The sequence below is a fragment of the Sphingosinicella sp. genome (genome assembly GCF_041916975.1).
GTDB lineage: Bacteria > Pseudomonadota > Alphaproteobacteria > Sphingomonadales > Sphingomonadaceae > Sphingosinicella.
In genome coordinates, this window is the sequence record NZ_JAYRYK010000001.1 from 846245 (window position 1) to 961587 (window position 115343).

Sequence of the window (115343 nt, forward strand, 5' to 3'; positions counted from 1 at the left end):
GCCGCGCTGATCCGGGCCGCTTACGAAGGCGTGATCGGGCTGCAGTTCGATATCTATCATGTCGCAATGAACGGGCACGATCCGGCCGAGGCCTACGCCCGCCACCGTGACATTGCCGCGCACGTCCAGTTCTCCGACATTCCGGGGCGGCAGCCGCCGGGCGACGGCACGCTGGATTTCACGAGTGTTTTCGCGGGCATCGAAAGCCACGGCTACGATGGTCTTCTCGGTGCCGAATACATGCCGCGCCAGCCGACACTGGAAACGCTCGGCTGGATGAAGCGGCTTGCCTGACGTGGCTGACATCAACCTCCTGACAGACAAAAACATCCACGGCGCAGTGGTGCGTGTCGAGGATGCCGAGGGCGCACCGCTTCTGGTCGCGGCGGCCGGCGAAGCGCGGCCCGGCATCGCCATGACCGCGGCGCACGGCTTCCACATCGCCAGCGTCACCAAGACGATGACCGCAGCGGTCGTGCTGCAGCTCGCGGAGGAAGGCGCGCTGGGCCCGCGCGGCATCGATGCCGCGTACGGCGACTTCGGCGTGTTCGCGCCGGAGATCATGGCGCGGCTGCACAGAAGCGGCGGCGAGAGCCTCGCGCACCGCATCACGCTGAGGCATCTGCTGACGCACACCAGCGGCCTCCGCGATGCGATGGAGGATGACGCGGCGACGCTCGGCGGGCCAGCGCCGGACTCGCTGATCGGGCGGATACTGGCGCCGGGCGGCGATCGGCGCCGCGCATGGAAGCCGTGGGACCCGGAACGGCCGCTCGACCCCGAGGCGGGGGTGATCAACCTGTTCCTCGCGAACGGCACGGCGGACGCGCCGCTCGCCGCGCCGGGCGAGGGCTTCCACTATTCCGACACCGGCTTCATGCTGCTCGCCCTGCTGATCGAAAAGCTGACCGGATGCACGCTGGGCGATGCCTACCGCGAGCGCCTGTTCGCGCCGCTCGGCCTCGCCGACACGTATCTGGCGTACCGCAACGATCCGCCCGGCCTCGGCCCGCACCGCGAGCCGGAAGCGGAAGTCTGGATGGGGCCGATGCCGGTGCTGGGCAGCGGCGCCAGCCTGTCGTTCGACTGGGGCGGCGGCGGCGTGGTGTCGAGCGCGGCCTCGCTCAACCGCTTCCTGCGCGGGCTGCTCGGCGGCGCGCTGTTCCGGGAGCTCCGAACGCTCGCAGCGATGCTCGACTGGCAAACGCCGCCGGGGCTCGCAGCGCCGCGCACGGGCGTCGGGCTCGGTATCTTTCGGACCGAGGACGCCGGCCTCGAGCTGATCGGGCATTCGGGCGCGAGCGGCGCCAAGATGTTCCATGCGCCCCGACACGGTTTCTTCATCGCCGGCACGATCAACCAGATGGCCGGCCCCGGCACATGGCACTGGCCGATCGCACACCAATTCGCGGCGGCATCTTCAACGGGAGGACAGGCATGACACATGACAGGGCGAATGCGCTCATCACGCATATTCTCGGCGCGATCGAGAGCGGCGATCATGCTGCGATCGAGGCGATGCTGGCCGATCAGGTGGAATTGAACACGCCGCGTTTCCTGAAGCCGATCCGCGACAGGAAGCATGTCACCATCGTGCTGCAGACGATCCCCAAGGTGATCGAGAACTTCCACTATGTCCGCACCTGGCCCGCCGCCGACGAGGCGATCATGGAGTTCAAGGGCAATATCGGCGCGATCGAGGTCCACGGGCTCGACATTTTCCACCTCGATGCCAGCGGCAAGGTCGACGAGTTGACCGTCTTCATCCGTCCCACCAAGGCGCACGCTGCGCTCGGCGAGGCGGAGGACGCGCTGATCCTCTCGCAGCTCGAAAAGGCAAAGGGCGGCGCGGCCTGATGCTGCGCGCCGACGATCCGTATTGCGTGCCCCCGGCAGTAACCGCCGAGGGGCTGCTCGACGTCGGCGACGGCCATCACATCTACTGGACCGACAGCGGTGCCGGCATTCCCATGATCACCTGCCACGGCGGGCCGGGCGGAGCGATGATGGCGGGAGCGGCGCGTTTCACGGACCGGCGCCGCGTGCGCCACATCATGTTCGATCAGCGCGGCTGCGGACGTTCGACGCCGCGCGGCCGGCTGGAGGCGAACAGCCTGCAGCATACAGTCGCCGACATGGAACGGCTGCGGCACCATCTCGGCATCGAACGCTGGATCGTCAGCGGCGGATCGTGGGGCAGCACCGTGGCGCTCGCCTACGCGGAGGCGCATCCCGAACGCTGCCTCGGCCTGTTCCTCGTCAGCCTATGGCTGTGCCGGAAAGCCGATACCGACTGGTGGTTCCACGGCGTACAGGCGCTGTTCCCGGAGCTTTGGGAGAGCTTCGCCGCGATGGTGCCGGAGGCAGAGCGCACCGATCTTCGGGGCGCATACTGCCGCCGGATTCTCGGCGATGATCCCGAAGTCGCGGCGTGCTTCGCGACCAATCTTTTCCTCTATGAAGAAGGCTTCATGCACTTCGATGCGCCGATCGCGCCGCCCGACCCCGTGCGCGGGGCCGACTACGGCCGCATCTTCGCGCACTATGCGGCGCACGACTTCTTCGTCGACGACGACATGCTGCTGCAGAACGCGGACCGCCTTGCCGCGATTCCGGTCTCGATCATCACCGGCCGCTACGATTGCTGCACGCCGCCGTCGAACGCCTGGGCGCTGGCGCAGCGCCTGCCGCACGCCCGGCTGGAGATCGTGCCCGGCGCGGGCCACTATCCCACCGAACCGGCGTTCGGCTATGCCGTGGCTCGCGCCGCGCAGGACTTCGTAGGACACATTGAACGGGAACTCGGCCGATGAGCAAAACGGCGCAGCGCGTTCCCTTCGGCCAGCTCGCAGCCTATGCGGCGCCCGGTTTTTCGCTGGCGCTGCTGATCTCGCCGTTCCCGGCGCTGCTGATGGCATTCTATGCCAAGCACACCGACGCGACGACGGCAGGCATCGCGACGGTGATCCTGTTCGCGCGCATCTTCAACGGCGTCATCGACCCGCCGATCGGCTTCCTCAGCGACAAGACGCACTCGCGCTGGGGACCGCGCAAGCCCTGGCTGGTCGCGGGGGCGCTGTTCTCGCTATTCGCCTTCTGGGTCGCTTACATGCCGCCGGCGAATGCGGGGAACGCCTATTTCGCGCTGGCGATCGTGTCCTTCTACATCGCGCACTCGGTGATCGACACGCCCTACCGCACATGGTCCGGCGAGATCAGCACCGACTATGCTCAGCGGTCCCGGCTCGCCGGTGCGACCACGCTGGCGCTGTTGATCGGCGGCGTCGGTTTTCTCGCCGTACCGGAGATCCTGTCGATGCCCGCCATCGGCATACTCGATTCCGCCGAGCTTGACCGCGACGCGATGGCGATCCTCGGCTGGATCGGGATCGCCATGATGCCGGTCTGTATCGGCATTGCAGTGTTCGCGGTGCCGGTCGGCACGGTCACGCGGGGTGAGGCCTATCATCTTGCGGAAATGCGGACGATCTTCACCCGCAATGGGCCGTTCCGCCGTTTCATCAGCGCCGACTTCATCAGTCAGGTGGGCTGGGCGGCGAGCTACGCGCTGATGGCGATCCTCCTCGACAATTATTTCGGCTTCGGCGACCGCGTCGTAATGTTTCTGCTCGTTGCGACCGCCGCGCAGGTGGCAGCGATCCCCATCTGCACGCGCCTCGCCGCGCGGTTCAGCAAGCACAAGGTCTATGCCTGGTGCCAGATTCTGAATGGCGTGCTGCTACCTGGCTATCTGCTGTTCCCGCCCGGCGGCCAGGCCGATTTCGGACTGATGCTGGCGTACGGCGCCTTCGTCAGCGCACTCGGCACGCCCAACATGATGTTTCCACAGGCACTCACCAGCGATATCGCCGACTATGACACGCTGCGTTCAGGGCAAGCGCGGGCCGGCACCTATTTTTCGATGCGCACGTTCCTCGCGCCCGCGGGCGGCGCCGTGGGAGGCGCGCTCGGTTTCTACACGCTGTCGCTGTTTAGCTATGATCCGGCGAGCAACGCCAACTCGGCACTTGCAACCCACGGCATGCTGGCAGCCGCCATCGGCCTCCCCATGATTGCCTTCGTCGTCTCGGGGCTTCTGATGCTGTCGTACCCGATCACTGCATCTCGCCATGCCTTCATCCGCAAACGCATCGAAGGACGCCGCCGGGAGGATCGAAGCCTCACGGCGTGAAGGCAGCAATGCTCAGTGTGGCCGCGGCGGTACGGTGTGGAACTGCGGCACGTCGTCGGCGATGTCGTAGTAGTCGCCCTTTTCGGCGGTGTGGACGTGCACGGCGAGGCGTGTGTTCGTCGGCGTGTCGAAGGCGCCCATTGCGATTCCAGTCCAGTCACGGCCTATCGGATCCCAGAACAGCGATGACCCGCAGGTTGCGCAGAAGCCGCGACGAACCTTTTCGGAAGACTGGAACCAGCGGACGTTTTCCGCGCCGCTGATCGAGAGTGCGGAGCGGGGCACATCGGTCGACACGAAATAATGGCCCGACTGCTTCCGGCATTGGGTGCAGTGGCAGCCATCCGGCCCGGGCAGGTCGCCCTCCACCCTGAAGCTCACCGCACCGCACAGGCAAGAGCCGGTGTGCATCTTCAAACGCCTCCGGGCTATCGCTGCCGCTGCGCGCGCGGGCGCCAGTTGTGGACATCCTCGCCGATCTCCGCGCGATCTTCGGGACTGAGAAATTTACCGAGCGCCTTGAGCCGCACGCGCCCCGATGCCTCGGCGCTGCGGTCTCCGCCAATCGTCGCGGCCAGTGCCCAGAAATAGGCGCCGCCGGTGTCGCGGCCGACGCCGTGCCCGCGCGCGAAGGCATCCGACAACGCGATCTGCGCGGGACCGTAGCCGCGGCTTGCCGCACGGTGGAACCATCCGGCAGCGACGGCGTGATTTTCCCGAACGCCCCGTCCCTTCGCGTACATGACGCCGAGCATCGTTTCGGCGATCGCGGAGCCATGCTCGGCAAGGCGCTGAAAGCCGCGCCGGGCCGTACGGTAATCACCCGTATGATAGGCCGACATCGCGCCTTCAAGCCGCGCCGCAGCCCAACCACCCGTGCCGGCGAAGGACGGCGCAGCCAGTGCGAGCAGCAGTGCGAGCAGCAGTGCGATTGCAAGCGGTGTCTTCATCTCTTTCGGCGCTGTCGCAAACGGCTAGCCGGAACGCAAGAGGCCGACAGCGGCGTCACGTCCGAACAGGTAGAGAAGAATGCGCGCAGCCTCGCCTCGGGGACCGGAAAGGCCGCCTTCGTGCTCGACGAGGAGGCGCGCGTCGTCGCGCGCGGTCTCGACGAGCGCGGCGACCTGCTCGGGCGTCGCGATGCGGAATTCGGGATCGCCGGACTGGCGGACGCCGAGCAGCTCGCCGCCGCCGCGCAGCTTCAAGTCTTCCTCGGCGATCTCGAAGCCGTCGTTCGAGCGGCGGATAAGCGCGAGGCGACTGCGCGCGGTTTCCGAGATGTTGGGCGCGCGGACGAGCAGGCACACCGAGCGCGCCGCGCCGCGCCCAACGCGGCCGCGAAGCTGGTGAAGCTGGGCGAGGCCGAAGCGCTCGGCCTGCTCGATGACCATCAGGCTCGCTTCGGGCACGTCAACGCCGACCTCGACGACGGTGGTGGCGACGAGAAGCTGGATGCGGCCGGACTGGAAATCCGCCATCACCGCGTCTTTCTCCGGCCCCTTCATGCGGCCGTGGACGAGGCCCACGATGGGTCCGAAGCGTTCCTTCAGCATGGCATAGCGCGCGTCGGCGGCAGCGAGATCGCCCGCGACCTCGCTTTCTTCCACGAGCGGGCAGACCCAGTAGGCACGGCCACCATCGGCAAGCAGGCGGCCGACGCCCTCGACCACCTCTTCGAGCCGATCCTGACTGATGACGCGCGTTTCGACCGGCGTGCGGCCCGGCGGCATCTCGTCGAGCTTCGAGATGTCCATCTCGCCGTACTGCGTGAGCGTGAGCGTGCGCGGGATCGGCGTGGCGGTCATCACCAGCATGTGTGCGGTCTTTTCGGCCTTGTCCGCCAGCATCAGCCGCTGCGCAACGCCGAAGCGGTGCTGCTCGTCGACCACGACGAGGCCGAGATTGCGGTAGTCGACGGCCTCCTGAAAGATCGCGTGGGTGCCGACGAGGATGTGAATGTCCCCCGCCGCGAGGTCGGCAAGGATGGCCTTCCTCTGCGCGCCTTTCTCGCGGCCGGTGAGGATTTCGGCGCGGACGCCGATGCCGTTCAGCAAAGCCGCGATGTTCGCCATGTGCTGGCGCGCGAGGATCTCGGTGGGGGCGAGCATCGCCGCCTGCGCACCCGCCTCTACCGCGCCGAGCATGGCGGCGAGCGCGACCAGCGTCTTGCCCGAACCGACGTCGCCCTGCAGCAGCCGCAGCATCGGCGCGGACTGGGCAAGATCGCCGGTGATCTCGCCGATGGCGCGCTGCTGCGCGCCGGTGGGGCGATAAGGCAACGCACGGAGCATGGCATCGATAAGGCGGCCATCGCCCCGGAGCGGGAGCGCCCCCTTGCGACGCGAGGCCTGCCGCATCAGCAGGAGCGCGAGCTGGTTCGCGAAGAGTTCGTCGTAGGCGAGCCGATCGCGTACCGCGCGATCGTTCGCATGGGCCGCGGCAAGGGCTTCGTGCCAGTGCGGCCAAGCACGCTGGCGGACGAGCGAGGCCCCTGCCCATTCGGGAAGCGCCGGGACACGCTCCAGCGCGTGTTCGACGAGCGTGCGGAGGCGGCGGTTGGTGAGGCCCTCGGTGAGGCCGTAGACGGCTTCGCGCCCGGGGATGTCCCCCGCCTTTTCGGGCACAACCACATGATCGGGGTGGACGATCTGAAGGTTCTGACCGAAGCGATCCAGTCGCCCGCTGACGACGCGGCGCTCGCCGATGGGGAGGAGCTGGCGCGCATAGCCGCCGCGATCGGTGAAGAACACGATGTCGAGCAGGTTGCCATCGCCATCGCGCGCGCGGACGCGCAGCGGCGACTTCGGGCCGCGCGTTTCATGGCCCACGACATCGACGGCGAGCGTGACGACCTTGCCTTCAAGGCCGCCGTGGACGGCATCGACGCGCAGGCGCTCGATCTCGCCCGTCGGCAGATGGAACAGCAGATCGATGACGCGCGCGATTTCCAGCCGCTCCAGCTGGCGCTGCAAGGCCGGGCCTACGCCTTTCAGCGCCGCGATTTCCGCGAACAGGGGGTTGAGGATATCGGGTCGCATGCTATCTCGCTCCGACTGACTAACTCCATGCAGCGGGAGGCGCAAATGCGCTTTCCGCTTATCGGCTATTGGCGAAAGCGCAGATGACCAATCCCCTCGACGCGCGCCGGCGGCGGCTCCACTTCCGCGCCTGGCACCGCGGCACCAAGGAAGCCGACATCATGATCGGCAGCTTCACGGACCGCTATCTTGCGGGCTGGGGCGAAGCCGAAATCGCGTGGATGGAAGCGTTCCTCGAAGAGGACGACGTTGAGATCATGGCGTGGGCCATCGGCACCGAAACGGCACCGGAGCGCTGGCACGGACCACTGCTCGACACGCTGAAACGGCTCGACTTCATGGTGGCGCCGGAGTGAAGAATTACATCGAGGCGATTGCGAAGGCCGATGCGCCGCTGACGCTGGCGAGCGCGCCCGCCGGGTTCCAGCCGTGGCTGCTCGCGGACCTTGCGCGCGCCGCGTTTGCGAAGGGCGCGCGCGCAGTGTTCGTCGCGCCCGACGACCTTGCCGCGCATCAGCTTCTGGATGCCGCGCACTTCTTCGCGCCCGAGGTGGAGACGCTCTACGTCCCAGCGTGGGATTCGCTGCCCTACGACCGTGCCTCACCCTCGCTGCGTGTGGCGGCGGAGCGGGTGGCGGGGCTTGCGGGGCTGCTGCGGCCGGTGACGGCGCCGCAGCTTGTCGCGACCACAGTGAACGCGCTCCTCCAGCGGACGCTCACGCCCGCGCGGCTTGGGAAGCTCTCCGCGCGGATCGCGCCGGGCGAGCGGATCGACCGCGATGCACTGGCCGAGATGCTGGTGGCCAACGGCTACGTGCGGACCGACACGGTGATGGACGCGGGCGAGTTCGCGGTGCGCGGCGGCATCCTCGACCTGTTCCCGGCGGGCGGCGAGCACGCGCTGAGGCTCGACTTCTTCGGCGACGAGATCGAGACGCTGCGGCTGTTCGACCCGGCGAGCCAGATGACGAGCGGCACCAGCGCGGGCTTCGACCTGCTGCCGGTTTCGGAGGCGCTGCTTTCGGCGGACAGCATCCAGCGCTTCCGGCGCGGTTACGTGGACCTCTTCGGTGCGACCGCCACTGGCGATCCGCTGTATCAGGCGGTGAGCGACGGGCGGCGGCTGGCGGGCATGGAGAACTGGCTGCCGCTGTTCGAGGACGGGCTCGGCACCGTGTTCGACTATCTGGGCGCGGACGACATCATCGTGCGCGACGAGGGCACGAGCCTTGCCGCCGAGCAGCGCTTCGCGGCGATCGACGACTATCACGGCAACCGCGTTTCGGCGATGACGCGCGAGCCGGGCAGCTATCGGCCGCTGGCGCCGGGCGCGCTCTATCTGGCGAAGGCGGAGTGGGACGGCACGCAGGCGGCGCGGCGCGTGCATCTCGCAACGCACTTCGCACGGCCCGACGAGGATGCCGTGCTCGACCTCGGCGTGACGGCAGCGCGGGACTTCGCGCCCGAACGCGCGGCGCAGGCGAACATCTACGAGGCCGTCGGCACGCATGTCGCGGCGCTGCACCGGGACGGCAGGCGCGTCGTGCTGGCGAGCTACACTGAAGGTTCGCGCGACCGGCTGCGGACGCTGCTCGCCGACCATGGCTTCGGGCCGCTGCATATCGTGGAGAATTGGCAGGAGGCGCTGGGCGCGGCGAAATCCGGCGGCGCAGCCATGGCCGTGCTGCCGATCGACCACGGCTTTACAACCGCCGATGTCGCGCTCGTTTCCGAGCAGGACATGTTCGGCGACCGGATGGTGCGGCGCGCCAAGCGCGCGCGCAAGTCCGACGCTTTCATGGACCAGCTTTCCATGATGACGCCCGGCGACCTCGTGGTGCACGCCGACCACGGTATCGGGCGCTACGAGGGGCTTGTCACCATCACGGTGGGCCGGAGCCCGCACGACTGCGTGCATCTTTCGTACGCAGGCGGCGATAAGCTCTACGTGCCCGTTGAGAACATGGATGTTCTCTCCCGCTACGGCTCCGATTCCGAAGGCGTCACGCTCGACAAGCTGGGCGGCGCGAGCTGGCAGGCCCGCAAGGCGCGGATGAAGGAGCGGATTCGCGAGATCGCGAACGAGCTTCTGAAAGTCGCGGCAGAGCGCGCGACGCGGCCGGGCAAGGTGTTCGAGGCGGAAGCCGCCACCTTCGGCGCGTTCGTGGACCGCTTCCCCTATGCGGAGACCGACGACCAGCTCCGCGCGGTGGACGATGTGGTCGCCGACCTTGGCGCCGGGAAGCCGATGGACCGGCTGATCGTGGGCGACGTCGGCTTCGGCAAGACCGAAGTTGCGCTGCGCGCCGCGTTCGTGGGGGCGATGGCGGGCGAGCAGGTGGCCGTGATCTGCCCGACGACGCTGCTCGCGCGTCAGCACGCGCAGAATTTCCGCGAACGTTTCGACGGTCTGCCGGTGAAGGTGGGGCATCTTTCGCGGCTGGTTTCGGCAAATGAATCGGCGCAGACGCGCGCAGGGCTGGCAGACGGCAGCGTCGACATCGTTGTCGGCACGCACGCACTTTTATCGAAGAATATCAATTTCAAGCGACTTGGCCTTGTCATCGTGGATGAAGAGCAGCGCTTTGGCGTCATTCACAAGGAACGGCTGAAACAGCTGAAGACCGACGTGCACGTGCTGACGCTGACCGCAACGCCGATCCCGCGCACGCTGCAGATGGCGATGTCGGGGCTGCGCGACATGTCGATCATCGCGACGCCGCCGGTCGACCGGCTCGCCGTGCGCACCTATGTGATGCCGTGGGACGAAGTGGTGGTGCGCGAGGCGCTGCTGCGCGAGCATTATCGCGGCGGGCAGAGCTTCTTCGTGACGCCGCGCATCGCGGATATCCCCGAGATCGAGGAGTTCCTGCGCACCCACGTGCCCGAGGTGAAATACATCGTCGCGCACGGGCAGATGAGTGCCAGCGAGGTTGAGGAGCGCATGTCCGCCTTCTACGACAAGCGCTACGACGTGCTGGTTTCGACGACGATCATCGAATCCGGGCTCGATATCCCGAGCGCCAACACGCTCGTCGTCCACCGCGCCGACATGTTCGGGCTGGCGCAGCTCTACCAAATCCGGGGCCGCGTCGGCCGCTCCAAGACGCGCGCCTATGCGTATCTGACGACGCCCGCGAACCACCTGATCACCGAAACGGCGACGAAGCGGCTGCAGGTGCTTTCAAACCTCGACACGCTCGGCGCGGGCTTCCAGCTCGCCGCGCAGGACCTCGACATTCGCGGCGCAGGCAATTTGCTCGGCGACGAGCAATCGGGACATATCCGCGAGATCGGCTTCGAACTGTATCAGGACATGCTGGAAGAGGCGATGCTGGCGGCGCGCGCCGACGCCGCCGGGCTCGACCGACCACGCGAAGCGTTCAGCCCGCAGATCACGGTGGATGCGCCGATCCTCATCCCGGAAAGCTATGTGGGCGACCTCAACCTCCGCATGGCGCTCTATCGGCGGCTCAATGATATCGACGAGGTGGCAGGCGTGGAGCCGTTCGCCGCCGAGATGATCGACCGCTTCGGCAAGCTTCCAGATGAGGTGAGCAATCTCCTCAAAGTCATTGAAATCAAGCTACACTGTAAGGCCGCCAACATCGAGAAGCTGGAGGCCGGCCCCAAGGGCGCGCTGATCGCCTTCCACGCCGGCAGCTTCCCGAAGCCGGGCAAGCTCATCGAATTCGTGCAGAAGAACGCGCAAGTCGCCCGGCTGCGTCCCGACCACAAGCTTTTCATCGCCCGCGACTGGCCGAACCCGGCAGCACGCTTGCAGGGCGGGCTCAATGTGGCGCGGGCGATGGGCAAGCTCGCAGGATAGGTTTGTTTAAGACCTGGGACGTAACCTCGGGTGCGTGGCCAGTATTCCGCATACACCGCTGAGCAGCCGCGCCTTCTGGTCGGTCACTGCGATCATGTCCACGTGCGTGTTCGGCGCCGTTTTCCTTTGGGATGGCGTCCCACTCGCCGCACCCTCCCCGCGAGACAGCGCCACCTTCGCCTGCGCCGCGCCCTATATCCACGACGGCGACAACATCAATTGCCGGGGAATGCAGCGCGGACGCCTGCATGGCATTGACGCCCCCGAAATGCCGGGCGCCTGTCGGCCGGGCCGCCGCTGCACGCCCGGCGACCCCTATGCGAGCCGCGATCACCTGCGTTCACTCGTCTCGGGAGGAGCCGTACGCTGCGAGAGGCTCGAAACCGACCACTATGGACGCGCCATCCTCCAGTGCTGGTCGGGCAATATCAACCTTTCCTGCGCGCAAGTGAGAGCCGGCCATGCGGTGAAGCGATACGGCTGGCTGCGCTGCGGAGACGCGAGCTAGCGGAACTGCGGACTTGCCGGGCCGCAGAGCCCATGCGATCAGCACCCGCGAAGCCGCAGCCTGAGTGCGGCGTTCCAGAGGGAGAGAGACGGTGTTCAGTCACATCATGCTCGGCGCCGACGATACGGCGGCCGCCAAAAAATTCTATGACGCCACGCTCGGTGCGCTCGGTATTCCGCCAGGCAATACGGATGACAAGGGGCGGCTTTTTTACGTGACGCCGACCGGCATCTTCGCCGTGACGCAGCCGATCAACGGCGAACCTGCGAGCTGCGCCAATGGCAGCACCATCGGCTTTGCCGCGAAAACACCCGCCGAAGCCGATGCCTGGCACGCCGCCGGCGTGGCGAACGGCGGCACGACCTGCGAAGATCCGCCCGGCGTTCGTGAGGGCAGCTTCGGCAAGCTTTACCTTGCCTATCTGCGCGATCCGGCCGGCAACAAGCTCTGCGCCCTCCACCGGATGGGCTGACGACAACGGCGTGCCCATCTTTGTGGGCACGCCCTTTTCTATGCGGCGGCGAGCTCAGCCGCCTGCCTTAGCGCCTCGATCGGCTGCGCGCCGACCACGGCGATCTTGTTTGCAAAAATGTGGGTGGGTACGCCGCTGACACCCATCGAACGCGCTCTATCCGCCTGCGCATTGACAATGTCTCTGTCGGCATCGCCAGCGAGCAGCGCTTCCAGAATGACGCGGTCCATGCCCGCCGCTGCGCCAATATCGGCGAGGACAGCGACATCCCCGATATCGCGACCCTCGCTGAAATAGGCGCGGAACAGACCTTCGGCGACAGCGTCCGCCCGCCCCTGCCCGCCCGCCCAACGCACGAGGCGGTGCGCATCGCGGGTATCCGGCACGCGCTCTACGCGACTGTAGTCGATATCGAGACCGGCACCCTTCGCAGCCGCGGTGACACCCGCTGCCAGCTCGCTCGCGCGCTCATCGCTGCCGAACTTCGTGCGCATGAAATCGGCGCGGGCGACGCCGCCCGCAGGCATATCCGGGTGAAGAAGATAGGGGTGCCAGCGCCGCTCGATGTCGGCCTCGTTCGCAAACGTATCGAGATGGCGCTTGCCGATCCAGCACCACGGGCAGACGAAATCCGAAACGATATCAATGGTGATCGCCATGAAAAGCCTCCCGCGCGGGAGCCGGATCAGGCTGCGACTGCGACCTTCCGCGCCTTGAGCGACGCGACGAGGGCGCGCGCGTCGGCATCGCCATCCCAGCAGGCGAGAGTGTAGCCGATCCTGAGCGCGATGGAAGCACCGCCCGGCAGATCAACCTTCTGGAAGCGCAGGACGTTCGCAAGGCGGCGGACCGCAACGTTCGCGCTCGCATAGCGCGTATCAGGGAACTGCACGAGGATGCGGCTGCCGGAGAGGCGCGTCGCCATGTCCTCGCCGCGGATGCAGCGGCGCACCATGTCTCCGACGCGGCGCATCACGATATCGCCCGCGAGATAGCCGTGCACGGCATTGATCTCGTCAAGGTTCTCGATCGTGAGCCCGGCCACGGCCACGGGAAGCGAAAGTTCAGTGCAGTCCCGCAAGGTCGCCTGCAGATGCGCCATGCCGAAGCCATGACCCGCAAAGCCTGTGAGCCCGTCGCGAATGACCATCTCGACGTGCTGCGCGTAGCGCGCGGCAAGCGCAGCACGCAGCGCTTCGAGCCGCTTGAACGAGGTGAGATGCACGGAGAGCTGCTCGCTCGACAGGCAGGTGGGCGCGACATCGGTCACGCCGGCGTTGAACACCATATCGAGATCGAGCTTCTCGACCTCCGGCGTCGCGAGCAGCACGGGAAGATTGTAAAGCGCGGGCACGCGGCGCATCCGGTCCGCGAACTCGATGGCGCTCTTCGGGTCGACCGCCGAGCAGAGCAGCACGGCATCGAGACCGCCGCGATAGAGGAGCGCGCGCGCCGCCTCGGGATCATCGCAGATCGTCGCCTCGGTGCAGGACCGCACGGCGCGGTTGAACTGTTCGGCGCAGTGCGCGCTCTGATCGAACTGCACGAGCAGAACCGACGCCCGGCGGCTTGCCACAACCGGTTCGGCGGGCGCAAGAAACAGCCCGTCGCCGCTCGTGAAGCCGCGCGCGGTCGCCTGGCGGCGCGCGAGTTCGCGGCGCATCGTGGAGAGGCGCAGGAGTATGGCGACGCGGCTCGCGACCTGCGTGGGGTGCATCGGCCGATGAATGATGTCGTCGAAACCCGCGTGCTGGAGATCGCGGTGAAGCGCGGCGGTGCCGTCTTCGGTGAGCGCGACGAGCATCATGCCTTCGCGCTGCGTCCACCGCTCGGCGCTGCGCGCGAAGGTGGTGACGGCAGCGATGCCGATTTCCGCGCCTGCGAGCACGATGACAAGCTGATAGCGTCCGCTCGACGCAAGCGGGATCGCTTCCATCCAGGAGGCTGCCTGCACCTGGGTGAACTTGTCGGCTGCGATCTTCGCGACGCCCGCTTTTGCGTGCGTTTCATCCTTGCCGACGACGAGTACGCGATTGGCCTGCACGACGCAGCCTGCCCCCTGTTAAAGCGTTAACGTGGAGCTTTCTAAGGGACGGCGGTTAAGGATTGGTCAAGCGGCGCGGGCGCGCTGCCAGTTCTCCACGAACGGCGGGAGATCGCCGAGCGCGAGCGGCGGGCTGCACAGATAGCCCTGATACCAGTTGCAGCCTTCGCGCACGAGCGTTTCGAGCTGGCTTTCGGATTCGACGCCCTCCGCGACCACCACCATGCCGAGCGAACGCGCCATATCGACGACGCCGCGCACGATCACGCGATCGCGCGTCGAGCCCGAGAGATCGGTGACGAGCTTCTTGTCGACCTTGAGAATATCGAGCGGCAGCGACTTCAGATAGGCGAGCGACGAGTAGCCGGTACCGAAATCGTCGATGGCGACGCTGATGCCGCGCTGGCGAAGCTTGGAGAGGATCTCGGAGGCGTGCTCCAGATCCTCCACGAGGCCGCCTTCAGTGACCTCCAGCGTCAGCCGTGAGGGCGGAAAGTGGCTGTCGGCGAGCGATTCTGCAACGATACGCTCGAAATCGGGCGCGCGCATGTCCGCCGCCGTGACGTTGATCGAAAGCCGCAGGTCGCGCAGATGTGCCGGCCACGCTGCCGCCTCGCCGCACGCCTGCCGCATGATCTGCTCGCCGAGGCGGGTGCCGAACTCAGCGCGCTCGGCGATCGCGAACAGCGTTTCGGCGGGGAGCACGCCGTAAAGCGGATGCTCCCAGCGTACCAGCGCCTCGACGCCGACGATGCGGTTGGTGACGATATCGACCTGCGGCTGATAGAGCAGACTGAGGCCGCGCCGCTCCGCCGCCGCGCGCAGGTCCGCTTCAAGGCTGGCGAAGCGGGCCGGGTTGCCGTGCTCGTCGGAGAGGAACACCTGGAAGCTGTTCGGATCAAGCTCCTTCGCGCTCGAAAGCGCGGCGCTCGCGCGCTGGAAGAGTTCGTCCGCAGTCGTCACCTCCTCGTCGCTCGCGGCGATGCCGATGCGGCACGAGAGGTGGATGACGCGCCCGCCGACGATGAACGGCTTCTCAAAGCCCTTGCCGATGCGCTGGCTGAAGAACACCGCCTGATTGAGCGTGATCGGCCCGGCGAAGGCCACCGCGAACTCGGCCCCGCCGAGCCGCGCGGGAAGCTCGCTTTCGGCGGTCTGGTCGTTAAGCAGGCGACGGAGGCGGCGGCCGACGGCCTGCAGCAGCGAATCCGCGACCGCGCGACCATAAGCGGCGTTCACCTGATCGAAGCGGCTGATCGCGAACATCACAACGATGCACGCGGGGTTGTGCCCGGCGCGCGTGTTCAGCTTCTCATCCACCCACGCGCGGGCATGGCGAAGGTTCGCAAGGCCGGTCAGCGTATCGAAATGCGCGGAAAGCCGCCGCTCGATGAGCGTTGAATCAAGATCCTCGACCGTGGCGGTAAGCCCGAGCACGCTTCCCGCAGCATCGCGCGTGGGCCGTATGTGGTGAACATAGGTATGCGGCCGTCCGTCGAGAACGAGGCGGTGTTCCACCTCTCCCGGAACGCCCGCCTGCCAGATACGGCGGACGGCGCGGCGCGCCTGCGCGCGCGCGCGCCGGTCGAGCCGCAGAAAGGCGTCGTCGAGCGAAAGCTGATCGGTGTGCGGCGGATCGCCGATGAGCACGGCAAGCGCCGGGCTGATGCGGACGGAATCGTCGCCCACGCTCCATTCCCAGCGCGCCGTGCCGCCGATCGAGGCCTGCGCGGAGGCCACGGCGGCTTCGGCGCTCGTCTTCTGCATCCGCCGGATCGAACGCTCGACGAAACGCAACGATTGGCCGAGTTCAGAGGCGCCGAACGGGCTGATCAGATAGTGCGTCGCCCCCGCCGTGTAGACATCGCCGAGCGACGCCGCATCGCTGCGCGAGAGGAGCACGAGAAGGCCGCCGCGCCGTTCCTGCACCGCCTGCGAAAGCTGCTCGACCTGCTGGAGGCCCCGCTGCAGCGCGCCGCGCGCATCGACAATGGCGATCAGCGCTTCCGAGGCGGCATAGCGACGGGCGGCATCGTCGGGCCGAAGGCTGACGATAACCGGACGTCCTGTCGCCTCAATGGCATCCTGCGCTTCGCGCCGGTAGCGGAATGAGGCGAGAAAGACGGGCGCGGAGAGCGATGAGCCGTGCATTTCACCTCGTGTGGAGACCGCAGCGCCTGTAACACTATCACGATGCCCTGCAAAGGCCAGCGACGAGAGCGGCCGAAGCGGCCATCATTGACGGCAAAACTTGCCCCCCGCCCCCGCCATGACTAACTCTTGAGGACGATGCAGGACGTAATCGCAAAAACGGCCGGGAAAGGCCCACTGATCGACCCCTTCGGGCGGGCGGTGACGTACCTGCGTGTCTCCGTGACCGATCGCTGTGACTTCCGGTGCACTTACTGCATGGCGGAAACCATGCAGTTCCTGCCGAAATCCGAAGTGCTGAGCCTGGAGGAGATCGAGCGCGTCGCGTCGGCCTTCATCCGGCGCGGCGTACGCAAGGTGCGACTGACAGGTGGCGAACCGCTGGTCCGGCGCGGCATCGTGAGCCTCGTCGACTCGCTCGCACGACACCTCGGGCGCGGCCTCGACGAGCTGACGCTCACCACCAACGGCAACCAGCTTGCAAAGCACGCCGAAGCGCTCGCAGCCGCAGGCGTGCGTCGCGTGAACGTGAGCCTCGACACGCTCGACCCCGACCGCTTCCGGCGCATCACGCGCTGGGGCGAGTTGCCGCGCGTGCTGGACGGCATCGCCGCCGCGAAGGCCGCCGGGCTCGCCATCAAGATCAACACCGTGGCGCTGCGCGGCATCAACGAGGACGAACTCGGCGACATGGCGGCGTGGTGCGGCGGCGAAGGCCACGATCTCACTTTCATTGAAACGATGCCGATGGGCGAGGTCGACGAAGACCGCACCGACCACTACCTGCCGCTTTCCATCGTGCGCGCCGAACTTGCGAAGCGCTTCACGTTCCGGCCGACCGACTATGTGACGGGCGGCCCGGCGCGCTACGTGGAGGTCGCGGAAACCGGCCGCAGGATCGGCTTCATCACGCCCCTCACCCACAATTTCTGCGAAAGCTGCAACCGCGTGCGCCTGACCGCGACGGGGCGGCTCTACATGTGCCTGGGGCAGGAAGACAGCGCCGATCTGCGCGCCGCCGTGCGCCGTTCGCCATCGGACGCCGACCTTGACGCCGCGATCGCCGAGGCGATCACGCGCAAGCCCAAGGGCCACGATTTCGTCATCGGACGCGGCCAGCCCCGTGCGGCCGTTCCCCGCCACATGAGCGTGACCGGCGGATGAACGACAAGCTGCCCGGCAAGGTGGCGCTCGCCGTCTCGCCAACCCCCGCCGCCCGCGAGGCCGCTGCGGATATCCTGCCGCTGCACGACTGGGCGAGCGAAGCCGAGGCGGACATCATCCTCGCGCTCGGCGGCGACGGTTTCATGCTGCAGACGCTGCACGCTGTGCTCCACCGACGGCGGCCCGCAAGCGTCTTCGGCATGAACCGGGGCACCGTCGGCTTCCTGATGAACGAATACAGCCCGGACGGCATCGCCGAGCGCATCGCGAACGCGCGCGCCTTCAAGCTGCACCCGCTGCAGATGGACGCGCGCACGATCGCGGGCGATCGCATTGTCTCCCCCGCGATCAACGAGGTCTCGCTGCTGCGCGAGACGCGGCAGGCCGCCAAGATCGAGATCGCGATCGACGGGCGCGTGCGCATGTCCGAACTCACCTGTGATGGTGTGCTGGTGGCGACGCCGGCGGGCTCCACCGCCTACAATCTCTCGGCGAACGGCCCGATCCTGCCGCTCCAGTCCGACCTGCTCGCGCTGACGCCGATCAGCCCCTTCCGCCCCCGCCGCTGGCGCGGTGCGCTCATTCCCGACACGTCGGTGGTGGAGTTCCGGATGCTGGAGGCCGGCAAGCGCCCGGTGAGCGCGGTCGCGGACCAGGTGGAAGTGCGCGATGTCGACGTGGTGCGCGTGAGCACCGACCGCTCGATCACACTGGAGCTGCTGTTCGACCCCGAATATGCGCTCGACGACCGCATCGCGATGGAGCAGTTCCTGACCTGAACACTCGCCCTCGCCGGAAACGCATTCCGGGGCTTGGCAGCGGAAACCGGCACTGTTATACGCCGCGCCCTGACCATGTTCCCCGGTAGCTCAGCGGTAGAGCATCCGACTGTTAATCGGACGGCCGCCTGTTCGAATCAGGCCCGGGGAGCCATCTTCCTTCAGACTTGGAAAACAGCGACCGCGGCCATGGGCGTGATCACGCCTGCCTGGTCACCAGCTTGCGCAGTTCGGTCTTCAGGATCTTGCCCGCGCCCGACAGCGGCAGCGGGTCTTCGCAGAAGGTGAAGGACCGGGGGCATTTGTAGCCGGCGATGAGTTCCCTCGTGTGGGCGATCAGCGTGTCTGCCGACGCGTCGCCGTCCGGGTGCAATTGGACGAAGGCGTGCACCGCCTCCCCCCAACGCTCGTCGGGCACGCCGATGACCGCACACTGGCGCACCGCCGGGTGCGACATCAGGGCGTTCTCGACCTCAACCGAATAGACGTTCTCGCCGCCGGAAACGACCATGTCCTTCACGCGGTCGACGAGGAACACATAGCCGTTGGCGTCGCGGTAGCCGGCATCGCCTGTCCGCAGCCAGCCGTCGATGATGGTGGTGCGCGTGAGGTCGGGTTGCCGCCAGTATCCCATCATCACCCCCGGGCCGCGTACCGCGATCTCGCCGACCTCTCCATATGACCGATCGCGCATCGTCTCATCGACCACGCGCAGATCGACAGTCGGGATGGGGCGCCCAGCCGAACGCAAATAGCCGCGCAGATGGTCTTCGTGTTCGAGCACGGTGGCCACCGGCGACAGCTCGGTCTGGCCGTACCCCTGAGAGAAACGCGCGTTGGGGAATGTCGCCATAGCCGCGCTCAGCACGGCTTCCGAAATCGGGGATGCGCCGTAGAAGATGCGCCGCAGACAGCTCATGTCCGCCTTGCGATCCTGCAGAGCCTCAACCAGCATCGCGATCATCGTGGGAACCAGCATGACCGCGCTCACCTGTTCGCGGACGATCGTGTCGACAACCTCGGCAGGATCGAAAACAGGCAGCGCGACGTGCGCCGCGCCGATCGTGGTCATGCCGAAGAGGCAGCAGGCATCCGCCATGTGGAACATCGGCGCGACATGCAGGAACACGGTATCGGTCGGATATTGCAGAATCGATTGCTGCGCGAAGAAATTGCTGACCAGATTGGCGTGGCTCAGCATCACGCCTTTCGAACGGCCGGTGGTCCCCCCTGTGTAGAAAATCATCGCAAGATCGTCGCCGCTGCCGCTTTCGTCCGGCATGGGGTCGTACCCCGCGAGCGTATCGAAACACGGCAAGTCAGGCTGCGTACCCTCCATGGCGATCACAGGGCAGGTTTTCGCAAGCTCGGGAGCGAGATGTCCGAAATGCGCATCAATCAGGATCAGCGAGGGCTCGCTGTCGGAGAGGGCGTGCGCGATCTCCGCCCACGCCCAGCGGGTGTTGAGCGGCACTGCGATGCAGCCGGCCCACAGTATGGCATAGTAGGACTCGATATAACGGTCGCTGTTAAGCGCAAGGATCACGATGCGATCGCCGCGGCGCGCACCCAGCCCAAGCAGGCCGGCGGCGAGACGTGCCACCCGGCTTCCGATGTCCCGCCATGTGCTGCGGCGCGCCCCCATAACGGCGGCCACGCGATCACCGAACAGATCGGCGCTGCGACGAAGACCCTGCGTAAGCTGCATATGGCTCATGCCGCGCGGATGCGGTTGCGCAGGATGCCGATCCGCTCCATCTCGAGCTCGACGACGTCGCCATCCTTGAGCATCCGGCCATGTTCCAGCCCGCAGCCGCTGCCGACCGTTCCCGATCCGAACAGTTCGCCGGCATGGATCGTCTGCCCGCGCGCGGCAAAGGCGATCATGTCCTCAAATCGGTGATGCATGGCGGAAGAATTGCCGCGCGACACCTCTTCGCCGTTGATCCGCGCCACCATTTCCAGCGCATAGGGGTCGCCGATCTCGTCCATCGTGACAATGCAGGGGCCAAGCACATTCGATCCGTCGAACTCCTTGCCTTTGCCCGGCCCAAGCTTGCCATCCATCACCCGCATCTGCTCGTCGCGGGCGGACAGGTCGTTGAAGATGGTGAAGCCGAAGACATGATCGAGCGCGCGCTCGCGGGGAATGTCCTTGCCCGGCCGGCCGATCACCGCGGCGAATTCAAGCTCGTAGTCCATGATCGCCGAATAGGCGGGCCATGTGATCTCCGCCTCCGGCCCCGCGATGCAGAGGTGCGAAGCGGTATAGTAGATCGGGCTTTCGTACCAGATGGCCGGAATATCGAAGGCGTTTGAGCTTTCGATCGCGGCGCGCTCGGCCTCGTTCCTCGCCTGGGACAGGCGCAGGGTCCTCGCCATGCGGAAAGCATTCACCAGATGCTCTTCGAAGCCAAGAAAGTCCCGGAACTGGCGCGGGCGCGGCAGCGGCGCGCACAGGGACACCGCATTCGTCGCGACGGTCGGCCCATCGCCGCGATCGATAAGACTGCGCACGGCACCCCAAGCCTCCGGCCCGGCGTCGATCAATGCGAGCATGGATTCGCAGCAGCCCGGCGGCACGGCTCCCGCCGTACGCGCTGCGGCGTTCAGATCCACGATCAGCCGATCACCGTCGACCCAGGCTCCCAAGGCTTCCCGTCCATCACGGACGAATGTCACCAATCGCATAGACCCTCTCCAATTTCGTTAGCCGCCTGCTTTTTGTTGTACGTTTGTCTATATAAATTCAGGATGTGATTGACGAAAGCATCGGCCATCCCCCACTAGGACCGCTCAAGCTGGTAGAAGCCGAGGATGCAGTGGCGAAAAGTTCGAAAGCCTCCACGAACAAAAAACAGAGCGCCCGCGACCGGATCATCACCGCCGCCGAGGAATTGTTCGCGACCAAGGGCCTGCACGGCACTTCGCTGCGCGAGATTGCCCGCACGGCCGCGATCAACGTCAACCTCATCTCTTATTACTTCGCGGAGAAGGAAGATCTCTACGACGCCGTGGTCGATGCGCGGGCGGCGCTGCTCAACGACGCGCGCGCGATCAGCCTCGACGCGCTTGAACATCGCTACTCGCCCGAACCGGTGCCGGTGCCGGAAATCATCCGCTCGCTGATCCACCCCTTCTTCGAGCTGCGCGGAGAGGACCCGGCCGGTTGGGATTATTGGGTCCACCTGCTGGACAGGGAGACGGGCACCGACCTCTTCACCAATGCGATGGCGCGCAACCTGTCGGTGGTGCTGCGCCGCTATCTTTATTGCCTGCATCGTTCGGTTCCCAATGCGGACAGGGTGGACCTGCTGTTCGTTCTGGAGCTGACGACGCGGGCGATGGTGATGGGTTCCGAATGGGACATGCAGGCCATCGTGCCGGACCACGCCACCGAGATGTTCCTCGACGACAAGGCGGTGGAAGAACGCATCGTTCGATCGATGTCGGCTGCGGCGCTGTCGTTCAACAAAAGCACGGCATGAGGCGTGCGCGAGCGGCCGTTTCGGCCAAGGCCCGGACGCACGCCCCTTTTCACCATCAACTGCCGAACTTGTAGCCGATCCGGACACCATAGGTGCGCGGCGGATAGAGCGTGCCGGTGATCGGCAGACCGATCAGCCCCGAATTGACGAGCGCATTGGCGATCACGGTCTTGTCCGTAAGGTTGCGCCCGAACACCGAAATCTCCCAGTTGTCGAGTGTGTAGCTCGCAAACACGTTGAGCAGCGTGTTCGGCTCGCGCGAGACATTCCGTTCCTTGAACGGTGTGAAGTAGACGCGGTCCTGGAACCCCATCTCGCCCCGCAGACGCAAAGAGCCCGCGCCGACATTCGCCGTGTATTGGGCGGCAAGGTTGAGCGCGACCTCCGGCGCCTGGATGATCGGATTGCCATCGAGAACGACCGGCGTGGGATTGAAGGGATCGGCGGGGTTGGCGGACTGGAAATCCTTGTAGCGTCCGTGCAGCCACGTCGGCGTCACTTCCAGTTGCAGGCCCCTCAGCGGCCGCACGATCGCCTGCGCCTCGATGCCATAGATCGTGGAAGCGGCAGCGTTCTCGATGATCACCGTTGTATTGACGACCTTCGATACCTGTAGATTCTTGTAATCATAGTAGAAGGCGTTGGCGTTGAGTTCGACACGGCCGTCGGCGAAGCTGCCGCGGAAGCCCGCATCGTAAGACCACAAGGTTTCCGGCTTGAAACCATCGTTGGCGAGGCCGGTGTTCGGATCGATGATATCGCCCAGGTTATAGCCGCCGCTCTTGAAGCCTTTCGACATGGAGGCGTAGAAAAGCAGATCCTTGCGCGGGCTGAACTCCAGGCCGAACTTGGGCGTGACGGAATTTTCGGACCGGCGCGCATCACGCGTGGCCGCCGGGATCAATTCGGCTCCGGGCACATAGGGTCGGAACAGATCCAGCTGGAACTGATCGGAGATGTCGTGCCGTTCCCAGCTGTAGCGCAGGCCGAGCGTCGCCTTCAGCGTGTCGGTGAGCGCGTAGCTGCCCTGGCCGAAACCCGCGAGCGCTTTGGTCTTGACGTCGCCGTTCACTTCATAGCCCTGCACCATCAGGGCGGGCATTCCGATCGCCATGCGATCGAACGGAATGGCGACATTGCCGCTCAGCGACTCTTCGAAATAGAAGCCGCCGACCAGAAATTCGAACCGGCCGATTTCGCCAGCGAGCTGCAATTCCTGACTGAAATGATCGCCCTTCTCGGCGAAGGTGAAGCGAGAGATCGCCGCGCTCGTCGCATCGAGATCGGTGAGCAGGGAGTATTCGTTGTTGCGATAGCCCGTGATCGACGTGAGCGTAAGGTCGCCGAGACCCACTTCCAGCCGCGCCGACAGACCCCAGAAGGTGCGGTCGTTCTGCGGATCGAAATCGTTGGCGATGTCGCGCGGATCATTCGGCACGACGCCGCCCACCAGCAAGCCCACCGGGCTGATCACCGTGCTGGCACGGCCGAGATAATGGTTGCCGTAGTTGCGATCATCCTCGGTGGAGTAATCGGCGCTCAGGTCCAGCTTCGCCGTTTCGCCCAGCGCGAACGACAGCATACCGCGCACGGCACGCCGCTTCGCATTGTCGATCTCGTTCCCCGTGGTGATGTTGCGACCATAGCCGTCATGATCCTCAGTCGAGAAAGCCACGCGGAAGCCGACGCCGTCCGTGATCGGCCCGCCGATCGCGCCCTCGGTCGTGATGGCGTTGTAATTGCCGTAGCCGAGATTCAGATACCCCTCGAAAGTGTCGGTGGGTCCGCGCGGGATGACGTTGATCGAGCCGCCGGTCGCGTTGCGGCCATAGAGAGTGCCCTGCGGCCCCCGCAGAACCTCGACCCGGTTCACGTCGAAGAATGTGCCGGTGGTCGCGGCCGGACGCGAGAGATAGACACCGTTCAAATGATAAGCGACGCGCCCTTCGCCGCCCGGGTTGATCGTGTCGAAACCGATACCGCGAATGGCGATGCGCGCCTGCCCACCATAGCTGCCGAAGGTGAGGCTCGGCACGGCCATCGCCAGGCTGGCGACATCGGTGATGGCCCGGTCGGAGAGCGAGTCGCCCGAAAGCGCGCTGATCGCCAGCGGCACATCCTGAAGGCTCTCAGAGCGCTTCTGCGCGGTAACGATAATTTCTTCGCCGGCCCAAACGCTCGGCGCCTCGCTTGCCGTCTCGACCTGCGCGAAGGCCGTAGCGCTGAACAATCCTGCCGTGCCCGCGAGCAAGACGCACGTGTAGCGTGAAATCATTTTTCCCTCCCCTGCCGCGCGCCGGGCCGTCCCTGACCGTTTGCGCTGTTTTTTGTTCGTATGTTTTATGAACTCGACGATTGCGTAGTCATCAGGGCCGCCCTCTATTCGGCCGCAACCTGCGCTTCTCCGGCCTCTCCGCCCTCCTGACGGATCAGCTTCGAAAGGATGCGGCGTGCCTGCACTGCCGCGATGTCGGTTTCGAGAATTGCCGGCGACAGATCGAACAGAGGGCGACGGCCCATCATCTCGAAACACTGTGCGATCACCGGCTCGTCCTCCTCGGCGAAAGCCTTCATCGCGATCTCGCCCATGATCCGCGTCTTGTCGCTGTTCTCCAGTTCCCAGTTTCGGGAAATCGCGAAGAAATAATGGCAGCTGTTCGCGGTCTCCGGCACGATCAGATGCGCGCTCGGAATCAGGAGACCGTTTTCAGGCGGCTGTCCCACGGGGGTGATGCCGATATCGAGCAGGAGCGAACTCGCCGGGTCCCACCGCATGGATGCCCGCATGTCCCCGCGCGCTTCCTTATAGAAATGCGCCATGAGTGGCGTCGGCGCGGAATTGTAGAAGGTATAATCGGAATAGACTGTAGAGCCCTCGGTCCGGAAATCGTAGTGCAGCGAGGATCCCAGAGTATCCTCCGGTGATGCGCCGACCGTATCGAGATGCAGATAGGTGCCGTGCGTGAGATCGAGCAGATTGTCGATCACGAGCTGGTAATCCGCGTTGATCTTCAGATAGCCGGTCGTCCCTGCCCAGCCTTCCGCCTCGACGAAATAGAGATCCATGATCGTATCAGGATCAGCCGCGGCGGGCTCTCCCATCCACACCCAGATCGCGCCATGCCGCTCCGCCACTGGATAGGCGCGGATATGGGCGCGGGGCGGAACCGTGCCGCTGCCATGCGGGTTTTTCGTGCAGGTGCCGGTGCGATCGAATTGCAGGCCGTGATAGCCGCATTCGATGACGTCGCCCCGCACGCGCCCGATCGAAAGCGGTGCAAACCGATGCGGACAGCGGCCCTCGAGCGCGGCCACGCTGCCCGCCTCCGTGCGAAACAGCACGATGGGCTCGTCGCAGATGCGGATGCCGATCGGCTTCTCGCCCAGATCGCCGGACCAGCCGGCGCAGTACCATGAGTTCCTCAGGAAGGAGGTCATCAACAAGTCCTTCAGTGCGCGTGGTCGCAGTTCGTGTGCGCGGTAGCGGGTGGCGGCGGCGGAACGCGCGGCTTGCCGAGCCCCTCCGCACGGTAGCGGCGATCGAGCGTGGCCATGCGCCCGAACATCTCCATGACATCGCGCGCGGACGTATCGCCATTGAGCTCGCGATAGATCGTATCCACGGTCACCGCGATCCGCTCGGGGTCCTCAAGCGCGCCGAAGGCGCCGAGGCTGATATCCTGCGCGGCCTCCCAGCTATCCATGCCGGCCGCGTGGCGCCGCTTCGCCTCCGTCTCGACGAAAGCGAGATAGTCGCGATTTGCCTGGACGCCGCGCTTGTCGGTCATCGGCCCATGGCCCGGCACGATCAGATCCACATCCATGGCGAGCATCCGGTCGCAGGCGGCGATCCAGTTGCGCACCGGCCCCGACCAGCTGATCGGCGTACCGTCGATGAACAATATGTCGCCGGTGTAGAGGATCCTGTCCTCCGGCACATGGACGAGCGTGTCGCCGCCGGTATGGGCGGGGCCGACGACGATCAACTCGACCGTCTTGTCGCCCACCTTCAGCGTCCTGGCACCGCCCGCAAAAGTTTCGTCAGGCAGCCGCAGCTTCACGCCGGCAAAGTCGAACGCGCCGAAAATCTCCTCCAGATAAACGCCGAGTGGCCCCATCTGGCTTGTCTGACCCATGAGAGCCGCGAGCATTTCCGGCGGCGCATCTTCCTTCATCTCGTGGTCGGTGGCGGCCGAAGCGATGATCCGCGCCTCCGTCAGCAGGCGGTTGCCGAAGGTGTGGTCTCCATTGGCGTGGGTATTGACCAGTTGGCCGATCTCGCCTGCGCCGAAGCCGGTCGCGTCCTTCATCACGGCAAGCATTTCAGCGGTGAGGCGCTCGTCGAACAGCGTGTCGACCAGCAGTGCCTGATCCCCATCGATGATCAGCCCGGCGTTGTTGTAACCCCAGGTGCCCGATGGCTGCAGGTAGGCGTAATTGCCATTGCCGATCTGCTGCAGGCCTTTTTCGAAGCGCATCCTCTTCTCCTCCCCTGCAGTCGATCCGAGGTGAGTCCCTCCCCGAACGACATCATTTGTGTCGCTGCTGACCGTAGTGCTCGCATAGAAAAAACAGACGATCAAGATATTTTAGACAAACAAACAATTTTTGATGTACAATTGCCTTTCACGACGATGGCGCACGTCATGCCGCCGCCCATGCGCTCCGTCTGAGACGGGCACAGCAGCACTCAGTCGCCGATCATCACGACTCTCTGGTTTCATTGAACGCCTTGACGTCGGCGCGGCCGTTCTCAGCCCCCCGCGTACGGATCGGGACGCGGCGACAGTCCTTGCAACATGAACTCGACGCTCTGCTTCATCAGCGCCAGCAAGGCCGCGGATCGGCCGGATTGTGCGCGGTGCCCGAACCAGCTGAGCGCCCCGGCCAGCGTGAATGCCGCGACCTTCGCGTCGCATGGCGCGATCGACCCATCGGCGATCCCATCCTCGACCAGCCGCCGCAGGCGCCGATCCACCTCCGCTTCGACGGCCCTCACACGGACGAGGCTTTCGGGCGAAAGATCGTGGTCAGCCAGTCGGACCAGACAGATGCCGAAATCGGTAATCACGACATTCGCATAGGCTTCAAGCGCGGCGACCAGCCGTTCACGGCCATTTTGCCGGGATTGCAACCCAGCTTCGCACGCCTCGCTGAACATCCCGTAGCCCACGTTCAGGCACTCGAAGAGGATGTCCTCCTTGCTGCGGAAATAATGATAAACGGTGGGCTTGGTGACGCCGAGACGCTCCGCGATGCCGTCGAGCGAGGTCTTGTGATAGCCGCTCTCCACGAACATGCGCGCAGCGACGCGCAGCACCGCCTCGCGCTTCATGGCCCTCTGGCGTTCTCGCTCTGCACTCGGCTTCCAGGGCGACTGCGCCATCCGATTCTCCTGCCCGGTTGTTTCCGATACCATCATGACGACGAAGCCGCCGCCACTCCAGCCCGGACAGCGCCGTACAGACCGCGGCCGGTACGCCGCCGTCTATAGGCTCCGCGCGATCAGCAGTTTCATGATTTCGCTGGTGCCTCCGTAGATACGCTGCACACGCGCGTCCACGAACATGCGGCCGATCGGATAGTCCGCCATGAAGCCGTTGCCGCCAAAGAGCTGCAGGCAGCGATCGATGACGATGCCCTGCCGCTCGGTGCACCACAGCTTCGCCATCGAAGCCGTTGCCGCGTCGAGCGCGCCTTCCAGATGCAGGCGGATGCAATCGTCCACGAATGCGCGCGCCGCCGCGATTTCGGTGCGGCATTCGGCAAGCGCGAACTGGCTGTTCTGGAAATCGGCAACCGTCTTGCCGAACGCCTTGCGCTGACGCACGTAATCGAGCGTCAGCGCAAGCGCACGTTCCATCGCGGCAACCGCACCGACCGCGATCACCAGCCGCTCCTGCGGCAGCTCGTGCATCAGCATGGCGAAGCCCCGACCTTCGGTTCCGCCGAGAAGATTGTCCGTCGGAACAACGGCACCGTCGTAGAACAGCTCCGACGTGTCGGACATGTGAAGCCCGATCTTGTCGAGCTTGCGCCCCCGCGCGAACCCCGGCGCGTCGGCTTCCACACCGATCAGCGAAAGCCCCTTCGCGCCAGCGCCGGGCTCCGTCGTGCACACCGTCAACACCAGATCGGCAAGCTGGCCGTTGCTGATGAAGGTCTTTTGTCCGTCGATGCGGAACGTGTCCCCGTCCCGCACGGCGCGCGTCGAAATCGCCTGCAGATCGGATCCCGCGCCCGGTTCCGTCATGGCCACCGCGCCGACGATCTCGCCGCGCGCCATCGCCGGCAGCCACCGTGCCTTTTGCGCTTCGCTTCCGAAATCGCGAATGTACGGCGCGACGATGGCATTGTGCAGCGCGACCGAGAAGCCGATGCCGAAGCCTGCGTATTCCAGTTCCTCGACGATCACGCAGTCATGCGCGAAGGTGCCGCCACCGCCGCCATATTCGGTGGGCATCGACACGCAGAGCAGCCCCGCCTCGCCGGCGATGCGCCACGCCTCACGGTCCACGATGCCGCGCGCAAGCCAGGCTTCAAGTTCAGGCGTGAAATGCCGCCGGATCAGCCCGCGCACCGAGGCGCGGAACATCTCCAGTTCCTCGGTGATCCACGGCGCGGGGCGGCGGGCGATGTCCATGCCGTGCCCTAGAGCCGAATGCCGCCGCCGACGGTGACGAGCTCGCCCGAGATGTAATCGGATTCGGGACTGCAGAAGAGATAGACGCCGTTCGCCGCTTCTTCCGGCGTGCCGGCGCGCCCGATGGGAATCATCTGCTTTTCCATCGCGCTCAGAAACGCGGGCTGCACGCCGACGGCAATCTCGCGGCCTTCCACATCGATCGTCGCGCCGCCCGATGTCAGCGGCTGCGTGAGCCGTGTGTTGATAAGCCCGAAGGCGACGCAATTGACGTTGACCTTGTAGCGTCCCCACTCCTTCGCCAGCGTCCGCGTCATGCCGACCAACGCCGCTTTTGCCGACGCGTAGTTCACCTGCCCGGCATTGCCGCCGATGCCCGCGATCGAGGCGATGTTGACAACCTTTCGAAAAACTTCGCGGCCTTCGTCGGCCTCCTTGCGCGACAGGATGCGAATGGGCTCCGCCGCGGCGCGGAGGACGCGGAACGGTGCCTTGACGTGGACATCGTACATCGCGTCGAATTGTTCGTCGGACATCTTGTGGATGACATTGTCCCACGTGTAGCCGGCGTTGTTCACGATGATGTCGAGGCCACCGAAGCCCTCCATCGCAGCGCGTACGAAACGATCCGCAAAACCATCGTCGGTAACGCTGCCGACAACGGCGATGGCGTCACTGCCCACCGCGCGGATCGCCGCCACGGTTTCTTCCGCAGGGTCGGCATCCAGGTCGTTCACAACCACGCGCGCGCCCTCGCCCGCAAGCTTGAGCGCCAATGCGCGCCCGATGCCGCGCCCCGAACCCGAAACCAGCGCGACCTTGCCCTTGAGCTTGCTCATCGATTGTCCCCTTCCACGAGCGCGACCACGGCGTCGCCCGCCAATTTCACTTCGCCTGTCTGATTGCGTGCCGTCAGCGCCAGCGTCGCAACGGGCACGCCGTTCTGCTCGCCGATCGACTGCAATGTCGCCGTGCAAGTGATCGCATCGCCAAGATGGGTGATCGCCTGAAACCGTGTGCTGAAACGCCTGTGCCGTTCCACCGGCGCGACACGGTTCAGCAGATTGCCGAGATACGCCATCACCAGCATTCCATGCGCGAAGACATCAGGAAAACCCGCCCGCTTCGCGAAGTCGATGTCGACATGGATCGGATTGTGATCGCCCGATGCGCCGCAATAGAGCGCCAGCGTGTGCCGCGTGATCGGCGGCATGGTGAGGCTGGCGATCTCGGTTCCCGGCGGCGTGCCGCCGTCCAATGCAACGCGCTCAGCCATTTCGCACCACCAGTGTCGTTGTTGCCGTCAGGGCAAGCGTGCCGTCTGCCTTGCGCGCCTCGCGTTCGATGGTCGCGAAGACGAGCGCGCCGCCCTTCTTTTCGTAGACATCGGCAACGCGCGAGGTGAAGCGGATCGTATCGCCCGCGAAGATCGGCGCCCGGTAATCGAAACGCTGTTCGGCATGGAGCAGCTTGCCGAGATCGATGCCGAGCTGCCCGAGGAAATCGAGCGGCTCGTCGCGGTCCATTTCGAGGCAGAAGCCGAGCGTGGGCGGTGCGGGGATGGCGGGATAGCCCGCCGCGCGCGCCGCCTCGGCATTGGCGAAGGCCGGATCGTCCTGCCCGGTCGCACGCGCGAAGAAGCGAAGCCGCCCCGCCTCGACGACGTGTTCGGAGGGTTTCAGCTCAAGGCCGATATGGCTGCGATCGACCATGTCAGACGCGCTCGTAGAGCGTCACGACGCAGGCGCCGCCGAGCCCGAGATTGTGCTGCAGGCCGATGCGCGCACCATCCACCTGCCGCAATCCCGCCTGCCCGCGAAGCTGGGCGACGATCTCGGCGCATTGGCCGAGGCCCGTTGCGCCGAGCGGGTGCCCCTTGCTGAGCAGACCGCCCGACGGGTTGGTGACGACAGCGCCGCCATAAGTGTTGTCGCCGTCCGTGACGAAGCGCTCCGCTTCACCTTCCCCGCAGAGGCCGAGGCCCTCGTAGGTGATGATCTCGTTGGTGGTGAAGCAGTCGTGGAGTTCCACCAGATCGACATCGGACGGCCCAAGGCCCGCCGCTTCGTAAACGCTCTCGGCAGCCTTGCGCGTCATGTCTGCGCCCACCGCACGGATCAGGCTGTCGCCGTCGAACGTCCTGTTGGTATCGGTGGTCATCGCCTGCGCGCGGATGCGGATTGCCGTGTCGATACCGTGGCGCCGCGCGAAGGCCTCCGAACACAGCACCGCCGCCGCGCCGCCGCACGTCGGCGGGCAGCATTGCAGGCGGGTGACGTTCAGGAAAATGGACGGCGAGGCCATCACGTCCTCGACCGAAATCGGCGTCCGGAAGATCGCCTTGTCGTTGTGCTCGGCGTGGCGGCTCGCCTTCGCGCGCACCGCCGCGAAGGTTTCGGTGCGTGCACCGTAGCGCTCCTGATACTCGTGCCCGGCCCCCCCGAAGAGCCTGAGCGCCATCGGAACCGCCGTCAGGTCGCCGAACTTGCGGTCGGCGATGGCGAGGAAGTCGGCGAGCGGGCTCGGCCGGTCCTTGAACACAGTGTCGAGCGCGCCCGGCGTCATCTGTTCGAAGCCGACCGCGATCACGCACTCCGCCGCGCCGCTCGCGATCGCCTGCCGCGCGAGGTACAGCGCGGTGGAACCGGTCGAGCAATTGTTGTTCACGTTGATGATCGGAATCCCGCTCAGCCCGACGCGGTAGAGCGCCGCCTGCCCCGCGGTCGAATCGCCGTAGACCCAGCCCGCATAGGCCTGCTCGACGAGGCGGTAGTCGATGCCCGCGTCCTCCAGCGCCAAACGTGCCGCAGCGGCCCCCATCTCGTCGTAGCTCGGGCTGGTGCCCGGCTTCACGAACGGCAGCATCCCCACCCCGGCGACTACCACATTCGCGGCCATCTCATTCTCCGTTTTATCTTCTACTAGGTAGTACCCTTATTGGCGAGACAATGGCGAGTCAATCGGCTGGCGTTTTCTTCGGGGCTGATGGATCGAGGGCCTCGTCGCGCTTGTACGGGAACCGCTGCGACGGACATAAAGGCGGGTGCGAGGCGCAACATCGTGGTGCGCCTGCACGATTTCTGTATGACAGCTGCACACCCCTGATAGAAAAATGGCATTCAAGGACCATATGACATCCGCTCCGCAGACATTGCGCCAGGCGACGACACCCGCGCTGGTTCTCGATGAGGCCCGCCTCACCGCCAACATCCGCCGGATGGAAGACCATCTCGCGCCCTTCGACGTTATCTTCCGCCCACATGTCAAAACGGCCAAATCACCGGATGTGCTTCGTGCGGTCTTTGGCGGCACCGGGCCGATCACCGTATCGACGCTCATGGAAGCGCACAGGTTCGCGGAGGCGGGCTTCAGCGACATTCTCTATGCAGTGGGCATCGTTCCATCGAAGCTGGATGCCGTCCGCGCGCTGGCGGATGCGGGCGTCCGTATGCAGATCATCCTCGACGACGCCGAGGTCGCGCGCGCGGTCGCCGATGCGATCGCCGGCCACAGCGGCATCACCGTGCTGATCGAGGTGGACTGCGACGGCCACCGTTCCGGCGTCGCGCCGGAGGCGGATGAACTCCTCGTCATCGGACGGACGCTTGCGGAGGCGGGGCTGCTCGGCGGCGTCCTCACTCACGCGGGCGAAAGCTACAGTTGCGAAGGTGCGGATGCGATTGCCGCCCACGCGGAGATCGAGCGCGCCGGTCTCGTGCACGCGGCGGAGAGGCTGCGGGCGGCGGGGCTTCCCTGCCCCATCGTCAGCATGGGCTCGACACCGACCGCGCTGTTCGTGCGGGCGCTCGACGGGATCACCGAGGTGCGCGCGGGCGTTTACATCTTTCAGGATCTGGTGATGGCGGGGATCGGCGTCTGCCGGCCGGAGGAGATCGCGCTTTCCGTGCTGGCGACGGTAATCGGATATCAGAAGGCACAGGGCCGCCTCGTCATCGATGCAGGCTGGATGGCGATGTCGCGCGATCGCGGCACGGCGGCGCAGCGCGTCGATCAGGGCTACGGGCTCGTCTGCGATGCGGGCGGCACGATCATCGGCGATCTCATCGTTACCGGCGCCAATCAGGAACACGGGCTCGTCGGGCACCGCGACGGCACGCCGCTCGATCTTTCCGCCTATCCGATCGGAACCCGGCTGCGCGTGCTGCCCAATCACGCCTGTGCCACCGCCGCGCAGCATTCCGCCTATCTGCTCACCGACACCGACGGTGCAGTTACGGCGCGCTGGCCGCGCTTCTCGGGCTGGTGATCCCGGCTTGCGCTATCCCGGCAGCCATGTCAGAAAGATAACAATAATGAGATTCAGGCGATTGTCCGAACATCGTCCGTAGGAGAGAGTAGCCATGATTCGATCGGTGCTGCGTGCCGCGCTCGTTCCTGCAGTCGCGTTTTGGGCGACAGCCTCCGCCGCGGAGAGCTTCGTCATTGTCGGCGCGACCGTCATCGACGGCACCGGCGCACCGGCGCGCAAGGCCGACGTGCGGGTCAAGGACGGCCGCATCGCCGCGATCGGCAAGCGCGCGCGCGGCAGGGGCATTCCCGTCGTTGAAGGCAGCGGCTTCGTGCTCGCGCCCGGCTTCATCGACACACACAGCCACCACGACCGCAATCTCGATGCGCACCTCGATGCGCTCGCCCCGGCAGCGCAGGGCATCACGACGATCGTCGTCGGGCAGGATGGTGGCGGCCCTCTGCCCGTCGCGGGCCTGTTCGCGAAGCGCGAAGCGCAGCCCGCAGCCGTGAATGTCGCCACTTACATCGGCCACAACAGCGTCCGCGACGCCGTGATGGGCGCAGACTACAAGCGCGCGGCGACACCCGCCGAGGTCGATCGCATGGTCGCCGTCGTCGAGGACAACATGCGCGCAGGCGCGCTCGGCCTTTCGACCGGGCTCGAATACGATCCGGGCATCTATTCGGACCCGTCCGAGGTGATGGCGCTCGCCCGTGCCACCGCGCGCCACGGCGGACGCTACATCAGCCACATGCGCAGCGAGGACACACGCCTCGACGCCGCGATCGACGAGCTGCTGGAGATCGGCCGCACCGTGCGTCTTCCCGTGCAGATTTCGCACTTCAAGATCGCGATCGTCGACCGCTGGGGAGACACCGCACCCCTCCTTGCAAAGCTCGACGCCGCGCGCCGCGCAGGCATCGACGTGACGGCGGACGTCTACCCCTACACCTACTGGCAATCGAACCTCGAAGTGCTGTTGCCGAAGCGGGATTTCACCGATCTCGCCGCGGCCGAATTCGCGCTCGCGCACATGGCGCGGCCGGAGGATGTGCGTCTCACCCAATATCCCGCGAACCCGGCCTATGTCGGCAAGACCGTCGCCGAGGTTGCCGCGATGCGCAGCGTACCCCCGGCGCGTGCCTATCTCGATCTCATCGTGGAGGCCGAAGCGAAGGGAATGTCCAACGCGATCATGGGCCGTTCGATGGCGGATGACGATGTCGCCGCACTCATCGCCTGGCCGCACAGTAACATCTGCTCGGACGGCGGCATCGAGGACGCACACCCGCGCGGCGCAGGCGCCTTTCCGCGCGTGCTCGCATGGATGGTGCGCGACACCGGCCGGCTGAAGCTCGAAGAGGCGATTTACAAGATGAGCGGACTTGCCGCCGATCACATGGGTATCGGGGATCGCGGCCGCATCGCCGTTGGACAGGCTGCCGATCTCGTGCTGTTCGATCCCGCGACCGTCGCCGATCGCGCAACTGTCGAGAACCCCACCGCCCTCCCCGTCGGAATCCGCACCGTGTGGGTGAACGGCGTCGCCGTCGTCGAGACCGGCAAGCCGACCGGCGCCCTGCCCGGCCAGATCATCCGCCGGGCCAACTGAACCTCAAACCGGAAACCGAAACCCATGCAGCCACCGTTTTTGCTTTTTCTGGGGACGGCTCCCGATATCGGCTGGGCCAAGACCGCCTCAGGCCTTGCCGAATGGCGCGCGGGGGACTGCGCGGGCCAGTATCGCATGGAAGGCTGCCCGGTCGATCTCGGCCTGCCAGACATGAATTTCGCCGAAGCCGCCGCAAAGGGCGTGCGCACGCTGGTGATCGGCATCGCCAACGACGGCGGCTACATTGCGCCCGAATGGGTGCCGCACATCACGGCAGCGCTCGCGGCGGGGCTCGATGTCGCGGCCGGGCTGCATCAGCGCCTCGCCGATCACCCGGAAATATCCAAAGCCGCGCAGGCACACGAGCGGACGCTGCACGATCTCCGCCGTCCGCAGCAGTCGTTCAAGACCGGCACGGGCAAGAAGCGCACCGGCCGCCGCCTGCTGATGGTCGGCACGGACTGCGCAGTGGGCAAGAAATACACTGCGCTCGCCATCGATCGCGAGCTTCAGCGGCGCGGCGTGCCCTCTACCTTCTGCCCCACCGGGCAGACCGGCATCATGATCACCGGGCGCGGCATCGCGATCGACTCTGTCGTCGCCGATTTCATCTCGGGCGCCGCCGAATGGCTCTCCCCCAATGCAGCGCCGGACCACTGGCACGTGATCGAGGGACAGGGCGCGCTCCTGCACCCGGCCTATGCGGGCGTCACGCTCGGCCTCGTCCACGGCAGCCAGCCCGACGCGCTCGTCATCTGCCACGAGGCGGGGCGCCGGGAAATCCAGGGCTATGAGGGCGCCTACCCTTGCCCCTCCCTCACCGATGCACTCGCCGTGCATGTCGCCGCCGCGAAGCTCACCAACCCGAATGCACGCGGCATCGGCATCAGCCTCAACACCTCGCTGCTCAGCGAAGACGCGGCACGCGCCGCGATCCGGGATGCCGAAGCGGAACTCGGCCTCCCCGCCTGCGATCCGCTACGGTTCGGACCCGCGCCCATCGTCGATCACCTGCTGGACGTGTTCGCGTAAAATTGTAGCCCGCGAAATCCTTGCGTCGGCGCTCCCCCCTTTCCCTCGCTCTGCCCATCAATGTGATGACAACTTTGTCGCGAATGTTATTCTGAAAACATTCGCGACAAAGTGTGCAGAGCGAGAATGAAATGAGCGACCTGTTCACGCGGCTCGAGGCCGAAAATGCGAGTTACACGGCTGCGGAGCGCCAGATCGCCCTGTTCCTGCTCAACAATCGCGAGATGATCCCGTTTGAAACGGCGGCATCGATCGCGCAGCGGCTCGATGTCAGCGCGGTAACAGTTGGCCGGTTCTGCCGAATGCTTGGCTTCAAGCATTTCCGGGAACTGAAAGAGCACCTGCGCATGTCCGCGCACTTGCCGTGGCTCGCCGGGCAGGCCTTCCAGGATTTCCTGTCCGACTTCACCGACAGCGACAAGCGCCGCCGCACGCTGGAACGCGAGATCGAGCTGCTCGTCGCCGTATACGAGCGCAGCCAGCACAAGGTGTGGTCAGATACAGTGGCACTGATCGCGCGCAGCAGGCGAGTGCAGATCGTCGGCTTCCAGACCGAGCGGGGCATCGCGGCGATGCTTGCGCACAATCTCCAGTACGTGCGCCCCGGCGTGGAACTGATCGATAGCGCCTCCGGGCATTTCGCCGATGTGCTCCTCGAAGATCCAAGCGATCGTTGCCTCGTCATCATCGATGTCCGCCGCTATTCCAGCACGTCACGACATCTCGCTGAGCGCGCGGTGGACGTAGGCATTCCGCTCGTCATCATCACGGATACGCTTTGCGACTGGGCGCCGCGCCTTACCGCAAACGTACTGGCGGCAGACAGCGACGGCGCGCTGTTCTGGCAAAGCGCGGTGCCGATGACGGGCCTCGTCAACCTGCTCGTCAACGACATCGTCGGCCACGGCGGCGGCCGCGATGTCGAGGAGCGGCTGGAGCGGATCAGCGCGCTCTACGAAGATTTCGTGGGCTTCGTACGGCCGACGCGCGCGCGCGGAAGCGATGCATGACGCGCACCCGCGACGCCGTCGCGGGGCTTTCCGGCCGGTGGCATTGAATGCTATCTCCGGGGCATGATTTCATTCTTCGATGAGCGCCAGCTCCGCCACGCGCCACTTCGCGAACTGCACAACGGCGCATGGACGCCCTATGCCGAATGCGCTGATCGCGCGCGCAATATCCGGGATGCGATCGGTACACCGGCACCCGCGCGAGATTTCGGCATGGCGCCGATCGAGGCGGTTCACGACGCGGACTATCTCGCCTTCCTGAAGGGCGCGCACGCGGCATGGCGTGCCGCTTTGCGCGAAGATGATGCGATCGCCTACACGTGGCCCGTTGTCCGTCGCCGCAAGCTGTCCCTCGAACGCATCGATGCGCGGCTCGGCCAATATAGTTTCGATGCCTCGACACCGATCGCGGAGGGTACGTGGGACGGCGCCTACTGGTCGGCGCAGACCGCGCTCACGGCGCTCGATGCCGTGCTCGCGGGCGCACGCACGGCCTTCGCGCTTTGCCGTCCGCCGGGACACCACGCCGGTGCCGATTATCTCGGCGGCTATTGCTATCTGAACAACGCCGCGATCGCCGCGCAGCACGCACACGCCGCGGGCGCTGGGCCGGTCGCCATCCTCGACGTGGACTATCATCACGGCAACGGCACGCAGGACATTTTCGAAGCGCGCGGCGACATCTTCTTCGCCTCGATCCACGCGGATCCGGTGACCGACTATCCGTTCTACTGGGGCCATGCCGACGAAACCGGCAGCGGCGATGGCGCAGGCACGACGCTCAACATCCCGATGCCGCGCGGCACGCGGATCGACGCCTATCTCGCTGCACTCGATACGGCCTTGGCGCGTATCAATGACTGGGGTGCCAGACTGCTTGTGCTTTCTTTCGGCGCGGACACGTTTTCCGGCGACCCGATCTCGCACTTCGCAATTGAAACCGAGGATTTCGCTACGATCGGCGCACGCATTGCGGCCTTGGGTCTGCCGACCGCAATCATCATGGAAGGCGGCTATGCCGTCGGCGATCTCGGCGGCAATGTCGCGCGTTTCCTCTCCGGTTTCCCAGACTAGGCGATCTTGCGGGCGCGGCCAAAACGCAATACTATGAGCCTGATTATCGGAAACAGGCCAATGAAGCGGAGCACGGATTATCCCCTCGAACTCAGGCCCGTGATGGGCTTCGAGGATGATTACCCGGCGGGTTTCGTCGATCCCTTCCATTCGCACGATCGTGCCCAGCTCTCTTATGCCAACTCCGGCGTCATGCTGTTCATCACGGATCATTCGAGCTTCGTTCTGCCGCCCCAGCGTGCGATCTGGCTTCCTGCCGGCGTACGGCACAAGGCGATCTGCCGCGGCCCCGTGAACATCCACACCGTCTTCATCGATCCGGACATCGAATACCTGCCGCACGCCTGCCGCGTCTTCGAAGTCTCGCCGCTGGTGCGTGCGCTCATTCAGGAGGTTTTCGGCTTCCAGCCCGCCTATGACGAGGAAGGCCGCGAGGGGCGGATCGTGCGGCTGCTGCTCGAAGAAATCCAGCACATGCCGAACATCCCGGTGATGGCGCGTATGCCGGCGGACAGCCGCCTGCTCAGGGTATGTCAGGCCATACTCGACGATCCCGCGGACCCGCGCGATATCGATGACTGGGCAAGCCTTGCGAGCATGGGCCGCCGTACCTTCACGCGCCTGTTCAAGCAGCAGACGGGCATGGGCCTCGCCACGTGGCGGCAGCAGGTGCGGCTGATGGAGGCGCTGTCGCTCCTCGCATCCGGCGTCTCCGTCACCAACGTCGCCTACGATGTGGGCTACGAAAGCCCGAGCGCGTTCACCGCGATGTTCCACCGCTCGTTCGGCGTGCCGCCGAGTCAGTACGTCGGCGGCTGAACGCTCTTACCTTTCGGCAAACCACGGCGCCTCGTGCGCCCGCGTGCGCGGCCAAACCTCATCCAGCGTGGCACCGTCGTAAAGGCGGCCGTTCTTCATCACCTGTGCAATCCGTCGCGTGTTCCGGATATCCGTGCGCGGATCGGCATCGAGGATGACGAGATCGGCATATTTGCCCGCTTCGAGACTGCCAAATTCGGCGCCGCGCCCGATCGTTCGCGCACCGCCGATCGTGGCCGCACGCAGCACCTCGGTGGGTGTCATGCCGCCCATCGTGTGCGCTTCCATCTCCCAGTGGTAACCGATGCCGGGAATCTCGCCGTGCGCCCCCATGCCGACCGTGCCGCCCGCACGCTGGATCGCCGCCGCACCCGCGGCGACCGCCGGAAAGCTGTAGTCGGAATCGATGTGCCAGCGCTGCGAACGCATCTTCGTGTCAGCCGCGAAGTGCGGCGTGAAGCGGCGGTATTTCGGATCGTCGTGCTGGTTGTCGCGCGCGATGAAATAATCCTGCCCCGGCGGGCCGCCATTGGTGATCACCAGCGTCGTCGTATAGCCACTGCCGCTGCGCGCGACGAATTCGATCACGTCGTGCCCGAGCGGCGTCACCGGCAACGCATGTTCGCTGCCGCCGTAACCGTCGGTGATCTGGCCGAGATCGAGTTTCAGCGACAGCGCGCCCTCGGTGGTCGCCAGCATTCCAAGTTCCTGCGCCGCCATCGCGATCCACTGGCGTACGCGGCGATTGCCCGCCTGATACTGTTTGATGTTGAACGTGCGATAATGATCCCGGTAGCGGCGCAGCACCGCGCGCACCTCATCCAGCGACTCGAACCGGTTGAACGAGAACAGCGCCGTCCCCGTCGAAGGCATTCGCGATCCGACCGCGAGACCCGCATCAATCAGATCCTCGTAGGCGAGCCCGTCGATGGTCAGCGTGGAAGGATCGAACGCCGTCGTGATGCCGTAAGCAAGCCGCTCGGCCGGTCCCCACGGCTGCATGTCGAGCACATCGCGGCGCACGTCCGCGACATGGTCGTGCGTGTCGATGAAGCCGGGCACGATCGTCTTGCCGCGCACGTCGCGAACCACAGCGTCCGCGGGAACGGAAATCGATCCGCGCGCACCCACGGCGGCGATCCTGTCACCGTCGATCAGGATATCGGCATCCTCGATCACCGTGTCGCCGTTCATCGTGATCGCACGCGCGCCGCTCAGCAGCAGACGCCCCGAAGGCGTGTCGCGCGGCACCTCGACGACCATCTCCACCGTCGTCGGTTTCGCGCCATCGAGCGGCATCCGATAGAACGTCGATCCGACCGCCCACGTAATCGTGCGCCCGCCATCCGCCCATTCCAGAAAATCCGCGCCGACATCGGAAAGCTGGCGATGCGAAGGGCCGGGCGTCAGCAGATCGACCTTGCCTTCCGAATTCCCGCGCAGATCGACGAGATGCAATTGCTGCGCGATGATCGCGATGGCGTGCGTCCCGTCCGGGCTGATGCGGACATCATCGACCGGCACCGGCCCCTCGATGAAATAATAGCCCGGCCCGACGATGGAGACCGCGCGCCGCCGCTTGCCGCTTGTCAGATCGACGGCGTTGAGACCGTCCCCGAATTGCAGATACACTTCACCGGGATTGGCCGCGAAATGCAGCTTGCCGCCCATCGTGTCGGAGAGAATCTCGCGCGCCGTCCCGCCCGCCACGGGGAGCGACACGAGCGTCGCCTGCCGCTGATTACCGAATTCCATGTAGGTGAGCAGGCGCGCCGCCTGTGCCGAACGCAGCGCGAGAACCGCAGAGCCGTCCGGCGTGAAAACGGGGTTCGTGTAATAATCGGCAGCCGCGCTCAGGCGGCGCGGCGCACCATCAAGTGGCGCCATCCAGACATGCCCCGCCCCCTTCGCGGTCCACGTGACATAGGCAAGGGTCTTGCCGTCTGGCGACCACGTGGGATGGAATTCGGGATCACCGCCGGACGTCAGGCGACGCGGTTTCGCGCTGCCATCCGCGGGCATCAGATAGACACGCCCGAGCGCCGAGAATGCGAGCGTGCGCCCGTCCAGCGACAGCACCGGCGTCTGGATCAGCCGCGCGCGAACCGGGCCTGTCTCCTGTCGGATATCGGGCGCCTGCAGGGTGCCCAGTTCCACATCGACCTTCGCGCTGAAGGCAATGTTCGTCCGCGCGCCCGATGCGACATCGATGCGTTCGATCCGTCCGTCGGTGCCGACAATCAGCGCCTTGCCATCAGGCGTGAAAGCATAGCCGGGAAACAGATCCTGCCACAGCGCAGCCTCGGCGAGATCGCGCTGCACCGGAAATGCGAGTCTCCGGTCCGCGCCCGTTTCAAGGTCACGCACATGAAGCGCGGTGCCGCCGTCGTGGTGCGTCGCATAGGCGAGCATCTTGCCATCCGGCGACACCACGGGCCGGAAGAACGCACCGGCAGGCCCGCCGCGCCGGTTTGCCGGTTCGGGCAGGATCACGGTTTCCGTGCCCGTCGCGAGCTCGCGGCGACGGATCGTCCATTCGGGAACGCTGTCGAAATTGATGCTGCCGGTGAGCGCGGCATAGTAGAGATACCGGCCGTCGCGCGAGGTATTGGCACCGATCGAATGCCGGAAGCCGCTGCGGTCCTGATCGGGGCTCGACCGCACCGGCACCACCAGCTCCTCCGCGCCGGAGAGCGCGTGCCGCCACAATTCGTAGGCGTTGAGTTCGGGCCGGAACCGCGTCACGTAGAGCGCGCCGCCATCCGCGCTCCACGCAGGCGAGGTGATCGGCGAAACCTCGTCGCGGAAACTGATCTGCCGCGCACCCGACCCATCGGGGCGCATCACCCACAGATTCTCCGATCCCGAGCGATCGCTGACAAAGGCGAGCCACTTGCCATCCGGCGAGAACACCGGCTGCGTTTCGAATGCCATGCCGCGCGCGATCGGCTTCGCTCGCCCGCCCGACACCGGCATCACGTACAGATCGCCGAGGATATCGAACGCGATCGTCCTGCCGTCCGGCGACAGCGATAGCGACGCCCAGCTCGCCTCGCGCGTTTCGAAGGCGATGCGCCGCGTGGGCTTCATCGGCAGCGTCTGCCCCGGCGGCTGAATGCGCGGCACGGCAGCGACAGGCGTTCCGGTCTGCGCCGCAGGCGCCAGCATCGGCAGCCCGAGTTCGCCGGGTTCGTGCGCGGCCGCGGGCCACGCGAGCAGCGCGGTGAGGATGAGGCAGCGTTTCATCGGTATGCCGGCGGCAATGGCGTTTCGGCGCCCGGCCGGTAACGATCGCGCAGCGCCGCCTGCCGCGACATATCCGGCGCCTCACGCCCGCCAATCAGCACGATTGCGGGACCGGACTGGGGCTCCAGCGGATCACCATCCCAGATCACGAGATCGGCCGCCTTGCCGGGCGCGATGCTTCCCTGCCGGTCGTCGGCGCCCCAGATCTCCGCGCCGCTGCGCGTGATCGCGCGGAGCGCCGCCGCATAGGGCAGCCCGTTCGCCGCAGCGATCCCCGCACCTTCGCGCAGCGCCGATCCGGCGTTGTAGCTGAGATGAATGCCGAAGCCGGGCACGGTGAACGCGATCCGCACCCCCGCATTCGAGAGCAACGCGGCGTTATCGAGGCGCGCGCCGATCTGATCGTAGCTGAGCGGCAGGTTGAGCATCGGATCGAGAATAACCGGAATTCGCTTCGCCGCGAGGTCCGTCTTCGCGCGCCACGCTTCCGCGCCCCCGAGAATGACGACGCGAATGCCGTAATCGTCGGCGAGCGCAATCGCCTGCCGGATATCGGACTCGCGCTCGGCAGCGATCACCAGCGGGATGCGGCGATCGAGCACGGGCGCAAGGCTCGCGCGGTCGAGGCGTCCGAGCAGGCGTTCGCGCGGGTCAATGCCCTGCGGCGCACGCGCCTCGTCGAGTGCGTTGCGAACAAGCTGCCACTGCGCCGCACGCGAACCGCCCGTCTTGTCCGACGTGCCGCTGCCGACGCGAACGAACAATGCGGCCTGCGCGCGGTCGAGAATGTCGCCGTCCGGCTTCAGATGCACGAGCGCACCGCGCCCCTGAAACGGCGCCGAAGCCGACCCGCCCGGAAACACCATCGCTTCCGTCACACCGTCCGCCCGCGCCTGCGCGACGAGCGCGGAATTGGCATTGAGTGCATACTGGATATCGAATGCCGCGCCGAGCGCGCCGCTTGCCACCGACTGGTCGTTGGTTTCACGCGCGCCCGAAACCTCGGTGAGCCCAAGCTGCGTCGCGGCGTTGACAAGGCCGGGCGTCACGACACGGCCCGCCGCGTCGATCACGCGCGCACCTGCGGGAACCGCGCCTGCACCCGCAATCGAGACGATCTTTCCGTCACGCGCCACAATCGTCGCATTCTCGATCGGCGTCTCTGCCATCATCGTCCACGCGCGCGCATTCACGATCGCCACGGTTTCGGCATGTGCGGGCAACGCCGTAAGCATCGCGAAGGCGGCAAGCAGGTGTTTCATCGCGGCGCGGCCTCCGTGCGGCCGATCTCGAAATCGCTGCGTGGCCGGTACGCTGGGTTCGCATGGTCGTAGACGAGTGCGCCATCAATGTAGACGCGGTCGGCATGGCTATAGATGCTGAACGGATCGCCCGACCACAGCACGAGATCGGCGTTGTAGCCGGGTGCGAGCGTGCCGATACGGTCATCCAGACCCATCGCCTTCGCGGGGTTGCTCGTCACCCAGCGGATGATCGTTTCCGGTGGCAGGGCAACGCCCGCGCGGCGCCCCGCACCCGCAGCCTTGGCAGCCTCGATCGTCAGCCGCTGACCCACCTGCGGCGAATCCGAATGCATCATCGCGCAGCCCCCCGCCGCCTCGACGAACGCGGCATTCTCGCGGATCGCGTCCTGCGCTTCCACCTTGAAGCCCCACCAGTCGGACCAGACCGCCGCGCACGTCCCCGCCTCGCGCAGCATCTCGGGAATCTTGTAGGCTTCGGTCGCGTGGTGGAAGGCTGCGATGTGGAAATTATATTCGCGTGCAAGGCCCAGCATCACCGCCATGTCGTCGGCGCGGTAGCAATGCGCCTGCACGCGTATGTCTCCGGTGAGCACGCCGCCAAGCGTTTCGAGTTCGAGGTTGCGCGGTCCCCTCGGGCCACCATGACCACCGCCCCTGCCCGGCTTCTCGCCGCGCGACCGTTCGAGATAATCCTGCGCGGCGGAAAATGCCGAGCGGAACATCGCAAGTTCGCCCTGGCGACTGTTCGGCGCACTCCCGCGTCCACCGAAATAGAGTTTGGGATTCTCGCCGCACGCGATCTTCAGTCCCTGCGGTGCGCCCGGAAACTTCATGCCCTGCATGGTGACGGCGGGAACATTCTTCAGAACCACAGAACGCCCGCCGATAATCGTCGTCGATCCGGGCAGGATCTGCAGCGTCGTCACACCGCCAGCGAGCGCGCGATCGAAGGCGACGTCCTGCGCGTTCACCGCGTGCTCGATCCATGTCTCGGCGGCGTTGGGATCGCTGATCTCAGTCACGTCGGAGCCGTGCTCGTCAACCGATGTCTGCGGCACCACGAAGGTGCCGTTGTGGCTGTGCACATCGATGATGCCGGGCGTCACCCATTTGCCGCGCCCGTCGACGACCGCCGCGCCGCCCGCATCGAGATTGCGGCCCACGGCGATCACGCGCCCGTCCCGCACCAGCACGTCGGCCGCGTCGTGCCGACCACCGGCACCATCGAGGATCGTGGCGCCGGTGATCAGCATGTCCGCGCGCGGCAGCGGCCTGTAAGTACTCGGCCACGGGTCCGGCGCGGACGGAGACACAGGGGAGGATTGACGCTCCTCCTCCTTCTTCTTCGCGGCGACCACCGGGGACGCGAAGAGGGCGGCGGCGGCAACCGCGAGGATGACATGGCGGAGTTTCCCGCGTGTGTTCATGTCACCCCCCATTTGCCGCCCCACCCCACGCTTACGCATACAAATCAGAACTTGCGCGTCACCGTCCCGATGACCTGACGACCGGCGCCGAAGTTGCACCCGGCCGGGCCAGAGCAACGCGCGACATAGGTCTTGTCGAAGATGTTCGAACCGTTGATCGCGAAGCGCCATTCCGGCGTATCGTAGTGGATGATCGCATCGAACAGCGTCGTGCTTTCACCGTTGTAGACGACCGGATTGAACAGGCCCGGCAGGCTGCCCGCACTCTTGCTGTTGTAGCGTCCGCCGAAGCCGAAGCCGAGACCGCCGAGCGAGCCCTGCTGGATCGTGTAGTCGACGAACAGCGACAGCTTGTGCTTCGGCGTCGTCGGCAGCGGCGCGCCGACCTCGCCGGCGAAGTTCGATTCCTTCACTTCGCTGTTGTTGTAGCTGTAGGAGCCGTTGATCGAGATCTGCTCGCGGATACGCGCCACGAGTTCGATCTCGCCGCCCCACACCTCAACCTCGCCGCTCTGTGTGCCGAACACCGGCGTCACCGAAGGCGATGTGCTTACCACGTTCTTCTGCTTGATATCGAAGACGGCGGCGGTCACGAAAAGCTTCACATCGTCCGGCAGACCGCGCGCGTCATACTTGATGCCCGCCTCGATCTGCTTGCCGGTCGAAGGCTTGAAATCATCGCCGGTCACGCTGTCGACGCCGAGCACGGGTTCGAACGAGGTCGCGTAGCTGATGTAGGGCGCAAAGCCGCTGTCGCTCACATAGTTCGCGCCGACGCGCCACGTGAACTTGTCCTGCTTCGAGGTCGTCGCCGTCAGCGCGCTCGCGACCTTTACCCAATCGTAGCGGCCGCCGAACGTCAGATAGAAATTGCCGAAGCCGATCTGATCCTGTGCGTAGACGCCGGTCTGCTTCAGGCGCTGATTGTTGAACGCGGAGGGATAGCCGGGTTCATACGTCGCCTGCGGTGCGTACACCGGATCGAACAGATCGATCGTATTGGCGAAGATGAAGCCGAAATCCGCCTTGTTGTAGACATTGCGGTAATCGACACCGACAAGAAGCTTGTGCTCCGCGCCGCCGGTTCCGAAATTCGCATCGATCCGGTTGTCGGTGGCGAAGCTCGTCACCTTTTCCTTGTAGCTGAAATTATACTGCTGGACCGTGCGGTAATAATCCGGGTCGAGTGGATCGGTGGTCTCGATCAGGCCGCCGCCGCCGTAGATGCCCGTGGGCGTATCTTCCTTGTAGTCGCTCCACTTCACGTTGGAGCGGAACTTCAGGCTGTCGGAAAATTCATGCTCGGCATCCCAGCCGAGTGCGAACTGCTTGCGCTCATACACGTTCGCCGGATCGCCGAGGTTCGTGCTGCGCTTCACCTTGCCGACCGGGTTGTCGAGCAGCGTGCCGTAGACCGGCAGGAAGCCGTTCGTGTCGCCCTTCACCTTGTCGTACTGGTAATAGCCGAGCCCGGTAATCGTGGTGCGCTCGCCAAGACGCCACGTGAAGGTCGGCGCCACGGTGAAGCGGCGTGCCGAGACGAAGTCGCGTTCCGAATCGCGATCGCGATAGAGCGCGGTGATCCGCGCATCGATCGAATCCGCGATCGGGCCTGTCACCGTCCCTGCGATCTGCTTGTAATCGTCCTCGCCGTACTTGGCGCTGATCTCGCCGCCAAGGGCGCTCTGCGCGCGGCGGCTGACCTGGTTGTAGATACCACCGGGAGGGGCGTTGCCGTAGAGCACCGAGGCCGGGCCCTTGAGCAGATCGAGTGATTCAAAGGCGTAGAGATCGACACCGACCGAATAGATCGAGGTGGAGATCGGCGCGGCCAGCCCGTCGATATACTGCTTCGGCGTGAAGCCGCGCACGGTGAAGAAATCGAAGCGGAGATCGGGACCGTAGTTCTCGCCGAACACGCCCGCGGTGTAGCGCACTGCCTGCTGTGCATCGATGAAGTTCAGAAGGTCGATCTGGTCGCGTGTCACCACCGAGATCGACTGCGGCGTCTCGATGAGCGGGATGTCGGTCTTGCTCGCGGTCGCGCTGCCTTCGGGCACATAATTGCGCGCGGTGACGACGATCATCTCTTCCCCGCCCACCGTGGTGCGTGTGGTTTCTATGGACGATCCGCTTTGCTCTGCCTCCTGCGCCATCGCGGGAAGTGCGGCGAACCCGGTGAGTGCGGCCCCGGCAAGCAGCAGTGTTTTCAGCGTCCGGTCATGAACGGTCATTGCGTTCCCCCTTTGATGAAATGAAGTTTCGAACCTCATGTTGATTATGACGCCCAGATTACTCCCACCGGGCCCGAACGGCGTTTCGGCGCAGGGTCTAACTGTATCGCGATCAGGCCATTATTGCGAGTCGTTATCATTATTGGCGCAAATCTGCCCGGATAGCCACTCGGACGTTTCCGCGAGCGCCCGATCTGCAAGCGGCGAGATCGACACGGCTTCAAGGAAACTGTGGGTCGCGCCCGCATAATCGCGGAAATCGACCGCAACGCCCGCCGCTGCCAGTCGCGCCGCCATATCCCTGTTTTCGTCCGCGAGAATATCGCAGGCCGCAACCGCGAAGAACGTCGGCGGAAGCCCGGCAAGGTCCGCGCGCATCGGGCAGGCGAGCGGATCTCCGAAGTCGGCGTCGTCGCGCAGGTAGTTCGCCCAGAACACCGCCATCTCGGCGGTGGTAAGGTTATACGCGGGCCCATCGTAGCGCCCGTAGCTCGGATAATCCGCCCTGCCATCGAATGCGCCGTAGTTCACAAGTATGGCGGAAAGCGGCGCTTTCCCATCTCGAACCAGCGCCAGATTGGCCGCAACCGAGAGGTTCGCGCCCGCCGAGTCGCCGCCGATCGCGATGCGCCGTGGATCGAGCCCGTGTGCTTCGCCTTCAGCGCGCAGCCAGCGCACCACAGAAACGATCTCGTCCAGCGCCAGCGGGAATTTCGCTTCGGGCGACAGGCTGTAGTCAATGCCGACGACGGCGACCCCTGCGCGCGCCGCATATTCGCGCATCAGCCGGTCGTGGGTATCGAGGCTGAACATCGTCCAGCCTCCGCCGTGGACGTAGATCAGCACCGGCAGCATCGCCCCTGCATTGGGCCGGTGGATGCGAACGCGAACGCCAAACGCCCCCACATTCAGCGTTTCGGTGCTGTGCATCACCGGGCCCCCTGCGGCCCACGGTGCGCGCACTTCCTCCGCGATACGACGCCGTTCCCCGAGCGGCAGCTGCTCGAAATCGGGGTAACGGCCGTAGGCGGCGGCCATCTCGCGCTGGAAACGGCGAATGTCGGGGTCGAGGTCGTCGGCGACCCCGGCTGTCGTCTGGTTCATGGGTTCAGGCTTCCGAAAGGGTGTGGCGCAAGCGCGAATGGCGCACGCCGTAGAGAAGGTAGAAGGCGATGCCGAAGGCGATGTAGAGGCCGAGAATGGTGGCGGGCAGCCACTCCCCGACCATCGCCTTGCGGATGATGTCGAGCACCACCGGCGCCATCATCAGCACGCAGAAGACGAGCGCGAGCACCGGCACCACGCCCAGCCAGAGGTTCCCGACGCGGATGCCGCCGAAGGGCACGCGGAACGGGCGCGGCAAATCCGGCTGCGTGCTGCGCAGCCAGATGACGCTGATCGCCACGGTGATGAACACGCAGCCCGTGCCGAGGCTGACGAGATCGCCGAGCATCGAGATCGGCAGGAACGCCGCGGCGACACCCGCCGCCAGCGCCACGAACCACGTGCCTTGATGCGGCGTGCGGAAGCGCGCGTGCACGCGGCTGAACAGCGGTGGCAGCAGCCCGTCCGTCGACATCGCATAGCACACGCGCGAATGCGCGTAGGTGTTCACCATCAGCACCGAGCACAGCCCGGTGAGCGCGCCCACCTTGATGACGATGCTGAGCACCGGCATACCGATCGCAGAGACGGCAACCGCGACCGGATCGGGCACGTTCAGCATCTTGTATGAGACAAGACCCGTCAGCACCGCGGCCACTGCCATGTAAACGATCGTCGCGATGGCGAGCGCGCCGAGAATGCCGATCGGAATATCGCGCTGCGGCTTCTTCGCCTCAAGTGCGGCGGTCGCGACGGCCTCGAAGCCCAGATAGGCGAAGAACAGGATCGAGGCACCGCGCAGCACGCCCGCCCAGCCGTAAGTGAAGCCGCCCTCGTTCTCGGGGATGAACGGCTTCCAGTTCGCCGGGTCGACATGCGGCAGACCGAAAGCAATGAAGGCGAGCAGCACCCCCACCTTCACCGTCACCATCACTGCGTTGATCGTCGCTGACTGTGAAACGCCGCGTACCAGAATGAACGCGAACAGCAGCACCGCCGCCGTCGCAACGAGATTGATGCCGCCGCCCGTTACGAACGCGGTTCCCGCCTCCCCTGCCGCGGGCCGAATGAAGGGCGTCGCCAGAACCGCCGGGATATGAATGCCGAAATCCCCGAGCAAGCTGACGAGATAACCCGAAACGCCCACTGCAAGCGCGGACCCGGCCAGCCCGAGTTCGAGCATCAGCATCCAGCCGAGCCCCCAGGCGAAGGCCTCGCCGAGCGCGGCATAGGCATAGCTGTAGGAGGCACCCGAAACGGGTAGCGTCGAGGAAAGCTCCGCGTAGCAAAGCCCGGTGAACGCGCAGGCGAGCCCCGCGAACACGAACGACAGCATCACCGCCGGACCGGCATAGTTCGCCGCCGCTGTGCCGGTCATCACATAGACGCCCGCGCCGATGATGCAGCCGATGCCGATGAGCACGAGATGCACGGGGCCGAGCGCACGGTGGAGACCGTGGCGGTCGATATCGCTGCGCACGTCGGCGAGCGGCTTGCGGATCAGATATCGGGTCGGCGCACGCGCCATGGCTTCAATCCCCCAAGGATGCGCCAGCTTACTGCCGCCGGCGCGTGCCCGCCCACGCAATCGGGCCGGGCGTCATTCCTTCCGGGCCGCCCCGCGCATCGCATCCGCGAGCGCCGCATCGGGGTGACGCTCCACGATTTCCGCGAAGGTCTGCGCGCTCTCGTCCTGCCCCAGCTTGAACGTCGCCTGCTCCGAAAGCACCCACGCTCGGAAGGCGACGATATGGTCCAGCATCGGCACCGCGCGTGCGCCCATCTCCGCGACCGTCCACGCGCCGGGTCCGGTGCCTTCGAGATGCGCGGCCAGCCGCTCGGCCGCGCTCGGCGTTTCGTCGGGCACGAACACCACCTCGGTCTCGAAGCGCACGACGGCATAATTCCACGTCGGGCCCCATGTCGGATTGGAGACGAGACGCGGCGACACATAGCCCTCTGCGCCCTGAAACAGGATCGCGGCGCGCGGATCGGCTTCCAGCGCCGCCACGTGCGGGTTGCGCTTCGCGAAATGGCCGAACAGTGCAACCACCCGCCCCTCGCCGTCGCATTCGGCAAGAAGCGGCAGCGGCGTCGAAACGAAGCCCGCTGGCCCGTTCGAGACGATCCACGCCAGCGGATGCGCGGCGATCAGCGCCGCGATATCGCCCTGAGCACGCGGAATGAAAACGCTCATCGTGCCCTCACCTTTCGCCGCGCTGCCCAGAGCAGGACGCCGACAATGATCATCGTCACGAGCCACGCGCCGATCGCGGCAACCGCGATGCGCCCGGCAAGCCCGCCCATCTCGCCCGTGTGGAACGGGAACAGCCCGTCCACGAACGCACGGCTGGGCGCAGCATCCAACGCATCGAAGCGCGCGATGATGCGGCCGTCCACCGCGCTCACGAACACGCGCGTTGCGCCATAGGCCCGCCGCGCCTCATCAGGCTGCGTTACCCGGATCTGCCACACCGGTCGTTCGCCCTCCGGCGCATAGACCGCCGCGAGCGTTGATCCCGGATAGGCCGCAAGCGCGGTTCCCGCCGCTGCGGCAAGGCCGACGCTCGCTGCCCCCGCCGGCGCATCCGCAGGCGCCACGATTGGCGCCGGCTGTACGATACGCTCGACGCCGCCCGCGAAGGTCAGCAGCACGCCCGCCGTGATGCTCGCGAGCGCCGGAACGCCCACGATCAGGCCGAGCGCCCGGTGCCAGCTGTAGTGGCGTACCGCCGCCTGGCCCTTGCGCTGCACGCGCAGCGCACGCCCCCACTGGCCGCGCTTCGGCCAGGCGATATAGAGCCCGGAAAGAATATTGGTCACGAGCAGGACGCCGCTGATCCCCACGATCCAGCTTCCCGTGTCTCCGGCGAGCAGATGGTGGTGGATCAGTACCAGAGGCGTCGTCCACGCCGCCGGTCCCGTAAAATCGCCGTCGACGAGAATTTGCCCCGCGCCGTCGATGCGAACGCTGCGGTTCGCCTCGGGCATATCGCCCGTGATGCTCACATCGTAGCGATCCGGCGCACCCGCACCCGTCCAGATCGAGCCGAGCCGCGCGCCCGAACCTTCGGGAGTCAATTGCCCAACCGTGCGTTCGATCGCGGCAAGATCGGTCTGCCGATGTGCGCCGGGGATGAACGCATCCCGGATTTCCCAGTGAAAGACGATCAGCACGCCGGTCAGCGCCTGCACCAGCCAGAACGCAGCCGCCGCAAGGCCCGCCCAGCGGTGCCAGCGGATCAGATTTGCTTTCAGCGTCATCCGCTTTGTCTCCTCAGGGCAATTCGAAGATCAGCCGCACACCACCAACGAGCGCATCGCCCAAATCGGCGCGCCAGCCGGGGTTCACGACATACTGCACATTTGGCTGCACCGTCAGCCACGGCGCCGCACGGTACGCCCATGTCAATTCGAACGCCGTTTCCGCGCGCTTCGGGCGCTCTCCATCGGCGATGCCCGCCCGCACGGCGGGATCGCCGAGACGCGCGTGCGAAACCGCGAGGCCGAACAACGACGTCTCGGCGCCGTAGCTGAAGCCGCCGCCAACATAGCTGCCGATCGCATTCATCTCGGAATCGGCGATTCCGGCGCGGACCCAGCCGCTCAGCGCGTTCGCCGCGTCCGATCCGGCAACCCGCCCTTCGAGGGTCGCATAGACACCGCGACTGCCCCGTTTCAGCGCGGGCTCGCCCGCCGTATCCATCTCGATCGCTTCGAAGCGCGATGTATAGGCCCAGCCGCCCAGCTTTATCGCTGCCGCATCGCCGAGCGCGCGCTCGACCTCGGCGGCCAGCAGAACGCCGTGCTTCGGTGGGAACCGCAGCACCGTCCGCTTCGGGTAGTCGGGGTCGCCCGATTTCGCATCGAACACGGCGACCCGCGCGGTCCATTCACCCGCCATCATGCGACCGACGAGCCCGAGCGATGTCGTCGGGAAGATCGAAGGCCCGTTGAAGCCGGACTGCGAATAGTCGGGGCCGATGCCGTGCGACGAGTTGATGAACAACCCGCCCACGGTTTGCGCATCGAACTCTGAATTGAGGTCGATCATGCCGATCTTCGCCGATGCATTCGCCCCGAGCGGCACGTCCGCCCAGGCTTCGAACAGGCGCAGCGCCGGGTCCGCCTCGATATTGCTGACCGCCTGCGCGTCGCCGACAAGCGTGCCCGACAGGGCACGGCCGTGAACGTGTTCGGCCGAGACGTAAAATTCGGCGCCGTCCCATCCCACGGCTTCGCCGCCGAGCGTCGCGTTCACCTGGAGCTTGCCGAGGTAGGCAACGCCGCGTTTCATGCCGCCGTCGGCATTGCCGAGTATATCTGCAACGTAAGACCCGCCGAGCCGAACGCCTTTGCCTCCCGCCTCAGATGCCATCGCCGGAGCCTCGAACGCGCCGAGCGCCGCTGCAAGACCCATCCACTGCGTGCGCCGCACGCCTGCAATCGTTCCTCCGTCCATACCCTTTTCATAAAGGGGGCATGGTGGGGCCGCTTGTCAGAACAGGCCATCAATTTGCTCAAATGCGCCATCGAACGGGCACACTCACCGCCCGAAAAAGTCAATCCTGTATCAATTTGAAACAGTGTCGGGATATATTACAAAGTTACGACACCGAAACGTGATTAACCATAGAATCTATTGAAAAATCTTGCTTGGCATATTTCATGCTAGTCAGGTGTATAACAATACGAATCTCGTTACTTTGGCGTTATGGAGACTTTGATGCGTTCGACGATGATCCGGAACCTGCTCGGTTCTGCACTGACCATCGGCCTGCTGGCCGGCGCAACTGCTGCGAACGCGGCCATTCTGTTCCAGGACAATTTCAACCGCGGCGTCGGCCCGGTTGTCGGCAACGGTTGGGTCGAGAACCACACGAGCGAAGCGGACCTCTTCACCCGCGGCTACGGCGATCAGGTGCTGCGCCTGAAGGAAGATCCCGCCGGCGAAGTCACGGCGACGCAGAACGACATCGATCTCACGGGCTACGAGAACATCGTGCTCTCGTTCCAGTACAAGCCCTGGGAAACCGAAGCCGGTGACATTCTCGAAGTCTACTTCGGCGATCTCGTCTACTCGGTCTCGCTCGACGGCGCGTGGAACTGGACCAACGTCTCGCTCGCGCTCGACGTGAAGGACGTCGCCGGGCTCGACCTGATCTTCAAGCTTGTCTCGAAGGATAGCTCTTACACCGAGTATTACTGGGTCGAAGAGTGCGAGTGGAAGTGGGTCGGCGGCCGCTACAAGAAGGTCTGCAAGGACGTCAAGAAGAAGAAGGAATGGGACGACTGCGAAGATTGGGTGAAGATCGACAACGTCCTTATCACCGGTGACCTGATCCCGCCGCCGCCGCCCGTCGACACGCCTGAACCGGCCGCGCTGGCCCTTTTCGGTCTCGGCCTCGCCGGTCTCGGCGCCGCGCGCCGCCGCAAGGCCAAGTAAACCAACCTCATACGCTGAAAGAAGCGGCGGTCCGAAAGGGCCGCCGTTTTCTTTTGAAGTCTAGGGCCGCTAGTGCCGTGCCGCGCGCCGTTCGAGACCATAATCAATGCGGATGCGCACCCATTCGCCGACCATCGCCCGTCCGCCGATCTGCGGCGGGCGCACGCGGAACTGCCACGCGGCGGCGAGCACCGAGCGCGCAATCTGTGAGCCTTGCGGATACTCTCCCAGCGCCACGCAATCCTCGACGCGGAAATCCTGAACCGTGCGGCACGCGATAAGGCCCCACCCCGGCCCCCGCGCCGTCGAAAGATAACCGGCCAGCTCATCGTCATAGGGCTCGCGGTACCACGACGCCGCATAAAGCGGCTCGCCGTTCGGCCCCGTCCCGTCGACACGCTGGCTGTCGCCGGCAAACGTCGGGGCCGGCGGGCCCATCATGGGCCGCGGCGCAGGCGCGGTCGGCGGCGGCAGCTTCGCGATGTCGGTTGCCGCCATCTCCTCGCGCGAGAGCTGGATCACGGGCAATTCGATCGGCACCGGCGGCGGCTCGACCGGCTTCGGCGGGGATTTCAGTTCCGGAGGCTGCGCTGCGGCGCTTTGCGTTTCCGGGGCCTCGGCTTCGCTCTCGGGTTCTTCATCCCGGATCATGTCGAGCCGGAACACCGCCATCGGCACCACCTTCTCGGAAATCGACGGCGCCAGCGTCAGCAGCAGCAGCGCCAGCAGCCCTTCGACGAAGAGCGCGAACAGGATGCCCGCGCCGCGCCGCTTGAACCCGTCGCGAAGTCGCGCAGGTACAGAACGCAGGAAAGGGCCGACCGACTGAAACACGCGAGCAATCCCGGCAAAAGCCGGGCGGCTACGACCCGGACGCGGCTCAGCGATAGGGCGGCCCAGCGTTCAAAACAAGCCGTTCCGGATGCGTGCTATGCCTTCGGCCGTGGATCGCTCGGTAGTGGGATACGCTCGTCGTCGTCCCCCGGAATATGCGCGAAGCGGTCGGCTTCCCAATCGTCGATGGCCTGGTTCAGGCGCTCCGGCCGGGAGGAAACGAAGTTCCACCAGATCTCGCGCGGCCCGTCCATCGCCTTGCCGCCGAGCATCAGCACGCGCGCATCCGTCTCCGCCGTCCATTCCACCTTCGCGCCGGGTTCGAGCACAAGCATCGTCGCTTCCTCGGCAACCTCACCGCCGGGAAGCGCGATGCGGCCGCTCGCCACATAGATCGCGCGCTCCTCATGCTCGGTGGAGACGTCGATCGTGGCGCCCGCCTTCGCATCCACGTCCACGTAGAACGTCGGCCAGACGACGCCGACCGGCGATTGCCGGCCATAGGCCGTGCCCGCGATCACCGTGAGCCGCGCGCCGTCCTGCTCGATCACCGGCAGCGTGTCCGCCGGATGATGCACGAAGCTCGGCTCCACCTCCTCATGCGTTTTCGGGAGCGCCACCCACGCCTGAATACCTTCCATGCGCTGGCCCGCCGCCTGCACCTCGGGTGAGGTGCGCTCGGAATGCGTGATGCCGCGCCCCGCCGTCATCCAGTTCACCGCGCCGGGACGGATCGCCTGCGCGCTGCCAAGGCTGTCGCGGTGGAAGATCTCGCCTTCGAACAAATAGGTGACCGTGGCGAGGTTGATATGCGGGTGCGGGCGCACGTCGAAGCGATCGCCCGGCGCATAGTCCACCGGCCCGAAATGGTCCCAGAAGATGAACGGCCCGACCATGCGCTGGCCCGCCACCGGAAGCACCCGCCGCACCACGAAGCCCCCTCCAAGATCACGGCGGCGGCCTTCGATGCGGCGGAGGATCATGGCTTCAGTTCCCTTGCGAGCGTGGCGCGGGTTTTCTTCCCGTAGGGAGGTTTCAAGCCCGCGAGGCCCGCAAGGTCAAGCTTCGGCTGGTGATAGACGCTCTTCGCGTGGCTGAATGTGCGGAAACCGTCCGCCCCATGGTAGCTCCCCATGCCCGACGGCCCGACGCCGCCGAACGGCAGATCCTCCGCCGAAACGTGGAAGATCACGTCGTTCACGGTAACCCCGCCCGACACCGTGCGATCGAGCACGCGCCGCTCCTCCGCACCGTCCGTGCCGAAGTAATAGAGCCCGAGCGGCCGGTCGCGCCCGTTCACGAACGCCACCGCCTCGTCCGTCTCGCGATAGGTCTTCACGGGAAGCACAGGCCCGAAAATCTCCTCCTGCATCACGCGCATGTCATCAGAGACATTGCGCACGATGCTGAGCGGCATCTTGTTCGAATTCGTGTTCGCGAAATCCTCGTTCGCAGGGTTCACGGTGACGATCTCGGCGCCCTTCGCGGCGGCATCGTCGAGCAGGCCCTGCAGGCGCTCGCGGTGGCGCGCGTTCACCACCGACGTGTAATCGTCGTTCGCGAGGAGCGACGGATACATCTTCGCCGCCGCCGTCTTCAGCCCCTCGACAACCTCGCCCTCCTTCTCGCTGGGCACGAGCAGATAATCAGGCGCAAGGCAGATCTGGCCCGCGTTCATCATCTTGCCGAGCGCGACACGCTCCGTCGTCTGCGCGATGTCGGCGCTGCGCGAGACGATGACGGGCGACTTCCCGCCAAGCTCCAGCGTCACCGGCACGAGGTTCTCCGCCGCAGCATGCAGGATGTGCTTCGCGACCGCCGTGGCCCCCGTGAAGATCAGGTGATCGAAGGCAAGCCCCGAAAACGCCTTGCCCACCTCCGGCCCGCCGATGACGAAGCCGAGTTCCGTCTCGTCAAATGCCTGTGCGGCAAGCTCCGCCATCAGCGCGGAGGTGACGGGCGTGAACTCAGACGGCTTCACCATCGCCCGGTTCCCGGCCGCGAACACGCCCGCGAGCGGCCCGAAGGTGAGGTTCACCGGGAAGTTCCACGGGCTGATGATGCCGACGACACCCTTGGGCTGATAAACGACCTGCGCCTTCGCGCCGAGCAGCCCGAGCGGGAAATCAAGCTTCCGCCGTTCGGGGCGCATCCATGCGTCGAGGTGCTTGATCGCGTGCTTCAGCGGCTTCACCGAAGCCATGATGTCTGTCACCAGCGTCTGCTCGGCGCTCCGGTGACCGAAATCCTCGGAGAGCGCCTTCACGAACCGGTCCTGATGCGTCAGCACGAGGTCGACCGCGCGGCGCAGGCGATCCTTGCGGACAGCAGCGCCAACGGGCAACTCCGCCATGAATGCCGCACGCTGCCGCGCCAGCAGCGCCGTCATCGCTTCAATGGATTTCGCCTCACCCGGCAGAATGGCCGCAGTCGCCATAACGCGCCTCCCTCAAAACGCATGGATTTGAGCGGCACTTTAACCGGTGGCGGCGTATCCCGCCACCCGGGCGAAATCGTCAGGTCGAGCGGCTGCTTTTCAAGCGCATCTGTCCGTATAGACCGTCGCCTCGCGCGGGGTCAGCGGCTTCATCGCCTCGTCGAGCGAAAGGCTGAAGCCTTCCCACGGCTGCTGCGGCGGCCGCGCGCCCGTAACCCACAGATAGGCGGGGCGCTTCCCCGGCGCCGAAAGACGATACCACACCGGCGCGTTCATGCCCTTCAGCTTCGGGCAGCGCGCGAGCGTCGCCGTGTAGCCCGCGCCCTTCAGCGCCGCGAGTAGGGCGGGCGTACCGATCGGCTTGCCCTCGTTCTTGAAATAGAGGTTCATCACCATCGTGCGCGCACCGCCCGCGAGCACTTTCAATTGCTGCCCGGCAACATTCGCCATACCCGCGCGGCGGAAATACTCGCCGTTCGACATCGGCTTGTCGAGCATTTCGGGCGGAAGTGCCGCCCAAGTGACGTGCGGCGCGGCTTCGATATGCCGCCAGTCGTAAAAACTGTTCGCCGCATAATCCCCCGGCTTCAGCAGCCCGCCGAGCACAGCCGCGAAACCGTCCGCTGGCGTTTTCGCGGGCGCGGCCGGCTTCGGCGCGACAACAGCAGCCTTCGCGGCCGTTGCGGGCTTCCCGGCCGCGCTTTGGGTTACCACCGCGCCGCACAGCTTCAGCTTACGCGCCTGCACGATCTGCGTCATCGGCGCGCCGATGGGCGTTTTCAGTGTGTTGTCATGGTCGATCTGCACGGCGCCGCGCTGTTCATCAGCGTTGAACATCATGATGACGGGCATGTTGTCCCCGCCCCACTTGTCCTTGCCGTATTTCACATACACCCAGCGCTGGATGCCTTCATACTGCGCGCCGCCCGCGCAGGAGTAGCAGACGTCGATGGGAAGCGGCCCCTGCCGCCCCGCCGCCGTATCGATGACCACGCCCGTCTTGCTCACCTCGATGCGCGGCTGCTTCGAGCAGTCTCCGCCCGGCGCATAGCGGCCGTAAAGCTCTTCTGGAGGCACATTTGTCTGCGCGGCAGCCGTCCCCGACGCCAGCACCAGAGCCATAAACAGTGCACGCTTCAGCATGAGAGCCCCCTTCCCCGTCCATCCCACACGGTCGTTTCGACTATGTGACGAACGGGATGAACGCAAGCTGAGTGGAGCCTCGGCTCCCTTTGCCTCCACCCTAAAATTCTCCATTACGAAAATTCTGTCTTTATCGGGATTGCATCGCCGTAGCCCGGCGCGCCATAGAGAAGGGGCGGGACGAGGAAGAAAACGGGAGGGTAGCGATGCGTATATCGCGGCGGGTATTTACAGGGTTCACAACAGCAGCACTCGCTCTTGCATCCGTGGCCCTGCCGCAAACGGCGGCGGCGCAAACCACGATCGACGCGCTCTCCGACCGCTACATCACACTCCTGCTCCGCAGCAGCCCCGAACTCGTGCCGCTTTCCGGGATCGAAGGCGCCCGCCAGTCCGCGCTGCCGCCCATCGACCCTGAAACCCTGAAGTCCGTCGCGGCGGAGGAAGACCGGCTGTGGCAAGACCTGAAAGGCGTAGACGAAGCAAAGCTCGATGATGCCGGCCGCGCCTCCTACGCGCTGATGGCCGACGGCCTCGAAGCCGCGCGCGCGCTGCGGGTTTGCAATCAACCCCTTTGGAGCATCAGCCACATGACCGGGTGGCAGGTCACGCTTTCGCGGCTTGCGCAGGCACAGGCCACCGGCACGCCCGATGCACGCGCGGATGCGATCCGGCGCTGGGAGAGCCTGCCCGCTTACGCCGATCAGGATATCGCCAACCTCCGTGAAGGCCTGAAGCAAGGCTATGCCGTGCCGCGCTCGGTCGTCACCCGCGTCGTTGGCCAGCTCGACCGGCTGCTCGCGCTGCCCGCCGAACAATCCCCCTTCTATGCCCCGGCCCGCGCCGATAGCGACGCCGCCTTCAAGGCCCGGTTCAGGCCGATCGTTGCGGAGGGCGTGCACGGCGCGCTGAAACGCTATCGCGATTTCCTCGCCGAAGAATATCTGCCGAAAGCGCGCGAAGGCATCGCGCTTTCGGAGCTGCCGAACGGCGCCGCCTGCTACCAGGCGCTGCTCCGTGCCTCGACGACGCTGGACCGCACGCCCGCCGAGGTCATGGCAGTCGGCGAGGCGGCCGTTGCGCAAAACGTGAAGGATATCATCGCGATCGGCGGCAAGCGCTTTGGAACCTCCGACCTCGCCGCCACCCTTGCCGCGGTGAAGGACGCACCGGACAATCATTTCGCTACGGCCGATGACCTCGTCGATTTCTCGAAGCGGAGCCTCGCGCGGACGACGAAACTCAGCGCCACCGCTTTCCAGCAACTCCCGAAGCAACCCGCCGCGATCGAGGTTCTGCCCGCGACCGAGGCGGGAAGCGGCGTTCCCGCGCACTATCTCCCCGAGCCTGATCCTTCGAAGCCGGGCCGTTACATGTTGCCGCTCGATCATTGGAAGACCGAGACGAAGGGCGGCGCCGAAGTCACTGTCGTGCACGAAACGATCCCCGGCCATCACCTGCAGATCGCCATGACACAGGAACTGGCGGCGAAAGTGCCGCTGCTCCGCATCGCGCTCACCGGCGCCTATGTCGAAGGCTGGGCGCGCTATTCGGAACGCTTGGTGGAGGAACTCGGCGTTTATGAAACACCCTACGCGGGCATCACGCGGCGCGCGTGGATGGCACGCGGCATGGTTGTCGATCCGGGCATCCACATGTTCGGCTGGAGCCGCGCGAAGGCCATGGCCTATCTCGTCGAGAGCGGTCGCTTCGACGAAGCTGCCGCGGCGGACATGCTGGACCGGATCGCGGTCATTCCCGGCCAGCTCACCTCTTACGACAGTGGCGGTCTCGAAATCGCGGCGTTGCGCGCGGAATCAGAATCGTCGCTCGGCAAATGTTTCGATCTACGCGACTTCCACCAGCACGTTCTCTCCGGCGGCGCGCTGCCGCTGAAAGCGCTGCGCAGCCGGATCGAGGCGTGGCAGGCCGCAACGCGGAAGGCCTGCGCAAAATAGACCTGAACGAAAACGGGGCGCCGAAGCGCCCCGTCCGTTTCTCGTGGATGCCGCCGTTCAAACCCCCTGCGGGCTCGGCTCCCCGCCGAAGCCGCGTTTGCCGGTCTTCGGGATGGCGCTGACGCCGGTCGAGACGGCGGCTGGCCGTGCCTTGCTGCCACGGTCGCGGTCCACGCCTTCACCCGCGAGCAGCGCCTTGATCTCGTCGCCCGAGAGCGTCTCGTATTCGAGCAGCGCCTGCGCGAGCGTGTGCAGCTCCTCGCTGTTTTCGGTGAGCAGCGTCTTGGCGCGTTCGTAGCCGCGCATCACGATCTCCTTGATCTCGTGATCAATCAACTGCGCGGTCTGTTCAGACACGTTCTGCGTCTTGGTGACACTGTGGCCGAGGAAAACCTCTTCCTGGTTTTCCGCGAGCTTCATCGGGCCGAGCTTGTCCGAAAGCCCCCACTGCGTGACCATGCTGCGCGCAAGATCGGTCGCATACTGAATGTCCGACGAGGCGCCCGAGGAAACCTTGTCGTAACCGAAGATGATTTCCTCGGCGACGCGGCCGCCCATCGAGACGGCGAGGTTCGCGTGCATCTTGTCACGGTGGTAGGAATACTGGTCCCGCTCCGGCAGGCGCATCACCATGCCGAGCGCACGGCCGCGCGGGATGATCGTCGCCTTGTGGATCGGATCGGACGCCGCCTCGTGCAGCGCGACGATGGCGTGACCGGCCTCGTGATAGGCGGTCATCTTCTTCTCGTCCTCGGTCATGATCATCGAGCGGCGCTCGCTGCCCATCATGACCTTGTCCTTGGCTTCCTCGAACTCGGCCATGCCGACGAGGCGCTTCGACTTGCGCGCCGCCATCAGCGCCGCTTCGTTCACGAGGTTCGCAAGATCGGCGCCCGAGAAGCCGGGCGTACCGCGCGCGATGGTGCGGGCGTCGACATCCGGCGCCAGCGGCACCTTGCGCATGTGGACGCGCAGGATCTTCTCGCGGCCTTCGATATCCGGGCGCGGCACGACGACCTGGCGGTCGAAGCGGCCGGGACGCAGCAGCGCGGGGTCGAGCACGTCCGGGCGGTTCGTAGCGGCGATGATGATGATGCCTTCGTTCGCGTCGAAGCCGTCCATCTCGACGAGGAGCTGGTTCAGCGTCTGCTCGCGCTCGTCGTTGCCGCCGCCGAGGCCGGCGCCGCGATGGCGGCCGACCGCGTCGATTTCGTCGATGAAGATGATGCAGGGCGCGGACTTCTTCGCCTGCTCGAACATGTCACGCACGCGGCTGGCGCCGACGCCGACGAACATCTCGACGAAGTCGGAGCCTGAAATGGTGAAGAACGGCACGTTCGCCTCGCCCGCGATGGCGCGCGCGAGCAGCGTCTTGCCGGTGCCGGGCGAGCCGACGAGCAGCGCACCCTTCGGAATCTTGCCGCCGAGACGCGAGAAGCGGCCCGGATCCTTCAGGAAGTCGACAATTTCCTCAAGCTCTTCGCGTGCTTCATCAATGCCCGCGACATCGTCGAACGTCACGCGGCCCTGCTTTTCGGTCAGCAGCTTGGCGCGGCTCTTGCCGAAGCCCATCGCGCCCTTGCCCGCGCCGTTCTGCATCCGCTGCATCACGAAGATCCAGATGCCGAGGATGAGGAGGAACGGCAGGATGTTGATGAGGATCGCGGCGAGCAGCGAGCGGCTTTCCTCCGGCTGCGCCTTGAACTTGACGCCCGAGGCTTCGAGCCGTTCGACGAGGCCGGGGTCGCCCGGCGAATAGGTGCTGAACATCTCGCCGCTGGTGAGGCGTCCCGCGATGTCCTGCCCACGGATATCGACCTCGCGGACGGCGCCCTCGTTCACCTTGGTGATGAACTCCGAATAGGCGATCTGCTGCACCGCGCCCTGCGATTGAGGAGCGTTGTAGACCGAAACGAGCACGACGACCGCGAGCAGGATGACCGCCCACATGGCGAGGCTTTTGCCCCAGGGTCCGGTCGGTCGCTTCTTGTTCTCGTCCATCGGGTTCGTATTCCTGAAAAGGGTTCGGTTCTAAGATAGGCACGCAGCCGTTAACGACAACCGCTATTGCGGCCTATTCGGTGGATGTGCGCATTTTTCGCGGCGGCTCGGGCCGGAAGCGCCACAACGGACCGCCCTCCACGAGCACGCCCCCCAGCGTACCCCCCTGCCCAACAAGCAAGCGCTGGAGCGCCGGACCATCGGGCTCGACACCCTGCATCTCGCGAAACGCCCTGAGCACGAGCCGCCGAACCAGTTCGGCCGGAAGCCCCCGCGTATCGAGCGCGATGGCCTCCCCGGAGACGCTGGCGCGCCCGGCCCAGGCCTCGTCCGCAACCCACTGAAGCGCCGCCTCAGCCTCCGCAAGATGCGCGGCCGTCGCAACCGCACCCCCTGCGTCCACCCCTCCCCCCGCGAGCAACGCCCGCGCACCGGTTCGGTCGTATGCGTCACTCCGGTTGCTCGGATCATCGACAGCCGCGATACCTGCCGCTTCCACCAGCCCGACAAGCTCGGCCTTCCGCGCGCCAAGCAGCGGGCGGAGCAGCGTGACGGCATGGCCCTCCACGGCTCGCCGCGCCCGGATTCCCGCCATGCCGCCAAGCCCACTGCCGCGCGACAGGCGCATCAGCAGCGTCTCGGCCTGATCGTCGGCATGGTGCGCGGTCATCAGCCAGCGTACATCATTGGCGTCGCACCAGCCCGCCATCGCCGCATAGCGCACACCACGCGCCGCCGCCTGCACGCTCGCCGTCCGCGGGACATCGACCGCAAGCGTGACGTGCGGCACGCCGAGCCCCGCGGCAACGGCAGCGACATGGCGCGCTTCCGCCGCGGCTTCGGGCCGGAGTCGATGATCGACCGTAAGCGCCACAGCGTCGAAACCGGCGCGGTGCGCGAGGAGCAGCAGTGCAAGGCTGTCCGGCCCGCCCGAGACGGCGAGCGCGACCCCTCCGCGAAGATCAGGCGCCAGCGCCTCGACCGCCGCACGGAAGCGCTCCGGCGTCAGGCCGGGGTCAGCCGCAGCGGGCTGCCGAGCGGGCATCCACGAGCTGCGTGCGGAGCGACTGCGAGAGTTTCTTGCCGTAGCTCTCCTCAAGCTGATCAAAGGCCTCGCACGCCTTCTGCGGACTGGGCGGCGAGAACGCCATCAGTGACTTGCCGAGCCAGAGCAGGCTTTCCGGCGCGCGTTCGCCCTCCGGCCGTTTCTGGTAGTTTTCGAGCAGCGTGCGCGCTGCCTGAACCGGCTGGTTCTGCGCGAAATAGGTGCGGCCCAGCCAATACTGCGCGTTGCTGGCGCGGGCGTGCTTCGGGTTCTTCGCGATGAAGGCAGAAAGCGCCTTCTCGGCCGCCGGATAGTTCTTGGCGGTCACGAGGCCGTAGGCGGCGTTATATTCCTGCTCAGGTGTCAGCGGTGCGGCTGCGGCCTGCTGAGGCGGTGTGGTCGCGGGTGCCGTCGGCGCGCCGGGGGGCGGGAACACGCCTGCGGTCCCCGCCGCGGGCGGCGGCGCGCCGCCCTCCAGCGTGGTCAGGCGGAACTCGGCGTCGGTCTTGAACTTCTCAAGCGCGGCTTCGAGCTGACGCACCTTGAAGCTGTTTTCCTCGATCTGCCCGGTCATCGTGGTGAGCTGGCTTTCGAGCGAATCGACGCGGCGCGAGAGGTCGCTCAGCGGGTTGGAGGCAGGCACGCCCGGCGCCGTCACCGGCGCAGCAGGCGCTTGAATTTCCGCCTCGAAATACTCTTTGGAGCCGCCCGGAAACACCTTGCGCTGCACGGCGCGCATTTCGCTTTCCAGCTTCTTCACCCGGCCTTCCACCTGCTGGGCGGTCTGCTGCGCAGCGGCGGGCACCGCAGGGAGCAACAGCGGCAGGGTCAAAAGGAGCAAAGGTTTGAATTTCATCATGGCTTTCCCGACAATTGATAGACGCAGGGCCGAGCCTAGCAACCCGTCCCTTGCCTGAAACTGAAGCGCATCACTCCGCGCGCGGCTGCGCCCGCGCTGAGAGACCCGCCGCCGTCAGCGGCACATCGCGAACAGTCTGCGTCGCGGCGCCAAGCGGCGGAATTGCCGTACCGCCCACGGTGAGGTCGAGCGCGCCTGCGCGGCCTGTCCAGAGCAGCAGATCCTGTCGATCCGCGGGAACCTCATAACGGTCGCCCGCCGCCATCACGCCCTGAAACACGGAGCGGCCGGAGCCGGTCTCGTATATCTTCACCCACGCATCCTCGCGCGCGGTGACGACGATCGTACCGCCCGTCGGCACTGCAGGCGCGGGCGTAGCAACCGCCGCCGTCGCTGCGTCGGCCGCAGGCACTTCCGCCGCGGCAGGTGACGAAGCCTGCGGTGCGGGTGGCGTATCCACCGCAACGGTCGCGCCGTCATCCGATCCCGCCGGAGCTTCCGCCACAGCAGGCGTCTCGTCACCGCCGAACCAGCCGAGGCCCCACGCCGCGACCGCCAGCACGACAACGCCGAGCAGCACGATACCGAGCAGAGCCGCGCCGCGTGTAGGCACGCGCACATCCTCGATCGGCTCATGATCCATCGTCGGGATCACGCGGTCGGGCTTCGTCGTTTCGCGGCGAAACTGTTCCGCGGTCGTATCCGGGTCGAGGCCGAGTATGCGCGCGTAGGACTTCACGAAGCCGATCGTGTAGGGCAGCGCCGGCAACGTATCGTGCTTGCCCTCTTCGATCGCTGTCAGGTGTCGCAGCGGCACGCGGGTCTGATGGGCAATGTCGGCCAATTCCCGGCCGAGTTCCAACCGCCGCGCGCGCAGCACCTCGCCGATGTGACGCGCGCCGCCGAGATCAATACCGTCCTGCGTTTCCAGCTCGTCGCTCACCCAAAACCCTCCGAACAGACGCCAACTCGCCCAATTGCCACGTTCGCGCGCAGCTTCGCCAGTGTCAACGCGCTTCGTCGCGGCACGGCCTCAGCCAGCGGCGATGCCGCGGCTCGATGCATATTCCGTCAGCGCCGTGCGGATGTTGATCCCCCGGCGCAGCCAGCCCTCCATCTCGTGCTGGAGCGGCGCGAGCGCGAGCGACCGGATCATCGCCTTCATCGGGCCGATCCCCGCTGGCGTGATCGACAGGCGCTCGATGCCGATGCCGAGCAGGGCCAGCGCATCCAGCGGGCGCCCGCCCATCTCGCCACACACGGTCACGGGCCGCCGCGCGGCACGCGCCTGATCCGACACGCGCTTCAGGAAGCGCAGCAGCGATACCGAAAGCCAGTCATACCGATCGGCGAGCTTGGGATTGGCGCGGTCCGCCGCGAACAGGAACTGCGTGAGATCGTTGGTGCCGACCGACAGGAAATCGATGCGCGGCAGCAGGAGATCGAGAGACTCCGCGAGCGCGGGCACTTCAAGCATACAGCCGAATTCGATCTTCTTCGGCACAGGATGGCCGCGCGCAACCATGCGCGAAAGCTGCGCCTCCACAAGCGCGCGCGCCTCGTCGAACTCCCACGGCTCCGAAACCATCGGGAACATCAGGCGGAGCGTGCGCCCGGCAGCGGCGTCGATGAGCGCGCGCGCCTGCACCTTCATCAGCCCTTCGCGTTCAAGCGCGAGGCGAAGCGCGCGCCAGCCGAGCGCCGGGTTCTCCTCCACGGTGTCGCCCATCATGTAGGGCACGGCCTTGTCGCCGCCGATATCGACCGTGCGGAACGTCACAGGGCGGTCACCCGCCGCGTCGAGCACCGCCTTGTAGAGCTGCGTCTGCCGCTCGCGGCGCGGCAGCGTCGCCGAAACGAGGAACTGGAACTCGGTGCGGAACAGCCCGATGCCGTCCGCATTCGTGATGTCGAGCGCTTCCATGTCCGAACGCAGGCCCGCGTTCATCATCAGCGTGATGCGCGCACCGTCCACGGTTTCGGCGGGGAGGTCGCGAAGTTTCGCATATTCGGCCTGCCGACGCGCCTTCAGCGCCACCTGTTCCTCGAACTGGTGGACGACCGGCTCGCTCGGCCGCACGAACAGCGCCCCGCGCTGCGCATCGAGCAGTAGCGGATCGCCTTCGAAGATCGTGGTGCGCAGATCCTTCACGCGCCCGAGCACCGGAATGCCCATCGCCCGCGCGATGATGGTGACGTGCGCGGTGAGCGAGCCTTCCTCCAGCACCACGCCGCGCAGGAAGCGTTTGTCGTATTCCAGAAGCTCGGCAGGCCCGAGATTGCGGGCGATCAGGATCATGTCCTGCTGCAGGCCCCGCTTCGCCGCCGTGTCCATCTGCCCGGAAACGATGCGCAGCAGGCGGTTCGAGAGGTCGTCGAGGTCGTGCAGGCGCTCCTGGAAGAACGGATCCTTCGTGGCGCGCATCCGCGTGCGCGTCTTCATCTGTACGCGCTCGATCGCCGCCTCGGCTGTAAGGCCGGTATCGATCGCTTCGTTGATGCGCCGCGACCAGCCCTCGTCGTAGGCGAACATCTTGTAGGTTTCGAGGATCTCGTCGTGATCGCCCGGCGCGGCAAAGTCCGCCTGGCCCATCATATTGTCGATCTGCTCGCGCATCATCTGGAACGCGGCATAGACGCGCGCGCGCTCCGCCTCGATGTCGTCGGCAACGGTGTGCTCCACGATGACGCGCGGTTGGTGGAACACCGCCTGCCCGCGCCCGACGCCCTCGACGAGCTTGAGCCCGGTCATCCGCGCGGGACGGCTTTCGCGTTCGCGCGCCTGCTGCACGGTCTGGTCGTCGACGAGGCCTGCCGACGAGATCAGCTCCGCCAGCACCATCGCGGTCGTCTGCAGCGCCTCGATCTCGATATCCGCATATTCGCGCGGATCGACATGCTGCACGGCAAGAACGCCGATCGCGGTTTCCTGCCGGATGATGGGCACGCCCGCGAAGCTGTGGAAGCTCTCTTCCCCCGTTTCCGGCTTGTACGCGAAATCCGGGTGCGCCTTCGCCTCGGCGAGATTGAGCGCTTCGCGCGTCTTCGCGATCGTGCCGACAAGGCCTTCGCCCACGGCAAGCCGCGTAACGTGCACGGCGGACTGGGCAAGGCCGCGTGTGGCGAACAGTTCGAGGACGCCGTCGCGCAGCAGGTAGACCGAGCAGACTTCGGAAGAAAGCGCACCCGCAACGATATCGACGACGCGGTTCAGCTTCGCCTGCGCGCCGGCCTTGGTCGCCATGACATCGTGAAGCCGCCGCAGAATCTCGCGCGCGGCGCTGGTTGCCGAGACGTTCCTCTCGGCGTTCATGCAGCCTGCGCGCCGCGGCGCGCAAGGGCCGCCGCCGCCTCGCTGACCAGTTCGTCGATGATCGCCTGCACAGGCTCCTCGCGCTTCACCATGCCGACCGACTGGCCCGCCATCAGCGAGCCGTTCTCGATATCGCCGTCTACCACAGCACGGCGCAGCGCGCCCGCCCAGTAGTGCTCGATCTGGAGCTGCGCGGCATCCATATCCACCGCGCCCGTGTCGAGAAGCCCGGCAACCTCGCGCTGCTTCGCCGTAAACGCCTCGGTTCCGGCGTTCTTGAGCGCACGCACCGGGATCACCGGCAGGCGCGGATCGATCTGCACGCTCGCGACGGCATCGCGTGCAGCAGCGCGGATGAAGGCCTGCTTGAACTTCGGATGTGCGACGCTTTCGGTCGCACAGACGAAGCGCGTGCCGAGCTGCACACCAGCCGCGCCCATTTCAAGGAACGCTGCGATCGCCTCGCCATGGCCGATGCCGCCCGCGACGAATACCGGCACATCGGTGATGTTGGGCAGGATTTCCTGCGCCAGAACGGTCGTGGAAACAGGGCCGATATGGCCGCCCGCCTCGGTGCCCTCAATAACGAGCGCGTCAACGCCCGAGCGCACCAGTTTCTTCGCGAAGGCGAGCGCCGGGGCGAAGCAGATCAGCTTCGCGCCTGCCGCCTTCACCGCCTCGATCGCCGGACCTGAAGGAATCCCGCCCGCAAGCGCGATATGACCGACCTTTTCCTCGGCACAGACCTGGATGAGTTCCAGCAGCGCCGGGTGCATCGTGATGAGATTGACGCCGAAGGGCTTGGACGTCAGCGCGCGCGTCGCCACGATCTCCTCGCGAAGCCGCGCCGGGTCCATCGCGCCGCACGCGATCATCCCGAAACCGCCGGCGTTCGAGATGGCGGAAACGAGATTCCGCTCCGAAACCCAGGTCATCGCACCGGCCATGATCGCATAGCGTGTGCCAAGGAAGGCACAGCCGCGCGCCATCAGCGCATCGAGGCGATCACGGCCGCCGCTCACGCAGCGGCCCCGGCAGGCTCGGACGTATCGTCCAGACCGTAGGCGGTGTGGAGCACGCGCACCGCAAGCTCGGTGTATTCCTCGGCGATCAGCACCGAGATCTTGATCTCGGACGTGGTGATCGCCTTGATGTTGATGCCGCGGTCGCCGAGCGCCTTGAACATGGTGAGCGCGACGCCCGCGTGGCTCTTCATGCCGACACCGACCACGGAGACCTTGCAGACGTTGTCGACAGCTTCGAGCGCGCCGTAACCGATCGCATCCTTGGACTTGGTCAGCTCGTCCATCGCGCGGGCAAGCTCCGTGCGCGGTACCGTGAAGGTCACGTCCGTCCGGCCGCTTTCGCGCGCCACGTTCTGCACGATCATGTCGACGTTGATGTTCGCGGCGGAGAGCGGCTCGAAAATGCGCGAAACGACGCCCGGCGTATCGGGCACGCCCGTCACCGTGACCTGCGCCTCATTGCGGTTGTAAGCGATGCCGGTGATGAGTTCCTGTTCCACGCCTTCTTCCTCGTCGACTACGAACGTGCCGGGCGCGTCGGTGAACGACGACAGCACCTGCACCTTGACCTTTTCCTTCATCGCAAGCTCGACCGAACGGGTCTGCAGCACTTTCGCGCCGACGCTTGCGAGTTCGAGCATTTCCTCGAACGTGACCGACTGAAGCTTCTTCGCTTTCGGCACGATACGCGGATCGGTGGTGTAAACACCATCCACATCCGTATAGATATCGCAGCGATCCGCTTTCAGCGCCGCCGCCACCGCAACCGCGCTGGTATCCGAGCCGCCGCGGCCGAGCGTGGTGACGCGGCCGTCGTCGGTGACGCCCTGAAAACCCGGAACGACCGCAACGCGGCCCTTCGCCATGTCGGCGAGGACGGCGCTAGTATCGATATCGCCGATGCGCGCCGTCGAGTGCGCGTCCGACGTGCGGATGGGAAGCTGCCAGCCGAGCCAGCTGCGCGCGGGCACGCCGATCGCCTGCAGCGTGATGGCGAGAAGCCCCGACGTCACCTGCTCGCCCGAGGCGACGACAACGTCGTATTCCGCCGGATCGTGCAGTGCGGCGGCTTCGCGACAGAAGCCGACAAGACGGTCCGTCTCGCCCGCCATGGCGGAGACGACGACGGCGACTTCATTGCCGGCATCCACCTCACGCTTCACGCGCTGGGCGACGTTACGGATACGCTCGATACCCGCCATCGACGTACCGCCGAATTTCATCACGATCCGGGCCATGGTCTGGCGCCTGTTCCTTCTTCACGTTCACGAAAACAACCCGGCCGGAACCGGCCGGTACGAAAGCGGCGCCTTGATAGAAGCCGCCTTGCCCGAGTGCAAGCGCCTCGGCTTGCCGCGCTCGCGCCAACGGCTTATGCGTTCGGGTATGACCGCCGTTCGGCCGTATCCGGAGCTTTGCTGCACCATGAAATCACGCTTCCTCGGCACCGCCATCGCCCTCGCGCTGGTGGCCGTGCCGGCCCTCGCCGCCCCGAAGAGCGCGGGCCCCGATCCCGCACTCGTTTCCGCCGTCGATATCCCCTACGAGCGCTTCACGCTGCCCAATGGCCTGCGCGTCATCGTCCATACCGACCGCAAGGCGCCGATCATCGCGACGAGCATCTGGTATCATGTCGGCTCCAAGGACGAGCCTGCGGGCAAGACCGGCTTCGCGCATCTCTTCGAACACCTGATGTTCAACGGCAGCGAGAACTACAACAACGACTGGTTCGTGGCGCTGCAGGAGATGGGCGCGACGAGCTACAACGGCACGACGTGGTTCGACCGCACGAATTACTTCCAGAACGTGCCCACCCCCGGACTCGAACGCATCCTGTTTCTCGAATCCGACCGCATGGGGCACCTGCTGGGCGCCATCGACCAGACCAAGCTGACGAACCAGATCGGCGTCGTGCAGAACGAGAAGCGGCAGGGCGACAACCAGCCCTACGGCAAGACCGAGTATCGCATCCTCGAGGGCCTGTTCCCCGAAGGCCACCCCTATCGCCATTCGACAATCGGCTCGATGGCGGACCTCTCCGCCGCCTCGCTCGACGACGTGAAGACGTGGTTCCGCACATGGTACGGCCCCAACAACGCCGTGCTCGTGCTGGCAGGCGATATCAACGCCGCGACTGCAAAACCGCTCGTCGAGAAGTATTTCGGCGACCTTCCCGCCGGACCCGCCGTGGAGCGACGTCTGCGGGCATGGGTGCCGGAACGCAGCGAGACTGTGCGCGAAACGATGGAGGATCAGGTCTCCAACACGCGCATCTACCGCGTGTGGGCGGTGCCCGGCCTCAACGATAAGGACGCGCAGAACCTCTCGATCGCCGCGGCGACGCTTGGCGGCGGCGGCAGTTCGCGGCTTTACAAGGATCTCGTCCGCGACAAGCAACTCGCCATCGGTGTGTCGGCATACCTGCAACCGTTCGAAGCGGTCAGCCTGCTCCAGATGGAGGTGGACGTGAAGCCGGGTGTGGACCCGGACACGGTGAATGCCCGCCTCGACCAGCTTCTTGCCGAGTTCCTCGCGAAGGGGCCCACCAAGGACGAGGTCGGCCGCGTCGCCATGCGCGCGGTTTCCGGCACCATTCGCGGCCTCGAAGCCGTCGGCGGCTTCGGCGGCAAGGCGGTGACGCTCGCGGAAGGCGAGCTTTATTCGGGCGATCCGCAGCAGTTCAAGAAAGACCTCTCCGCCTACGTAAATGCGACGCCTGTCAGCGTGAAAGCGGCTGCAGACCGGTGGATTTCCAAAGGTGACTACCAGCTCACGGTCTATCCGTACGGCAGCCTGCAGCAGGTCGCCGGCAAGGGCATCGACCGATCGAAACTGCCGCCGGTGGACGGCGCGCCCGCGCTCGAGTTCCCCACCGCCGAGCGCGCGAAGCTTTCGAACGGTATCGAGGTCGTGTTCGCCAAGCGCGACACCGTGCCTGTCGTGAACCTGTCGATGGTGTTCGATGCGGGCAATGCCGCGGATTCGCGCGAGAAACTGGGCACACAGTCGCTGATGCTGTCGCTCCTCGACGAGGGCACCGCGAAGCGCACGGCGATCCAGATCGCCGAGGAAGAGGAGCGCCTCGGCGCCAGTATCGGCGCGGACGCAGGCAACGACACCACCGAGGTCTCGCTCTCGGCGCTTTCCACCAACCTCGCCCCCTCGCTCGACCTGTGGGCGGACATCATCCGCAACCCGAAGTTCGATCCCGCCGAGCTTGAGCGCGTGCGCGGCATCCAGATCGCCGGGATCGCGCAGGAGGAAAGCCAGCCGCAGACGCTCGCGCTGCGCCTGCTGCCGCCGCTCATCTATGGCACGGCGCACCCTTACGGCGTGCCGCTCACCGGCTCCGGCACGGTGGAGGGCGTCAGGGCGGTGACGCGCGGCGATCTCGTCAGCTTCCACCAGACGTGGCTGCGGCCCGACAACGCCACCATCTTCGCCTCGGGCGCGACGACGCTCGGCGCGTTGATGCCGCTTCTTGAAAAGACGGTCGGCACGTGGTCGGCGCCGTCCACGCCGAAGGGCGCCAAGACCTTCACGACCGCGAGCGCGCCCACGGCGAGCAAGATCATCCTGATTGATCGTCCCGGTTCGCCGCAGTCGTTCATTCTCGCGGGCTATCCGCTGGCGCGCAAAGGCACGGACGACAATCTCGCGCTCACCACCGTCAACACCCCGCTCGGCGGCGTGTTCACCTCGCGGCTCAACATGAACCTGCGCGAGGACAAGGGCTGGTCCTACGGTGTTTCCACCGCGATCTCGCAGACGTCGGACCAGATGCCCTTCTACGTGTTCGCGCCCGTGCAGGTCGACAAGACCGGTGCATCGCTCGCCGAGCTCCGCAAGGACATTATCGCTTACGTCACCGATAAGCCCATCACGCCCGACGAGGTGAAATCCACGCTGGCGTTCCTCACCGGGCGCTTGCCCGGGGCCTATGAATCTTCCGCCGCCGTGCTGGACGCGCTGGAGACGAACGCCCGCCTGAAACGGCCGGACGACTATCAGGTCACCTATGCGGCAAAGCTGAACGCGCTTTCCCGCGACCAGTTGGTCGCTGCCGCGAAGGCGAATATCGATGTTAACCGGCTGCTCTGGGTCGTCGTCGGCGACCGGCAGAAGGTCGAACCGCAACTGAAAACCCTTGGGCTGCCAATCGAGGTAAAATGATGAGCAAGGTTGAAACGAATTTAGCTGAATATTCGCACGCAGGTACGACGTTCGAGGCTTATGTCGCCCACACCGGCGGCACGCAGAAACGCCCTGTCGTCCTCGTCGCGCACCAGTGGGCCGGGCAGTGCTACCACGAATGCGAGCGCGCCGATCTGCTCGCCGAAGCGGGCTATGTCGGTATCGCCATCGACACGTACGGCAAAGGCGTGCGCGGCACGGTGGGCGCGGACAACAGCGCACTGATGTCGCCGCTGATGGCCGATCGCGCGCTGCTCCGCGACCGGCTGCTCGCCGCGGTGGCGTTTGCGAAGACGCATCCCCTGGCTGATCCGTCGCGCATCGCGCTCATCGGCTTCTGCTTCGGCGGCCTCTGCGCGCTCGATGTCGCACGCAGCGGCACGAAGGACGTGGCGGGTGTCGTGTCGTTCCATGGCGTCTATCCGCCGCCGAACCTCGGGCCGCAGGGACCGATCCACGCGCAGGTGCAGCTCCACCACGGCTGGGAAGACCCGCTCGCGCCGCCGCAGGATGTGCTGGCACTCGCCAAGGAGCTTACCGACGCAGGCGCAAAGTGGCAGCTCAATGCTTATGGCGACACCGTCCACGCCTTCACGGCGAAGGGCATGAACGCCCGCGCAGAAGGCGCACAGTATAATGAAATCGCCGACCGCCGCTCGTGGCAGGCGACGCTGCACTTCCTCGAGGAGATCTTCGCCTGAGGCGAATTTCCAGCCTGTGCGTGTTCCTCGGTTCCAGCCGGGGCGCGCGACCTGACTATGCGGATACCGCGCACGCGCTTGGCACGGCCATGGCCGCGCGCGGTATCCGCCTCGTTTATGGCGGCGCGTCGATCGGCCTGATGGGCGTGCTTGCCGATGCTGTGCTCGCGGCGGGCGGCGAGGCGGTGGGCGTCATCCCGCAGGCCCTCGTCGACCACGAAGTCGCGCACCACGGCCTCACGGAACTTGTGATCACCGGCTCGATGCACGAGCGCAAGGCCGAGATGGCACGCCGCGCCGATGCCTTCGCGGCATTGCCCGGCGGCGTCGGCACGCTTGAAGAACTGTTCGAAGTGTGGACGTGGAGCCAGCTCGGCATTTTCGAAAAGCCCTGCGGCCTGCTCAACGTCGCGGGCTACTACGACCAGCTTGCAGGCTTTCTCGATCACATGGCCGCCGAGAAATTCGTGCGCCCGCAGCACCGCGGAATGCTCGCCGTTGCCGCAACTCCAGATGCGCTCATCGACGCGCTGGAGGCCTGGCAGCGCCCGGTGGTCGAGAAATGGATCGGCCTCGAACAGAGCTAGACGAGGCTGTTTGAGGCTGCTATTCGCCCGCCCCGATGTCCAAGACGATTAAAACGATTAGCACCAAGCCGGTCCGCGCTCGCGGGGCGGTTCTGCGTGTGCTGGCGGTTTAACCGGTCAAGCAAGCAGGACAGAGCCCCGCCGAGCGCGGGGCGGCCTGGAACTTCCGAGCCCACTGTCCCCGCGCCTCTGCACACAACAGGAGACGCAGTTCACATGACCAAATCCCTTCCCGCCCGCCCCAATGTCGGCATCGTTGGCGCCACCGGCCTCGTCGGCGGCATGATGCGCGAAATCCTTGCAGAGCGTGATTTCCCGATCGGCACGCTCCGCCTCTTCGCCTCCGCGCGGTCGGCCGGAAAAGCAATTCCCTTCCGCGGCGCCGATGTGGTTGTCGAAGACGCCGAGACCGCAGATTTTGCGGGCCTCGACATCGTGTTTTTCTCGGCAGGCGGCTCCACCTCGCGCGCACTGGCGCCGAAGGCTGCCGCTGCGGGCGCCGTCGTCATCGACAACAGCTCGGCATGGCGTAGCGATCCCGACGTGCCGCTCGTCGTCGCCGAGGTGAACCCCGAAGCGCTGCGCGACATTCCGAAGGGAATCGTCGCCAACCCCAATTGCACCACGATGGCCGCGATGCCCGTGCTGAAGCCGCTGCACGCGGCGGCGGGCCTGAAGAGCCTGGTCGCCAGCACCTATCAGGCCGTCTCGGGCGGCGGCATGGCCGGCGTCGAGGAACTCCACGAACAGATCGTCGCGGGCGCATCCGGCAGCGACGCGCTCGCCCGCGACGGCGCCGCCGTGAATCTCGGTCAGCCGCGCAAGTGGGCGGTGCCGATCGGCTTCAACGTCGTGCCGCTCAACTACGTGCTCGGCGAAGACGGCTACACTGAAGAGGAAGCCAAGCTGCGCGATGAAAGCCGCAAGATTCTCGGCCTCCCCGATCTCACCGTTTCCGGCACCTGCGTGCGCGTTCCGGTGTTCAGCGGCCATGCGCTGTCGATGAACGTGGCGTTCGAACGCCCGCTTTCGGTCGCCGACGCGCTAAAGCTGCTCGAAGCCGCGCCCGGCGTCGTCGTGACCGACGTCCCGAACCCGCTCGAAGCCACGGGCAAGGACCCCGTATTCGTCGGGCGCGTTCGCAGCGACCCGACCGTGGCTCACGGCCTCGCGCTGTTCGTGGTCGGCGACAATCTCCGCAAGGGCGCGGCGCTCAACGCCGTGCAGGTCGCCGAAGTGCTCCTCGAACAGGCGCGCTGATCGCCTTCAATCGACAAGGGCCGGAGCGGCGAGCTGCCTTGCATGGGCACGCACGTCCTCCGGCCAGTTCTCGGTGAGCGCCGCAAAGCGCGTGCCGTCCGCTGCGAACAGCGCGCGCGCCGCCTCCTCGAAATTCTCCCGGTTGCCCGCCATTGCCGACATGAAGCGGTAAGCCGCTTCCGCCGCCGCCTTCGCGATGCTTCGGCTGTCTCGCGCCGCATCCTCGACCAGACGGCGCAGCGCCGCCGATGCCCCGCCCCGCTGCGTTTTGAGCCAGTCCCAGTGGCGCGGCAGCAGCGTCACCTCTTTCGCGACAACGCCAAGCTTCGGGCGCCCCGGAACGGCGGGAGGCGGCGCATAGCGCGCAGCCACTTCCGCTTCCGTGCCGCGCAGGTCGAGATCGGTTTCAGCGCCGGTACTGTCGTTGAAGATCAGCACATTGTCCGCGCCGTCCCGCTTCAAGGCGAGCGCCACGTCTGCAAGCGATCCTGACGCAAATTTATCGTCGCCCCGAAAGGCCGTGTATTTTTCCTGTTCCATGCGCTTCGATTTATCCGGGTAAAATTTCCCTGTCAATATTACCCGGATAAAACATCCCGTTTGCGCTGCCGCCCTCCCCGCTGCATCATTGGCGCCCGATGCTCCCGGCCCTTCCCAACATCATCACGGACTGGTTCAGCACGCGCGGCTGGCGCGTGCGGCGCCATCAGGCGGAGATGGTCGCCGCCGCCGAGGCCGGGCAGCATGCGCTACTCGTGGCAGCCACGGGCGCGGGCAAGACGCTCGCGGGCTTCCTGCCGACGCTCGCCGATCTCGCTCAGAACCCGTCCGAGGGCCTACACACCCTCTACGTCTCGCCGCTGAAGGCGCTCGCGGCGGACGTTGAACGCAACCTGCTCACCCCGATCGCGGAGATGGGCCTTCCCATCCGCGTCGAGACGCGCACCGGCGACACCTCATCCGACAAGAAGGCCCGCCAGCGCGCCGCTCCGCCGCACATCTTGCTGACGACCCCTGAATCGCTGTCGCTTCTACTCTCCTACCCGGACAATGCGCGCATGTTCGCGGGTCTCAAGACCATCGTCATCGACGAGGTCCACGCCTTCGCAAGCGGCAAGCGCGGCGACCTTCTGGCGCTCGCGATGGCAAGGCTGCAGGCGATCGTGCCCGATATGCGCCGCGTCGCCCTCTCCGCCACCATCGGCGACCCCGAAGACTACCGCCGCTGGCTCGCGCCGGACCATGACCCCGCAAGCGTCGCGCTCGTCGCGGGCGAACCGGGCGCGAAGGCGCACATCGAAATCCTGACCCCCGAGGGCCGCGTGCCGTGGTCCGGCCACTCCGGGCGCTACGCGGCGGAGCAGGTCTACCGAGAGATCGAGCGGCACAAGCTCACGCTCGTCTTCTGCAACACCCGCAGCCTCGCCGAGCTGGTGTTCAACGACCTTTGGGCGGTGAACGAAGCGACGCTCCCCATCGGTCTCCACCACGGCTCCCTCTCCAAGGAAGCGCGGCAGAAGGTGGAGGGCGCGATGGCGGACGGACGTTTGCGCGCGCTTGTCTGCACCGCGAGCCTCGACCTCGGCGTCGATTGGGGCGACGTCGATCTCGTCATCCAGATGGGCGCACCCAAGGGCTCATCGCGCCTCATCCAGCGTATCGGCCGCGCCAACCACCGGCTCGACGAGGCCAGCGAGGCCATCGTCGTGCCCGGCAACCGCTTCGAATACCTCGAAGCCCGCGCCGCGCTCGACGCGATCGACGCGGGCGAGCTCGATACCGAACCATGGCGCCCCGGCGCGCTCGACGTGCTCGCCCAGCACCTGATGGCGTGCGCCTGCGCCGAGCCCTTCGATGCCGATGCGATGTTCGGCGAAATCCGCCGCGCCGCGCCCTACGCAGCGCTCACGCGCGAAGCGTTCGACCGCGTGCTGAACTTCGTGGCGGACGGCGGCTATGCCCTGCGCGCCTACGATCGCTACAAGCGCCTCACCCAAAACCCGGACGGGCGCTGGCGCGTCAGCCACCCCACGCTTGCCAAGCAGCACCGGCTGAACGCCGGCATCATCGTCGAGGCGCCGATGCTCGATGTGCGTTTCGCGAACGGCCGCAGCCTCGGCCGCGTCGAGGAGTATTTCGCCTCCACGCTCTCCCCCGGCGACACGTTCCGCTTCGCAGGCCTCGCGCTGGAGGTCGAACGCATCATCGACACCGACCTCATCGTCAGCGCCACCCGCCGCGCGGCGATGATCCCGAGCTACATGGGCGCGCGCCTGCCGCTCTCCACGCACCTTGCCGACCGGGTGCGCGGTTTCCTCGCCGACCCTGCCGAGTGGCGGCGCTTCCCGGCGGACGTGGCGGAATGGCTGGAAGTGCAGCAGATCCGCTCCGTCCTGCCGAAGCCCGGCGAGCTGCTGATCGAGACCTTCCCGCACGAAGGCCTCCACCACATGATCGCCTACAGCTTCGAAGGCTGGAACGCGCACCAGTCGCTCGGAATGCTGCTCACCCGCCGCATGGAAACGCTTGGCCTGCAGCCCACGGGCTTCGTGGCGAACGACTATGCGCTCGGCGTCTATGGCCTCAAGGAAGTGAAAGACCCCGCCCCGCTCTTCTCGCCGGACATCCTCGAAGACGAGCTTGCCGAGTGGGTGCAGACGTCGCACCTCCTGAAGCGCGCCTTCCGCGAGGTCGCGGTGATCGGCGGCCTTATCGAGCGCCAGCACCCGGGCAAGCGCAAGTCCGGCCGCCAGGTCACCTTCTCCACCGATCTCATCTACGATGTGCTCCGCAAATACGAGCCCGACCACATGCTGCTGCGCGCCGCGTGGGAGGATGCGCGCCTGCGGCTGACCGACGTCGCCCGCCTCGCGAATCTGCTCGATCGCGCGGCGAGCAGTATCGTTCACAAGCGCCTCGACCGCGTTTCCCCGCTCGCTGTGCCGGTGCTGGTGATGATCGGCCGCGAAAGCGTTGCGCGGGGCCTTGCCGACGAGGCGCTGCTCATCGAAGCGGAAGCGCTCGCCCAAGAGGCGATGCACGTCGACGAGCGTCGTTGTTGAACGCCCCGATATGGCGTAGAATCGCCACCGGGGAGATCGCGTTATGAACGCCTGGGCAATCGCTGTTTTGCTGGCCGCCGGAACCACCGAACCGGTCTTGCCGCCGCCTGCCGCGAACGAAGCCGTCGATTTCGGCGCCGACAAGTCACAGCGCATGACCGTGCCGGTCAGCATCGACGGGCAAGGCCCGTTCAATTTTGTGGTGGATACAGGCGCCGAACGCACCGTGCTTTCCGAAGAGCTGGCAAACACGCTCGGCCTCGGGCGCACAGGCACTGCCGAGGTGCACAGCATCAGCGGCGCCCAGCGCTTCCAGACGGTGACGGTGCCATCACTCTCGGTGACGAGTACGCCCGTTCGCAATGTGCAGGCGCCGCTCCTCAAGCGCGGCAATCTCGGCGCAGAGGGGCTGCTCGGCATCGACAGTCTGCAATCGAAAGCGATCCTTATCGATTTCGCGCAGCAGAAGATCATGGTGACGCCCGCCTCGAAGGCGCCCGAGCTCAACGCCGACGAGGGCGATACCATCGTGATCCGCGCGCGTAGCCGCCTCGGCCGCCTAATCCTGGCCGACGCGGCCGTCGGAGAGCGCAAGATCGCGGTGGTGATCGATACGGGCGCCGAGCACAGCGTCGGCAACCTCGCCATGCGCAAAGCGGCGGTGAAGCGCGGCAAGGCGATGCTGCTGATCCCGACGACACTGCAAGACGTGGCGGGCGGCTCCGTTCCCGCAGAGATCGCCGTCGTGAACGACATGCGCCTTGGCAGCGTGACACTCACCGGTATGCCGATCGCCTTCGCCGACCTCCCCGTTTTCCGGCAACTCGGCCTCGACAAGCGCCCGGCGATGCTGCTCGGCATGAATACGCTCCGCGCTTTCAATCAGGTGGCGGTGGACTTCGCGACGAAAAAGGTGCGCTTCGTGGTGCCCGGCGACAGCAGCCGCGAGGACGCTACGCAGCTTGCCAGCGCCAGATAGCGCCCCTTGATCCCGCCCGCGCGTCGGGGCATAGCCGGAGCCATGGTTCCCCTTTCGTTCGCAGGCCACGAGATGGTGCCGCTCGCCGCAGGCGCGCTTTGGTGGCCCGCACGCCGCGCGCTTCTCGTTGCCGACCTGCATTTCGAAAAGGCGAGCTGGTTCGCACGTTTCGGCCAGATGCTGCCGCCTTACGACAGCCTGCAGACGCTCTCCGACCTCGACGCGCTGATCACTGCCACCGGCGCACAGACGCTCTGGTGCCTCGGCGACAGTTTCCACGACGCAGACGGACCCGGACGGCTCGGCGCCAAGGCACTCGAACTGCTCACCACGCTTCAAAGCCGTGTCGACTGGGTCTGGATCACCGGCAACCACGACCTCAAAGCCGATGGCCTCGGGCATGTCCGGCCGGAGATCGAGGTGGACGGCATCGTGCTGCGCCACGAAGCTGAGCCGGATTCGGCACGCCCCGAGATCAGCGGGCACTTCCACCCGAAAATCCGCGTTCAGGGGCGCGGCCGCATGGTGAGCCGCCGCTGTTTCGTGATGTCGGCACGGAAGCTGATCCTGCCCGCATTCGGCGCACTCACCGGCGGGCTTGCCGCCGACCACCCCGCGATCCTGAACGCCGCCGGACGTCCCGCGACCGCGCTTGTGCCCACGAAAGACCGCCTGCTGCGTTTCCCGCTCGCCGCCTGATACTCAGGCCGTGCGTGGCCCCCACAGGATGACGGCTGCGCCGACGAGGCAAAACCCCACCCCGATCACGTCCCACCGATCCGGCCGCACGCCTTCGGCAACCCAGAGCCAGCCGAGCGCCGAAAGGATGTAGATGCCGCCGTAGGCCGCATAGGCCCGGCCCGCCTGATCGGTTTCAGCGAGCGTCAGCAGCCACGCGAACAGGCAGAGCAACAGCACGCCCGGCACCAGCCAGAGCGGCGACTTGCCGAGACGCAGCCACGCCCAGAAAGCGAAGCATCCGGCGATTTCGGCAATGGCGGCGCCGACATAGGCAGCGATGGTAAAGCCCGGCATCCGCTAAAGAACGTCGGTCTTGTAGTGGTGCCACATGAAAACCGCCGCCGCGCCCCGGTGCGGGCGCCACAGTTCGGCGATTTCCCGCGTCGCACGCTCGCTCGGCCGTTCGGCAAGACCCTTGATACGCCCCACCTCGATCTGCACGGCGAGATCGCCCGCGGGCCAGATGTCGGGGCGTCCCTCGGCAAACAGCAGATAGATTTCCGCCGACCAGCGTCCGATGCCCTTTACGGCGCTCAGCAATGCGATGGCCGCTTCGTCATCGGCGGGTAGGTTCGCAAAGTCGATCTCACCGGAAGCGGAAAGACCGGCAAGGCTTTGTGCGTAGCCGATTTTCTGCCGCGAGAGGCCCGCCCCGCGCAGCTCTTCGAAAGACCGTGCAAGCAGCGCGCGGGGGTCCGCGATGTCGCCGATCGCGGCCGCGAGCTTGTTCCAGATGCTGTTCGCCGCGCCGACGCTCACCTGCTGGCCCACGATGGTCCTCAGCAGCGTTTCATAGCCCCGTGCGCGGATGCGCGGTTCCGGATACCCAGCCCGCCCGAGCGCCGCTGCAACATGTTCATCGCGCGCCGCAATGGCATCGATGCCCTCCCGCAGGGCTTCCGCACTCAGACCCATCCGTCGCTCATGCCTTTTGACAACGCCCGTCTTGCCGCTATTAGGCTCCCCGAATCCAAAGGTCGAGGGAACGGGGAACGAGATGCCGAAACTGATTGTCGTATCGCGCGACGGCTCGGAAAAGACGGTGGAAGCTGAAAACGGCCTGTCCGTGATGGAAGCCATTCGCGACAACGGCTTCGATGAGCTTCTGGCGCTGTGCGGCGGCTGCTGCTCGTGCGCGACCTGCCACGTGTTCGTTGACGACGCATGGACGGACACGGTGGGCGGCCCCGGCGAGGACGAGAACGACCTTCTCGATTCGTCCGACCACAAACAGGCAAGCTCGCGACTTTCCTGCCAGATCGAGATGAGCGACGCGCTCGACGGCCTCAAGGTCATCATTGCACCCGAGGATTGAGGTTTTGGGGCCTGAGTTCCACGCTCGCGTTTTGCGGGCGATTGTTGCAGTCTTCGCGCGATGAAACTCGGTCCACTCCCCAAACAGGGCTTTTTCGCCGACAAGAACCACGCCTTCTGGATGCTCCAGATCGGCGGCTGGTCTGCCTATCTGGTGCTGCGCGCGCTCGGCGGGCTCGCGAACTCGATGGGCATCGCCTACATCCTGCCGACATTGATCGCGACGGCGACGGGCTTTTCCCTCACGCTCCTCATGTCTGCCGCCTACCGGCGGATTATCCGGATGCGCGCGGTGTTCGTGTGGAGCCTCACGCTCGTTCTCGTCGCACTTGCCGCCGGCGTGTTTTCGGTGATCGAGGTGTGGGCACACGCGCGCTTCTACAACTCGACGTTCGAGCCTCAAGGCATTCAGTTCTTCGGCGCGATCCTGCTCGATATCTCCGTCCTCGCAGCGTGGACGGGCCTCTATTTCGGCATCAACTACTACCTGCTGCTCGATGAACAGTCTGAGCGCGTCCTCATCCTTTCGGGGCAAGCGAGTGCGGCGCAGCTCGCCATGCTGCGCTACCAGCTCAACCCGCACTTCCTGTTCAACACGCTGAACAGTATCTCGACGCTGGTGCTGCTGAAGGAAACCGAGCGCGCCAACACCATGCTCTCCCGCCTGTCCTCGTTCCTGCGCTACAGCCTCGTCAGCGATCCGACCGAAACGGTCAGTCTTGCGCAGGAGATCGAGGCGCTGAAGCTCTATTTCGAGATCGAAAGGATGCGCTTCGAGGATCGGCTGCGTACGCGCTTCGACATCGAAGAGGCCGCGCTGCAGGGCCGCCTGCCGTCGCTCCTCCTCCAACCGCTTGTCGAAAACGCCATTAAATACGCAGTTACGCCGCAGGAAGAGGGTGCGGAAATCGTCGTTGCGGCGCATGTTTCGGGGGACCGGCTGCTCATTTCGATCAGCGACGACGGGCCGGGGCTCACCGCGGAAAGATCGGCACTCGTCCCGTCCGCCGGGGTCGGATTGAACAATATTCGGGATAGACTGTTTCAGACCTATGGCGACGACCAGCGGTTCGAAATGATATCGAACGTACCGCAGGGGGTCGTCGCCAACATTGAAATCCCGTTCGAGTCGGCCAATGTTCGGCTCAAGGAGAACGCTTAATGACGATCCGGACCATATTGGTCGATGATGAGCCTTTGGCCATCAAGGGTCTTGAGATGCGGTTGGAAGCCTTCGATGATATCGAGATCATCGAACGCTGCGCCAATGGGCGCGAAGCCATCCGTGCGATCAAGACGCACAAGCCCGATGTCGTGTTTCTCGACATCCAGATGCCCGGCTTCGACGGTTTTTCCGTCGTGAACGGCCTCGCCGACATCGAACCGCCGCTCGTGGTGTTCGTCACCGCCTACAACGAGTTCGCACTCAAGGCTTTCGACGCCCATGCGGTCGATTATCTGATGAAGCCCGTGGACGAGACGCGCCTTGCAGCGACGATGGAACGCGTGCGTCAGCGGCTTGCCGAAAAGAACGCCGGGGCCGAAAAGGACCGGCTGCGCGAGCTTCTTGAAGAAGTCGCGCCCAATGCCGCCGCGGACATCAAGCCCGTCCCGGAAGCTCATGCCGCGTCGCGTTTCGAGCGCATGATCAATATCAAGGATCGCGGCCAGATTTTCCGTGTCGACGTGGAAAGCATCGAGCGGATCGACGCGGCCGGCGACTACATGTGCATTTACACGGGCGACAACACGCTCATCCTGCGCGAAACGATGAAGGATCTCGAAAAGCGCCTCGATCCGCGCATTTTCAAGCGCGTGCACCGCTCCACGATCGTAAACCTCGATCAGGTGAAGCAGGTGAAGCCGCACACCAACGGCGAATGCTTCCTGAAGCTCGGCTCAGGCGCCGAAGTGAAGGTCAGCCGCAGCTACCGGGACGTGGTGGCACGGTTTCTGTAACAAACGGCGGCTCGGGATGACGGAGGTTCGTCATCCCGGGCCTTCCCAAATAGGGTTTCGCGTGAAAGGCTCTCCGCGAACCGCGAACCATGTTCGCCTCGCTGAGACCGTCCATGCGAGAATCGAGAACACTCCCGAAGCACAAAACCGTTCACGCCGCCGATAGCGCGCATATGGCCGCGCGCATGCGCGCCCGCGTACGCGATCGCGCGCGGGCATGTCTCAACTTCATCAACTTCGGCTGGGATCCGGGCACGAAAAGGCCGGGAATCCGTGCGTTACCGCACACATATCCCTATTCGGCAAGACTGCCGATCAGGCATGGACCGCCGCGCCGATGTAATTGATGCGGCGATCGTCCGACAGTTCGAAGCCGCGCGAGGGACGAAAGCCGATGCCGCGCGTTTCCGTAACCTTGAGTTCGGCTTTCTCCAGCGCGCTGGTTAGTTCCTCGGGTGTCAGGAACCTGTTCCAGTCGTGCGTGCCACGCGGAATGAAGCGCAACACCCATTCGGCGCCGACGATGAGCGTGCCGTAGGAGAGTGCCGTGCGGTTCGGCGTCGAGAAGACGAGGAGACCGGCTGGCTTCAACAGGCTGGCGATGCCCCGCAGAAAGACCGGCACGTCCGCGACATGCTCGACCACCTCCATGCAGGTGATGAGATCGAAGCGCCGCCCTTCCTCCGCCAGCGCCTCCACGGAGGACTGGCGATAGTCGATTTCAAGGCTTGCCCCGGCAGCGTGGGCCTTCGCCACGGCAATGGCCTCCGCCGCCGCATCGATGGCCGTCACGCGCCCGCCGAGCCGGGCAAGCGGCTCGGCAAGAATGCCGCCGCCGCAACCGATGTCGAGCACATCGAGCCCCGCAAGCCACGCCCGGTCCCGCGAATCGCGCCCGAAGTGCGCCAGCGCCTGTTCCCGGATGAACGCGAGGCGCACCGGATTCACCTTGTGCAGCGGCCCAGACGATCCCTCCGCATCCCACCATTCATGGGCGATGCTGTCGAAAAGCCGGGACTGCGCGGGGTCGATCGTGGTCGTGGTCATGAAACCACTCTCGCGCGCCGACGCCCGCGCTGCAAGGTGAGACTAGCTGCAGGAATGCCGCAGGACGGCGCCCGCACGCGTATCTTCAAGCTTGCCCTTGTCGAGCGCGACACGACCGTTGACGATGACGGTGTCGATGCCCTTCGGATAGTCGACCGGGTTGGTCCAACTCGCCACATCATCGAGCGTTTCGTAGTCGAACACGACGACGTCCGCGCGCATCCCCTGCCGGACGAGTCCACGGTCGCTGAGGCCCATGCGCTGCGCGGGCCAACCGGTCATCTTGCGAACCGCATCTTCCAGCGTCAGCACTGGGCGGCGCTTCACATACTCGGCGATCACGCGTGGAAACGTGCCATAAGAGCGCGGGTGCGGCAGGCCGAGGTCGTCGATCTCGCCCGGCTTCAGCGCCGCCCCGGCATCGCTGCCGATGCTCGTCCACGGCTGTCGCAGCGCCGTCTCGATGTCCTTCTCATCGATCATGAAATAGAGCGCCATCGAACGCTTGGGGTACGCGTTCAGCACAATATCCCACGCCGCGTCAGCGGGATCGAGGCCAAGCGCCTTGCCGATCTCGACAAAGTTCTTGCCGTGGAACTGCGCGTATTTTTCGCTGTGCGAATTCGCGAGAACGACGCGTTCCCATCCCCCCGAAGCCTCGACGAGGTTCGACCAGTCGGGCATCGAGCCTGCGGCGACCTGTTCCTTCAGCTTCTTGCGGATTTCGGGGTCTTTCAGGCGTTCAAGGCCCTTCTCAACGCCGTCCGCCCACGCCCAGTTCGGCACGGTGATCTCAACGCCGGTGCCGCCCGCCGGATACGGATACATGTCGGCGGCGACATCCACACCGCGTGCACGCGCCGCCTCGATCGTGGCAACGGCCTTCGACATGCCCTTGCCCCATTGCGGCGCGTAGGCGTTCTTCAGGTGGTAGATTTCCACCTTCACACCACCTTTTTCGCCGATCTCTATGGCTTCCTCGATAGCGGACACGAGCTTCGCGCTCTCGTCACGCATGTGCGTGGCATAGAAGCCGTTGCATTGCCCCGCCACCTTGGCGAGTTCGACAAGGTCGGCCGTCGTCTGGAAGCTGCTCGGCGGATAGATGAGCGCACTGGTCACGCCAAAGACGCCCGCCTTCATGGCCGCGGCGACTTCCTTTTTCATTGCCTCCATCTGCGCCTTGGTGGGTGCGCCCGCAACGTCGCCCATCACCTTTTCGCGCGCCTGCGAGGTCGCGTAGTAAGTGCCGAAGTTTACCCCGATGCCCTGTTTTTCAAGTTTGGAAAAATAGGCCGGAATCTCCGCGGCATCGACCGGTGTGCCGCCTTCACCCGAAAGTACCGTGGTCACGCCTTGCCTGAGCTTGTTTTCCGCCGCACCGTTCACCGGAAGCACACGGCCCGACTGGTCCATCATGTCGATGAAGCCCGGCGAAACATAGCGTCCACGCGCATCAATCTCGCGCTTGCCACGTGTCTTGATCGTGCCGACAGCAGCAATGCGGCCGTCTTTGATGGCAACGTCGGCGTTCACCCAGGGATTCCCAGCCCCGTCGAGAACCCGGCCGCCGCGGATCACAATATCATAGTCTGCCGCGGGCTGCGCAGTCGCCGCTCCCGAAGACACCAGCATCGCGCCGGCAAGCAGGGCAGCACGCGTTCCGAATGATATGAAGCTCATCTCTTATCCTCCCTTGTTGCTCAGGCGCTTATTTCAGGCAGCTGTCGACGAGCGCCTCGAACGCGGCCCCCCGGCGGATCGGGTCCGCGACGGGAAGGCCGAGACGCTTGCTCTCGGCCTCCATGAGCGCATCTGCCGCCGCAGCACCCATGCCGCTGGTGTTGAAGGCGATGCCGCCGCAGCGGATCGCCGGGTTGGTGCGACGCCCCATGCGGAGGTTAAGCTCGATCGTCTCCTCGATCGACGGCACGGCGTGATCCGGGAGGCCCAGCATCGTCTCCCGCCCCGGCTGGTGACACACGACGATCACGTCGGGCTGGCTGCCGTGCAGAAGGCCGAGCGAAACCGCCGCATAGGCCGGGTGGAACAGCGAGCCCTGCCCTTCAATCACGTCCCAGTGATCCGGCGTCGCGTCCGGGCTCAGCACCTCGGCGGCGCCGGCCTCGAAGTCCGACACCACAGCATCCATCGGAATGCCGCCGCCCGCGATCATGATGCCGGTCTGGCCCGTGGCGCGGAAATCCACATCTACGCCGCGTTCCGCGAACGCTGCCGCAAGCGCCAGCGCCGTGTATTTCTTGCCAAGTGCGCAGTCGGTTCCCACGGCGAGCAGCCGCTTACCCGTCCGCTTGCGGCCGGTGCCCACGGGCAGACCCGCCGGCGGGACGCGCACGTCGATCAGGCGCCGTCCGTGTTTAGCCGCCGCCTCGGCAAGCTCGGGCACGTCACCCAAACGCACGTGCATACCGCTGATGATGTCGAGCCCGGCTTCAAGCGCCTCGACCAGCGGCACAATCCAGTTGGAAGCGATAACGCCGCCACGATTTGCAACGCCGATGAGAATTGCACGCGCGCCTGCCGCATACGCTTCCGCGGGTGTCATCACCGGCAGGCCGGTCGTAACCTTCGCTCCCACGGCGAACTCCCCGACACACTTGTCAGCGGCCCAATCCCGGACGCCGAAAGCCGTTTTCGCGAAGCCGGGTTCAGCCGTATCGCCGAGGAACAGAAGGTAAGGAAACGGCAGTTGTACAGCCGCATCCGAATAGGGATCGGAAATCGCGTTCATGAATGGCTCCACCGTACGTTCGGCACGGCAAGGACTGAGGGAACAGGTTCGGCGAAACCGGAAGAGGCCTCGCAGCGCTCGTAAACTTTCATGGCCCCTCCTTGTCTTCGCACACGCAGTGTCAGGCCCAACTCCGCGACACCTCGGCCAACAAAATCGTTCTCCTGATAAGGACAAAATGATCCTAGATGGAAATTTGTCAATTCCCACATAGTGGCCATACGGAAAATTTCCGGAATTGCGAATCGTTTCAAAAAGTGCAAGTTTCACTCCGAAGGGTGGAATGCCGATTCGCTGGCCCACCCTTTTCAGGGAGGAATCCAACCGATTCCTCGGAGGCATTGGGGAGCGTTCTGCCGAACATGGCAAGCTGTTGCGATGCAGCCATCCGCTGTCTGTCGCTGTCAGCCAAACCGTCTCGCGGCCCGCGAGGGACACGCTGAACCGTCATGCGCGGTTCGGGCGCGGGTTGTTGCAAACCTAAGGAAGGGGGGTTTAATCATGATCGATAAATCTGTTCTCGTTACCCGGGGATCATCGCGCACACGCCGCCAAATCGCAGGCAAGGTGCTGCTTTGCGCCACGACGGGCCTCGTCGCTCTATGGAATGTGTCGTCGCAGGCGCAGGAAGTCTCCGGCGACGTGCAGCAGGCGGAAGACACAGGCGAGATCATCGTCACCGGCTCGCGAATCCAACGCAGCGGCTTCACCGCGCCGACCCCGACGACGAATATCACGTCCGCCGATCTGGAGCGCGTTGCGGCGCCGAATATCGCGGACGCGCTCAATCAGCTTCCCGCACTGCGTGCAACGCTGACGCCGGCGACATCAACAAACCTCTCGACCGCTCTCGGCGGTAACTTTCTCGACCTGCGCGGCCTTGGCTTTCTGCGAACGCTCACCCTGATCGACGGGCGCCGTTATGTCCCGACCACGACGACCGGCGGCCTCAACATCAACACCATTCCGCAAGCACTGATCGCCGGCACCGACGTGGTCACCGGCGGCGCCTCGGCTGCTTATGGTTCGGATGCTGTCGCGGGCGTCGTCAACCTACGCCTCGACAACAAACTCGAAGGCATCAAGGGGTCGCTCCAGGGCGGCATCACCGATCATAACGACCACCGCAACTTCCTCGCGTCGGCAGCCTTTGGCACGAGTTTCAGCGGCGGTCGTGGCCACCTGCTCATCGGCGGCGAAGCAGCGCACAACAGTGGTGTGGACAAGATCGGCGATCGGGACTGGGGCAACAACCCGAGCACAATTTTCAATCCCGCCTACACGCCCACAAATGGTGAACCGCAATACCTGATTGTCAACGATGCACGTTCATCGAACGCCTCTTTCGGCGGTCTTATCAACAGCGTCACCTATGGAGACGGCACCAGCGGTCCGGGGCCGCTGCGTGGCATACAATTCGCACCGGACGGTTCGCCGATTCCCTTTACATATGGTTCGCTTGTCACCGCGACGACAATGAACGGAGGCGATGGCGTTCCCTCCACATCTGATCTCGTTCTGGAAACACCGGTTAAGCGGTACTCGGGTTTTGGACGCCTGACATATGAAGTGGCAGACGACATCGAGGTCTTTGCCGAGTTTGCTTACGGCCGCACGGAATCCAGCAACCTCAGCATTCTGGGCAACGATCAGATCAGAATTCAGGCGGACAATGCCTATCTGCCCGATTCCATCCGGACGACAATGACCGCGAACAACATCACGAGTTTCGTGATGGGCCGCAGCCTGAAGGATTACGGGCGCGGCGGTATCGACGTTACGACCGACACGTGGCAGGTGACCGGTGGTGCCAAGGGCAAGTTCGGAGACAGCTGGAGCTGGGACGCCTATTACGGCTTCGGCAAAACGCACAACCTCGCCCTATTCACCGGAAGCCGTATCACGGCGAACTGGAACCGAGCGATGGACGCCGTGTTCCATCCGGACACCGGTGCGATCGTATGTCGTTCCACCATCACGGACCCCACAAACGGCTGCGTTCCGATGAACGTGTTCGGCGCAGGCAATGTTTCACAGGAAGCCAAGAATTACATTCTCGGCACCGCGGTGCGCGACTGGAAGATCAAACAGCGCGTCGCAGCGTTCGCCGTGCGCGGCGAGCCGTTCTCGACTTGGGCGGGGCCGGTTTCGATTGCGTTCGGCGGCGAGTATCGTAAGCAATCCGTGGACGTCACATCCGATCCGCTTTCACAGGTAAGCGCATACCGCGTCGGCAACGCCCAGCCCTGGTCTGGCGACGTCAACGTCAAGGAAGGCTTTCTCGAAGCCCTCGTGCCACTGGCAGCCGATCAGAGCTGGGCAAAGGCCCTCGATCTCAACGTGGCAGGCCGTGTAACGGACTACAGCACTTCTGGTACAGTGAAGACTTGGAAGGTGGGCGTAACCTACGATGTGAACGACTCGATCCGGTTCCGCGCCACGCGCTCGCGTGACATCCGCGCACCCGGCCTCGACGAACTGTTCGCTTCAGGCAACACCTTCATCTTCGGGATCAACGATCCGGTTCTCGGCACCAGCTACAACGTGCAGAACATTCAGGGCGGCAACCCCAACCTGAAACCGGAAGAAGCCGATACGTTGACGTTCGGCGTTGTGTTTACGCCCACCTTCATCCCACGCTTCCGCATGTCGGTCGATTACTACGATCTTGAGCTGAAGGGCGCGATCAACTCGCTCGCAACCTCGGCGATCGTGGACCGCTGCTACACTGACACGCCGGCACTCTGCTCGCTCATCACGCGGCCGACGCCGACGAGCCAGATCACGGTCGTCCGTTCAGCGCCGGCGAACTTCCAGAGCATAAAGCTGCGCGGCGTCGATGTCGAACTCGGCTATGGTCTCCCACTGTTTGACGGTGACCTCGATCTGCGAGCGCTCATCAACTACACGGACAAACTCGATCTCGTAGACGGCGCCAACACGACGCACCTCGCGGGCAATACGGAGCTGATCACCATCCAGGGCGTTGGCGGTACGCCGCACTGGCGTTTCAATACCAGCGCAACGTTCGCCACGGATGCCTACAAGCTGGCTCTTACCAGCCGCTATGTTGGTGGCGGCATCATCACGCAGAGCAATCAGACCGACAAGAAGAGCGTCAACGGCCGGCTGTATTTCGATATCATGGGTGAGGTCACCTTGATCGACGATGGCAACCGCCGTGTCGCATTGTTCGGCACGATCCAGAACCTAATGGACAAGGATCCGCCGATCACGGCCTGGAACGGCTACGGCACGACGCGCAGTCTTTATGATATGATCGGCCGCGTTTATAACCTCGGCGTTCGCTTCAAGTTCTGAACGCCGCTGCGGACGGTCCGGAGTCCCAGCCGGACCGTCCGCAACATCGTTAAGCCGGGTCTTTGGGCAAAGGATGCAGCGCCGACTTTAGATCGGCATCGGTGGCCGAGCAGATGGAGAGGATGCGGCAAGGCCCCTCCCCCACGGCGACATAAGCGTGGCCCATGCTGCCGTCGAAATAGACCGAGTCCCCAGTGGACATCAGAGAGGGAGCGTAAAGGTCGCAATGGAATTCGCACTGGCCTTCAAGAACCAGCGCATACTCCTCGCCCGGATGTCGCATCAGGTCGCCGAATTCGGCGATCGACCGCACACGAACATCAATGATCATCGGATTCAGAGACTTGTTGAGAAGGTCAGCGGACGGATAGACATAATCGTAAGTTGCTGTGCGTATCCGGGGTCCATCGCCGGCACGCGTGATCGTCCGGCGTCCCGTAGTGAGCGACCTTCCCGACCCGGAAGCCGGTTTCGGCGCCGCGAAAAGGCGCGTAATGTCGATGTCGAGACCCCGGCTGAGGCGCATCAGCTTTTCGTAACTGAGCGAAATCTTGCCTGTTTCAACCTTGGACAATGTCGAAATCGGCATACCTGTCCGCTTGCTTACCTCCGCAAGCGTCAAGCCTCGCTCGGTCCGGATGCCGCGCAAGACCTCGCCTGGATCGATGTCCGCGGAAGAAACTGCGGCCGTGGGGCCCACAGCACTGCGGTTTGCAGTAGACATTCTGATCCTCTCCTGTTGCCGCAAACTAACAGAGCAGCGTCCGGCTGTCATGGCGGCGAAACGACATCAGCTACATCAGATTTTTCAAAATTTGACAAACATGAAAATCGTTGCGGACAAGTCGCCGCAAGTTCTCGTTCTGTGATGAAATGATGAAAGGATTGCCCATGCGACGCGCCTCTCTCGTGACCTTCGCCTCCGCCGCACTTCTAGCCGCCGCCGGCCCTATGGCCACACCGGTGCTGGCCGCACCCGCAAAAACGACCGCGCAAAGCCGACTTTCCGATGCCTTCAAGCTCTTTGCGGAGCAGACCGACGGTACGGTGGGCGTCGCCGTGCAGGCCATAGAAGGCAAGGAGATGGCCACACTGAACGCCGGAACGACATTCCCGATGGCGAGCACGTTCAAGATCGCCGTCGCCGGCAAGATTTTCGAACGGATCGACAAAGGTGAAATCACGCTTGAGCAGGTGATCACCGTCGATCCGAAACTGCTCGTCGGCTCCTACGGCATGGCGATCCAGACGCCGCATCCGGGCATCGCGCTTTCGGTCTACAACCTGCTCGAGTTCATGATCACACAGAGCGACAACACCTCGACCGACGTGCTCGTCGAGCTTGCGGGCGGCCCGGCTGCTGTTACGGCGTGGCTGCGTGCTCAGGGGATCACCGGGCAGCGTGTCGACAGCGACACCGCACACCTCATCTACCGCGCTATGGGTATCGACAGTCCCACCCTGCCCACGTTCAAGGAGAATGTGGAGGCCGCGTACAAAGCGGACCCTGCAATGCGCAATCGCGGCCCCAACGTGCCATTCAATGCCGATCCGCGTGATGCCTCTACGCCCGAAGCCATGTTGCAGCTCCTGCTCCGTATTCACTCGGGCAAGGCGATGAGCGCGAAAAGCACAAAGACGCTGATTGAGATCATGGAGCGCTGCCGCACCGGCGAGAAGCGGCTGAAAGGCCTTCTCCCGTCCGATACAGTGATTGCGCATAAGACCGGCACCTTGAACTCGGTGGCGAACGACGTCGGCATCATCACGCTCCCGAACGGCAAGCAGTTTGCCATCGCGGTGTTCGTGAAGGGCGACACGAAGGGCAAGGATATTCAGGACAAGGTGATCGCCGACATCGGGCGCGTCGCCTACGACCATTTCCTCACCGTCAACTGATCTGGAGCCGAGGGACAATGAATATGCGGACCAAGGCTGCGCTTGGCGCGCTGCTGCTGGCGGCATTTGCTCCGGCCGCACAGGCCGATGACCAGTGGGACTTCCTGATCACCAATGCGCGTATCGTGGACGGGAGCGGGAATCCGTGGTTCCGGGGTGCGATTGCCATTGATGATGGCAAGATCGCGTGGATTGGCAACGAGACGACCGATACCATGCGGGCAGCACGGATCATCGATGCGAAGGATCGGGTTGTTTCGCCGGGCTTCATGGATTTCATGGGGCAGAGCACGCTTGTCTACGTGACCAATCCAGCTTCGGCGCAGTCGCGGCTCACACAGGGGATCACAGTTCATCTGAGCGGTGAAGGCGGATCGCCCGCGCCGCAGAACGAGACGACCCAGCCCGATCCCGTGATGATCGCCGGCAAGCCGTATCGCTGGCGCACCTACGCGGAATATTTCGACATCCTCGAAAACCTCGGCGTGCCTGTGAACGTCGTCCACAACGTTGGCGCCGCGCAGGTGCGCCGCGTGGTGATGGGCGTCGAGGACCGGAAGCCGACCGCGCGCGAAATGGAGGCCATGAAAAAGCTGGTGGACGACGCGATGCGCGATGGCGCCTCGGGCCTTTCCACCGCGCTTATCTACCCGCCGGGCAACTATCAGACGACGGCAGAACTCGTCGAACTCGCGAAGATGGTGAAGCCCTACGGCGGCTTCTACTCCACGCATATGCGCAACGAGAGCAAACAGCTCCTCGAAGCCATCGACGAGTCGATCGCGATCGGCAAGGGCGCCGGAATCCCCGTGCAAATCTACCATTTGAAGGCGGCGGGCGTGAAGAACTGGCCGCTGATGCAGAAGGCGGTGGACAAGATCGCCGACGCGCGCACCGCGGGTCTCGACGTCACCACCGACATCTACCCCTATGTCCGCAACGGCATCGGCCTCGGCTCGTTCGTTCCGCCATGGTCCTACGCGAAAGGACCGGAAGCCTTCTACAAGACCCTCTCCGACCCAAAGGTGCGCGCCGACCTCCGCAAGGTCGTGGAGACAGACACATCGTGGGAGAACTGGTACGACCACGTCGGCCAGGACTGGGCGAACGTCCAGATCACCGACGATCGGCTCGGCAAGGAACTTGCGGGCCTCAGCATTGCCGAAGCGGCGAAACTGCGCGGCAAGGACGCTTGGACCTTCGTGTTCGACACGATCGCCGAAGGCGGCGTCAGCGTCGCGCCGCTCAGCATGAACGAGGAGCAGAAGCGCATCGCGCTGAAAGCGCCGTTCGTGATGATCAACACGGACACGTCACCCGCGAGCCCCGACGTCGACGGCATCGCCACGCATCCGCGCGCCTACGGCACGATGCCGCGCGTACTCGCGAAATACGTGCGCGAGGAGAAGGTGATCCCGCTGGAGGAAGCGGTCCGGCGCATGACGTCGGCATCGGCAAACCGGCTCGGCCTGTTCGATCGCGGCAGGCTGGGCGTCGGCTATGCCGCCGACGTTCTGATTTTCGATCCCGAAACCATCCAGGACCGCGCCACCTTCGAGAACCCGGCACAGTATTCGACCGGCATGGACTACGTGTTCGTGAACGGCGTGCTTGCCATCGACGATGGCAAGATGACGGGCGCCCGAGCAGGCAAGGTGATCCGTTACGATCGCGCGCGAAAATAAAACAGAACCAGGAAACGAGAGACAAATGAGCATTATCCTGCCGCCAGAATCACTCGATTGGCGGATCAAAGGCCTGCCTGCTGCCTGGCGTGGAGACGCCGCGACACTGACCGGTGCCGGACTTTCCGTTCTGGGCGAAGATCTGATGCTGCCTGCCGCCGTGCTGCGGCGTTCTGCGCTGGAACACAACAGCCGCTGGATGAAGCGTTTTACCGAACTGACCGGGACGCTGATCGCCCCGCACGGCAAGACGACCATGAGCCCCGAACTGTTCGCCATGCAGATGGCGGACGGAGCCTGGGGCATCACCGCCGCAAACGCCTGCCACGTCCGTGCTTATCGTGCGTTCGGCATCGACAAGATTTTCATGGCGAACCAGCTCGTGGGCCGTGAAAACATCGCCTACGTTGCGGCGGAACTGCGCGACGATCCCGACTTCGATTTCTATTGCCTGGTGGATTCGATGCAGGCGATCGATCTGCTTGAAGCAGGACTTGCCGCGACGCCGCCCGGCAGGCGGCTTCAGGTGCTGGTCGAGCTGGGCTTTCCCGGCGGGCGGACGGGGTTCCGAGACGATGCCGAAGCGTTGGCCGCAGCGGAGAGGATCGCCGCGTCCCCCCATGTCTGTCTGCGCGGCATCGAGGCGTTCGAGGGCATCGTTCAGGGCCTCGAAGCGGCGGAGCGTGACGCGAAGGTCAACGCCTTGCTGCAGCGGATCGTGCGTCTTGCCGAGCACTGCTACGACACGGGTCTCTTCTCCGGCGAACCGATACTGTCCGCAGGCGGATCTTCGCTGTTCGATCATGTTGCCCGGACATTCGGCGAAGCACGAAAGGGGCGGCCGTTCCTCGTGCTGCTGCGCAGCGGCTGCTACCTCGTGCATGACAGCCACTTCTACCAGCAGCTGATCGACCAGCTCGAAGCCCGGTCCCCGATTGCCGCGGGCCTCGGCGAAGGTTTGCGGCCAGCACTGGAAGTCTGGGCCTATGTCCACTCGCGGCCCGAACCGACGCGCGTGATCGCAGGCCTCGGCAAACGCGACATCGGCGAGGACGTGGCACGCCCCACCCCGCTCGCGTGGGCCCGGCCCGGCCCGAACGCGGCACCTCTTCCGCTTGGCGACACGCACCGCGTCGTCCGCCTCGACGATCAGCATGCCTATCTCGACGTACCCGCGGACTCGCCCCTGCAGCCGGGCGACATGATCAGCCTCGGCATTTCGCATCCGTGCACGACGTTCGACAAATGGAGGCTGCTGTATATCGTGGACGACGCGCTCATCGTGACGGGATCGGTGCGTACCTACTTCTGAGCCGCCGCAGACATAAAGGGGACGAGGGAATGATGAAGAGACTGCTGGCCTGGATCATCGTGCTGGTGGCCCCGGCCGCCGCGCTGGCACAGACGCCGGACCCAGCTCTCGATCGCGCCGCAGCGCTGATTGCGGGCGCGGCGCAGTGGGAGGTTCGCGAAAAGCAGATCCCTTCGATCGCGGTGGCGATCATCGGCCCGGAAGGCGTGCGCTGGTCGGGCGCATGGGGCAAGGCGGATGCCAACGGCAAGATGCCGGCGTCAGCCGATACGGTTTACCGGGCGGGCTCCGTGAGCAAATTGTTCACCGACGTCGCCGTGATGAAGCTGGTCGAGCAGGGCAAGCTGAAGCTCGACGTTCCCGTCCGCACCTATCTGCCGACGTTCCAGCCCAAAAACCCGTTCGGCACCGAGATCACGCTGCGCCAACTGATGACGCACCGCAGCGGGCTGGTGCGTGAATCCCCGCGCGGCAACTATTTCGACATCGACCCCAAGGGGCAGGCCGATGCCGTGCTCAGCCTGAACGACACGACGCTCGTCGCCGCGCCGGGGACGATCACCAAATATTCGAACGCCGGGATCGCAGTCGTCGGCGAGGTCGTCGCGCGCGCAACCGGCACGTCCTTCGAAAAGGCGCTGCACACGCTGGTGCTGGACCCGCTCGGCATGGCATCGAGCGGGCTTACGGCGGCCCCGTTCGCCGGGCGCATCGCCTATAGCGAAATGGCAGCGTTCGACGGCCCGCGCGTCGCCGCGCCGCCGATTGAACTCGGCACGCCCGCCGCCGGGAGCCTGTTCACGACGACGGGCGACCTCGGGCGGTTTGCGCAGGCGCTGCTGAACAAAGGCGCGATGCCGAACGGCCGCATGCTGAACGTCGCCTCGCTCGACGAGATGTGGAGGCGCCAATACCCGGATTCGGGCGCGCGCATCTTCGGTCTCGGCTTCGTCGTCGCGGACATGGACGGCAAGCGCGTCGTCGGCCACGGCGGCGCCATCTACGGCCATTCGACGCAGTTGCTGGTGATGCCGGAAGCCGGCGTCGGCGTTGTCGCGTTCACGACCGTCGACGCGTCCAACCCGATCACGAACAAGCTGGCCGACTATGCGCTTCGCACCGTGCTCGCGCTGAAGGCGGGAACCGAAGTGCCCGTATACGCGAAAGGCGAGCTTGTGACCGGCGCCGACGCAAAGCGCCTTTCCGGCTGGTTCACGAACGGCAGGCAAAGCGTCAGCACGCGCATCTACAACGGCCGTCTCGTCATCGACGCTCCCGAACTGGTCGGCGACATCCGCCGGACAGCCACGGGCTTCATCGTGGAAGACGCGCAGACGCGGTTCGACAAGCTTGCCATCGCCGACGACGCCTCGTGGATCGAAATCGGCGGCGTGCGCTACGCGCGCGGCGAGATGCCCGAGCCGCCGCTGCCGAACGCTGAACTCGCCTCGCTCGTCGGCGACTATGGCTGGGAGCACAACGTGCTCCGCATTTACGAACGCGACGGCAGGCCTTTCGTGTGGATCGAGTGGACCGAGCACACGGAGCTGACGCGCACGGCGGCCGACCGGTACGCCTTTCCCAACGATCGCGGTCTCTATCCCTTCGAAGCGCTGACATTCGAACGCGACGGTTCCGGCGCGGTGACGGCCGCGAACCTCGGCGGTATCCGCTTCCCGCGCCGCGATTTCGGCGCGGAGGTGCAGGCGAAGGTCCGTGCGGGCGTAGAGGCCAATTTCGCCGGACTTCGCGCCGCCGCGCTCGCCGCATCGCCGCCGAATGAGCCGCCCTCCGCAAAGCCCAGCGATCTCTACGCGATCAACAAGGCCGACCCGACGATCCGGCTCGATGTGCGCTATGCGGGCACCAACAACTTCATGGGCATCCCGGTTTATGAAAGCGCCCGCGCCTATCTGCAGCGGCCCGCCGCCGAGGCGCTGGCGCGTGTCAACCAGGCGCTGCGCAAACGTGGCTACGGCCTCCTCATCCACGACGCGTATCGGCCGTGGTATGTGACCAAGATGTTCTGGGATGCGAGCCCGGTTTCGAGCCGCATGTTCGTGGCCGACCCTTCGAAGGGTTCGCGCCATAACCGGGGCGCGGCGGTCGATCTCACCATGTTCGAACTCGGCACCGGCAAGCCCGTTGAGACGACGGGCCGCTACGATGAGTTCTCCACCCGCTCCTACTCCAACTTCGTGGGCGGCACCGACCATCAGCGCTGGCTGCGCGAGGTGCTGCGCAGCGCGATCGAGGCAGAGGGCTTCGACGTCTACCCCGAGGAGTGGTGGCACTTCGACTACGGCGACTGGCGGGACTACCCGATCGGCAACAAGACCTTCGAGGAACTGGAGGGCCGCAAACGCCGTTGATCCTCCGCTCGGTTTGATCGGAGTCATGGTTGGCGCACATCGTCCGGTGCAAAAAACTTGCGCCGGGCGCTTGCGTTGCAAAACTGCAACACCATATCGCGCTCAGACCATGATTGCCCGCCAAGGGGGATGTAAACGCTATGAATATCGAGAAATTCAGCGACCGCGCCAAAGGCTTCCTGCAGTCCGCGCAGACCGTCGCGATCCGCATGAGCCACCAGCGTGTGGCGCCGGAGCATCTGCTGAAGGCGCTGCTGGAGGACGATCAGGGCATGGCGGCCGGTCTCATCCAGAAGGCGGGCGGCGACGCGCGCGCTGCGGTGCGTGAGGTCGATCAGGCGCTCGCCAAGCACGCGCAGGTTTCCGGCGGCGGCGCGCAGGGCGTGCAGTGGGACAACGACACTGTGCGCGTGCTGACGCAGGCCGAGGAGGTCGCGAAGAAGGCCGGCGACAGCTTTGTCACCGTCGAACGGCTGCTGCTGGCGTTGACGCTGGCGAAGGAAACCGCTGCGGGCAAGGCGCTCGCTACCGCAGGCGTGACACCGCAGGGCCTCAATAGCGCGATCGAGGAATTGCGGCAGGGCCGCACCGCCGACACGGCGGGCGCCGAAGACCGTTATGACGCGCTGAAGAAGTTCGCGCGTGATCTGACCGAAGCGGCGCGCGCGGGCAAGCTCGACCCCGTGATCGGCCGGGACGAGGAAATCCGCCGCACGATCCAGGTGCTGGCACGCCGCACGAAGAACAACCCCGTGCTGATCGGCGAGCCGGGTGTCGGCAAGACCGCGATCGCGGAGGGTCTCGCACTCCGCATCGCCAACGGCGACGTGCCCGACGGCATCAAGGATCGCACCGTGATGGCGCTCGACATGGGCGCGCTGATCGCGGGCGCGAAGTATCGCGGCGAGTTCGAGGAGCGCCTGAAGGGCGTGCTCGACGAGGTGAAGGCCGCCGAGGGCGACATCATCCTGTTCATCGACGAGATGCACACGCTGATCGGCGCGGGCAAATCCGAGGGCGCGATGGACGCCTCCAACCTGCTGAAGCCCGCGCTCGCGCGCGGCGAGCTGCACTGCATCGGCGCGACCACGCTCGACGAATATCGCAAGCACGTGGAGAAGGACCCTGCCTTGCAGCGGCGCTTCCAGCCCGTGTTCGTGGGCGAGCCGACCGTGGAGGACACAATCTCGATCCTGCGCGGGCTCAAGGAGAAGTACGAGCTTCACCACGGCGTGCGCATTACCGACGGCGCGCTCGTCTCCGCCGCGACGCTTTCCAACCGCTATATCACCGACCGCTTCCTGCCGGACAAGGCCATCGACCTGATGGACGAGGCTGCGTCGCGTCTGCGCATGGAGGTGGAATCGAAGCCCGAGGAAATCGAGAACCTCGACCGGCGCATCATCCAGCTCAAGATCGAGCGCGAGGCGCTGAAGAAGGAGACTGATACCGCCTCGAAGGACCGCCTTGCCAATCTGGAGCGCGACCTTGCCGAACTCGAAGAGCAATCGTCCGGGCTGACCACCCGCTGGCAGGCCGAGCGCGAGAAGATGCAGTCGGAGACAAAGCTCAAGGAGCAGCTCGACGCCGCGCGCATCGAACTCGAACAGGCGCAGCGTTCGGGCGATCTCGGGCGTGCGGGCGAGCTCTCCTACGGCGTCATTCCGGGGCTCGAAAAGCAGCTTGCCGAGGCCGAAGGGGCCAGCAAGGGCGCGATGGTGCGTGAAGAAGTGACCGCCGACGACATCGCCGCCGTCGTTTCGCGCTGGACGGGGATTCCGGTCGACCGGATGCTCGAAGGCGAGCGCGAGAAGCTGCTGCAGATGGAGGCGCTGATCGGCAAGCGCGTGATCGGGCAGGAGGATGCGGTGAAGGCTGTCTCCGCCGCCGTGCGCCGCGCGCGTGCGGGTCTTCAGGACCCGAACCGGCCGCTTGGCAGCTTCCTGTTCCTCGGCCCCACGGGCGTCGGCAAGACCGAACTCACCAAGGCGCTCGCCGAATTCCTGTTCGACGACGCGGGCGCGATGGTGCGCATCGACATGTCGGAATACATGGAGAAGCACTCGGTCGCCCGGCTGATCGGCGCGCCTCCCGGCTACGTCGGCTACGACGAGGGCGGCGTGCTGACCGAAGCCGTGCGGCGCAGGCCCTATCAGGTCGTGCTGTTCGACGAGGTCGAGAAGGCACACGCGGACGTGTTCAACGTGCTGCTGCAGGTGCTCGACGACGGGCGCCTCACCGACAGCCAGGGCCGCACGGTGGACTTCACCAACACGATCATCATCCTCACCTCGAACCTCGGTTCGCAGTATCTCTCGTCGCTGCGCGACGACCAGACGGTGAAGGACGTTGAGGATGAGGTGATGGCCGTGGTGCGCGGGCATTTCCGGCCCGAGTTCCTGAACCGCCTCGACGAGATCATCATGTTCCACAGGCTCGCGCAGGCGCACATGGGGCCGATCGTCGATCTGCAGCTGGCACGCGTGCAGAAACTGCTCGCCGACCGCAAGATCAGCATCGACCTCACCCCTGCCGCGCGTGACTGGCTGGGGCGGGTCGGCTACGACCCGGTGTACGGCGCAAGGCCGCTGAAACGCGCCGTGCAGAAGTATCTGCAGGACCCCCTCGCCGACAAGATCCTCTCCGGCGAGATCGCCGACGGCGCGAGCGTGAAGGTCGACGAAGGCGACGGGGCGCTGGCGTTTCAGGTGGGCTGATCTATGTTACGCTCCAGTCACGTCCTGGAGCGGAACATGAGCTTACCGAATACTAGACTTTCCCGGCGTGCGTTTCTTGCTGCTTCGGGAGCGCTGGCAGCGACGGCGTGTGCCACGCTCCCTGAAACGCCGCGCGCAAAATACATCGACGGTCTCAGCTTCCTGCCGCAAGATCTGTCGGAAATCGCCGCTGCCGGTCTTTCCGCCATGATCTGCGACGTTTCCGAAATCGAGGAGATCCGCGACAAGGACAATATTCCCCGATACCTGCGCACATTCGAAGCCAACGACAAGGCTATCGATGCGGCCGCGGCACGCCTTGAAAATTCGCCATTTGCATATCTTGCCCTGCACGGCAGCGACATCGGAAAGACGCCGGGCTGCGCCACGTTCCTGCAATTCCAGTCCTGCGAACCGATCGGCAGCGACCTCGTCAGGATCGGCCGTTTTCATGCCAAGGGGCTTCGCGTCCTCCAGTTCACGCACCACAACAACAATCTGTTTGCCGGCGGTGCACTCGAACGTATCCAGAGCGGCCTCACGCCGCTCGGCCGGGAGGGGCTTGCCGAAATGAACCGGCTGCGCATTCTGCCCGACGTGTCGCATGGCTCTGAGGCTACAATGCTGGAAGCCGCGAAGGCCAGCCGCACGCCGGTCGTGTATTCCCACGGCGCGTGTCGCGCCATTGTCGATAACCCGCGCTGTATTCCGGATTCAGCGATCCGTGCAATCTCCGAAGGCGGAGGCGTGATCGGCATCTTCATGATGAGTTTCTGGCTGACGCGCGACAACCCGCCGACACCCGAGCATCTCGTTGCTCACATTCGCCATGTCATCAAGGTCGGCGGAATTGACGCGGTCGCAATTGCCAACGATTTTCCGATGGCGGGACAAGCCAACCTCGCAAAGCTTGGGAACGACAACGCGGAAGGCGTCAAGGAATACCTGCCGTGGTGGAAGGCCATGCGCGATTCCGGAATTCCCGGCTTCGAGATCCTGCCCGAGCACGTGGTAATCCCGGCACTCAATACGATCGATCGCCTGCCACGTATTCATGCGACACTGGAAAGCGCCGGGTTCCGAGCGAGAGAGATCGACAGGATCATGGGCGGTAACTGGCAGCGCGTGCTGACCGACGTTCTCGGCTGAGAACCAGACAAAAAAGAGGAGGGCAAAGGCGAACCCTTGCCCTCCATTTCTTTACACCAGCCCTTCAGGCCGGGCAGTTTCTAGAACTTGAAGTCGACGCCTGCGTACAACATCCGACCATAGAGATCGTACGTGTTTGCAGATGTTTGAGCACCCGGGAAGGTCACCTGGTTGGTGTCACCAAAGATCGGAGGCTTCTTGTCGAACACGTTGTTCACGCCGAAGTAGAAGGCATACTTCTTCTCTTCGTCCAGCGAGAAGCGCACCTGCGCATCGTGGTACCAATAGGCGCCCGTCGAGATCGGTGCCGTTGCGGTAAGCGAGTCAACAACGGAGCTCATGTAGTTCGTCCGCCAGTTGAGCGACAGGTTCTCAAGCGAGAAGGTGACGGAAGCGCTCACCTTGTCCTTGAAACCCGTGCCGAGACGTCCGCAGCTGTAGCAATCAAGCTGACCGACTTCCTCCTGTGTCGGGCCACCCGGGAACGAAGTCTGTTCCTGCGTGAGCAGGTGGGTCCAGTACACCGACAGATCAAGTTTGCCGGCTCCCAGATCGGTACGATACGCCGCCTGAGTGTCGATACCTTCAACCTTGTAGGAACCAATGTTGAGGTTGAGCGCATCGACCTGCGTAACAAAGCCATTCGCATCGCGATGGATGTTGTCGCAGAACAGGGCGAGGCCGCTGCCGTTCAGGCACTCGTCGAGCGATGTCTGCTGACCGATGATGCCAATCGCATCCTGAACCTTGATGCGATAGTAATCGATCGTCAGGCTGAAGCCCGGCAGGAAGCGCGGCGTGATCACCGCACCGGCAGTCAGTGTCTTCGCGGTTTCTTCCGTCAGATCCGGATTACCGCCCGTGAAGCCATTGATCGACTGGATCTGGGCAGTGGTGTACCCGAAGAAGCCGTCCTCGGCGACCGTTGCGGAAATGCCCGGAATGGCAAGACACGCGGCCGACAGCGGCAGCGTCGCCGGAGCGCCGTCGCCGTTACCTTCCCGCTGGTCGCACGGATCGACGATAGCCGGGAACGTTTCATTCTGCGCGGAGAAGAGCTCCGAGATGCTCGGTGCACGCGTGGCTTCCGCGTAGATCGCACGGAAACGGATATCCGGCGTCGGCGCGTACTCACCGCCGGCCTTCCAGCTCCACACGCCGCCGACCGTCGAATAGTCGGCATAACGGATGGCGCCTTCAACACCGAGATAGTGGATGCCCGGACGCTCCGAGAGGATCGGAGCCACAACTTCGATGAAGCCTTCCTTGACGTTATACTTACCGCGCGTGTCGGAGAGCATATTGCCGAGCGTCAGACCGTCGTTCGTCGCCTGATCGAAATCTTCGGTGCTGCGTTCACGCCGATATTCGAAGCCCGTAGCAATGCTGAGCGCACCGCCGGGAAGATCGAACACTTCGCCCGAGATCGTCGCAGAGAACACGTCCTGCTTGACCTTGGCGTTATACGTGGAGAGCTGGCCACCGTTCGTCACGTAGTTCGCGGCGGCCGCGCTGACGGTGTTGAAACCGAAGATGTTGATCGGCACGCACGCCGCATCATCGTTCGTCGTATCCGCATCGACGTTGATACGGCAAACCGGCGCACCGCCGGGGCCGGCAACGGCATCAAGCGCGTTCCGATAATTCGGCGCGAGGATGGTTTCCGAAGCGGTGTAATCCTTCATTTCGCCGTGGGTGTAATAGATGTCCCACTTGAAACGCTCACCGATATCACCGCGCAGACCCGCGACGACGCGCCATGTTTCGCGGTCGTTCACGTTGCTGCGATCGAAGATGTCGTTCGAACGGCGGCGGAACGGCAGCGCAGTCACGCCTTCATCGATCATCGCATCGCGAATCTCGGTGGGGATGAACGGGTTATCGATCGGAATACCTTCGTAGAACGTACCGTCCAGATAATCGAGGTCCGTATAGGCAACCGCCTGCGGTTCGAGGCTGGAACGCGACTTCGTCTTCGCGAAGGTGCCTTCCACATACGCCGTCACACCATCGGCGACTTCATAGCTGCCGAGACCGGTGACGAGATAGCGCTCGACGGGAACGGAGAGGTAGCGATCGAAGTTGCGGTTGTAACCGTCGATATTCGCGCTCTGGTAGGGCTTCAGGACGTTCGTCTCGCTGAAGGTGTAGGTGGCCGCCCCAGGAGCGAAGCTGCCGTCCGGGCTGAACAGACCCTGCGCCGCAAAGGAGCTGCGGTTGGGAATGTCGCGCTCGGAGAAACCGCGGTTGCGCGAACGCAAGCCCTGGTCACGATCGTAAGAACCGTTCAGCACGATGTGTCCACGGCCATCGGCGAACGAGGTGCCGCCCGTGACGGACACGAGCTGACGTCCGGCATCACCTTCATCCGAGATCGTGCCCTGACCGCGGATGCGAAGGCCCTCGAACTTGTCGTCGAGAACGAAATTGACGACGCCGGCGATGGCTTCGGAACCGTAAACGGCCGACGCGCCGCCCGTCACCACTTCAACCCGGCTGATCAGGTCCGTCGGGATGTTGTTGAGGTCGACGATGGAGGTGCCGGGAAGGCCTGCGACATACCGGCGGCCGTTCACAAGAACGAGGGTGCGCGCGGAGCCGAGGTTACGCAGGTTGACAGTCGCCTGACCGTTACCCGTCGTGGAGAAGTTGCTCGAGGTACGGCTGAAATTCTGGCCGACCGACGGCAAATCCGCCAGAACGTCCTGAATGTTGGCGGCGCCGGTCTCGAGAATCTGAGTCTGGCTGACTGTAGCGGCCGGCACAGACGACGAGAGTTCAGGGCGCGCGATGCGCGAACCCGTGACGATGATCACGTCTTCGACAGCGACGTCGTCCTCGCCAGCCTGCTCCTGTGCGAAGGCAGGCGCGCAGATTGCGGACGCAGCGATCAGTACGCTGCTTGTGCACAGCGCACGACGATAAAGCGAAAATTTCGCGTTGTTCACATCCCAGTCCTTTTAACATTGTCCCAGTTTTGTCGCCGATACCTGTTGCATGAATGCACCGGTGCGGATTGGCCTTGTTTCGGTCCGTCGTCCCCTTTCCGATGCCGAAACACGTATCGACGCAGTCCATTTTGGACTTATGCGTTTGTCCCGAAATGTTGTTGAAGTGTAAAGCAGCTCAAAGACGGCCGGATCGCTTCAAACCGGCGGTGTGATGCTGACGCAACAGTGAGTGCGCACAGGTAACGAAATCAGCACTTAAATTGTAATTTTATTACCGTTTAACAACGGACGGCAAGGCCTGTGACAACAATGTGGCAGGGTCGAACGCACAGGCCGGCAAATCATGCCGCACCACAGACGTGCCGCATCACGCGACTGGCACCATCGAAGGCGGCAATGATTTCATTGTCTTGCCGCCGACCAGCGCGGCGTTAGAGGCGGCCCAGGGCCCGCATTTCAGAGTAGCGGGCAGCGGCGGCTTCGCCGGAGACATAAGCCTCCTGAAGCTCGTGACTCCAATAGCGCAGGTTCTGCAGCGGAACGCGCGTACCGGTGACCGCGCAGGTCACATGGTCGCCCTGCTGAAGCACGCGGTAGGAGCCGGAAAGATACTGGAGCCGCGCCGGGCGGCCTTCACCGAGTTTGAGCATAGCGGGCATAATGTCGTCTACAGGAGCTTCGCCTGCAAGGGTGTATCGCCCTGCGGAGCCGATTTGCGCGGTTTTGCCCCGACTGCGACCTCCACCGGATCGCGGCTGTCGCCGAAACGAAGCCCGAGGCGAACCTCGCGCCGCGCTTCGCCCGCACTCTTCACGAGGCTGCCGTCTGGCCGGGTGACCACGGCATAGCCGCGCGACAGGATGGCGAGCGGATTCAGCGATTCGAGCAGCCGCCCCGACGAGGCGGTCCGCTCGGCGGCGCGCTGGGCGAGGCTGAAGAGCAGTGTCGGGCGAAGGCGCGTGGCGGCGCCCGCGAGATCGTGGCGTGCGTCGGCGATGCGGCTGCGCATGGCGGCGCGGAGGGGTTCGGCGGCGCGGGCGTAGCGGGAGTGCCACTGGTTCGCGGCAGCGCGGAGGGCGCGGGGGAGACGTTCACCGATATCATCGAGACGCTGCGTCTTCATCCCGAGGATGGCCACGGGGGTTGGGAGGCGGGCGGACCAGAGGCGGAGACGCTCCGCACGCGTCTCGGTCGCCGAAGCGATGCAGCGATCGAGGCGGGCGGCGAAGGACGAGACGCCTGCGACCAGCTCGGCGCGGACGGGCACGGCTAGCTCCGCGGCAGCGGTGGGCGTGGGGGCGCGGCGGTCCGAGGCGAAATCGATGAGCGTGGTGTCGGTTTCGTGGCCGACGGCGCTGATGAGCGGGATTTCGGACGCAGCGGCAGCGCGCACGACGATTTCCTCGTTGAAGGCCATCAGGTCTTCGATCGAGCCGCCGCCGCGTGCGACGATGATCACGTCCGGGCGGCGCGGCATGGCGTTGAAGCCGCGGATCGCCGCGGCGACCTCGTCGGCCGCACCGTCGCCCTGCACCTTCACCGGCCAGACGAGCACATCGCGCGGGAAACGATCACCGAGGCGTTGGAGGATATCTCGGATCACCGCGCCCGTGGGCGATGTGACGACGCCGATCAGCTCGGGCAACCAGGGAATCGGCCGCTTGCGCTCGGCGGCGAACAACCCCTCGGCGGCGAGCATCGCCTTGCGCCGCTCGATCATGGCGAGGAGAGCGCCCTCGCCCGCGAGTTCCAGCGATTCGACGACGATCTGATACTTGGAGCGGCCCGGATAGGTGGTGAGACGGCCGGTGGCGACCACCTCCATGCCGTCTTCGGGCCGGAAATTAAGGCGCGCGCGCCCTCCCTTCCACATCACCGCATCGATCAGCGCCGCATCGTCCTTGAGTGCGAAATAGGCGTGGCCGGAGGCTGGCACCTTCCAGCCCGAAATCTCGCCGCGCAGACGCACGTTGCCGAACTGATCCTCGATGCTGCGCTTCAGCGCCGAGGAGAGTTCGGAGACGGTGAATTCATGGGCGTTGTCGGGGGCGTCCATCAGGCGTTGCTAAGCGCTCGGCGCACGCTCTACAAGGCCCGGCCATGAACATCCTCCTTATCGGCAGCGGCGGCCGCGAACATGCGCTCGCCTGGAAAATCACCCAGTCGCCGCTCTGCGACACGCTGTGGTGCACGCCCGGCAATGCCGGGATCGCGGACGTTTGCGAATGCGTGCCGCTGAACACCGCCGATCATGCGGCCGTGATCGACTTCTGCCGCACGAACACCGTGGGCCTTGTCGTCGTGGGGCCGGAGCAACCGCTCGTCGAGGGGTTGGTGGATGCGCTGACGGCGGCGGGCATCAAGACGTTCGGCCCGACCGCGAAGGCCGCGCAACTTGAAGGCTCCAAGGGCTTCACGAAAGACCTGTGCAAGCGCGCGGGTATCCCAACCGCCGCTTATGAGCGGTTTACCGACGCGGGCGCGGCGAAGGCCTATGCGGCGGCGCGTGGGCTTCCCATCGTCATCAAGGCGGACGGGCTCGCGGCGGGCAAGGGTGTGATCATCGCCGAGACGCGCGAAGACGCGGACGCGGCGATTGAGGACATGTTCAGCGGCAGCTTCGGAGCTGCGGGTGCCGAGGTGGTGATCGAAGCGTTTCTGACCGGCGAGGAGGCGAGCTTCTTCGCGCTCGTCGACGGCAAGACCGCCCTCCCCCTAGCCTCCGCGCAGGACCACAAGCGCGTCGGGGACGGCGACACCGGGCCGAACACCGGCGGCATGGGCGCCTACTCGCCCGCGCCCGTGCTGACGCCCGAACTCGAAGCGCAGGTGATGCGCGAGATCGTGCAGCCCACGGTGGACGCGATGGCGGCGGACGGCATCCCTTATGTGGGCGTGCTCTACGCGGGGCTGATGCTGACCGAAACCGGCCCCCAGCTCATCGAGTACAACGCGCGCTTCGGCGACCCGGAATGCCAGGTGCTGATGCTGCGCATGAAATCGGACATCGTGCCCGTGCTGCTCGCGGCGGTGGACGGCGGGCTCGAACACGTCAGTGTCCAATGGCATGATGCCCCCGCGCTGACGCTGGTGATGGCGGCCGAGGGCTATCCGGGCACGCCGAAGAAGGGCACGGTGATCGAAGGCACCGAGACGGCTGCGGGCGAAGGCGTCGTCATCTTCCACGCAGGCACGGCGCGGAACAGTGAAGGCCGGCTCATTGCGAACGGTGGGCGCGTGCTGAACGTCACGGCGGTGGGGCAGACCGTCCGCGAGGCGCGCGATCGCGCTTATGCGGCTGCCGAAAAGATCAGGTGGCCGGAAGGCTTCTACAGGTCAGATATCGGCTGGAGAGCCATAAAGCGGGAGGAATAAACGGCGTGAGCGACAAGCAGGAGCAGTTCTCCGGGACGCAGGCCGTGCGCGATCAGCACCGCTTCGACGAGGCCTGCCTCGCGGATTGGATGCAGGCGAATGTGGAGGGCTACAAGGGCCCGCTGACGGTCGAGCAGTTCAAGGGCGGGCAATCGAACCCGACCTACAAGCTGGTGACGCCCGCGAAGAATTACGTGATGCGCCGCAAGCCGCCGGGGCAGCTGCTGAAATCCGCCCACGCGGTCGACCGCGAATATCGCGTGATCAGCGCGCTCTACGCGCAGGGTTTCCCGGTCGCGCGCGCCTATGGGCTCTGCACCGACGAGGACGTGATCGGTACGTGGTTCTACGTGATGGACTGCGTGGACGGGCGCGTGGTGTGGGACACGTCTTTCCCCGGCGAATCCCCCGCAAGCCGCGCTGCGCACTTCGATGCGATGAACAAGACGATCGCCGACCTTCACAATTTCGATCCCGAAGCGATCGGTCTTGGCGATTTCGGCAAGCCCGGCAACTATTTCGCCCGCCAGATCACGCGCTGGGCGGGGCAATACAAGGATGACGAACAGGCCGGACATTTCGAGGAGATGGACCGGCTCTGCGAATGGCTGCCCGCGAATATCCCGCCGGGTGACGAGACCAGCGTCGTCCACGGCGATTATCGCGCCGACAACATGATCTTCCACCCCACCGAGCCCAAAGTTCTCGCGGTGCTGGACTGGGAGCTTTCGACGCTCGGCCACCCGCTCGCCGACTTCACCTATCATCTGATGATGTACCGGATGCCGCCGGAAGAAACGGCAGGCCTGGTCGGCAAGGATCTGGTGACGCTCGGCATTCCCAGCGAGGCCGAATATGTCGAGGCCTATTGCCGCCGCACCGGGCGCAGCGGGATTCCCAATCTCGATTTCTATGTCGCTTTCAACATGTTCCGCCTTGCCGCGATCATCCACGGCATCAAGGGGCGGTACATTCGCGGCACAGCTTCCAACGCCCACGCCGCCGCGATGACCGAGCGGTTGGTGCCGCTCGCCAAGCTCGCATGGGCGCAGGCGGAAAAGGCGATGCAGGCGGGTTAGCGCCCTACCCCATCTCTTCCCCTGGAAAGGGGGAGGCCGGGTGGGGGACGATGCTGAGGGTTGCGCCAGTGACCCTCCCCTACCCCTCCCTTTCAGGGAGGGGTTTTCTGGTTAGTTTCCGCCCTCACCGGCGCCGCGCGACACGGGCTTCCAGTTACGCACGAAGCTATCGAGGAGTTGCACGCCATAGCCCACCGCGCCCTTCGGCGCCTTGGGCTGGCCCTTGTCCGTCCAGACCGTGTAGGCGACATCGAGATGCGCCCACGGCGTTTCGGGTTTCACGAACGCGCCGATGAAGTACGCGCCGAGGCCCGCGCCCGGCCTGCCGCCTTCAGCCGAATTCAGGATATCGGCGACGCCCGATTTCATCGTTTCGGCGTAGACGGGATTGAGCGGCAGCTGCCAAAGCGGTTCACCGACCGCCTTGCCCGCCACCGAGAGCTGCGCGGCGAGCGCATCATGACGGCTGAAGAGCCCGGCATATTCGTCACCGAGCGCACCGCCGACCGCGCCGGTGAGCGTTGCGATATCGACGATCGCCGCCGGGTTGTATCGCGCGTCCGCATAGGAGACGGCGTCGGCGAGCACGACACGGCCTTCGGCGTCGGTATTCGTCACCTCGATCGTCTTGCCGTTGTAGGCCTTCACGACATCGCCGGGCCGCGTCGCCCCGCCGTCCGGCATATTCTCGGCTAGTGCGGCGACGGCCACGACGTTGACGGGCGCGCCGCTCTTCGCAAGCGACAGCGTGGTGCCGACAACCGCGGCGGCGCCGGCCATATCCGTCCGCATCCGCCACATGCCCGCGCCGGGCTTCAGCGAAATGCCGCCCGAATCGAAGGTGATGCCCTTGCCCGCGAGCACGATCGGCGCCTCGCTGCCGCCGCCGCGATACTCGACGATGAGCATCCTCGGCGGGCGCGGCGAGCCCTTGCCGACGCTGAGGATCGCGCCCATGCCGAGCTTTTCCATCTCCGGCACGCCAAGCGCCTCGATGCGCACCTTGGCAACGCCCTTGAACGCTTCGCGCACACGCTCCACGAACACTTCGGGGTATTTGACGTTCGAGGGCTCGCTGATGAGATCGCGCGTAAGCGTGACCCCCTCGACAAGCGCCTTGCCCTGCCCGGCGTAGCTTTCAGCCCCGGCTGCGCCGACCACGGTGAGCGGCGCATCCCGGCCTGCTGCACGCGGCTTTGCGGAGGGCGCCTTGTAGCGATCGAAGCTGTAGCCGCCGAGGTCCGCGCCGATGGCGAGATTGGCGGCGGCATCCGCCACGCCCGGCGCGAGGCCTGCGGCGAGAAGCGCCACGGGACCGTCCGCCGATCCCGTTTCTCGTGCTGCGAGACCGCCGATGTCCTGAAGACCGGCGGGCGTCGCTCCATCTTTCGCACCAATGACGACAATCTGTTGCCAGGCGCCGATGCCGCGCAGGACGAGCGTCGAATTCGCCTTGTAGTCGAACGCCGCAGCATCGAGCGCACGGCCCACGGCATCGCGAGTTGCGGCATCGAGTGAACCACCGCGCACAGCCAGATCATCTTTCGCAGCAAGCGGCAGAACGATCGCCGCGCTGTCTGTCGGCGCACGATCCGCAAAGGTGACCTGACGCGCTTCGGCTGCCGCCGTCACAAGAAAACCCGCAAGCGATACTGCAACAACATAACGCATTCGTAGACGCTCCTCACGACAATTCCCCGACAATGCCAGCTGCCGTACAGACGATGCAAGCTTATCAGCAGAAACCCACATCTCTTGAACTTATCTTCTATTAACCTTGACCGTAAGCACCTCCTTCAAGGGTGTCGTGTCAAAAGGTGCGCCGGGGCATGGCGCGAATCGCGCTTCAAAAACAGGAACTTCGGGTGCTAAGGCGAATTCGGTGCGATCAGGTACGGTCCGGCATGTTCATACACGCCATGGAAGGATCCTGGTTTGCGCACCCCTTCATCAAAGCGGGCTTTATTCTGAGCGACGCTGCGGATGTCGAGGCATTGCGCAGCAGCCGTCTCGATGGCGTCGTTATCGACACCGAGAAGGGTGCCGACATCGTCCTGGAACAGAAGATCGCACGCCCGGCGCCTGCCTGCGATGAACGCGCAGAGCCGAACCGCGCGGCCCAGGCAACCGCGGCCACGCGGGAGGTGGTCGTTCCGCTGAACATAGAGACTGTACCGGCGGTTACGGCTGTCGCATCGGACGCGCCCTGCAGCATGGCCGAAGAATATGGGCGTGCAAATGCCATCGCCGCACACGCCAAGAGCGTGATGACCGAGCTTTACGATCAGGCGCGGCTGGGCAAGATCGTGGAGGCGGACACGCTGGTGCCGCTCGTGGACGACATCGCCGGTTCGCTTGCGCGCAACCGATCCGCGCTGACCAGCATTCTACGGCTCAAATCCAAAGACGAATACACTTACGTGCATTCGGTGGCGGTTTCTGCGCTGATGATCAACCTCGGACGCGAGATCGGCGGATTCGATGTTGGGGCACTTCGCAATATGGGTGTTGCCGGGCTTCTGCACGACATCGGGAAGATGTCGATGCCGGAGGCCGTGCTCGGCAAGCCCGGAGACCTCACCAACGAAGAGTTCTCAATCATGAAGACGCACCCGGAGCGTGGCCACGCGCTGCTCCGGCGCAGTCGCGAAGTGCCCGATATGGCGCTCGACGTCTGTCTGCATCACCACGAACGGGTGAACGGCACCGGCTATCCCCAACGGCTGAAGGGCAACCAGATCACATTGTTTTCGCGCATGGGGGCAATCTGCGACGTGTATGACGCGCTGACCTCGAACCGCCCCTACAAAACCGCGTGGGAAGCGAACAGGGCGCTGAAAACCATGTTCAGCTGGCGAGGGCATTTCGATACCGACATTCTGACGGCGTTCATCCGCTCAGTCGGAATTTATCCGGTGGGAACGCTCGTGAAGCTGCGCTCTGACCACCTTGCAATCGTGGTCGACATCAACACTGCAGACCTGACCCGGCCCATTGTGCGCGCGTTCTATTCGACCGCGAATCGCTCACTCATCCCGCCACAGGACATCAACCTGTTGCTGGGTGGGGACGGCGACGTGATCGTTTCTTCCGAAGACCCTGAAGCGTGGGATCTGACAGACTGGGAAACGCGCTGGAGCGCCCTCGCCGCCTGATTGCGGGGGATAGATCGCGGCCGCGGCGTTTTCTAAAGTCGGCGCGAACCAGCAAGAGGCCCATCCCCATGCGTCCGATCGATATCGCCGAAGTTTCGAAACGCCTGCTCGGCAGCGCGCCGGAAGACCTCGGGCACCATGAAAAGCGCGTTCTTGAACATGTTTCGAAACGGACGCCGATCAGCCGCGATGCAGGTCTGCTCGCCGAGGAAGGCGCGACGTTCGGCGATCGACTGGCGGACCGTGTCGCCGAGGTCGGCGGCTCGTGGGGCTTCATCATCGCCTTCGCGCTGGTACTGCTCGGCTGGATGCTGCTGAATGGCGGAATCCTGCCACGGCTGGGGCTGACGTTCGACCCCTACCCCTACATCTTCCTCAATCTGATGCTGTCCACACTCGCAGCCGTGCAGGCGCCGATCATCATGATGAGCCAGAACCGGCAGGCGGACAAGGACCGGCTCGCCGCGCGGCTCGACTACGAGGTGAACCTGCGCGCCGAGCTTGAAATCCTGCGCCTTCACGAAAAGCTCGACATGGCGGTGATCGATACGCTGCACCGGCTGGAAACCGAGGTCGCGGAGCTCAGGGCGCAGCGTTAGGGTTCGGGGTTCGCCGCGGGCGCCGCGAGGAGCCGGTCGATCTTGCGGCCGTCCATATCGACGATCTCGAAGCGCCAGCCGTCGTAGGCGAAGGTCTCGCCGATTTCGGGCAGGTGCGTCAGCACGCTGAGCGCGAAACCGGCGACGGTCTGGTAGTCGCGATCGGCGGGAAGGCGCGTGCCGAGCGTCTCGGCCATTTCGTCAGCAGGCATGGAGCCGGCGAGCAGCCAGCTGCCGTCGGCGCGCTCCACGGCGTCGGGCTCGCTGCCCTCGTCGAGATCGGACTTGAACGCGCCCGCGATCGCCGCGAGCAGGTCGGCGGGGGTGAGAATACCTTCGAAATGGCCGTACTCGTCGTGAACGAGCGCGATCGGCACGTCGGCGCGCCGCAAGACCTCGAGCGCGTCCGCCGCATCCATCGCATCCGGGACGACGGGCGCGGGCCGGAGCAGTGCCTTCAGATCGAGCGGACGCCCATCGAGGATCGCGGCCACGACATCGCGCGCCTGCACGACGCCGACGATCCGGTCGACAGAGCCTTCCGCCACCGGCAGGCGCGTGTGCGGGGTCGCGATCAGCTCGGCGCGAAGCTCGGCCTCGTCGGACTCGATGTCGAGCCAGTCGATTTCGGTGCGCGGCGTCATCACCGCGCGTACCGAGCGATTGGCGAGGCGCATGACGCCGCTGATCATCTGGCGCTCGCTCTCCTCGATCACCCCGGCATTGGTCGCCTCGGAGACGATGAGGTGGAGTTCCTCGGCGGTGACATGATCGGCGTTTTCCGCCGCCGCGCCGAACAGCCGCAGCAGCGTCTTCGTCGACCGCTCCAGCACCCAGACGAGCGGCGCGGTGACGCGCGAGAGCACCGACATGGGCGCCGCGATCAGCACGGCAATGCGTTCCGGGCTGCGCAGCGCGAGCTGCTTCGGCACCAGCTCGCCCACCGTGAGCGACAAATAGGTGATCAACGTGACGACGAGCACGATCCCGGCTTCGCTGGACAGCCTTTCCGGCACGCCGAGCGCATGGAGCCGCTCCGCCACTGGCCCGCCGAGCGTTGCGCCCGAATAGGCGCCCGCGATGATGCCGACGAGCGTGATGCCGATCTGCACGGTGGAGAGAAAGCGCGAGGGTTCGTCGTGGAGCGACAGCGCGATGCGCGAGCCGGACTTTCCGGCGTTCACCATGGCCTGCAGTCGCGCCCTTCGCGAGGAGACGACAGACATCTCCGACATGGCGAACACGCCGTTCAAAGCAATGAGAACCAGGATGATCCCGACGTCGGACCAGGGGAAAGGTTGCATGATCACCTTTCCTTATACGGCGGAAACAGGCATTTGAAGCCCGGACTTGGGGGAAGGGATCGCAATGCTGAATGTCGTTACGCGCGAGGGCAAGGAACCGGCGCTCGCGCTCGTCCACGGCTGGACTTGCGACCACCGCGCCATGCAGCCGGTCGCGGATGCGTTCCCGGCGCAGAAGACGGTGATGCCCGACCTCCCCGGCCACGGCGCGAGCCCGAAGACGGGCGACTATGCGATCCCGGCGCAGACCGACGCCGTGCTGGCAGCGATGCCCGAACGCGCGATCTGGGTGGGCCATTCGATGGGCGCACAGATCGTGGTGGAAGCCGCCGCGCGTGCACCGGAGCGCGTGATGGCCGCCGTGCTGCTCGACCCGGCGGCAATCCAGCCGATGGAAGCGGCCTTCGCGGGGCGGGACCGGATGAAGACGGACCTTGCCACGACGGACGACTTCCCCGCACTGATGCGCCGCTTTTCAGGCGGCATGATGATCGCGCCGACCGATGCGGCGGCGGTGCGCGCACTCGCCGACACGCAGGCTGCCAGCGATCCCGATGTCGCACGCGCAGGCTGGGACGCAATCTGGAACTGGGACGGCCCATCGGCATTCGCTGCGCTTTCGGTGCCGACTCTCGTCATCACCGTCGAGCGGACGATGAACCGGCTTTCGGACCTTTCGAAGCTCAATCGCCGCATCGCGACCGCGCAGGTGACGGGATCGGGCCATATGCTGCAGTTCGAAGTGATGGATCAGGTGACGGCGATGATGCGCCGGTTTTTTGATCTGAACGGTCTGCTCAGCACGCGTTAATCTGAATTGCTGTTGGAACAAGCACGCGGCTTCCCGCGTATTTGCGGCGCAAACGGAAATGGAGATCAGGGGCTTATGTCTATCCGAGCGAAACTGATTGCAGCCACCGGGGCCACGGCCCTGCTGCTGACGACGGCCTGCGTGACCAACCCGGAAACGGGCAAAAAGGAAATCTCGAAGACCGCGATCGGCGCCGCACTCGGCGCAGGCGCGGGTGCCGGCCTTGGAGCGATCATCGGCGGCAAGCGCAATCGCACCGAAGTTCTGGTCGGCACCGGCATCGGCGCGCTCGCGGGCGCGGCGGTCGGCGCCTACATGGACAAGCAGGAGAAGGAACTGCGCGAGAAGACCGCGGGCACGGGCATCGATGTCGTGCGCCAGGGTGATGAGATCGTGCTCAACATGCCTTCGAAGGTGACGTTCGACGTCGATTCAGCACTCGTCAACGCGCAATTCCAGCCGACGCTGAACGAGGTCGCGCGTGTGCTCTCGCAGTACGAGAAGACCTTCGTCGACGTGGTCGGCCACACCGATTCGACGGGTTCCGACGCCTACAACATGACGCTCTCGCAGCGCCGTGCGGACAGCGTCGCTACCTATCTGTCTTCGAACGGCGTGCTGCGCGCGCGCATCGCGACACAGGGCATGGGCGAAGGCCAGCCGATCGCCAGCAACGACAGCGAAACGGGCCGCGCGCAGAACCGCCGCGTCGAGATCAAGCTGGTGCCGGTGACGGAAACCGCGACAAGCTAGGAAAGATTGCCGACAAACAATTGGGCCGAACAACCGCCCGGCCCAGTTGGCGACCCATGTTTGGGGTGCGTACATCATCGCAGAACGGGATTTTCCGAGCACTATCAATACTCGGAGGCCCGTTCGGCATGAGTCACGCGAACTCGTTTTTCTTATTGAGAATGATTCTCAAATAAGATAGAGGCCGTTTCATGACGAACACACTCCAAATCGACGACTGGAACGGCGCGACGGGCGCGCGCTGGGTGGACAACCAGGAACGGCTCGACCGCATCCTCGCGCCCTATGGCGACGCCGCGCTGGCGGCGGCCGCGGCGAGACCGGGCGAGGCGGTGCTCGACATCGGCTGCGGCGCAGGTGTCACGACGCTGGCGCTTGCCGCAGGCGTGCAGCCTGGCGGCCGCATTGTAGGCATCGACATCTCGGAGCCGCTCATTGTGCGTTCCCGGGAACGCACCGCGGCCGCAGCGCTGCCGATCGACTTCAGGCTGGAGGATGCGAGCCGCGCCGCCCTGCCCGCAGCCGCCTTCGATCTTCTGTTTTCGCGCTTCGGCGTGATGTTCTTCGACGCGCCGACGGAAGCGTTCCGCCACATGCGCGCCGCGCTGAAGCCCGGCGGTCGCCTTGCCTTCATCTGTTGGCGCAGCGCAGCGGAAAACGACTGGGCGAAGCTGCCGATCGCAGCGCTGCGTGGCATCGTGCCGATCCCGGAATCAAACCCCGAGGCGCCCGGCCCCTATGCGTTCGGCAACCGCGCGCGGCTTCAGGGCATTCTAGAGGATGCCGGTTTCATCGATATCGAAATCCAGCCGTTCGACGCG

93 protein-coding genes and 1 tRNA gene (2 of these 94 running past the window's edge) are annotated in these 115343 nt (G+C 65.2%); 45 read left to right on the plus strand and 49 right to left on the minus strand.

Translation table 11 applies throughout. The features are described from left to right. The 5 genes in view from ACE3TJ_RS03955 to ACE3TJ_RS03975 are tightly spaced (at most 1 nt apart) and all read left to right on the plus strand, a layout consistent with a single transcriptional unit that may run on beyond the window. On the plus strand, positions 1-294 hold the 3' end of the coding sequence (locus ACE3TJ_RS03955; RefSeq protein WP_374594061.1) for a hydroxypyruvate isomerase family protein. It extends 492 nt beyond the left edge of the window; only the last 294 of its 786 coding nucleotides appear in the window; its start codon lies off the left edge, out of view; its stop codon occupies positions 292-294. Between the two features lies 1 nt (position 295). Then, positions 296-1441, plus strand: a complete 1146-nt coding sequence (locus ACE3TJ_RS03960; protein WP_374594063.1) for a serine hydrolase domain-containing protein — start codon at positions 296-298, stop codon at positions 1439-1441. Continuing rightward, positions 1438-1857 carry a nuclear transport factor 2 family protein gene (locus ACE3TJ_RS03965; RefSeq protein WP_374594065.1) on the plus strand — a complete coding sequence of 140 codons (420 nt, stop codon included), beginning with the start codon at positions 1438-1440 and terminating at the stop codon, positions 1855-1857. Before ACE3TJ_RS03960 ends, ACE3TJ_RS03965 begins: the two co-directional genes overlap by 4 nt. Next, positions 1857-2813, plus strand: coding sequence for an alpha/beta fold hydrolase (locus ACE3TJ_RS03970; protein WP_374594067.1), 957 nt, complete (start codon positions 1857-1859; stop codon positions 2811-2813). The genes ACE3TJ_RS03965 and ACE3TJ_RS03970 overlap by 1 nt, the downstream gene beginning before the upstream one ends. Further along, the gene (locus ACE3TJ_RS03975; protein ID WP_374594070.1) at positions 2810-4192 is read left to right on the plus strand and encodes an MFS transporter; all 1383 of its coding nucleotides are present in this window, start codon (positions 2810-2812) and stop codon (positions 4190-4192) included. The genes ACE3TJ_RS03970 and ACE3TJ_RS03975 overlap by 4 nt, the downstream gene beginning before the upstream one ends. A gap of 12 nt (positions 4193-4204) precedes the next feature. Here the strand turns inward: ACE3TJ_RS03975 and ACE3TJ_RS03980 are convergent, their stop codons facing one another. Genes ACE3TJ_RS03980 through recG form a run of 3 tightly spaced genes read right to left on the minus strand, consistent with a single transcriptional unit; the run spans position 4205 to position 7230 of the window. Next, positions 4205-4603, minus strand: coding sequence for a GFA family protein (locus ACE3TJ_RS03980; protein WP_374594072.1), 399 nt, complete (start codon positions 4601-4603; stop codon positions 4205-4207). A gap of 17 nt (positions 4604-4620) precedes the next feature. Beyond that, complete coding sequence (locus ACE3TJ_RS03985; protein ID WP_374594074.1) at positions 4621-5142, minus strand: tetratricopeptide repeat protein; 522 nt, start codon at positions 5140-5142, stop codon at positions 4621-4623. A gap of 24 nt (positions 5143-5166) precedes the next feature. Beyond that, positions 5167-7230, minus strand: a complete 2064-nt coding sequence (gene recG / locus ACE3TJ_RS03990; RefSeq protein WP_374594076.1) for an ATP-dependent DNA helicase RecG — start codon at positions 7228-7230, stop codon at positions 5167-5169. Between the two features lie 83 nt (positions 7231-7313). Here recG and ACE3TJ_RS03995 point away from each other — a divergent pair, with 83 nt between their 5' ends. From ACE3TJ_RS03995 to ACE3TJ_RS04010, 4 genes are all read left to right on the plus strand, one after another. Then, on the plus strand, positions 7314-7586 hold the full coding sequence (locus tag ACE3TJ_RS03995; RefSeq protein ID WP_374594078.1) for a succinate dehydrogenase assembly factor 2: 273 nt from the start codon (positions 7314-7316) through the stop codon (positions 7584-7586). Beyond that, positions 7583-11059 (plus strand): transcription-repair coupling factor, encoded by a 3477-nt coding sequence (mfd, locus tag ACE3TJ_RS04000; RefSeq protein ID WP_374594080.1) that lies wholly within the window; start codon positions 7583-7585, stop codon positions 11057-11059. The genes ACE3TJ_RS03995 and mfd overlap by 4 nt, the downstream gene beginning before the upstream one ends. A 34-nt stretch (positions 11060-11093) precedes the next feature. After that, on the plus strand, positions 11094-11567 hold the full coding sequence (locus ACE3TJ_RS04005) for a thermonuclease family protein (RefSeq protein ID WP_374594082.1): 474 nt from the start codon (positions 11094-11096) through the stop codon (positions 11565-11567). A gap of 91 nt (positions 11568-11658) precedes the next feature. After that, positions 11659-12039, plus strand: a complete 381-nt coding sequence (locus tag ACE3TJ_RS04010; protein WP_374594084.1) for a VOC family protein — start codon at positions 11659-11661, stop codon at positions 12037-12039. Positions 12040-12077: 38 nt separating this feature from the next. Here the strand turns inward: ACE3TJ_RS04010 and ACE3TJ_RS04015 are convergent, their stop codons facing one another. The 3 genes from ACE3TJ_RS04015 to ACE3TJ_RS04025 form a co-directional block, all read right to left on the minus strand. Beyond that, a complete protein-coding gene (locus ACE3TJ_RS04015; RefSeq protein ID WP_374594086.1) occupies positions 12078-12698 on the minus strand; it encodes a DsbA family oxidoreductase in 621 nt (206 codons plus the stop codon). A gap of 26 nt (positions 12699-12724) precedes the next feature. Then, positions 12725-14083, minus strand: coding sequence for a diguanylate cyclase (locus ACE3TJ_RS04020; RefSeq protein WP_374594088.1), 1359 nt, complete (start codon positions 14081-14083; stop codon positions 12725-12727). 66 nt (positions 14084-14149) lie between these two features. After that, the gene (locus ACE3TJ_RS04025; protein WP_374594090.1) at positions 14150-16234 is read right to left on the minus strand and encodes a putative bifunctional diguanylate cyclase/phosphodiesterase; all 2085 of its coding nucleotides are present in this window, start codon (positions 16232-16234) and stop codon (positions 14150-14152) included. Positions 16235-16372: 138 nt separating this feature from the next. Here ACE3TJ_RS04025 and moaA point away from each other — a divergent pair, with 138 nt between their 5' ends. From moaA to ACE3TJ_RS04040, 3 genes are all read left to right on the plus strand, one after another. Continuing rightward, the gene (moaA, locus tag ACE3TJ_RS04030) at positions 16373-17398 is read left to right on the plus strand and encodes a GTP 3',8-cyclase MoaA (RefSeq protein ID WP_374594092.1); all 1026 of its coding nucleotides are present in this window, start codon (positions 16373-16375) and stop codon (positions 17396-17398) included. Beyond that, positions 17395-18177: an NAD kinase gene (locus tag ACE3TJ_RS04035; protein ID WP_374594094.1), complete on the plus strand. Its 783-nt coding sequence runs from the start codon at positions 17395-17397 to the stop codon at positions 18175-18177. Before moaA ends, ACE3TJ_RS04035 begins: the two co-directional genes overlap by 4 nt. 79 nt (positions 18178-18256) lie before the next feature. After that, positions 18257-18331, plus strand: a tRNA-Asn gene (locus ACE3TJ_RS04040). A 45-nt stretch (positions 18332-18376) separates the two neighbouring features. Here ACE3TJ_RS04040 and ACE3TJ_RS04045 read toward each other — a convergent pair. Beyond that, the gene (locus ACE3TJ_RS04045) at positions 18377-19885 is read right to left on the minus strand and encodes a class I adenylate-forming enzyme family protein (RefSeq protein WP_374594096.1); all 1509 of its coding nucleotides are present in this window, start codon (positions 19883-19885) and stop codon (positions 18377-18379) included. A gap of 5 nt (positions 19886-19890) precedes the next feature. Next, positions 19891-20868 (minus strand): fumarylacetoacetate hydrolase family protein, encoded by a 978-nt coding sequence (locus ACE3TJ_RS04050; RefSeq protein WP_374594098.1) that lies wholly within the window; start codon positions 20866-20868, stop codon positions 19891-19893. Between the two features lie 65 nt (positions 20869-20933). On the opposite strand from ACE3TJ_RS04050, the gene ACE3TJ_RS04055 reads away from it, so the two are divergent. Next, positions 20934-21665: a TetR family transcriptional regulator gene (locus tag ACE3TJ_RS04055; protein WP_374594100.1), complete on the plus strand. Its 732-nt coding sequence runs from the start codon at positions 20934-20936 to the stop codon at positions 21663-21665. A 55-nt stretch (positions 21666-21720) separates the two neighbouring features. On the opposite strand, the gene ACE3TJ_RS04060 is transcribed toward ACE3TJ_RS04055, so the two are convergent. The 9 genes from ACE3TJ_RS04060 to ACE3TJ_RS04100 form a co-directional block, all read right to left on the minus strand. Further along, on the minus strand, positions 21721-23940 hold the full coding sequence (locus ACE3TJ_RS04060; protein ID WP_374594102.1) for a TonB-dependent receptor: 2220 nt from the start codon (positions 23938-23940) through the stop codon (positions 21721-21723). A 104-nt stretch (positions 23941-24044) separates the two neighbouring features. Continuing rightward, positions 24045-25103 carry a Rieske 2Fe-2S domain-containing protein gene (locus ACE3TJ_RS04065; RefSeq protein ID WP_374594104.1) on the minus strand — a complete coding sequence of 353 codons (1059 nt, stop codon included), beginning with the start codon at positions 25101-25103 and terminating at the stop codon, positions 24045-24047. A gap of 11 nt (positions 25104-25114) precedes the next feature. Then, positions 25115-26143, minus strand: coding sequence for an MBL fold metallo-hydrolase (locus ACE3TJ_RS04070; RefSeq protein ID WP_374594106.1), 1029 nt, complete (start codon positions 26141-26143; stop codon positions 25115-25117). A 275-nt stretch (positions 26144-26418) separates the two neighbouring features. Next, positions 26419-27051, minus strand: coding sequence for a TetR/AcrR family transcriptional regulator (locus ACE3TJ_RS04075; protein WP_374594108.1), 633 nt, complete (start codon positions 27049-27051; stop codon positions 26419-26421). Positions 27052-27153: 102 nt separating this feature from the next. Continuing rightward, positions 27154-28308 carry an acyl-CoA dehydrogenase family protein gene (locus tag ACE3TJ_RS04080; RefSeq protein ID WP_374594110.1) on the minus strand — a complete coding sequence of 385 codons (1155 nt, stop codon included), beginning with the start codon at positions 28306-28308 and terminating at the stop codon, positions 27154-27156. Between the two features lie 8 nt (positions 28309-28316). Continuing rightward, on the minus strand, positions 28317-29147 hold the full coding sequence (locus ACE3TJ_RS04085; protein WP_374594113.1) for an SDR family NAD(P)-dependent oxidoreductase: 831 nt from the start codon (positions 29145-29147) through the stop codon (positions 28317-28319). After that, positions 29144-29584: a MaoC/PaaZ C-terminal domain-containing protein gene (locus ACE3TJ_RS04090; RefSeq protein ID WP_374594115.1), complete on the minus strand. Its 441-nt coding sequence runs from the start codon at positions 29582-29584 to the stop codon at positions 29144-29146. Before ACE3TJ_RS04090 ends, ACE3TJ_RS04085 begins: the two co-directional genes overlap by 4 nt. Further along, a complete protein-coding gene (locus tag ACE3TJ_RS04095) occupies positions 29577-30020 on the minus strand; it encodes a MaoC family dehydratase N-terminal domain-containing protein (protein WP_374594117.1) in 444 nt (147 codons plus the stop codon). Before ACE3TJ_RS04095 ends, ACE3TJ_RS04090 begins: the two co-directional genes overlap by 8 nt. A 1-nt stretch (position 30021) precedes the next feature. Next, positions 30022-31206: a lipid-transfer protein gene (locus tag ACE3TJ_RS04100; protein WP_374594119.1), complete on the minus strand. Its 1185-nt coding sequence runs from the start codon at positions 31204-31206 to the stop codon at positions 30022-30024. A gap of 232 nt (positions 31207-31438) precedes the next feature. Between ACE3TJ_RS04100 and ACE3TJ_RS04105 the strand changes: the two genes are divergently transcribed. The 6 genes from ACE3TJ_RS04105 (at position 31439) to ACE3TJ_RS04130 (ending at position 38107) form a co-directional block, all read left to right on the plus strand. Continuing rightward, positions 31439-32575 (plus strand): alanine racemase, encoded by a 1137-nt coding sequence (locus ACE3TJ_RS04105; protein ID WP_374594121.1) that lies wholly within the window; start codon positions 31439-31441, stop codon positions 32573-32575. Positions 32576-32669: 94 nt separating this feature from the next. Next, positions 32670-34172 carry an amidohydrolase family protein gene (locus ACE3TJ_RS04110; protein ID WP_374594123.1) on the plus strand — a complete coding sequence of 501 codons (1503 nt, stop codon included), beginning with the start codon at positions 32670-32672 and terminating at the stop codon, positions 34170-34172. A 24-nt stretch (positions 34173-34196) separates the two neighbouring features. Then, entirely contained in the window at positions 34197-35204 is a 1008-nt protein-coding gene (locus ACE3TJ_RS04115; protein ID WP_374594125.1) for a DUF1611 domain-containing protein, read from the plus strand. A gap of 131 nt (positions 35205-35335) precedes the next feature. Then, positions 35336-36214, plus strand: a complete 879-nt coding sequence (locus ACE3TJ_RS04120; protein WP_374594127.1) for a MurR/RpiR family transcriptional regulator — start codon at positions 35336-35338, stop codon at positions 36212-36214. A 63-nt stretch (positions 36215-36277) separates the two neighbouring features. Next, positions 36278-37288 carry a histone deacetylase family protein gene (locus ACE3TJ_RS04125; protein ID WP_374594129.1) on the plus strand — a complete coding sequence of 337 codons (1011 nt, stop codon included), beginning with the start codon at positions 36278-36280 and terminating at the stop codon, positions 37286-37288. A 60-nt stretch (positions 37289-37348) separates the two neighbouring features. Next, positions 37349-38107 (plus strand): helix-turn-helix domain-containing protein, encoded by a 759-nt coding sequence (locus ACE3TJ_RS04130; protein WP_374594131.1) that lies wholly within the window; start codon positions 37349-37351, stop codon positions 38105-38107. 6 nt (positions 38108-38113) lie between these two features. Here ACE3TJ_RS04130 and ACE3TJ_RS04135 read toward each other — a convergent pair whose 3' ends face one another. The 9 genes from ACE3TJ_RS04135 to ACE3TJ_RS04175 form a co-directional block, all read right to left on the minus strand. Further along, positions 38114-41353, minus strand: coding sequence for an LpqB family beta-propeller domain-containing protein (locus ACE3TJ_RS04135; protein WP_374594133.1), 3240 nt, complete (start codon positions 41351-41353; stop codon positions 38114-38116). After that, entirely contained in the window at positions 41350-42615 is a 1266-nt protein-coding gene (locus tag ACE3TJ_RS04140; RefSeq protein WP_374594135.1) for an amidohydrolase family protein, read from the minus strand. Before ACE3TJ_RS04140 ends, ACE3TJ_RS04135 begins: the two co-directional genes overlap by 4 nt. Next, positions 42612-44045 carry an amidohydrolase family protein gene (locus tag ACE3TJ_RS04145; RefSeq protein ID WP_374594137.1) on the minus strand — a complete coding sequence of 478 codons (1434 nt, stop codon included), beginning with the start codon at positions 44043-44045 and terminating at the stop codon, positions 42612-42614. Before ACE3TJ_RS04145 ends, ACE3TJ_RS04140 begins: the two co-directional genes overlap by 4 nt. Before the next feature lie 44 nt (positions 44046-44089). After that, positions 44090-46279: a TonB-dependent siderophore receptor gene (locus ACE3TJ_RS04150; RefSeq protein WP_374594139.1), complete on the minus strand. Its 2190-nt coding sequence runs from the start codon at positions 46277-46279 to the stop codon at positions 44090-44092. Positions 46280-46399: 120 nt separating this feature from the next. Continuing rightward, positions 46400-47383, minus strand: a complete 984-nt coding sequence (locus tag ACE3TJ_RS04155; protein ID WP_374594141.1) for an alpha/beta hydrolase fold domain-containing protein — start codon at positions 47381-47383, stop codon at positions 46400-46402. A gap of 4 nt (positions 47384-47387) precedes the next feature. Beyond that, a complete protein-coding gene (locus ACE3TJ_RS04160) occupies positions 47388-48911 on the minus strand; it encodes an APC family permease (protein ID WP_374594143.1) in 1524 nt (507 codons plus the stop codon). A gap of 72 nt (positions 48912-48983) precedes the next feature. Beyond that, complete coding sequence (locus ACE3TJ_RS04165) at positions 48984-49580, minus strand: FMN-binding negative transcriptional regulator (RefSeq protein ID WP_374594145.1); 597 nt, start codon at positions 49578-49580, stop codon at positions 48984-48986. Next, complete coding sequence (locus tag ACE3TJ_RS04170; protein WP_374594147.1) at positions 49577-50647, minus strand: PepSY-associated TM helix domain-containing protein; 1071 nt, start codon at positions 50645-50647, stop codon at positions 49577-49579. The genes ACE3TJ_RS04165 and ACE3TJ_RS04170 overlap by 4 nt, the downstream gene beginning before the upstream one ends. Before the next feature lie 13 nt (positions 50648-50660). After that, positions 50661-51845 carry a carbohydrate porin gene (locus tag ACE3TJ_RS04175; RefSeq protein ID WP_374594149.1) on the minus strand — a complete coding sequence of 395 codons (1185 nt, stop codon included), beginning with the start codon at positions 51843-51845 and terminating at the stop codon, positions 50661-50663. A 264-nt stretch (positions 51846-52109) separates the two neighbouring features. On the opposite strand from ACE3TJ_RS04175, the gene ACE3TJ_RS04180 reads away from it, so the two are divergent. Then, complete coding sequence (locus ACE3TJ_RS04180; RefSeq protein WP_374594151.1) at positions 52110-52829, plus strand: PEP-CTERM sorting domain-containing protein; 720 nt, start codon at positions 52110-52112, stop codon at positions 52827-52829. 69 nt (positions 52830-52898) lie between these two features. Here the strand turns inward: ACE3TJ_RS04180 and ACE3TJ_RS04185 are convergent, their stop codons facing one another. The 4 genes from ACE3TJ_RS04185 to ACE3TJ_RS04200 all read right to left on the minus strand — a co-directional run bounded on the left by ACE3TJ_RS04185 (position 52899) and on the right by ACE3TJ_RS04200 (position 57243). Then, on the minus strand, positions 52899-53663 hold the full coding sequence (locus ACE3TJ_RS04185) for a hypothetical protein (RefSeq protein WP_374594153.1): 765 nt from the start codon (positions 53661-53663) through the stop codon (positions 52899-52901). A 95-nt stretch (positions 53664-53758) separates the two neighbouring features. Further along, positions 53759-54646 carry a pirin family protein gene (locus ACE3TJ_RS04190; RefSeq protein WP_374594155.1) on the minus strand — a complete coding sequence of 296 codons (888 nt, stop codon included), beginning with the start codon at positions 54644-54646 and terminating at the stop codon, positions 53759-53761. After that, positions 54643-56100 (minus strand): coniferyl aldehyde dehydrogenase, encoded by a 1458-nt coding sequence (locus tag ACE3TJ_RS04195; protein WP_374594157.1) that lies wholly within the window; start codon positions 56098-56100, stop codon positions 54643-54645. The genes ACE3TJ_RS04190 and ACE3TJ_RS04195 overlap by 4 nt, the downstream gene beginning before the upstream one ends. A 99-nt stretch (positions 56101-56199) precedes the next feature. Continuing rightward, complete coding sequence (locus ACE3TJ_RS04200) at positions 56200-57243, minus strand: hypothetical protein (RefSeq protein WP_374594159.1); 1044 nt, start codon at positions 57241-57243, stop codon at positions 56200-56202. A gap of 206 nt (positions 57244-57449) precedes the next feature. On the opposite strand from ACE3TJ_RS04200, the gene ACE3TJ_RS04205 reads away from it, so the two are divergent. Next, on the plus strand, positions 57450-59201 hold the full coding sequence (locus ACE3TJ_RS04205; RefSeq protein ID WP_374594161.1) for a DUF885 family protein: 1752 nt from the start codon (positions 57450-57452) through the stop codon (positions 59199-59201). A gap of 57 nt (positions 59202-59258) precedes the next feature. Here ACE3TJ_RS04205 and ftsH read toward each other — a convergent pair whose 3' ends face one another. From ftsH to ACE3TJ_RS04240, 7 genes are all read right to left on the minus strand, one after another. After that, positions 59259-61202, minus strand: a complete 1944-nt coding sequence (ftsH, locus tag ACE3TJ_RS04210) for an ATP-dependent zinc metalloprotease FtsH (protein WP_374594163.1) — start codon at positions 61200-61202, stop codon at positions 59259-59261. Positions 61203-61275: 73 nt separating this feature from the next. Continuing rightward, positions 61276-62247: a tRNA lysidine(34) synthetase TilS gene (gene tilS / locus ACE3TJ_RS04215; RefSeq protein WP_374594166.1), complete on the minus strand. Its 972-nt coding sequence runs from the start codon at positions 62245-62247 to the stop codon at positions 61276-61278. Beyond that, complete coding sequence (locus ACE3TJ_RS04220) at positions 62219-63103, minus strand: hypothetical protein (RefSeq protein ID WP_374594168.1); 885 nt, start codon at positions 63101-63103, stop codon at positions 62219-62221. The genes tilS and ACE3TJ_RS04220 overlap by 29 nt, the downstream gene beginning before the upstream one ends. Positions 63104-63176: 73 nt before the next feature. Beyond that, positions 63177-64049, minus strand: a complete 873-nt coding sequence (locus ACE3TJ_RS04225) for a helix-turn-helix domain-containing protein (protein WP_374594170.1) — start codon at positions 64047-64049, stop codon at positions 63177-63179. 90 nt (positions 64050-64139) lie between these two features. Further along, positions 64140-66419 carry a phosphoenolpyruvate--protein phosphotransferase gene (ptsP, locus tag ACE3TJ_RS04230; protein WP_374594172.1) on the minus strand — a complete coding sequence of 760 codons (2280 nt, stop codon included), beginning with the start codon at positions 66417-66419 and terminating at the stop codon, positions 64140-64142. Beyond that, positions 66416-67408, minus strand: a complete 993-nt coding sequence (locus ACE3TJ_RS04235) for an NAD(P)H-dependent flavin oxidoreductase (protein WP_374599301.1) — start codon at positions 67406-67408, stop codon at positions 66416-66418. The genes ptsP and ACE3TJ_RS04235 overlap by 4 nt, the downstream gene beginning before the upstream one ends. A 29-nt stretch (positions 67409-67437) precedes the next feature. Next, positions 67438-68682 (minus strand): aspartate kinase, encoded by a 1245-nt coding sequence (locus ACE3TJ_RS04240; RefSeq protein ID WP_374594174.1) that lies wholly within the window; start codon positions 68680-68682, stop codon positions 67438-67440. Between the two features lie 187 nt (positions 68683-68869). Here ACE3TJ_RS04240 and ACE3TJ_RS04245 point away from each other — a divergent pair, with 187 nt between their 5' ends. From ACE3TJ_RS04245 to ACE3TJ_RS04260, 4 genes are all read left to right on the plus strand, one after another. Then, positions 68870-71617, plus strand: coding sequence for a M16 family metallopeptidase (locus ACE3TJ_RS04245; protein ID WP_374594176.1), 2748 nt, complete (start codon positions 68870-68872; stop codon positions 71615-71617). Further along, a complete protein-coding gene (locus tag ACE3TJ_RS04250; protein WP_374594178.1) occupies positions 71617-72339 on the plus strand; it encodes a dienelactone hydrolase family protein in 723 nt (240 codons plus the stop codon). Before ACE3TJ_RS04245 ends, ACE3TJ_RS04250 begins: the two co-directional genes overlap by 1 nt. 20 nt (positions 72340-72359) lie before the next feature. Continuing rightward, positions 72360-72926 (plus strand): TIGR00730 family Rossman fold protein, encoded by a 567-nt coding sequence (locus tag ACE3TJ_RS04255; protein WP_374594180.1) that lies wholly within the window; start codon positions 72360-72362, stop codon positions 72924-72926. A gap of 216 nt (positions 72927-73142) precedes the next feature. After that, complete coding sequence (locus ACE3TJ_RS04260) at positions 73143-74186, plus strand: aspartate-semialdehyde dehydrogenase (RefSeq protein WP_374594183.1); 1044 nt, start codon at positions 73143-73145, stop codon at positions 74184-74186. Between the two features lie 6 nt (positions 74187-74192). Here the strand turns inward: ACE3TJ_RS04260 and ACE3TJ_RS04265 are convergent, their stop codons facing one another. Next, on the minus strand, positions 74193-74726 hold the full coding sequence (locus tag ACE3TJ_RS04265; RefSeq protein ID WP_374594185.1) for a DUF2239 family protein: 534 nt from the start codon (positions 74724-74726) through the stop codon (positions 74193-74195). A gap of 98 nt (positions 74727-74824) precedes the next feature. On the opposite strand from ACE3TJ_RS04265, the gene ACE3TJ_RS04270 reads away from it, so the two are divergent. From ACE3TJ_RS04270 to pdeM, 3 genes are read left to right on the plus strand one after another with little or no spacing between them, the layout of a single operon-like run. Then, positions 74825-77248, plus strand: coding sequence for a ligase-associated DNA damage response DEXH box helicase (locus tag ACE3TJ_RS04270; protein WP_374594187.1), 2424 nt, complete (start codon positions 74825-74827; stop codon positions 77246-77248). Positions 77249-77291: 43 nt separating this feature from the next. After that, positions 77292-78227 carry a retropepsin-like aspartic protease gene (locus ACE3TJ_RS04275; protein WP_374594189.1) on the plus strand — a complete coding sequence of 312 codons (936 nt, stop codon included), beginning with the start codon at positions 77292-77294 and terminating at the stop codon, positions 78225-78227. A gap of 42 nt (positions 78228-78269) precedes the next feature. Next, a complete protein-coding gene (gene pdeM / locus ACE3TJ_RS04280) occupies positions 78270-78926 on the plus strand; it encodes a ligase-associated DNA damage response endonuclease PdeM (RefSeq protein WP_374594191.1) in 657 nt (218 codons plus the stop codon). 3 nt (positions 78927-78929) lie between these two features. Here pdeM and ACE3TJ_RS04285 read toward each other — a convergent pair whose 3' ends face one another. Further along, positions 78930-79262 (minus strand): YnfA family protein, encoded by a 333-nt coding sequence (locus tag ACE3TJ_RS04285; protein WP_374594193.1) that lies wholly within the window; start codon positions 79260-79262, stop codon positions 78930-78932. A gap of 3 nt (positions 79263-79265) precedes the next feature. After that, positions 79266-79883 (minus strand): DNA-3-methyladenine glycosylase, encoded by a 618-nt coding sequence (locus tag ACE3TJ_RS04290; protein ID WP_374594195.1) that lies wholly within the window; start codon positions 79881-79883, stop codon positions 79266-79268. Between the two features lie 82 nt (positions 79884-79965). On the opposite strand from ACE3TJ_RS04290, the gene ACE3TJ_RS04295 reads away from it, so the two are divergent. From ACE3TJ_RS04295 to ACE3TJ_RS04305, 3 genes are read left to right on the plus strand one after another with little or no spacing between them, the layout of a single operon-like run. Beyond that, positions 79966-80283 carry a 2Fe-2S iron-sulfur cluster-binding protein gene (locus ACE3TJ_RS04295; RefSeq protein ID WP_374594197.1) on the plus strand — a complete coding sequence of 106 codons (318 nt, stop codon included), beginning with the start codon at positions 79966-79968 and terminating at the stop codon, positions 80281-80283. Positions 80284-80343: 60 nt separating this feature from the next. Further along, on the plus strand, positions 80344-81444 hold the full coding sequence (locus tag ACE3TJ_RS04300; RefSeq protein ID WP_374594199.1) for a sensor histidine kinase: 1101 nt from the start codon (positions 80344-80346) through the stop codon (positions 81442-81444). Next, a complete protein-coding gene (locus tag ACE3TJ_RS04305; protein WP_374594201.1) occupies positions 81444-82241 on the plus strand; it encodes a LytR/AlgR family response regulator transcription factor in 798 nt (265 codons plus the stop codon). The genes ACE3TJ_RS04300 and ACE3TJ_RS04305 overlap by 1 nt, the downstream gene beginning before the upstream one ends. Before the next feature lie 315 nt (positions 82242-82556). On the opposite strand, the gene ubiG is transcribed toward ACE3TJ_RS04305, so the two are convergent. From ubiG to ACE3TJ_RS04320, 3 genes are read right to left on the minus strand one after another with little or no spacing between them, the layout of a single operon-like run. Then, entirely contained in the window at positions 82557-83288 is a 732-nt protein-coding gene (ubiG, locus tag ACE3TJ_RS04310; protein ID WP_374594204.1) for a bifunctional 2-polyprenyl-6-hydroxyphenol methylase/3-demethylubiquinol 3-O-methyltransferase UbiG, read from the minus strand. A 42-nt stretch (positions 83289-83330) separates the two neighbouring features. Continuing rightward, a complete protein-coding gene (locus ACE3TJ_RS04315) occupies positions 83331-84971 on the minus strand; it encodes an amidohydrolase family protein (RefSeq protein ID WP_374594206.1) in 1641 nt (546 codons plus the stop codon). A gap of 28 nt (positions 84972-84999) precedes the next feature. Then, positions 85000-86040: a DUF1611 domain-containing protein gene (locus tag ACE3TJ_RS04320; RefSeq protein ID WP_374594208.1), complete on the minus strand. Its 1041-nt coding sequence runs from the start codon at positions 86038-86040 to the stop codon at positions 85000-85002. Positions 86041-86541: 501 nt separating this feature from the next. Between ACE3TJ_RS04320 and ACE3TJ_RS04325 the strand changes: the two genes are divergently transcribed. Continuing rightward, positions 86542-89361 carry a TonB-dependent receptor domain-containing protein gene (locus ACE3TJ_RS04325; RefSeq protein ID WP_374594210.1) on the plus strand — a complete coding sequence of 940 codons (2820 nt, stop codon included), beginning with the start codon at positions 86542-86544 and terminating at the stop codon, positions 89359-89361. Between the two features lie 49 nt (positions 89362-89410). Here the strand turns inward: ACE3TJ_RS04325 and ACE3TJ_RS04330 are convergent, their stop codons facing one another. Next, entirely contained in the window at positions 89411-90085 is a 675-nt protein-coding gene (locus ACE3TJ_RS04330) for a helix-turn-helix domain-containing protein (RefSeq protein ID WP_374594212.1), read from the minus strand. Between the two features lie 167 nt (positions 90086-90252). On the opposite strand from ACE3TJ_RS04330, the gene bla reads away from it, so the two are divergent. From bla to ACE3TJ_RS04360, 6 genes are all read left to right on the plus strand, one after another. After that, on the plus strand, positions 90253-91260 hold the full coding sequence (gene bla, locus ACE3TJ_RS04335; protein WP_374594215.1) for a class A beta-lactamase: 1008 nt from the start codon (positions 90253-90255) through the stop codon (positions 91258-91260). Positions 91261-91283: 23 nt separating this feature from the next. Further along, on the plus strand, positions 91284-92945 hold the full coding sequence (locus ACE3TJ_RS04340; protein ID WP_374594217.1) for an amidohydrolase family protein: 1662 nt from the start codon (positions 91284-91286) through the stop codon (positions 92943-92945). 25 nt (positions 92946-92970) lie between these two features. Further along, complete coding sequence (locus ACE3TJ_RS04345) at positions 92971-94257, plus strand: alanine racemase (RefSeq protein ID WP_374594219.1); 1287 nt, start codon at positions 92971-92973, stop codon at positions 94255-94257. A gap of 29 nt (positions 94258-94286) precedes the next feature. Next, on the plus strand, positions 94287-96629 hold the full coding sequence (locus tag ACE3TJ_RS04350; RefSeq protein ID WP_374594221.1) for a serine hydrolase: 2343 nt from the start codon (positions 94287-94289) through the stop codon (positions 96627-96629). Between the two features lie 140 nt (positions 96630-96769). Then, positions 96770-99346 (plus strand): ATP-dependent chaperone ClpB, encoded by a 2577-nt coding sequence (clpB, locus tag ACE3TJ_RS04355; protein WP_374594223.1) that lies wholly within the window; start codon positions 96770-96772, stop codon positions 99344-99346. A 36-nt stretch (positions 99347-99382) separates the two neighbouring features. Next, a complete protein-coding gene (locus ACE3TJ_RS04360) occupies positions 99383-100495 on the plus strand; it encodes a membrane dipeptidase (protein ID WP_374594225.1) in 1113 nt (370 codons plus the stop codon). Between the two features lie 80 nt (positions 100496-100575). Here ACE3TJ_RS04360 and ACE3TJ_RS04365 read toward each other — a convergent pair whose 3' ends face one another. From ACE3TJ_RS04365 to xseA, 3 genes are all read right to left on the minus strand, one after another. Next, positions 100576-103443 carry a TonB-dependent receptor plug domain-containing protein gene (locus ACE3TJ_RS04365; RefSeq protein ID WP_374594227.1) on the minus strand — a complete coding sequence of 956 codons (2868 nt, stop codon included), beginning with the start codon at positions 103441-103443 and terminating at the stop codon, positions 100576-100578. 434 nt (positions 103444-103877) lie between these two features. Continuing rightward, positions 103878-104096 carry a DUF2093 domain-containing protein gene (locus ACE3TJ_RS04370; protein WP_374599303.1) on the minus strand — a complete coding sequence of 73 codons (219 nt, stop codon included), beginning with the start codon at positions 104094-104096 and terminating at the stop codon, positions 103878-103880. 17 nt (positions 104097-104113) lie between these two features. Beyond that, a complete protein-coding gene (xseA, locus tag ACE3TJ_RS04375; RefSeq protein ID WP_374594229.1) occupies positions 104114-105502 on the minus strand; it encodes an exodeoxyribonuclease VII large subunit in 1389 nt (462 codons plus the stop codon). A 44-nt stretch (positions 105503-105546) separates the two neighbouring features. On the opposite strand from xseA, the gene purD reads away from it, so the two are divergent. Then, on the plus strand, positions 105547-106821 hold the full coding sequence (purD, locus tag ACE3TJ_RS04380; protein ID WP_374594231.1) for a phosphoribosylamine--glycine ligase: 1275 nt from the start codon (positions 105547-105549) through the stop codon (positions 106819-106821). A 5-nt stretch (positions 106822-106826) separates the two neighbouring features. After that, positions 106827-107900, plus strand: coding sequence for a phosphotransferase family protein (locus ACE3TJ_RS04385; RefSeq protein WP_374594234.1), 1074 nt, complete (start codon positions 106827-106829; stop codon positions 107898-107900). A 111-nt stretch (positions 107901-108011) separates the two neighbouring features. Here ACE3TJ_RS04385 and ACE3TJ_RS04390 read toward each other — a convergent pair whose 3' ends face one another. Beyond that, positions 108012-109571 (minus strand): M17 family metallopeptidase, encoded by a 1560-nt coding sequence (locus ACE3TJ_RS04390; protein ID WP_374594236.1) that lies wholly within the window; start codon positions 109569-109571, stop codon positions 108012-108014. A 158-nt stretch (positions 109572-109729) separates the two neighbouring features. On the opposite strand from ACE3TJ_RS04390, the gene ACE3TJ_RS04395 reads away from it, so the two are divergent. Together ACE3TJ_RS04395 and ACE3TJ_RS04400 are read left to right on the plus strand one after the other, a co-directional pair. Next, the gene (locus tag ACE3TJ_RS04395) at positions 109730-111055 is read left to right on the plus strand and encodes an HD-GYP domain-containing protein (protein ID WP_374594238.1); all 1326 of its coding nucleotides are present in this window, start codon (positions 109730-109732) and stop codon (positions 111053-111055) included. Positions 111056-111123: 68 nt separating this feature from the next. Then, a complete protein-coding gene (locus tag ACE3TJ_RS04400) occupies positions 111124-111654 on the plus strand; it encodes a DUF1003 domain-containing protein (RefSeq protein ID WP_374594240.1) in 531 nt (176 codons plus the stop codon). Here ACE3TJ_RS04400 and ACE3TJ_RS04405 read toward each other — a convergent pair. After that, on the minus strand, positions 111651-112958 hold the full coding sequence (locus ACE3TJ_RS04405) for a hemolysin family protein (protein ID WP_374594242.1): 1308 nt from the start codon (positions 112956-112958) through the stop codon (positions 111651-111653). The two genes, ACE3TJ_RS04400 and ACE3TJ_RS04405, sit on opposite strands and share 4 nt — an antisense overlap. Positions 112959-113022: 64 nt before the next feature. On the opposite strand from ACE3TJ_RS04405, the gene ACE3TJ_RS04410 reads away from it, so the two are divergent. The 3 genes from ACE3TJ_RS04410 to ACE3TJ_RS04420 all read left to right on the plus strand — a co-directional run. After that, positions 113023-113769, plus strand: coding sequence for an alpha/beta fold hydrolase (locus ACE3TJ_RS04410; protein WP_374594244.1), 747 nt, complete (start codon positions 113023-113025; stop codon positions 113767-113769). A 75-nt stretch (positions 113770-113844) separates the two neighbouring features. Further along, on the plus strand, positions 113845-114522 hold the full coding sequence (locus ACE3TJ_RS04415; RefSeq protein ID WP_374594246.1) for an OmpA family protein: 678 nt from the start codon (positions 113845-113847) through the stop codon (positions 114520-114522). Positions 114523-114713: 191 nt separating this feature from the next. Further along, positions 114714-115343 carry the 5' portion of a class I SAM-dependent methyltransferase gene (locus ACE3TJ_RS04420; RefSeq protein WP_374594248.1) on the plus strand. It continues 222 nt past the right edge of the window, so 630 of the gene's 852 nt are visible here — the first part of the coding sequence; its start codon is at positions 114714-114716; its stop codon lies off the right edge, out of view.

What these genes read in the sequence shown, in the direction of transcription:
- ACE3TJ_RS04320 (WP_374594208.1), bottom strand. Translation starts at nt 86,040, where the DNA reads ATGAACGCGATTTCCGATCCCTATTCGGATGCGGCTGTACAACTGCCG.
- ACE3TJ_RS04145 (WP_374594137.1), bottom strand. Translation starts at nt 44,045, where the DNA reads ATGAACACACGCGGGAAACTCCGCCATGTCATCCTCGCGGTTGCCGCC.
- ACE3TJ_RS04275 (WP_374594189.1), top strand. Translation starts at nt 77,292, where the DNA reads ATGAACGCCTGGGCAATCGCTGTTTTGCTGGCCGCCGGAACCACCGAA.
- bla (WP_374594215.1), top strand. Translation starts at nt 90,253, where the DNA reads ATGCGACGCGCCTCTCTCGTGACCTTCGCCTCCGCCGCACTTCTAGCC.
- ACE3TJ_RS04110 (WP_374594123.1), top strand. Translation starts at nt 32,670, where the DNA reads ATGATTCGATCGGTGCTGCGTGCCGCGCTCGTTCCTGCAGTCGCGTTT.
- ACE3TJ_RS04240 (WP_374594174.1), bottom strand. Translation starts at nt 68,682, where the DNA reads ATGGCCCGGATCGTGATGAAATTCGGCGGTACGTCGATGGCGGGTATC.
- ACE3TJ_RS04150 (WP_374594139.1), bottom strand. Translation starts at nt 46,279, where the DNA reads ATGACCGTTCATGACCGGACGCTGAAAACACTGCTGCTTGCCGGGGCC.
- ACE3TJ_RS04250 (WP_374594178.1), top strand. Translation starts at nt 71,617, where the DNA reads ATGAGCAAGGTTGAAACGAATTTAGCTGAATATTCGCACGCAGGTACG.
- ACE3TJ_RS04340 (WP_374594217.1), top strand. Translation starts at nt 91,284, where the DNA reads ATGCGGACCAAGGCTGCGCTTGGCGCGCTGCTGCTGGCGGCATTTGCT.
- ACE3TJ_RS04170 (WP_374594147.1), bottom strand. Translation starts at nt 50,647, where the DNA reads ATGACGCTGAAAGCAAATCTGATCCGCTGGCACCGCTGGGCGGGCCTT.
- ACE3TJ_RS04285 (WP_374594193.1), bottom strand. Translation starts at nt 79,262, where the DNA reads ATGCCGGGCTTTACCATCGCTGCCTATGTCGGCGCCGCCATTGCCGAA.
- ubiG (WP_374594204.1), bottom strand. Translation starts at nt 83,288, where the DNA reads ATGACCACGACCACGATCGACCCCGCGCAGTCCCGGCTTTTCGACAGC.
- ACE3TJ_RS04105 (WP_374594121.1), top strand. Translation starts at nt 31,439, where the DNA reads ATGACATCCGCTCCGCAGACATTGCGCCAGGCGACGACACCCGCGCTG.
- ACE3TJ_RS04265 (WP_374594185.1), bottom strand. Translation starts at nt 74,726, where the DNA reads ATGGAACAGGAAAAATACACGGCCTTTCGGGGCGACGATAAATTTGCG.
- ACE3TJ_RS04395 (WP_374594238.1), top strand. Translation starts at nt 109,730, where the DNA reads ATGGCGCGAATCGCGCTTCAAAAACAGGAACTTCGGGTGCTAAGGCGA.
- ACE3TJ_RS04140 (WP_374594135.1), bottom strand. Translation starts at nt 42,615, where the DNA reads ATGAAACACCTGCTTGCCGCCTTCGCGATGCTTACGGCGTTGCCCGCA.
- ACE3TJ_RS03985 (WP_374594074.1), bottom strand. Translation starts at nt 5,142, where the DNA reads ATGAAGACACCGCTTGCAATCGCACTGCTGCTCGCACTGCTGCTCGCA.
- ACE3TJ_RS04120 (WP_374594127.1), top strand. Translation starts at nt 35,336, where the DNA reads ATGAGCGACCTGTTCACGCGGCTCGAGGCCGAAAATGCGAGTTACACG.
- ptsP (WP_374594172.1), bottom strand. Translation starts at nt 66,419, where the DNA reads ATGAACGCCGAGAGGAACGTCTCGGCAACCAGCGCCGCGCGCGAGATT.
- purD (WP_374594231.1), top strand. Translation starts at nt 105,547, where the DNA reads ATGAACATCCTCCTTATCGGCAGCGGCGGCCGCGAACATGCGCTCGCC.
- ACE3TJ_RS04115 (WP_374594125.1), top strand. Translation starts at nt 34,197, where the DNA reads ATGCAGCCACCGTTTTTGCTTTTTCTGGGGACGGCTCCCGATATCGGC.
- ACE3TJ_RS04350 (WP_374594221.1), top strand. Translation starts at nt 94,287, where the DNA reads ATGATGAAGAGACTGCTGGCCTGGATCATCGTGCTGGTGGCCCCGGCC.
- ACE3TJ_RS04300 (WP_374594199.1), top strand. Translation starts at nt 80,344, where the DNA reads ATGAAACTCGGTCCACTCCCCAAACAGGGCTTTTTCGCCGACAAGAAC.
- ACE3TJ_RS04195 (WP_374594157.1), bottom strand. Translation starts at nt 56,100, where the DNA reads ATGGCGACTGCGGCCATTCTGCCGGGTGAGGCGAAATCCATTGAAGCG.
- ACE3TJ_RS04235 (WP_374599301.1), bottom strand. Translation starts at nt 67,408, where the DNA reads ATGGCGCGCGGCTGTGCCTTCCTTGGCACACGCTATGCGATCATGGCC.
- ACE3TJ_RS04190 (WP_374594155.1), bottom strand. Translation starts at nt 54,646, where the DNA reads ATGATCCTCCGCCGCATCGAAGGCCGCCGCCGTGATCTTGGAGGGGGC.
- recG (WP_374594076.1), bottom strand. Translation starts at nt 7,230, where the DNA reads ATGCGACCCGATATCCTCAACCCCCTGTTCGCGGAAATCGCGGCGCTG.
- ACE3TJ_RS04080 (WP_374594110.1), bottom strand. Translation starts at nt 28,308, where the DNA reads ATGGACATCGCCCGCCGCCCCGCGCCGTGGATCACCGAGGAACTGGAG.
- ACE3TJ_RS04295 (WP_374594197.1), top strand. Translation starts at nt 79,966, where the DNA reads ATGCCGAAACTGATTGTCGTATCGCGCGACGGCTCGGAAAAGACGGTG.
- ACE3TJ_RS04220 (WP_374594168.1), bottom strand. Translation starts at nt 63,103, where the DNA reads ATGAAATTCAAACCTTTGCTCCTTTTGACCCTGCCGCTGTTGCTCCCT.
- ACE3TJ_RS04325 (WP_374594210.1), top strand. Translation starts at nt 86,542, where the DNA reads ATGATCGATAAATCTGTTCTCGTTACCCGGGGATCATCGCGCACACGC.
- ACE3TJ_RS04415 (WP_374594246.1), top strand. Translation starts at nt 113,845, where the DNA reads ATGTCTATCCGAGCGAAACTGATTGCAGCCACCGGGGCCACGGCCCTG.
- ACE3TJ_RS04390 (WP_374594236.1), bottom strand. Translation starts at nt 109,571, where the DNA reads ATGCGTTATGTTGTTGCAGTATCGCTTGCGGGTTTTCTTGTGACGGCG.
- ACE3TJ_RS04400 (WP_374594240.1), top strand. Translation starts at nt 111,124, where the DNA reads ATGCGTCCGATCGATATCGCCGAAGTTTCGAAACGCCTGCTCGGCAGC.
- ACE3TJ_RS04060 (WP_374594102.1), bottom strand. Translation starts at nt 23,940, where the DNA reads ATGATTTCACGCTACACGTGCGTCTTGCTCGCGGGCACGGCAGGATTG.
- ACE3TJ_RS04180 (WP_374594151.1), top strand. Translation starts at nt 52,110, where the DNA reads ATGCGTTCGACGATGATCCGGAACCTGCTCGGTTCTGCACTGACCATC.
- ACE3TJ_RS04305 (WP_374594201.1), top strand. Translation starts at nt 81,444, where the DNA reads ATGACGATCCGGACCATATTGGTCGATGATGAGCCTTTGGCCATCAAG.
- ACE3TJ_RS04015 (WP_374594086.1), bottom strand. Translation starts at nt 12,698, where the DNA reads ATGGCGATCACCATTGATATCGTTTCGGATTTCGTCTGCCCGTGGTGC.
- ACE3TJ_RS04155 (WP_374594141.1), bottom strand. Translation starts at nt 47,383, where the DNA reads ATGAACCAGACGACAGCCGGGGTCGCCGACGACCTCGACCCCGACATT.
- ACE3TJ_RS04165 (WP_374594145.1), bottom strand. Translation starts at nt 49,580, where the DNA reads ATGAGCGTTTTCATTCCGCGTGCTCAGGGCGATATCGCGGCGCTGATC.
- ACE3TJ_RS04175 (WP_374594149.1), bottom strand. Translation starts at nt 51,845, where the DNA reads ATGGACGGAGGAACGATTGCAGGCGTGCGGCGCACGCAGTGGATGGGT.
- ACE3TJ_RS04035 (WP_374594094.1), top strand. Translation starts at nt 17,395, where the DNA reads ATGAACGACAAGCTGCCCGGCAAGGTGGCGCTCGCCGTCTCGCCAACC.
- ACE3TJ_RS04200 (WP_374594159.1), bottom strand. Translation starts at nt 57,243, where the DNA reads ATGCTGAAGCGTGCACTGTTTATGGCTCTGGTGCTGGCGTCGGGGACG.
- ACE3TJ_RS04075 (WP_374594108.1), bottom strand. Translation starts at nt 27,051, where the DNA reads ATGGCGCAGTCGCCCTGGAAGCCGAGTGCAGAGCGAGAACGCCAGAGG.
- ACE3TJ_RS04345 (WP_374594219.1), top strand. Translation starts at nt 92,971, where the DNA reads ATGAGCATTATCCTGCCGCCAGAATCACTCGATTGGCGGATCAAAGGC.
- ACE3TJ_RS04070 (WP_374594106.1), bottom strand. Translation starts at nt 26,143, where the DNA reads ATGCGCTTCGAAAAAGGCCTGCAGCAGATCGGCAATGGCAATTACGCC.
- ACE3TJ_RS03975 (WP_374594070.1), top strand. Translation starts at nt 2,810, where the DNA reads ATGAGCAAAACGGCGCAGCGCGTTCCCTTCGGCCAGCTCGCAGCCTAT.
- ACE3TJ_RS04050 (WP_374594098.1), bottom strand. Translation starts at nt 20,868, where the DNA reads ATGCGATTGGTGACATTCGTCCGTGATGGACGGGAAGCCTTGGGAGCC.
- xseA (WP_374594229.1), bottom strand. Translation starts at nt 105,502, where the DNA reads ATGGACGCCCCCGACAACGCCCATGAATTCACCGTCTCCGAACTCTCC.
- ACE3TJ_RS04095 (WP_374594117.1), bottom strand. Translation starts at nt 30,020, where the DNA reads ATGGTCGATCGCAGCCATATCGGCCTTGAGCTGAAACCCTCCGAACAC.
- ACE3TJ_RS04290 (WP_374594195.1), bottom strand. Translation starts at nt 79,883, where the DNA reads ATGGGTCTGAGTGCGGAAGCCCTGCGGGAGGGCATCGATGCCATTGCG.
- ACE3TJ_RS04205 (WP_374594161.1), top strand. Translation starts at nt 57,450, where the DNA reads ATGCGTATATCGCGGCGGGTATTTACAGGGTTCACAACAGCAGCACTC.
- ftsH (WP_374594163.1), bottom strand. Translation starts at nt 61,202, where the DNA reads ATGGACGAGAACAAGAAGCGACCGACCGGACCCTGGGGCAAAAGCCTC.
- ACE3TJ_RS04405 (WP_374594242.1), bottom strand. Translation starts at nt 112,958, where the DNA reads ATGCAACCTTTCCCCTGGTCCGACGTCGGGATCATCCTGGTTCTCATT.
- ACE3TJ_RS04370 (WP_374599303.1), bottom strand. Translation starts at nt 104,096, where the DNA reads ATGCTCAAACTCGGTGAAGGCCGCCCGGCGCGGCTCCAGTATCTTTCC.
- ACE3TJ_RS04090 (WP_374594115.1), bottom strand. Translation starts at nt 29,584, where the DNA reads ATGGCTGAGCGCGTTGCATTGGACGGCGGCACGCCGCCGGGAACCGAG.
- ACE3TJ_RS04135 (WP_374594133.1), bottom strand. Translation starts at nt 41,353, where the DNA reads ATGAAACGCTGCCTCATCCTCACCGCGCTGCTCGCGTGGCCCGCGGCC.
- clpB (WP_374594223.1), top strand. Translation starts at nt 96,770, where the DNA reads ATGAATATCGAGAAATTCAGCGACCGCGCCAAAGGCTTCCTGCAGTCC.
- ACE3TJ_RS04270 (WP_374594187.1), top strand. Translation starts at nt 74,825, where the DNA reads ATGCTCCCGGCCCTTCCCAACATCATCACGGACTGGTTCAGCACGCGC.
- ACE3TJ_RS04245 (WP_374594176.1), top strand. Translation starts at nt 68,870, where the DNA reads ATGAAATCACGCTTCCTCGGCACCGCCATCGCCCTCGCGCTGGTGGCC.
- ACE3TJ_RS04125 (WP_374594129.1), top strand. Translation starts at nt 36,278, where the DNA reads ATGATTTCATTCTTCGATGAGCGCCAGCTCCGCCACGCGCCACTTCGC.
- ACE3TJ_RS04065 (WP_374594104.1), bottom strand. Translation starts at nt 25,103, where the DNA reads ATGACCTCCTTCCTGAGGAACTCATGGTACTGCGCCGGCTGGTCCGGC.
- ACE3TJ_RS04160 (WP_374594143.1), bottom strand. Translation starts at nt 48,911, where the DNA reads ATGGCGCGTGCGCCGACCCGATATCTGATCCGCAAGCCGCTCGCCGAC.
- ACE3TJ_RS04410 (WP_374594244.1), top strand. Translation starts at nt 113,023, where the DNA reads ATGCTGAATGTCGTTACGCGCGAGGGCAAGGAACCGGCGCTCGCGCTC.
- pdeM (WP_374594191.1), top strand. Translation starts at nt 78,270, where the DNA reads ATGGTTCCCCTTTCGTTCGCAGGCCACGAGATGGTGCCGCTCGCCGCA.
- ACE3TJ_RS03995 (WP_374594078.1), top strand. Translation starts at nt 7,314, where the DNA reads ATGACCAATCCCCTCGACGCGCGCCGGCGGCGGCTCCACTTCCGCGCC.
- ACE3TJ_RS03980 (WP_374594072.1), bottom strand. Translation starts at nt 4,603, where the DNA reads ATGCACACCGGCTCTTGCCTGTGCGGTGCGGTGAGCTTCAGGGTGGAG.
- ACE3TJ_RS04130 (WP_374594131.1), top strand. Translation starts at nt 37,349, where the DNA reads ATGAAGCGGAGCACGGATTATCCCCTCGAACTCAGGCCCGTGATGGGC.
- ACE3TJ_RS03970 (WP_374594067.1), top strand. Translation starts at nt 1,857, where the DNA reads ATGCTGCGCGCCGACGATCCGTATTGCGTGCCCCCGGCAGTAACCGCC.
- ACE3TJ_RS04315 (WP_374594206.1), bottom strand. Translation starts at nt 84,971, where the DNA reads ATGAGCTTCATATCATTCGGAACGCGTGCTGCCCTGCTTGCCGGCGCG.
- ACE3TJ_RS04360 (WP_374594225.1), top strand. Translation starts at nt 99,383, where the DNA reads ATGAGCTTACCGAATACTAGACTTTCCCGGCGTGCGTTTCTTGCTGCT.
- tilS (WP_374594166.1), bottom strand. Translation starts at nt 62,247, where the DNA reads ATGCCCGCTCGGCAGCCCGCTGCGGCTGACCCCGGCCTGACGCCGGAG.
- ACE3TJ_RS04100 (WP_374594119.1), bottom strand. Translation starts at nt 31,206, where the DNA reads ATGGCCGCGAATGTGGTAGTCGCCGGGGTGGGGATGCTGCCGTTCGTG.
- ACE3TJ_RS04330 (WP_374594212.1), bottom strand. Translation starts at nt 90,085, where the DNA reads ATGTCTACTGCAAACCGCAGTGCTGTGGGCCCCACGGCCGCAGTTTCT.
- moaA (WP_374594092.1), top strand. Translation starts at nt 16,373, where the DNA reads ATGCAGGACGTAATCGCAAAAACGGCCGGGAAAGGCCCACTGATCGAC.
- ACE3TJ_RS04045 (WP_374594096.1), bottom strand. Translation starts at nt 19,885, where the DNA reads ATGCAGCTTACGCAGGGTCTTCGTCGCAGCGCCGATCTGTTCGGTGAT.
- ACE3TJ_RS03965 (WP_374594065.1), top strand. Translation starts at nt 1,438, where the DNA reads ATGACACATGACAGGGCGAATGCGCTCATCACGCATATTCTCGGCGCG.
- ACE3TJ_RS04085 (WP_374594113.1), bottom strand. Translation starts at nt 29,147, where the DNA reads ATGAGCAAGCTCAAGGGCAAGGTCGCGCTGGTTTCGGGTTCGGGGCGC.
- ACE3TJ_RS04025 (WP_374594090.1), bottom strand. Translation starts at nt 16,234, where the DNA reads ATGCACGGCTCATCGCTCTCCGCGCCCGTCTTTCTCGCCTCATTCCGC.
- ACE3TJ_RS04260 (WP_374594183.1), top strand. Translation starts at nt 73,143, where the DNA reads ATGACCAAATCCCTTCCCGCCCGCCCCAATGTCGGCATCGTTGGCGCC.